The sequence below is a fragment of the Stenotrophomonas rhizophila genome (assembly GCF_003751305.1).
In the GTDB taxonomy this organism is placed as follows: Bacteria; Pseudomonadota; Gammaproteobacteria; order Xanthomonadales; family Xanthomonadaceae; genus Stenotrophomonas; species Stenotrophomonas rhizophila_B.
The window spans coordinates 284,711-400,053 of sequence record NZ_RJKV01000002.1; the positions used below are offsets into that span (position 1 = coordinate 284,711).

A 115,343-nucleotide genomic window follows, 5' to 3' on the forward strand; every position below is an offset into this window, starting at 1 on the left:
CTGCGCGACTACCTGACCGACCTGTTCCCGATCATGGAGCTGGGCACCAGCGCCAAGATGCTGTCGATCGTGCCGCTGATGGCCGGTGGCGGCCTGTTCGAGACCGGTGCCGGTGGTTCGGCGCCCAAGCACGTGCAGCAGTTCGTGGAAGAGGACTACCTGCGCTGGGATTCGCTGGGCGAGTTCCTCGCGCTGGCGGCCTCGCTGGAGCACTTGGGCAACCGTTACGACAACGCCGGTGCCACCGTGCTGGCCAAGACCCTGGACCAGGCCAACGGCCAGTTCCTGGACAACGACAAGTCGCCGTCACGCAAGCTCGGTGGCATCGACAACCGCGGCAGCCACTTCTACATCGCGCTGTACTGGGCCCAGGCCCTGGCCGCGCAGGATGACGATGCCGCGCTGAAGGCCCGCTTTGCTCCACTGGCCAAGGCCCTGGCCGAGAACGAGCAGACCATCGTTGGCGAGCTGGCGGCGGTGCAGGGCAAGCCGGTCGACATCGGCGGCTACTACCGTCCGGACGTGGCCAAGGCCAGCGCCGCGATGCGTCCGAGCACCACCTTCAACAGCGCGCTGTCTGCGCTGTAACGAAGCGGTCCCGCGGCTGCGGTGATCGATGAAGAACCCGCGCTTCGGCGCGGGTTTTTTTGTGGGCGCCCGCTGGGCAAGCGCCCAGTCGCTGCCGTATGGTGGCAGCAGGTCCTGTGGAAGTGGATGCATGCGCAGTCGCTGTTCCTGCCAGAACGTTCCATGCCTCATCGGTGGCACCGCATGACTGCGTCAGCGGAGGCGCTTGCGCGGTTGATCCGCGATGGGTTCGAGGATTACCACGCGCGCTTCGCGGCGATCTCGCGGCGTGCGCGGCAGCGCTTCGAACGGCGCGACTGGGCCGGTGCACGGCAGGACGCCGTGGAGCGCATCGGGCTGTACGACCGGTGTATCGCCGAGACCGTGGATGAATTGCGCCGTGCAGTCGGTGAGCGCATCGGCGAGCGCGCGCTGTGGCTGCAGGTGCGCACGGCCTATGCGGCGTTGCTGGCGGGGCTGATCGACGCCGAGCTGTACAAGACCTTCTACAACACGCTGGCGCGCCGGCTGTTCGCCACCCGCGGTGTGGACGGGGCGATCGAGTTCATGGCGATGGACGTGGAGCCCTCCGATGCCATTACCCATCCGGTCGCGCGGCACAGCTACACCTTGTCGCCCACGCGCCCGGCCGATGCCTTCATGCGCGTACTTGGAGACTATCGCTTCGATGTGCCGTACGCGCACCAGCTGCGCTGCGCCGCTGCGATCGCGGTGCGCCTGCAGGACGATCTGGCGCACTGGGGCGACTACCCGGTGCGCAGCATCGAACTGCTCGACACCGTGTTCTATCGCGAGCGTCGCGCCTATCTGGTGGGGCGCGTATTCGGTGAGCATCGCTTCTCGCCCTGCGTGATCGCGCTGGTGCATGACGAGCGCGGCCTGCGCGTGGATGCGGTGTTGACCCGGCGCCGTGATGTCGCGCATCTGTTCGGCGTCTCGCGCAGCTATTTCCAAGCTGATCTGGCCACGGTGGGCGATGCGGTGGTGTTCCTGCGCAGCCTGCTGCCGGGCAAGCCGGTCGATGAGATCTACACCGTGCTCGGGCGTGCCAAGCAGGGCAAGACCGAACGCTATCGCACGTTCTTCCGTCACTTCCACGAACAGCCAGGTGAGCAGCTGGTGCATGCCGACGGCACGCCCGGCATGGTCATGGCGGTGTTCACCCTGCCCAGCTATCCGCTGGTGTTCAAGCTGATCCGGGACCGCTTCGCCTGGCCGAAAACCATGACCCGGCACCAGGTCGAAGAGAAGTACGCCCTGGTGTTCAACCTGGATCGCGTCGGCCGGCTGCTCGATGCGCAGCCCTATCGGCACCTGCGTTTCCCGCGGGCGCGCTTCTCCTCGGCGCTGCGTGAGGAGCTGCTGACCCAGTGCGCCAGCAGTGTGCGCGAGGACGGCGACGAACTGGTGATCGCGCTGTGCTACGTGCAGCGGCGGTTCCGTCCGCTCAACCTGTACCTGCGTGAGCAGACCGCCGAGGCACGCCGCGTCGCCGCGCTCGACTATGCGCAGGCGATCACCGACATGGCGCGCAACAATATCTTTCCCGGGGACATGCTGCCGAAGAACTTCGGCGTGTCGCGGCATGGACGTGCGGTCTTCTACGACTACGACGAGCTGTGTCTGGTCACCGAGTGCAACTTCCGTGCGTGGCCGGCGCCGCGCAATGAGGAGGAAGCGCTGGCTGACGAGCCGTGGTTCCAGATCGGGCCACGGGATGTGTTCCCGGAACGGTTCTGGATGTTCATGGGCCTGCCGGCACTCGAGCTGGCCGCGGTGCGCGAGCATTTCGCGCCTCTTTTCGATCCAGTGTGGTGGCAGCGGCTGCAGGTCGGCTTCGCCGCGGGTGAGTATCCGGATACGCCTCCCTATTCAGCCAGTAACAGACTTGCCTGATAGGCCTCGGCCGGAACCTGGGCTAGGCTTGGATGCATTCACAAGGAGAAGGTGGAAATGCGTTCATTCCGAGGAATTGCGTTGATGCTTGTACTGGGGGGCATGGGGGCGTCGACGATGTTCGATGTGGCCGCGCAGACGAAGCGCGAGGTCCGCGAGCAGGCTGAAGCGAGCATGGTGCTGACCGGTGAGATCGATATCGGCACCGAAGGCCAGGTCGAGGCGTTCCGCCTGGACAAGCGCGCGCAGGTCGACGAGACCATCGTCACGTTCGTCGAAAGTGCCGTGAAGACGTGGCGGTTCGCCCCGGTGCGAGTGAATGGCCAGGCCGTCAAGGCACGTACGCCGGCCACCATCCGCCTGGGTGCGAAGAACAACCCCGATGGCACCGGCCTGATCACGCTGCTGGCAGCGAACTTCGAGACGTACGACGAAACCTCGACCGACAACGTCACCAAGGTGAAGATGTCGCCGCCGGTGTATCCCGAGGATGTCTTCAATGCGCGCGGGCGTGGCGATGTCCTGCTGCTCATACAGGTCGGGCGCGACGGGAAGGTGCTGGATGTGGCCACCGAGCAGGTCAATCTTCGTGTGATCGCCAACGAGGCGAACATGCGGAAAATGCGCGACAAGCTGGCCCGCGTGTCGATGGGCGCCGCACGTAAGTGGACCTTCAAGGCGCCCTCTACCGGAGATCAGAAGGACGAGGCGAGCTGGACCATCCGGGTGCCGGTGCGATTCTCGTTCAGCGATGAGGTGGAGCGCTACGGCCGCTGGGACGCGTACATTCCCGGCCCGCACCAGCAGGCCCCGTGGCGCAGCGACAAGGCACTGAGCGCCGATGCCAATGCCGACCTGTTGCCCGCCGGCGGCGTGTTCATGGCGGACGCCGCCAGCACGGGACCGAAACTGCTGACCCCGCTTGGCGGGTGATCATTCTGGCTGTGGTGCATCATCCGAGCCCCTCAATGAGCATGAGGGTGCGGGTAAGTCTCCAAACCAACCTGCAGAGTTTGCTAGGCTGACAGACCATCAGGACAGGGAGTCGAATTGATGAAAGTGGCATGGCAGTGGGTACTGGCGCTTGGCGTGGCAACAGTTGCCGTAGGCCTGGCAGCACAGGACGTTCATGCGGCACCGAGCATGCGCGCGCTCCAGAGCCAGGTGGAGTCGAGCATGCGGATCAAGGGCAGCCTTGATATCGGTGCGGACGGCCGCGTGGCTGCGGTGCGCCTGGATCGGGAAAGCGCGATTCCGGCAGGCGTCGTCACCTTTGTGAAAGATTCAGTCGAGCAATGGGAGTTCGAGCCCACCGTACGCGACGGCCAGTCCGTCGCCATCACCACGCCGATGACGCTGCGCCTGATCGGCAAGACCCTCGACGATGGCAGTGCGCGTGTGGAGATTCGCCACGCCAGCTTTGTCGATTACGACGCGAACGATCCGACCATCGTGGCCCGTGAAAGGGGATCGGTTCCGACCTTCCCCACGCGCAGGGTTGGGCGTGATGCAGCGGCAGATGTGTTTCTGTTGATCCAGGTTGGCCGCGACGGCAAGGTCCGCAACGTGCTGGCAGAGCAGGTCAATCTGCGCGTGCTGGTATCGCCGCGCGAGATCGCATCAGCCCGGGCAGCGTTCGCCGACAGTGCCACGCAGGCCGTGCGCGACTGGCACTTCCGGGTGCCCACGCAGGGCCCACGGGCCGCTCGCGACACGTGGGTGGTGCGTTTCCCGGTGCGCTTCGCACCGCCAGCCGATCGCAATGCGCCACGGTGGGAGCCGTATCTGCCGGGCCCTCGGAACACCGCACCCTGGCTGGCGCCCGAGCCGCAGTTGGTCGCGCCGGATGCCCTCGATGATGGCGTCTACCTTGCGGGTGAAGAGACCGGTCCGCAGTTGAAGACTACGCTGGGTCAGGGCTGACGAAAAAAAAGAGGGCGTCTCTGGTGAGGTTGCCAACCATGTGTCGACCAAATAAGGCGCGTGTTCATTGCGCACTATTCTGTCGACAGCGATGACGATGGATCGCATGAGGAGAAACACCACGATGGATATCATCAAGACAATTGCGGCGGCATTGCTGCTGGCGGCAGCCCCTACTCATGCCGCCAAGCTATCGGCCGATGTGTCGGTGGAAATGGGGATGCGCGTGGAGGGCGCGCTGGCCATTGGAAGCGACGGGCGTATCACTGCGCTGGAGATCGACAAGCAGGACGCGCTTCCCGATGCCGTAGCCGCGCTGGTGCGCAACACGGTGCAGCAGTGGCAGTTCGAGCCAAGTGTGCGTGACGGCGTGCCGGTGCCGATGGACACGCGCATGACCGTGCGCGTGGTGGCGCGGCCGGGGGCGAACGAGACGTTCAACGTGCGGCTGGTCAGCGCGCACTTCGAGCCCGCCAAGAGTGATGCCGAACGTGCAGCAGACATCCGGGGGCGGATGTTGCCGCCACGGTATCCGGCCGAGGTATTCCGCAATGGCGGGCAGGGCACGGTGTATCTGGCGCTGAAGGTCGACGGAGAGGGCCGGGTGATCGACCGGATCGCCGAGCAGGTCAACCTGCGCAGCGCTGGCACGCCGCGACAGATGGACGCGTTCCGCAGTGGCCTGGCCAAGGCGTCGCTGGAGGCCGCACGCAAGTGGCGCTTCCCGCAGAGCGCCGGCGATACCGCCCTCGGTCAGCCTTACCGCACGCTGCGTGTGCCGGTGACCTTCGCCATCAACCAGACGCCTGCCGATGATCTGGGGCACTGGCGCGCTTACATCCCCGGCCCGCGCAGCCGCATCCCGTGGGTGACCGGCGCCGACAGCGCCGGGTTCTCGCCGGATCTGCTGACCGATGGTACGGCGACCCTGGCCGACGATCCCAACGCACCGCGCCTGCTCACGCCGCTCAGCGGCTGAACGCGCCGCCGGACATCGCGGGCGTGCTGCGCCCGCGATGCGCTGCTTACCCGATGCCGGTACTGTCGGGTTGCGGGTATACCACCGTGCGGTTGCGGCCCTGTTCCTTGGCCATGTACAGCGCCTTGTCGGCCAGGCGCAGGGCCTGCTGCGGGTCGTTGTGGTAGGTGGGGTAGTGCGCCACGCCCAGCGAAACAGTGACGGCGCCGACCTGCTCGAACACTTCGGCGGCCACCTGCAGGCGAAGGCGCTCGGCCACCCGGGCGGCGGCGGCAGCATCGCTGCCTGGCAGCAGGATCAGGAATTCTTCCCCACCGTTGCGGCACAGCAGGTCGGTGTCGCGCGAACCGTCGCGCATCAACTGTGCGATGCGCAGGATCACCGCATCGCCGATCGCGTGGCCGAAGCGGTCGTTGATGGCCTTGAAGCGGTCGATATCCAGCGCGATGATCCCGAACGGCTGGCCACGGGCCTGCCAGTCTTCCAGCCCCTGCTGGAGGCCGCGTCGGTTCTGCAGGCCGGTGAGCGGGTCGGTCATGCTGGCGCGGTTGAGCTTGCCGATGCGGTCCTGCAGGAGGTTGAAGCTGTAGAGCAGGGCGGTCTTGAGCTGGGCGACTTCGTAATACCACGCGCGGATGCCGGTGACGTGGCGGATCGCGATGCCGGTGTCGCGGTTCTGCACGTTGCGGGCAAGCTGCCACAGCGGCAGTGAGATGCGCCGCGCGCACCACCAGGTGATCAGCAGTGACAGGATGCCCAGCGGAATCGCGTTCCAGATCACTGAGGACATCAGTTTGGACAGCGAGGCCAGTGTGGCCGCGGTGGGGCGCTGGGCCACCACGCCCCAGCCCACGCTCGGCACCGGCGCGTAACCGGCCAGCATGCGCACGCCGTGGCTGTTGAGCACCTGCTGCGCGCCGGAATGCCCTTGGGTGACCGCTTGCACGGCCGGGTTCTCCAGCGCGAACTGGCCGATCCGGTCGTGTTCGATGTGATACAGGATGCGGCCATGGCGATCGACCACGTACAGGTACGAGCCGTCGCGGTAGTAATGCTTGCCCAGCAGCGATTGCAGGATGCTGCGCTGGCGCAGGTAGATGGTGCCGCTGATGTAGCCTTGATACTCGCCGTGCGCAGTGAAGATCGGGTGCGAGATCGCGACCAGCAGCCGGCCCGTCGCCGACTCGTAGGGATCACTGATGAACGGCACGCGGCGTGCCAGTGCATCGCGATTGCCCACGCTCTTGAGCAGCACGCCCTGCAGCGCCAGGCTCTGCGGCGAGGTGGCCAGCACGGTGCCGCCGGCATCGACGATCAGCACCGAATTGAAGCTGTTGGTCTGCAGCTGCAGGCGTGCGGCTTCGGCTTCCAGATCCGCCCGGTCATGCCGGCGCTGGCCCAGTACGGTCGCGCTGTAGGCGATCTGCTGCTGGGCCGAGAGCACGAAGTTCTGGGTCGATTCGGCCAGCTTGCTGGCGTACACACGGTTGGCTTCCAGCGTGTTGCCGATCAACTGTTCGCGCTGCACGCGGTAGCTGGCATGCAGGGTATTGGCCAGCGCGATGAGGGCACTGAGCAGGGCCAGGGCAAGGATCAGCGTGCCGAGGTTGAGGCGGGCGGACAACGGGCGCATGGGATCACGGGCAGGAAGGGTGCCGCGCCAGCCGGGATGCGGTTGGAACGGCATCAGCGAAGGGGTACAAAAAGGCCCCGCAGTGCGGGGCCTCGTTGTGTTTCGATGCAGTGCGGATCAGCGCTTCATCGAACCGAAGAACTCGTCGTTGGACTTGGTGTTCTTCATCTTGTCGAGCAGGAATTCCATCGCAGCCATTTCATCCATCGGATGCAGCAGCTTGCGCAGGATCCAGATCTTCTGCAGCAGTTCCGGTTCGATCAGCAGATCTTCGCGGCGGGTACCCGAGCGGTTGATGTCGATCGCCGGGAACACGCGCTTTTCGGAGATGCGACGGCTCAGGTGCACTTCGCTGTTGCCGGTGCCCTTGAACTCTTCGTAGATCACTTCGTCCATCTTGCTGCCGGTATCGACCAGCGCGGTAGCGATGATGGTCAGGCTGCCGCCTTCCTCCACGTTACGCGCAGCGCCGAAGAAGCGCTTCGGGCGGTGCAGGGCGTTGGCGTCCACACCGCCGGTCAGCACCTTGCCCGAGCTCGGCACGACGTTGTTGTACGCACGTGCCAGGCGGGTGATCGAGTCGAGCAGGATCACCACGTCCTTCTTGTGCTCGACCAGGCGCTTGGCACGCTCGATCACCATTTCGGCGACCTGCACGTGACGGGCGGCCGGCTCGTCGAAGGTGGAGCTGATGACTTCGCCGCGCACAGTGCGCTGCATTTCCGTCACTTCTTCCGGGCGCTCATCGATCAGCAGCACGATCAGGTGCACGTCCGGATGATTGGTGGTGATCGCCGTGGCCACCTGCTGCATCATCATCGTCTTACCGGCCTTGGGCTGGGAGACGATCAGCGAACGCTGACCCTTGCCCTGCGGTGCCATCAGATCGAGGATGCGGCCGGTGATGTCTTCGGACGAGCCGTTGCCACGTTCCAGGGTGAAGCGCTTGCGCGGGAACAGCGGGGTCAGGTTCTCGAACAGCACCTTGTTCTTGGACGCTTCCAGCGGCTCACCGTTGATGGTGTCCACGATCGACAGCGCGAAGTAGCGCTCGCCGTCCTTCGGGAAGCGGATGCGGCCGGACAGATGATCGCCGGTACGCAGGTTGAAGCGGCGAATCTGGCTGGGCGAAATGTAGGTATCGTCCGGGCCGGCCAGGTAGCTGGCTTCGGCCGCGCGCAGGAAGCCGAAGCCGTCCGGCAGGATTTCCAGCACGCCATCGGCAGCAACGCCGTCGCCATGACGGGTCAGCACCTTGAGCAGGGCGAAGATCACGTCCTGCTTGCGGGCACGGGCCACGCCTTCGGAGATCTGCAGCTGCTCGGCGATTTCCAGCAGCTTCTGTGCCGGCATGCGCTTGAGGTCACTCAGCGAATAGACCGGGAAGCCTTCGGGCACGTTGGCCTGCTGGCTGCGCACGAACGGCTGCTGTTCGCCGTTGTCCTGCGGCATGCCGTCGTCGTTGTAGCGATCGCCACCGCGGTTGCGGTCACGGCGATTGCGGAAACGGTCGCGGCGATTGCCTTGGCCTTGACCTTGGCCTTGGCCTTGGCCCTGGCCCTGGTTCTGACCTTGGCCCTGCTGGTACGGGTTCTGCCCGCCCTGCGGGTTCTGGTTGCGGCCGTTCTGGTTGCGCTGGCCACCGTCGCCGGTGTCCTGCTGACCACCGCCCTGCGAGGGCGATGCGTCGCCACCGGCAGAAGCTGCCGGCGCCGATGCCTGCGGGGCTGCCGAAGGAGCGGCAGCCGGCGCCGGCGCGTCAGACGCGGCAGCCAGAGGCAGAGCGGGTTGTGAGGGGGGGGAACCGGCTTCGGCAGCGGTGTTGGCGGCGGCCTTGGCGACGCGCGGCTTGCGCACGCGCTTCTCGGCGGGCGCGTCGGCGCTCCCGGGTTCGGAAGTAGTGATATCGGACAAGTGCTGGATTCCTCGCTAGAAGGTGCGAGCGCCCGGCAGGGCGGCGAACGTTGGGAAAGGATCTGGAAGGAAACTGCGTCCAGAAGATGCGGCGCGCGAATGCGGCCGGATATGCCGACACTAACACCGGCTCGCGGCGGCGCGCAAGCCGGGTGGGGCAGGGTCATTCATGCGGGCGACGGGCCCGCGTGGCAGCCGGACGGTGCCGGCTGCCTGCTGCGATCAGGCCAGGGCCTTGTCGAGCATGCCGGCCAGCTGGGCCTTGCCGACGGCACCGATCTGCTGGGCCTGGACTTCGCCGTCCTTGAAGACCAGCAGCATCGGGATCGAGCGCACGTGGTACTTGGCGGCCAGAGCGCGGTTCTGGTCCACATTGACCTTGGCGATCTTGGCGCGGCCGTTGTAGGCATCGGCCAGTTCGTCCAGTGCCGGGGCGATCATCTTGCAGGGACCACACCATTCGGCCCAGAAATCGACCAGCACCGGTTCCTTGGAATTCAGCACTGCGCTATCAAAGTCGGCGTCGCCGACATGTACAACCTTGTCGCTCATCTTGGTTTCTCGTCTGGTAATGCACCCGGCAGGGCCGGAGGAAGTTGAACCTGGGCAACGCCAAGTGGGCGTGACCCTCGTCTGGTGCCTCGTGGCCGCGGGCGGCCAGCGGTGCGTACGGCGGATGCCTGGACGCTCACGGGGCGAAGTGTACCGCTATCGTCGTGACCGGACAGACGCTGGTTGGAAAGAAGCATCCCGTGATCGCCCCCTGTGCAGGGCAGGGCGGTCACGTCAGATATGCGGCAGGCGGGGGCCTGCTTCCAGCCCTCGGCGGTGGCCTGTTCAACCGGCGGCAGGGCCTGTGAACGCGGGGTCTACGGCGCTTCCCGGCCAATTGGCGTGCGGGCAGACGCCCTGAGGCCGGGTATTCTCAGAGGTCGGTGCGACCGTCCACCCCGGTTTGCCGCCGACATTGCGCTAAACTGGGGCATTGCGCGGCGCCCTGGACCCGAGTCCGGCCCCGCCAATCCCGGCGCAGGGGCCGTTTGCGACGGTGCCCCCCAAGATGATGCAAGCCACCCGCACCTCTGCCGGCTGGCCTTACCAAGACGGACTCATGAGCGACAAACCGCTGACCGATTTGACCTTCTCCTCCTTCGAGCTGCATCCGGCCCTGCAGGCCGGCCTTGAAGGAGCCGGATTCACCCGTTGCACGCCCATCCAGGCGCTGACCCTGCCGGTCGCGCTGCCCGGCGGCGACGTCGCCGGCCAGGCCCAGACCGGCACCGGCAAGACCCTGGCCTTCCTGGTCGCGGTGGTGAACCGCCTGCTGACCCGCCCGGCACTGGCTGATCGCAAGCCGGAAGACCCGCGCGCGCTGATCCTGGCCCCCACCCGCGAGCTGGCCATCCAGATCCACAAGGATGCTGTGAAGTTCGGCTCCGACCTCGGCCTGCGCTTCGCGCTGGTCTACGGTGGCGTGGACTACGACAAGCAGCGCGAGATCCTGCAGCAGGGTGTTGACGTGATCATCGCCACCCCGGGCCGCCTGATCGACTACGTCAAGCAGCACAAAGTGGTCTCGCTGCACGCCTGCGAAATCTGCGTGCTCGACGAAGCCGACCGCATGTTCGACCTGGGCTTCATCAAGGACATCCGCTTCCTGCTGCGCCGCATGCCCGAGCGCAGCACGCGCCAGACGCTGCTGTTCAGCGCCACGCTCAGCCATCGCGTGCTGGAGTTGGCCTATGAGCACATGAACGAGCCGCAGAAGCTGGTGGTGGAGAGCGAATCGATCACCGCCGCCCGCGTGCGCCAGCGCATCTACTTCCCGGCCGACGAAGAGAAGATCCCGCTGCTGCTGGGCCTGCTCTCGCGCAGCGAAGGTGCCCGCACCATGGTGTTCGTCAACACCAAGGTGTTCGTCGAGCGCGTGGCGCGTTCGCTGGAAAAGGCCGGTTACCGCGTCGGCGTGCTGTCCGGCGATGTGCCGCAGAAGAAGCGTGAGAGCCTGCTCAACCGCTTCCAGAAGGGCCAGCTGGAAATCCTGGTGGCCACCGATGTCGCCGCCCGCGGCCTGCACATCGACGGCATCAAGTACGTCTACAACTACGATCTGCCGTTCGATGCGGAAGACTACGTGCACCGCATCGGCCGCACCGCGCGTCTGGGCGAAGAAGGCGATGCGATCAGCTTTGCCTGCGAGCGCTACGCGATGGGCCTGCCGGACATCGAGGCCTACATCGAGCAGAAGATCCCGGTCGAGCCGGTCACCAGCGAAATCCTGACCCCGATCCCGCGCGCGCCGCGTGCACGGTCGCCGGAAGGCGAAGGTGATGCCGAGGGCGACGAGAACGAAAGCGTCGGCCAGATCTTCCGCGAAGCACGCGAAGCGCGTGCCGCCGAAGAGCAGCGTCGTGGCGGTGGCAGCAGCCGTGGCGGCAAGCCGGCCGGTGGTCGTGGCGAGCGCCGCGCACCGGGCGAGCGCAGTGCCGATGGCAAGCCGCGTCGCGAGCGCAAGCCGCACGTGGAAGGCGAGCAGCCGGTCGCCGCCGTCGAGGCCGAGGTCAAGCCGCAGCTGGCCCCGACCGCCGCGCCGTCTGCCGATGGCAGCCCGGCGGTGGAAGGTGAGCGCGCGCCGCGCAAGCGCCGTCGTCGTCGCCACGGCCGTCCGGTCGAAGGTGCCGAGGGCGCGGCAGCCACCGGCCCGGTGACCCCGGTGCAGGTGACCGCCAAGCCGATGCGCGGCACGCCCGCCGCCGATCCGGGCGCGTCGTTCCTGACCCGCCTGGGCCGCAAGATCCGCCGGATGCTGTCCGGTTCGTAAGACGGGACGCGCGACCCTCGATGCCTGGGGGGTATAGCCCCCTTGGTAAGGGGGCGGTCGCGAAGCGACGGGGATCGGGTGCTGATGGGAGGGGCCCACGGTTTGCGCAGCGAACCGTGGGGCGACAGCGCGAATGCGATGGCGCTTCCCCCGACCAACCGTCGGCACCCACAGATACACCCCACCTCCACGCCGCCACCCTCGTCCTGCATAATCAGGGAATGAGCGTCCTGCGTTTTGACAATGTCAGCAAACAATATGCCGGCGGCCACCAGGCACTGGTGGACGTCAGCTTCGATGTCGCCCCCGGGGAGATGCTGTTCGTCACCGGCCATTCCGGTGCGGGCAAGAGCACCCTGCTCAAGTTGATCCATCTCGACGAGCGGCCCAGCCGCGGCGCGGTGATCTTCGATGAGCGCAACCTGCTCAAGGTGCGTGGCGGGAGTATCCCGCGGCATCGTCGTGAGGTCGGTGCGGTCTACCAGGACCACCGCCTGCTGATGGACCGCAGCATCGCCGAGAACGTTGCCCTGCCGCTGATCCTGCGCGGCACCCGCCGCAACGAGATCGGCAAGCGCGTGCGCTCGGTGCTCGAACGCATGGGCCTGGGCCACCGCGAAAAAGCCCTGCCTTCCCAGCTGTCGGCCGGTGAACAGCAGCGCGTCGGCATCGCCCGTGCGATTGTCGGCGAGCCCAAGCTGCTGGTCGCCGATGAGCCGACCGGCAATCTGGATCCCACGCTGGCGGCGGAAATCATGGCGCTGTTTGCCGAGCTGCCTGACCGCGGCACCAGCGTGCTGGTGGTCAGCCACGATCTCGCGCTGCTGCGGCGCATGCGCAAGCGCGTGCTGATCCTGGACCACGGCCGCCTGGTCGATGACATCTCGCCGCAGGACCTGGCCGAATGAACACCCCGGTGACCAAAGAAACCGCCGCGCCCTCGCGCTTCGGTGTGTGGCTGCACCACCACGGCCACAGCGTGGTCTTCAGCCTCGGCCGCGCGTGGCGCAAGCCGTGGGCGACCCTGCTCACGGTGATGGTGATGGCGCTCGCGCTGGCCCTGCCGCTGGGCCTGTCGATCGCGCTGGACAACCTCAAGCACTTCGCCGGCAGCGTGCAGCAGTCGCGCGACATCAACCTGTTCCTCAAGACCGATGCCGGTACCGATGCGGCCCGCCAGGTCGCCGAGACCCTGCGCGGCCGCGCCGATGTGGCCAACGTCACCGTGCAGACCCCGGAGCAGGGCCTGGCCGAGCTGCGCGAAAGCGCCGGGCTGGGTGAGGCGATCGATGCGCTGCATGACAATCCACTGCCGACCCTGCTGATCGTGACCCCGGGCGAGGGCGCCGATGACGCGCGCCTGGCGCAGTCGCTGGAAGGCCTGCCGCAGGCCGACCTGGTCCAGCACGATGCGCTGTGGCGCAAGCGCCTGGATGGCTGGCTGGGCTTTGGTACGCGCCTGGTGCAGGTGCTGTCGGTCCTGCTCGGCCTCGGCGCCGCACTGGTGGTCGGTAATACCGTGCGCCTGGACATCCAGGCCCGCCGCGATGAGATCGGTGTGCTGCAGCTGCTCGGGGCCAGCGATGGGTTCATCCGCCGCCCGTTCCTGTATCTGGGCGCGTGGTATGGCCTGGGGGCCGGTGCCGTCGCGCTGGCGCTGATCGGCGCGGCCGGGCTGGCGTTGCGCCCGCCGCTGGCGGCACTCTCGCAGAGTTACGGCAGCCCGTTCGTGCTACATGGTCTGGATCTGCTGCATTCGTCGTTCGTGCTGCTCGGCACCGTCGTGCTGGGCTGGCTGGGCGCCTGGCTGGTGACAGGGCATTTCCTGCGCCAGACCCGTCCGACCGAAACCTGAGGCCCGCATGCGCCCGCAAGTCCTGAAGCACCTCGCCGACGATGCGCCGCGCGTGATGGTCGTCGATGGTTCCAAGCTGGTCCGCAAGTTGATTGCCGATGTGCTGCAACGCGAACTGCCGGCGGTGGAGGTGGTGGGCTGCGCGAGCATCGCCGAGGCGCGTGCGGCACTCGACGCCGGGCCGGTCAGTCTGGTCACCACCTCGCTCACTCTGAGCGACGGCGACGGGCTGGACCTGGCGCGCATCGTGCGCGACGCGGCGGGCCAGGCCTATGTGCCGGTCATCGTGGTGTCCGGCGACGCGCAGCAGCATCTGGAGCAGCGTCGCTTCACCGAGTACGTCACCGACTACTTCGACAAGGCGCTCGGCCACGAAGCGCTGGCCACCTTCATCCGCGGCTATGTCCAGCCGGAGACGATTCCGGGCGCGACGATCCTGTATGTCGAGGACAGCCGCGTGGTGGCCGAGGCGACCAAGCGCATGCTCGAACGGCAGGGCTTGAACGTGCTGCACGTGCTGACGGCCGAAGACGCCTTCGCGCTGCTCACCGCCGAGTCGCTCGGCCGCAGCAGTCACCGCATCGATCTGGTGCTTACCGATGTCACGCTCAAGGGCGAACTCAGTGGCCGCGATGTGGTGCAGCGCGTGCGCGTGGACTTCGGCTACGGCAAGCGCCGCCTGCCGGTGCTGGTGATGACCGGCGACGGTAACCCGCACAATCAATCCGGGCTGCTCCAGGCCGGTGCCAATGATCTGGTGCAGAAGCCGATCGAAGAGCGGCTGCTCATCACCAAGGTGCTGTTCCAGCTGCGTCTGTCCCGCCTCAACGACAAACCTGTATTGCGATGAATGACGATGTAGTACCCAGCATCCAGCTCGAACCGAGCTGGAAGACGCGTATCGGTGATTACCTGCTGCGCCCGGAGATGCGTGACCTCTCCGCGTTCCTGCGCCAGCGCAAGGCGGCCGGTGCGCAGGTGTTTCCGCCGGGCCCGCAGATCTTCGCCGCGTTCGATGCTACGCCCTTCGACCAGGTCAAGGTGGTCATCCTTGGCCAGGATCCCTACCACGGGTATGGCCAGGCCCATGGCCTGAGTTTCTCGGTGATGCCGGGCGTGCCGGTGCCGCCGTCGCTGCTGAACATCTACAAAGAGATCGAGGCCGATCTGGGCATTCCGCGCCCCGACCACGGGTGCCTGCTGCCGTGGGCGCATCGCGGCGTGCTGCTGCTCAACGCGGTGCTGACCGTGGAAGCGGGCAGCGCCGGTGCGCACCAGCGGCGCGGCTGGGAGGGCTTCACCGACCACGTGGTCGATACCCTCAACCGCGAGCGCGAGGGCCTGGTGTTCCTGCTGTGGGGCAGCTACGCCCAGCAGAAGGGCAAGGTCATCGATACCGGCCGGCACCGCGTGCTCAAGGCACCGCATCCGTCACCGTTGTCGGCGCATCGCGGCTTCCTGGGGTGCCGGCATTTCTCGATGACCAACGAGTACCTGCAGCGCCGCGGCCACGGCCGCATCGACTGGTCGCTGCCGCCGCGCGATGCGCCGCTGGATCTTCCGGCCTGACCCGCGACGGTGCTGGCCTACACGACCAGCATCTCGATGATGGATTGCGCGACCTGCCGCTTGCGCGGCGGCAGGCGCCGCAGCAGCGACAGCACGTTGCCTTCCAGATCATCACGCACGTAGTCCTGGGTGGGCGTGCTCACGGTGAGTTCTTCGCCGCTGGCCTTGCACACGCCACGGCCCGTGGCCAACCACTCAAAACGAACGCGCGTGCTGACGGCGATATGTGCCAGGTGCGACACGCTCGGGTGCGTACCGCCGCGACGTTCCCATTGCGCGACCGCACTGCGTTTGACGCCGGTTTCCACGGCCAACTGTGTCTGTGACATCCCTGCACTGGTGCGTGCTGCGCGAATTCGATCCGACATCGCCAACATGGCTTTCCCCTTTCTCGTTCCTTGATCGGTGGATGGTTATCGATACTTACCGGGCAGTGATTCTTTTCCTGCTCTGTACAGAATCACTTGCCGCCACTGTCGCACTATGCGCTCCACCGAGAAACCGCGAGCCGACAGTGAAACTTCCCCCTGCATTGGATGTGGCCGGTTTGACGGTTTCCATCCGTGCACGTAGTTAATCCCTCAAGCCGGCCATGACGCGCCGGGATATCCAAAACATCGGAAGCAGGCCGATGCCCTGTCGATCATGGTCGGTACCCACCGGCCGGTGACAGGCGGCTTCGGCCAGGACGCAGGGGATGGCCGATGGATAAAGTTTCTGGTGTGAAGCTCGCGTTAAGGCGATTCAGTTTGATTGCCAAAATCCTGCTATTTGTGACGCTGATCGCATTAAGTGCCGGTATTTCTTCAGCCAATGCCCAGTCGGCGTGCACTGCGGGCGCGTGCGTCAGCGCGGGCCCGCGGCTGGCCTCGATCGATTCCACCCAGAGCCCGGTGCTCAATCTGCTGTTCGGCGCCCTGCTGCCCGGTACCACCCTCAATCTGAGCGTGGCCGACTGGAACAACCTGGCCGGCGCCAACGTCAATCTCAATGCGTTGTTGACCCAACTCAACGGCGGCGTGGTGGTCAGTGATCCCAGCCAGGTGCTCAACACCAACATCACCTTGGGCCAACTCCGCGCGGCGATGGTGCAGGTGCTGCAGGCCGATGGGCAGACGGCAGCGGCCAACGTCCTCAATGCACTGCCGTTGGGCGTAGCCGGTACCACGGGCAGCATCCGCCTGGCCGACATCCTGCAGATCGCACTGCCCACCGGTTCGCTGGCGACCGTGCGGCTCAATGTGCTCGATCTGCTCACCGGCGGTGTGCAGCTTTACAACTTCCGCAACGTGCTCACCACGCCCACACCGATCACCGTCAACACCGCTGCGCTCGGTCTCAATGGCGTGGCCAATGTGCGCTTGTGGGCGCAGGTGATCGAGCCGCCCGTCTACACCTGTGGCGCAGCCGGTGCGGCGTTCCACAGCGCTGCGATCCGGATCAAGCTCGATCTGGATCTCGTGCAGGGATTGAACACCGGCACGCTGTCAGCGGCCCTGAGCGGTCTGAATCTACTCGGCGTCACCCTGTCCAACACCAGTGTCAGCGCCGACGTGCTGCACCTGCAGGTGTATGCCGACGTCGCCCGGGCCGAAGGCACGATCTCGGCGATCAACCTGGTCGGCAACGCGGTCACCCTGCAGGCGCGCCCGGGACTGGTGAACCTGTACGTCGGCCAGATCAGCGATGCCACGTTCTTCAATCGCAGCACCGTGCTGAGTGATAGCGCGCTGAGTGCTGCCACGCTCACCTCACTGAGCGTTCGCGTGCGGGTGTCGGCCAACATTCTCGGCCTGCAGACGCCGATTGCCGATATCACCGTTCCCCTGACGGTGAGCATCCGCAGTTTCGCCACGGCCACCCCCGGGCTGCAGAGCGCCAGCTTCACCGGCCCGTATCCACAGACCCGCACGCTGAGCGCCGGTACGATCAGTGCGGCGACCATGGTGTCCACCCTGGTCAACTCGCTCAGCATCCAGGTCACCAGCGGCAATCCAACGGTGACGCTGCTGGGGGGGATCGCGCTGCCCCTGCCGGTGGCGGATCTGGTCAACGGCATCGTCAACACCCTGCTCACGCCGATCCGGACGCAGGTGAATGGGCTGGTCACGCCCGTACTGACGGCGCTGCTGGGTGGGCTGGTCGACAACGTGCTGGGCCTGCTCGGCATCCGCATCGGCCAGGCGGTCTTCACTGTGGAAGGCATCACCCAGGCCTGTGCGGCGACGCTGCAGTTGGTCAAGGATCTGCAGCCGACCAGCGATACCGGCCGTTTCAACCTGTCCATCACCTACAACGGCAGCACCGTCGGCTCGGCCAGCAACGTGGGCAACAACGGTGCCACCGCGGCGGTGATCACTGTCCCCGGTGGCAGCTACGCATTGGCCGAAGCGGCGGCGGCCGGCACCACGCTCACGCGCTATGCGAGCACGTGGCAGTGCACCGACCAGAACAACGCCGTGGTGTCCTCTGGCAGCGGCGGCAGTTTCACGCTGCAGGCGCCCGCGATGACCGCCACCGCGGTGACGCTGGTCTGCCGGATCACCAATCGAACGCGCCAGGCCGATCTGTCGATCACCAAGACCGACGGCAGCGGCAGCTACACGCCGGGCGGCACTGCGACTTACACGCTGCTGGTGCGCAATGACGGCCCGGACGCGGTGACCAATGCCGTGGTCACTGACAGCCTGCCCAGCGGCACCACGCTGCGTGGCGCCTGGACCTGCAGCGCCACCAGTGGCAGCGCCTGCGCGGCGGCCAGCGGTGGTGCCGTTGGCGGCACTGCAGTGAACGTCGGGGTGAATCTCATCAACGGGGGGCAGGCCACGATCAGTGTGCCGGTCAGCTTCAGCAGTAGTCCCGGCGCGTACTAGCGTCGGGAACAGCACCGCGGGCAGCGCAGGGAGTCGCCCTGCGTCGGGATGGACAGGACCACCACAGCCGAATGGACCGACCAGGGCCGTTGGCCGCTTTCGAGGATGAACGCATGGCAGCTAACGGCACGCATCGCAGGGCAGGCAGGGCGTCGGCCAGCATCGCGCATGCGGTGGCCCTGTTGGCGCTGTTGCTGCCGCCGCCGCTGCTGGCGCAGGGCTACCCCAACCCGCTCAACAACACCGCCACGGTCACCGCACCGACCGACGTGGCCGATCCCGCATTGGGCAACAACAGCGCGACCGACAGCAACGCACTGGCGCTGCAGGCCCAGCTGAGTGTCACCAAGACCCTGCTCAGTGCCACCCCGGTCGCCGCCGGTGGGCCGGTGCAGTACCGCATCCAGGTCAACAACGCCGGCCCGTCGGCGGCCTCGGGCGTGGGCGTGGTCGACACCGTTTCCGCGCTGCTCACCAACGTCAGCTGGACCTGCCAGGCCACCACGACCGCCTCCTCGTGCGCGCAGGGCAATGGCAGTGGCAACGCGATCAACGTGCAGGTCAGTGTCGCGGTCGGCGACAGCGTGGTGCTGCTGGTCAATGGCACCGCACCCACCAGCACACCGGCCACGGTGCCGGCCAACAGCGTGTCGCTGGTGCTGCCCATCGGTACCACCGATCCGACGCCGGGCGACAACAGCGCCACCACGCCGGCCGTGCCGGTACAGGCCAATGCGCTGGTCGCCAACAACGATGCCTTCACTGCGCCGATCTCCTCGACCACGGGCGGCAGCACGCCCACCGTGCTCGGCAACGACACGCTCAACGGCGCGCCGGTGAACGGACCCGATCTGATCATCGCGCTCCAGAGCGCACCGTCCGGGTTCACCATCAACAGCGCAGGCGTGATCACCGTGCCCGCGGGTGCGGCCGCCGGGGCGACCACGCTGACCTACCAGATCTGCGAAAACACCTCGCCGACCAACTGCGCCACCGCGACGGTGAGCCTGATCATCGGCCCGACCGCGGTGAACGACAGCTTCAACGCGACCGGTGGCGTGGCGTCGCTCAGCGGCACCGTGGCCAGCAACGACAACGCACCGGCCGGCGCAACCTTCAGCGCAGTCGGCACGCCGCCGACCGGGCTCACCCTCAACGCTGATGGCAGCTTCGTCTATGCGCCCGCCGGGGGCATCGCCACGGCGACCTCGTTCCAGTACCAGCTCTGCCTGCCGGCACCGAATGGCGGCGTGTGCGCCACCGCGACCGCCTCGATCGTGGTCAATGCCAATGCGCTGGTGGCCGCTGAGGACACCTTCACCACGCCCCTGCCGTCCGGTGCGGGCGGGCTCACCCCGAGCGTGCTGACCAATGACACGTTCAACGGCGGCGCGGTGCCGCAGGCCCAGGTGACGATGAGCCTGGTGGGTGCGCCGGCCGGGTTTGCCATCACCGGCAACGGGGCCATCCAGGTACCGGTCACTGCGGCAGCCGGCCCGCTGGCGTTGACCTACCGCTTCTGCGAGAACGCGTTGCCGGCCAACTGTGCAACGGCCACCGCCAACCTGGTGGTGAGCCCCGATGCGGTCAACGACACGGTGACCACGCCCGGTGGCGGACAACCGGCCACTGGCAGCCTGGCCGGCAACGACAACATCGCCAGCGGCTCGGCCTACACGCTGGGCACCCCGCCCCCCCGTGGCACCGCGGTGGTCAACGCCGATGGCACCTTCAGCTACACGCCGATCAACGGCAACACCGGACCGGATTCGTTCACCTACCAGGTCTGCCTGCCGGCGCCGAATGTCGGCGTGTGCGATACCGCTACGGTGAGTGTGAACGTGCAGGCCAACCTGATCGCCGCAGTCAACGACGTGTTCGTCACGCCGCTGCAGCCGGGCACCACCTCCACGATCAGCCTGCTCGGCAACGACACCCTCAACGGTGCGGCGGCCCTGCCCGCCGCGGTCACCCTGACCCTTACCGGCGCGCCGGCCGACTACGCGGTCAACACGGCAGGGCAGGTATCGGTTCCGGTGGGTGCGGCGGCCGGCGCGGTGAGCTTCAGTTACCAGGTTTGCGAACTGGCCGCGCCGACCAACTGTGCCACTGCCAATGTGCAGTTGGTGGTCGCACCCGATGCGGTCGACGACGCGTTTTCGGCCACGGCGGGCATCGCGCTGACCGGCAATGTGGCCGGCAACGACAACGTGGGCGTAGGTGCGCAGTTCAGCCTGCTGGCCGTGGCCGCACACGGCACGGTGACGTTCAACGCCGATGGCAGCTTCAGCTACACCGCGCAGTCCGCCTATACCGGGCCGGACACCTTCCGTTACCAGGCATGCCTGCCGGCACCGAATGCCGGTATCTGCGATGCGGCCATCGCAACCATCAACGTCAGTCCCGGTGCGATCGTCGCCGGCAACGATGATTTCAGTGGCACGCCGTTGACCGGTGCTGGTGGCCTGACCGCCAGCGTGCTCGGCAACGACACCCTCAATGGCGTCGCGATCCTGCCGGCGCAGGCCACGCTGTCGCTGATCAACGCACCGCCGGCCGGCTACACGCTTGAGCCGGACGGCCAGCTGCAGGTGCCCGCCGGCGTTCCGGCCGGTCCGATCAGCCTGAGCTACCAGGTGTGCCAGGCCGGGACCAGCAACTGCGCCACCGCCTCCATCGCGGTGGTGATCGCGCCGGATGCAGTGGCCGACGCCTACACCACGCAGGTGGCCACGCCGGTCAGCGGCAACGTGGCAGTGAACGACAACGTCGCCGTCGGCACCACGTATGCAGTGTCCGGTGCCACACCTGCCGGGCTGGTGTTCAACGTCGATGGCAGCTTCACCTATACCCCGCCGGCGCAGTACACCGGTACCACCACCTTCACCTACCAGGCCTGCCTGGCCGCACCGTTGGAGGGCGTGTGCGATACCGCCACGGTCACCCTCAACGTCAATGCCGGCACGCTGGTCGCCAACGACGATGATTTCCGCAGCGCGATCCTCAATCCCGCCACCGGCGGTACCACCAACAGCGTGCTGGGCAACGACACCATCAACGGTGCGATTCCGCCGGCACCGGCACAGGTGATCCTGAGTCTGATCGGTGCGCCGGCCGGTTACGTGATCAACAGCAACGGCACCCTTTCGATTCCCGGCGGCGCTGCTGCCGGCGCGGTGAACGTCAGCTACCAGCTGTGCGAAGCGGCATTGCCCTCCAACTGCGACACCGGTGCGGTGCAACTGCTGCTGGCGCCGGTGGCGGTCAACGACACCTTCAGTACACTGGTCGGCGTGGCGCTGAGTGCCAGCGTGGCCGGTAATGACAACGTCCCGGTGAACGCGGGCTTCAGCCTCAGCGGCACGGCACCGGCAGGGCTGGTGTTCAACCCCGATGGCGGCTTCACCTACACTCCGCCGGTGGCAACCCAGGGCGCGGTGACGTTCGCCTACCTGACGTGCCTGCCTGCACCAGACACCGCGGTGTGCTCGGGTGGGACTGCGACGATCAATGTCAACGCCGGTACGCTGGTCGCCAACGACGATGATTTCCGCGCAACGCCGATCGATCCCGCCACGGGTGGCAGCGCCGGATCGGTGCTGGGCAATGATGGCCTCAACGGTACGGTACCGCCCGCGTCGGCCGATGTGCTGCTCAGCCTGATCGGTGCGCCGCCGGGGTACACGCTGTTGGCCGACGGCACACTGACGATCGGCAGTGGCGTGCCGGCCGGTGCGGTGACGCTCACCTATCAGCTGTGCGAAGCGGCGCTGCCCAGCAACTGCGACTCGGCGCAGATCAGCGTGGTGGTGTCGCCGCTCGCCGCCGCCGATGTCTTCTCCACCCCGGTGGGACAGTTGCTGGCAGGCACCGTCGGCAGCAACGACAACGTGCCCACCGGCGCAGTATTCCGAGTCACCGGCACCGTGCCGGACGGATTGGAGTTCGGCACGGACGGCACCTTCCTCTACACCCCACCAGTGGGCGTCACCGGGCCCGTCGCGTTCACCTACACGGTCTGCCTGCCGGCACCGGACAGCGCGCAGTGCAGCAGTGCCAGTGCCACGATCAACGTCAACGCCGGCACCCTGGTCGCGTTGGACGACGACTTCAGCGCCACCCCGCTGTCGCCCGGCAGCGGCAGCGCGACCAGCGTGCTGCTCAATGACAGTCTCAATGGCACCACGCCGCCGGCGGCAGGCAGCGTTCTGCTCAGCCTGGTCGGTGCGCCGGCCGGTTATACCCTCGATGCCAACGGCCTGCTGCAGGTGCCCGTCGGCGCCACCGGCGGTGCCACGGTTCTGACCTATCAGGTGTGCGAGGCGGTGCTGCCCGGCAACTGCGCCAGCGCGACCATCCGCCTGGTGGTCACCCCCTCGGCTACCAATGACACGTTCTCGACGGCGGCCGGGCAGGCGCTCAACGGCAACGTAGGTGACAACGACAACGTGCCGGCGGGCGCGGTGTTCAGCGTCACCGGCACAGTGCCGGCGGGGCTGTCGTTCACCCCGTCGGGCAGCTTCAGCTACGTGCCGCCGGTGGGTGGCGCTACGCCGGTGAACTTCGATTACCAGGTCTGTCTGCCAGCGCCGAACGCGGCCCTGTGTGCCACTGCCAGCGCCAGCATCGCCATCACCGTGGGCACCCTGGCCGCCAACGATGACGATTTCAGCGCCACGCCGATCAATCCGGTGACCGGTGGCAGCACTACCTCGGTGTTGGCCAACGACGCGCTCAACGGTGCGACGCCGCCGGCCGTGGCCGATGTGCAGGTCGCGCTGGTGGGTGCGCCGGCCGGGCTGGCGATCACCGCAGAGGGGGCGGTGACGGTGGCACCCGGAACGCCTGCGGGAGTGAAGAACCTGACGTATCAGCTGTGCGAAGCGGCGGCACCGGCCAACTGCGCCATCGCCACGGTACGCCTGGTGGTTGCGCCATCGGCAGTGGACGATGCGCTGTCCACCCCCGCCGGGCAGGTACTGAACGGCTCGGTGGCCAGCAACGACAATGCGCCGGCAGGGGCACAGTTCACGGTGCTCAACATCCCGCCGGACAACCTGGTGCTGGCGGCCGACGGTACCTTCAGCTACACGCCGTCGGCCGGTTTCACCGGGGCCATCACCTTCGACTATCGTGTCTGCCTGCCCGCGCCGGATGCCGCGGCATGCGCCACCGCGACCGCGACGATCAACGTCAACAGCGGCACCCTGGTGGCGATCGACGACAGCTTCACCACTCCGCTCGCGCCGGGTGCCGCGTCGCCGTCCGTGCTGACCAACGACACCCTCAACAGCGCCACGCCGGTGGCCGCTGAGGTGGTCCTGTCGTTGGTTGGTGCACCGACCGGTTTTGCGATCGCCGCCGATGGCACGGTCACCGTGGCGGCGGGTGCGCCGGCCGGTGTGACCACGCTGACCTACCAGATCTGCGAAGCGGCCGCGTCGACCAACTGTGCCACCGCCAGCATCGCGCTGGTGGTCGCCCCGGCGCCGGCCAACGATGCCTTCACCGTGCAGGCCGGACAGACGCTCAGCGCCAACGTGGCGGGCAACGACAACATGCCGATCGGTACGCTCTACACGCTGCAGGGCACGCCGCCGGCAGGCGTGACGTTCGCCACCGATGGCAGCTTCACGTATGCGCCGCCGGCCGGCACCACCAGCCCGGCCAGCTTCGTCTACCAGGCCTGCCTGCCCGCGCCGAACAGCGCCGTGTGCGGCACGGCCACGGCCACCTTGAACATCAACAACGGCCTGCTGGTGCCCGCCGACGACAGCTTCGGAGCGATCGCGCCGGGTACCAGCACGCCGAGCGTGCTGACCAATGACGCGCTCAACGGGGTGACCCCGCCAGCCGCCGCCAGCGTGACGCTGTCGCTGGTCGGCGCGCCCACCGGGTTCACGCTCACTTCCAACGGCACGCTTTCGGTGGCGGCGAACGCGCCCACCGGCGCCATCGTGCTGCTCTACCAGATCTGCGAAGTGGCGGCCGCCAACAACTGCGCCACCGCCAACATCGCCCTGGTGGTGCGTCCGGTGCCGCTTGATGACGTGATCGCGGTGCCGTCCGGCCAGCCCAGCACCGGCAGCGTGTCGGCCAACGACAACATGCCGGCCGGTTCCAGCTGGAGTGTGGCATCGCCGCCGCAGGGCCTGGTGTTCAACAGCAACGGCAGCTTCACCTACACGTCGCCGGCCGGCACCATCGGCCCGGTCACCTTCGACTACCAGGCCTGCCTGCCCGCACCTGACGCAGCTGTGTGCGGTACCGCCACGGCGACCTTGAACATCAGCGTCAATGCGGTGGTGGCCAACGACGATACCTTCGCCGCTCCGGTCAGTGTCGGCTCCGCCACGCCCAGCGTGTTGACCAACGATTCGCTCAACGGCGTCACTCCGCCGGCGTCTGCCACCGTGCAGCTGCTGCTGGTCGGGGCGCCGGCTGGCTTCGTGATCAACAACGATGGCACCGTGCAGGTCCCGGCCGGGGTGAGCGCCGGCGCCACGCTGCTGACCTACCAGGTGTGCGAGACCGCCTCGCCGACCAACTGCGACACCGCCGTGATCCGCTTCGTGGTCACGCCGATGCCGCAGAACGACGCCTTCGCCGTGCAGGCAGGCGAGACGATCACCAGCGGCAGCGTTGCCACCAATGACAGCATGCCGGCCGGTTCGAGCTGGGCCGTGCAGGGCACCGCGCCGACCGGGCTGGTGTTCAACAGCAACGGCAGCTTCAGTTACACCCCGCCGGTCGGTACCGCCGGCGCGGTGACCTTCACCTACCAGACCTGCCTGCCCGCGCCCAATAGTGGGGTGTGCGGTCTCGCCACGGCGACCGTCAACGTCAACCTCGGCACGCTGGTTGCTGGCGACGACAGTTTCATCGGTATTGCGCCGGGCGCAGCCACGCCCAGCGTACTGGCCAACGATGCACTCAACACGGTGAGCCCGCCCGCACCGGGCAGCGTGCAGCTGAGCCTGGTCGGTGCACCTGTCGGGTACGGCATCGCCACCGACGGCACGATCAGCGTGCCGCTGACGGTGACCTCCGGCCCGGCCACGCTGACCTACCAGATCTGCGAAACCGCTGCGCCGTCCAACTGTGATACCGCCACGGTCTCGCTGGTGATCGCACCTGCGCCGCAGGACGATGCCTACGCGGTGCAGGTCGGCGGCACGATCAGCAACGGCAATGTCGGCGCCAATGACAGCCTGCCCACCGGGTCCACCTGGGCGGTGCAGGGCACCGCACCAGCCGGCCTGACCTTCAATGCCGACAGCACGTTCACCTATACGCCGCCGCTCGGCACCGCCAGCCCGGTGACGTTCACCTACCAGGCCTGCCTGCCCGCGCCGGATGCCGCCCTGTGCAACACCGCCACCGTCACGCTCAACGTCAACACCGGCACCTTGGTCGCCGTCGACGACACCCTCGGCGAGATCGTCGCCGGCGGCACGTCCAGCACCAGCGTGCTGGCCAACGACGCCCTCAATGCGGTCAGCCCGCCCGCTCCGGGCGACGTGCAGCTGAGCCTGGTGGGCGCACCGGCCGGGTTTGCCATCACCATGGCAGGCACCATCAGCGTGGCGACCGGCGTGGTATCGGGCAGCACCACGCTGACCTACCAGATCTGCGAGGCAGCTGCGCCGAGCAACTGCGACACCGCCACCGTCACACTCATCGTGACCCCCACGCCGCAGGACGATGCCTTCACCGTGCAGGCCGGGCAGAGCCTGAGCAACAGCGTGGCCAGCAATGACAGCATGCCGGCCGGTGCGACGTTCGCGGTGCAGGGCCCGCTGCCGACCGGCCTGGTCTTCACTCCGGACGGTTCGTTCACCTATACACCGGCGGCCGGCACGCCGAGTCCGGTCACCTTCACCTACCAGGCCTGCCTGCCGGCTCCGACGTCGCTGTGTGCCACGGCCACTGTCACCCTGAACATCGCCAACGGCACGCTGCTCGCCGGCAACGACACGCTGAGTGGCGTGGCGCCGGGCACCACCTCGGCGGCGAGCGTGCTGGCCAACGACAGCCTCAATGGTGTCTCACCGCCGGCGTCGGCCAGCGTTGTGCTGAGCCTGGTCGGTGCGCCGGGTGGGTTTGCGATCACGCCCAGCGGCACCATCGCCGTGTCCGCCGGGGTCAGTGCCGGTCCCACCACGCTGACCTACCAGATCTGCGAAGCGGCGGCGCCGGGCAACTGCGCCACCGCCAGCGTTACCGTGATCGTCAGCCCGGCCCCACAGAACGACGCGTTCTCGGTGCAGGCCGGACAGACACTGAGCAGCAGCGTGGCCGCCAACGACGCCATGCCGGCCGGCTCCACCTGGGCCGTGCAGGGCATGCCACCGGCAGGGCTGACCTTCACTTCCGATGGCAGCTTCACCTATGCCCCGCCGGTCGGTGCGGTGTCGCCGGTGGGCTTTACCTACCAGGCCTGCCTGCCGGCGCCGAACAACAGTCTGTGCGCGACCGCCACCGTCACCCTCAACATCAACAACGGCACGCTGAGCGCGGGCGATGACACCTTGACCGGCGTGCTGCCCGGGGCGACCACGGGCAGCAGCGTACTTGGCAACGACAGCGTCAATGGGGTGTCGCCGCCAGCGGCCGGCGATGTGATCCTCAGCCTGGTCGGCGCACCAGGTGGTTTCACCCTCAATCCCGACGGCACGATCAGTGTCGGCAGTGGCGTCGGTTCCGGGCCGACCACGATCACCTACCAGATCTGCGAAGCGGCTGCGCCGTCCAACTGCGACACCGCCAGTGTCACCGTGGTGGTGACCCCCGCACCGCAGAACGATGCCTTCGCGGTGCAGGCGGGGCAGACCTTGACCAACACCGTTGCCGCCAACGACAACACCCCGGCCGGTGCGCTCTACACGCTGCAGGGTACCGCGCCGGCAGGGCTGCTGTTCACCCCGGATGGCAGTTTCACCTACACGCCTGCCGTTGGCGTGACCGGTCCGGTCAGCGTGGCCTACCAGGTCTGCCTGCCGGCCCCGAACGCGAGCCTGTGTGGACAGGCAATCGTCACCATCAGCATCAACAACGGCCAACTGGTGGCCGCTGACGACACCTTGACCGGCGTTGCACCGGGGACCACCTCCGCTGCCAGCGTGTTGGCCAATGACAGCCTCAACGGCGTGTCGCCGCCAGCGGCTGGCGATGTGGTGCTGAGTCTGGTCGGCGCACCTGCCGGTTTCAGCATCGGAACCGACGGCAGGATCATCGTGCCTACCGGCGTCACCTCCGGGGCCACCGCCATCACCTATCAGATCTGCGAAGCCGCTGCGCCGGGCAACTGCGATACCGCCAGCGTCACCGTGGTGGTGAGCCCGGCACCTCAGAACGACGCCTTCTCGGTGCAGGTGGGTCAAACCCTGAGCAACAGCGTGGCCAGCAACGACAACATGCCGGTTGCCGCGCTCTATACCGTGCAGGGCGCCACGCCGGCCGGGCTGATCCTGACCGGCACCGGTGCGTTCACCTACACTCCGCCGCCGGGTACGCCCAGCCCGGTCAGCTTCACCTACCTGACGTGCCTGCCCGCGCCCTATGCGTCGACCTGCGGCACGGCCACGGTCACCATCAACATCAACAACGGCACCCTGGTGGCGGGCGATGACGTGCTCACCAACGTCGTGGCGGGGGGAAGCTCGTCCACGAGTGTGCTGGCCAACGATCGCCTCAACGGGATCAGCCCACCGCCGCCCGCCGATGTGATCCTGAGCCTGGTCGGCGCACCTGCTGCGGTCACGATCAATCCAGACGGCACGATCAGCGTCGGCACCGGCGCGGCATCCGGCGCCACGCCGATCACCTACCAGATCTGCGAAGCGGCCGCGCCGGCCAACTGCGCCACCGCCACTGTGACCGTGGTGATCACGCCGACACCGCAGAACGACAGCTTCACCGTGCTTGCCGGTCTGCCGCTCACAGGCAACGTCGGCCTCAATGACAACGCCGCGCCCGATGCGCTCTACACCCTCACCAGTGGCACGCTGCCGGGCCTGCTGTTCAACGCGGATGGCAGCTTCACCTACACCGCGCCCTCGGGCACCGCGGGCCCGCTGACCTTCACTTATCGGGTCTGCCTGCCCGCGCCGTACAGCGCGCAGTGTGGCGATGCCACCGTGACGCTCACCCTGACCGCCTCGGTCAACGTAGTGCTGGCGGTCAACGATGACTTCACCGGCACGCCGGTGGACCCGGCGGTGGGCGGCACCATCGCCCGCTCGGTGCTGGAAAACGACAGCTTCAACAACGTCTCCCCGCCGCCGGTCGGCAGTGTGGTCGCGAGCCTGACCGGCAGCACGCCCGGTTACACGATGAACAACCAGGGCCAGATCATGGTCGCGGCCGGTGTGCAGCCCGGCCAGGTGCAGCTGGCGTACCAGCTGTGCGAGAACGGCGTGCCGACCAACTGCACCACCGCGATCGCCACCGTCCGGATACAAGGCCCCGTCGGTGCCCTGCTGGCGGTGGACGACAGCGGCGGTCCGGTCGGTCCGACCGGCGGCGTGCGGCTGCTCAACGTGTTCACCAATGACACGTTCAACGCCGCATCGCTCGATTTGTCCCAGGTGAGTTTCGCGCCGGTGGCCACCAACGCACTGAGCTTCAGCGCCGACGGTTGGGTGGATGTCGCCGCCGGGCTGGCCCCGGGCAGCTACAGCACAACCTATACGATCTGCCTGCTCAACCAGCCCACCGTCTGCGACACCGGCAACGTGACCGTGACGGTGATCGCCGGCGAACCCGGCGTGGACGCCACGGATGACCGTGTGGAGATACCGCAGGACGGCGTGATCGAAATCGACGTGCTGGGCAACGACCGCGTCAACGGCACCCCGATCGATCCGGACACGGTCAGCGTGACCATCACCGCAGCGCCGCCCTACGGCACCGCGACGGTGATGCCGCGTGCCCGCATCCGCTTCGCTGCACTGGCCAACTTCTCCGGTGAGCAGAGCTTCGACTATCAGGTCTGCGACGTGGCTGATCCGGCGATGTGTGCCGGTGCGACGGTCACGGTCATGGTGGACCCGAACGTACTCACCCTGGCCGATGACGCCATGACCGCTGAAACCGCCGGGCCGCAGGTGATCGATGTACTGGCCAATGACAGCGCCCGCACCGCACCGCTGGATCCGGCCTCGCTGCAGGTCGCGGTGGCACCGGCGCACGGCACCGTGCAGTGCGCCAACGGTCTGTGCACGTACACGCCAGCGGCCAACTTCGCCGGTACCGACAGCTTCCGCTACCGGGTCTGCGATGTATCCATCCCGACCCCGATGTGCGCCGAGGCCAATGTCGCGGTGACGGTGGCCGGCCAGCAGGCCGTGCTGCGCCTGACCAAGGTGGCCGCAAAGCGCAGCGCGCAGATCGGTGACCTGGTGCGCTACACCGTCACCATCGACAACGTCGGCGAGGTGGATGCCAACGGCGCCACGCTGCTGGATACGCTGCCGCCGGGCTTCACCTTCGTGCGCGGTGGCTTTGCGGTGATCGATGCCGACAACGACGCGCGCACCAGTGGCGTGCAGCCGCTGCGCATCGATGGCATCGATGTGGCGGCGGGTGAGCGGGCCACGGTGGTGTACTACCTGCGTGTCGGTGCGGGTACTGGTACGGGCGTGCATACCAACCGCATCACCGCCATCGACGGCGAGAACCGCACGATCGGCAACGTCGCCTCGGCCGAGGTGGAGATCACCACCGATCCACTGCTCGATGAAAGCCTGATCGTGGGCAGCGTGTTCGACGACCGCAACGGCAACGGCATTCAGGATGACGGTGAGCGCGGCATTCCCGGCGTGCGCATCGCAGCGGTGGAAGGCCTGCTGATGGAAACCGACGCCTTCGGCCGCTACCACCTGGTCGGGATCCCTGGTGGCGAAGCGCGCGGGCGCAACTTCATCCTCAAGGTGGATCCGTCCACGCTGCCGGCCGGTGCGCGCTTCACCACGCCCAATCCGCTGGTCCGTCGCATCACGCCTGGGCTGCCGGCGCGCTTCGACTTCGGCGTGCGGATGCCCGAGGGTGCGCTGAGCACGACCGCATCGAATCCGACCGTGCCGACTGCCACTGCGGCATCGCGCCCCGCGCGGATCGAACTCGGCGACGCGTTGTTCGCCCCCGGCACGGCACGGCTGGACGCTGACCGCGCGCCGGTGATCACAACGGCCGCTCAAGCACTGGTGTCGCGCGGTGGCGGGCGCCTGCAGCTCAGCGCTGCCGCCGGGCAGGCGCCGCTCGCCCTGCAGCGTGCGCAGGTGCTGCGTGAGGCACTACGCCCACAGCTGCCCGGCCCGATCGCCACGGCAACCACGGTCGAGGTGCTGGGCGCCGACGGGCGCGTACTGCATCGCCTGCGCCTGGACGATCCCCCCGAGCCTGCCAGTTCCGGTCGCATGACCGGAGAGGGGCGCTGACATGGATATGACCCTGATTCCGAGCCCGATCTCCCGCCGCCTCATCGTCGGCCTGGCCAGCGTGTTGCTGCTGGCCCTGCCGGCGGCCGCCCAGCAGGGCACACCGGTTCCCACCCCCGCGCCGATCCGCTGCGAGGCCGACAGCTGCCGCAACGATGACGGGCTGCTGCTGCGTATCCTCGATGACAGCGAGCCGGAGCTGCCGCTACCCGTCCGCGCGGAGCTTCCCGCGGCCGGCGCGGTGCCGGCATCGCCGGCAGTCACCCCCGATGTCGCCGCGCGTGGGGGCCAGTTCATGGCCGAGCTGCCCAACGGCGGCGTGGTGTGGGCCACCGAAGACCCGACCATGGTGCCGCCCAGCCTGAGCGTGCAGGCGGCCGCCACGGTGCCGTTCGAGAACGGCCGGGTGATCCGCCCGCTGCGCTTCCACAGCTACAACAACTACGCCTCCTTCATCCAGACACTGGAGGTGACGCTGTATCGCGGCACCGACACGGATCTGGTCACGCCGCTGGCCCGCATCGAGCTGCCGGCCGATTACGTCGGCGATGCCGAATGGAGCGGTGAGTTGCCGCCGCAGATCAAGCTGCGTACCGGCGATGAGCTGATCTACGTGGCGCGGGCCTACGGCGCCGGTGGTGCGTTCGATGAAACCCGCCTCCAGCGCATCCAACTGGTGACCCCGGCCGATTTCGACCGTGGCCTGCAGATCACCCGCGAGAGCGTGCAGAAGACACTTGGCCAGGCGTTGGATGGCGACAGCGCGCAGGATCTGCAGCTCAGCAACAGCATCTATGGGCAGAGCATGCTCCGCCTGCAGAACATCCCCATCCACGGGTCGCGCGTGCGCCTGTATGGCCGCAACCTGGAGCCCAACAGCCGCGTGCGCATCAACGGCCAGGACTTCCCGGTCGATCTGGAGCAGAAGTTCGCGGCCGAGTTTCTCGAGCCGGTGGGTGAGCATCGCTACGACGTCAGTGTGGAATCACGCGATGCACCCTCCGCGCAGCGTCAGCTGGATGTGGATGTCACCGGCCGCTACCTGTTCCTGGTCGCCATTGCCGATGTCACCGTCTCCAAGAACAGCGCCAGCGGCAATCTGCAGCCGCTCGCCGCCGATGATCGTGACGATGACAGTTTCCTCAGCGAAGGCCGGCTGGCGTTCTATCTGAAGGGCAAGCTGCGCGGCAAATACCTGGTCACTGCACAGGCCGACACCCAGGACCGTGAGCTGAAGTATCTGTTCCGCGATTTCACCCAGGCCGACGCACAGGACGTGTTCCGCCGCCTGGATCCGGACCTGTATTACCCGGTGTATGGCGATGACTCCACCACGTATCGCGACGTGGATACGCAGGGGCGGTTGTACCTGCGCGTGGACTGGGACCAGAGCCAGGCCGTGTGGGGCAACTACGCCACCGGCATCACCGGCACCGAGTACGGCCAGTACGTGCGCTCGCTGTACGGCGGTGCGTTGAACTGGCGGTCGCTGGAGGCCACGCCGCTGGGCGAGGCACGCTCGCAGGTGAAGGTGTTTGGATCGGAAGCGCAGTCCGCACCAGGCCACAGTGAGTTCCTCGGCACCGGCGGCAGCCTGTATTACCTGCGCCATACCGACGTGCTGCCCGGCTCGGAACAGGTGGTGCTGGAAGTGCGCGACCGCACTACCGGCCGCACCGAAACGCGCGCCACGCTGCAGGAAGGCGTGGACTACGAGATCGACACGCTGCAGGGCCGTTTGATCCTGACCCGGCCGCTGGCACAGCTGACCCGCGAGAACGTGCGTAGCATCACCCGCGACATGCCGCTCGATGGCTACGACCAGCTGCTGCTGGTGGATTACGAATACGTGCCGCTGGGCTTCAGCAGCAATGACGTGACCTACGGCGCACGTGGCCGGCAGTGGATCGGCGACCACGTGGCGATCGGCGGCACCTGGATCGACGAGAACCGCAGCGGTGAGAACTACAGCCTCAAGGGCGCCGACCTCACCCTGCAGGCAGGGCGTGGCACCTATCTGAAGATGGAGCAGACCCGCACCGAAGCGACCGCCGCCCCGGTGTTCTATTCGGACAACGGCGGCCTGAGTTTCATCCGCCGCAACCCGTACGAAGGCCGGCGCTCGGGCACCGCCAGTGCAGTGGAAGCGCGGGCCAACCTGCGCGAGCTGGGCTGGACCACGCAGGACTGGAGCCTGGGGGCATGGTGGCGCGACGTCGATGCCGGCTTCTCGGTCGCGCGCCAGGATACCGGCCTGCCGATCCAGGAGTACGGCGCCGAGTTCCTTGGCTACCTCAACGACGATTTCAGTCTGTATGGCCGACACACCCGCACCGAACAGGGCGAACTTGCCCTGGAGCAGAGCCAGCTGACCGCCGAGTGGCGGCTGGGCAACGACGGCCAGCTGACCGGTGAACTGCGCCGCGTGCGCGAGGAGCAGGAACTGCAGAGCGTGGACGCACTGCTGGCCGCGATCGGTTACCGCCAGCGCTTCGGGGCCTCGTGGGAGGTGTACGGCACCGGCCAGGTCACGCTGGACGATGACGGCGGTGCCTATGAGAAGAATGACCTGCTGACCCTCGGCGCGCGGTACCTGTTCGGCGATCGCAGCAGTGTCGGTGCGGAAGTGAGTGGTGGCAGCCGCGGTCATGGTGCCAAGGTCGATGGCGAGTACCGCATGGCACCGGATCACAGCCTCTACGGCAGTTACAGCTATAGCACCGACCGCACCGGCACCGATCCGCTGTTCGATACCGGCCTGCAGAGTGGCTGGACGCTGGGCCAGCGCTGGCGGCTGAGCAACCAGGTCAACGTCTACAACGAGAGCCAGTATCTGAAGGATCGCCGCCAGGACAGCGCCGGCCTCGTGCATACCTTCGGCATGGATTTCTATCCCGCGCAGGGCTGGAACCTGGGCTTCACGATCATGGACGGCGAGCTGGATTCCACCGTGGGCCGCGTTGACCGCCGCGCCTACAGCGTCAGTGGCGGGCGCACCGATGCGGTGGCGCAGTGGAACAGCAAGCTGGAGTACCGCCGCGACAGTGGCGCCGAGCAGCGCGAGCAGTGGGTGACCACCAACCGCCTGCTGTACAAGCTCAACGAGGACTGGCGTTTCGCGTTGCGCGCCAACTACGCCGATACCGAAGACCGCATCGACCGCCTGGCCGACGCCAAGCTGGTGGAGACCAACATGGGCTTCGCCTGGCGCCCGCACGACAACACGCGCTGGGCCGGCTTCGGCAAGTTCACCTATCTCTACGACGTGGCCTCGCTCGGGCAGGAGGGCGGCAACCTGTACGACCAGCGGTCGCAGATCCTTTCGCTCGAAGGGATCCGCCAGCTGGGCGCGCGCTGGGAAGTGGCCGGCAAGCTGGCCTCGCGTTGGGGTGACTACCGCACCGGGCGCGGTGAGGGGGCGTGGTTGGACAGCCGTGCCGACTTCGCTGCCTTGCAACTGCGCTATCGCCTGTTCGCGCAATGGGAAGGCCTGGCCGAGCACCGGTGGTTGAAGGTGCGCGACGGCGGCGTGCGCAAAGGTTGGCTGGTGGGCGTGGACCGCCGGGTGGGGGAGAACTTCAAGGTCGGGGTGGGCTACAACTTCACCGAGTTCAGCGATGACATGACCGAGCTGAAGTACGACCAGAAGGGGTTCTTCTTGAACATGGCGGGGTATTACTAGGCTTCGGTGGGTTCGGGCCTGCCACGGATGGCGTGGAATGGGCTCCGGTGAGTTCGGGCTGCCACGCATGGCGTGGCACTACCGGGGATCGCGGTGTTGGCGGTTGGCTTCGGTGGGTGCATGGGAGCGCAGGGGGGTAGAGCCAGGCCATGCCTGGCTGAACTGCCGACAACCTTTCCGGGCTGAATGGGCGCTTCCGGCAGCCTGTTCAGCCAGAAAACACGCGCCAGCGCCCAATTCATCCGTCTATCCTGTTGATTTCATGGGGTTTGATGGTTTGTTTCCAGCCTCTCGCCACTGTCATCATTTCGCGGTACGTTAGGGGTGTCTTCGGTGCCAGCGTCCCATGAACAGAACGCTGGAACTTCTTTCCCCTTTAGCAGTCCAATTCCGGGACTGCTAAGATGAGTGCTATGAGCCAGAACACCTCTACTGCCCTTGTGGCAAACAATCTCCCGATTCCCAGTGCGCTCGGTTCGCTGGACGCCTACATCGGTGCCGTGCACCAGATCCCGGTGCTGTCGGTCGATGACGAGCAGGATCTGGCCCGCCGCTTCCGCGACGAGCTGGACCTGGACGCCGCGCGCGAGCTGGTCCATTCCCACCTGCGCTTCGTGGTGCACGTCGCCCGCGGCTACAACGGCTACGGCCTGGCGCTGGGCGACCTGATCCAGGAAGGCAACATCGGCCTGATGAAGGCGGTGAAGCGTTTCGACCCGGACATGGGCGTTCGCCTGGTGTCGTTCGCGGTGCATTGGATCCGTGCGGAAATGCACGAGTTCATCCTCAAGAACTGGCGCATCGTCAAGGTCGCCACGACCAAGGCGCAGCGCAAGCTGTTCTTCAACCTGCGCAAGTCCAAGACCCGCCTGGGCTGGATGAACGCGGCCGAAGTCAGCGCGGTGGCCAAGGACCTGAACGTGTCCGAGCGCGAAGTGCTCGAGATGGAGTCGCGCCTGTCGGGTCGCGATATCGGTTTCGATCTCTCCAGCGATGACGATGACGATCATGCGCCGCCGTCGCCGGCTGCCTACCTGCGGGCCAACGAAGAAGATCCTTCGATGGCGTATGAGCGGATGGACAGCGAAGACAATCAGCTGCAGCTGCTGCGCGAAGGCATGGCCGAATTGGATGCGCGTTCGCGCGACATCATCCGCCGTCGCTGGTTGGACGCGGACAGCAAGGTGACGCTGCAGGAGCTGGCCGATGAGTACGGCGTGTCGGCCGAGCGCATCCGCCAGGTCGAGGCGAATGCCCTGAAGAAGATGAAGGCGCTGTTTACTGCGTGATGCAGTGACTGGCGCGGTTACGCAAAAAGGCCCGGCTGATGCCGGGCCTTTTCTGTTCCGGTAGCGCTATACCGGTATCTCGCCGCTGATCTTTCCAACAGACGGTGACGCCACCTGCCGATGTTCACGCCGTACCACTAAGTGGCACGGTATGATCATGCAGCGTGTCTTCCGAACCCGGAGTTTCAACCGCAGCCTGCGAAGGTCCACGCTCGGCGACGAAGCCCTGTGCCGCGCGGTGGAAGAGATGCGGCGAGGCCTGGTGGATGCTGACCTGGGCGGTGGCATCTTCAAGAAGCGGGTTCGATTGCCCGGCCGCGGGAAGCGCGGGAGTGTCCGGACCATCATCGCGGCCCCACGGGGCAGCAGTTGGTTCTTCCTTTTCGGCTATGAGAAGAACGAGCGCGCGACAATCAGCGGTACGGAACGGGATGCGCTCCAGTTGTATGCCTCGGAATTTCTGGGAATGAGCTCGACACAATTGGATCGCGCCGTGAAGTGCAGCGACCTGCAGGAGATATGTCATGACAAAGACACTTGAGCCGCGGCGCCCGAAGAGCCGGCTTCTGGAGGCCGTGCACGATGCTGCGGTCCACCTGCATGCGCATGGCGTCATCGATAAGCGTCGATTGATCTGCTACGACGCCCTGTGCCTGGAGCCGGTGCCCACGTACAGCAGCGCCCAGATCCGTGCACTTCGCACATCGCTTGCGCTCAGCCAGCCGGTATTCGCAGGCGTGCTGAACACCAGCGTTTCAACGGTGCGCAGTTGGGAGCAGGGCGACAAGAAGCCCAGTGGGCCATCGCTGAAACTGTTGAACCTGATCGACCGGAAAGGCCTCGACGCCGTCCTCTAGAACAAAGGCCCGGCAATGCCGGGCCTTTGCGCTGCACGGCAGCCGTTGCTGCCCTTGACCCGCCTCAGCCCTGTTCGCGCGCAATCGCCCGCCAGCCGATATCGCGGCGGTGGAACTCATGGGTCCAGTGGATCGCACCGACGCCGGCGTATGCGTTGCGCTGTGCCTCGCCCACCGTGCCGCCCAACGCAGCGACGCACAGCACGCGGCCGCCGGCGCTGAGCACCTGGCCCTGCGCGTCCAGCGTGGTGCCGGCATGGAACACCTTGGCCGTCGCGGCGACCGCCTCCAGGCCATGGATCACGTCGCCGGTGATCGGGGTCTCCGGATACGGCGAGGCGGCCATCACCACGCCGAGGGACGGGCGCGGATCCCACTGCGCCTCCACGGTGTCCAGGCGCTCATCGATCGCCGCTTCGACCAGATCCACCAGGTCCGACTGCAGCCGCAGCATCACCGGCTGGGTTTCCGGGTCGCCAAAGCGCACGTTGAACTCGATCACCTTCGGCGCGCCGCTGGCATCGATCATCAGGCCCGCATAGAGGAAGCCGGTGAATGGAATGCCGTCGGCGATCATGCCCTGCACGGTCGGGTTGACCACCTCGCGCATCACGCGCGCATGCACCTCATCGGTCACCACCGGGGCCGGCGAGTACGCGCCCATGCCGCCGGTGTTCGGGCCGGTATCGCCGTCGCCGACGCGCTTGTGGTCCTGCGAGGTCGCCATCGGCAGTGCCGTCCTACCGTCCACCATCGAGATGAAGCTGGCTTCTTCGCCGTCCAGGAATTCTTCGATCACCACGCGTGCGCCAGCATCGCCGAAGGCATTGCCGGAGAGCATGTCGCGCACCGCGTCCTCGGCCTCGGCCAGGGTCATCGCCACGATCACGCCCTTGCCGGCGGCCAGACCATCGGCCTTGACCACGATCGGTGCTCCTTTCTCACGCAGGTAGGCCAGCGCCGGTTCGATGTCGGTATGCACGGCATAGAACGCGGTCGGGATCTTGTGACGGGCCAGGAAGTCCTTCGCGTACGCCTTGCTGCCCTCCAGCTGCGCGGCGGCGGCGGTGGGCCCGAAGATGCGGTGCCCGGCGGCGCGGAAGCGATCGACCACACCGGCCACCAGCGGCACTTCCGGGCCGACCACGGTCAGGCCGATGCCTTCGGTGCCGACCAGTGCCAGCAGGCCGTCCAGATCGGTGACCTTGACGTCCACGTTGCGGCACTTGGGCTCGGTGGCGGTGCCTGCATTGCCGGGGGCGACGATGACCTCACGGACCTTCGCGGACTGGGCCAGCTTCCAGGCCAGGGCGTGTTCGCGGCCGCCAGCGCCGATGACCAGGATCTTCAATGCAGTTCTCGCGTAAGAGGGCAGGAACGTGATTTTACGCGGTGCGGGCGGCGGGTGCATTCGCGCGGTCGGCCGTCATGGCAACACGGCCTCAGCTATCGGCGCAGCCGTCGCGCTGGAGGTCATCCGGCACCGGATACGCGCGCTGCCGGGCATCGAAGATGAGCTGGTAGAACTCGCTCGCCGGGCCCGTGCAGTCGTGGCCGCTGGCACGCACCGTCAACGGCCAGTAGCCATCCACGACGTTGCTGTCGCCCACGGTCGTGCTGAAGTCGACCGCGAACACGCCCTCGCCGCAGTCGGCCGGTTTGCCGTCACAGCCGTGCAGGGCGAGATTGTCGAGGTGGTCGCGGTACTGGGCGACATCGCGCAGACGATGGTTGTGTTCGGCGATGTAACTGCGCCATAGGCGCCGGTGGCCGCGCCGGTGTTCCTCGTGGGTAATCTGGAACGCGCGGCGCTGCGGGCCAAGCTGCGCGATCTGGACCGTACCCGGTGCGCCGTGGCGCCCGTAGGGTCCCTGAAGGCGCTGGGCCATCACCAGCAGCGGATCCTTGGCAGGCAGTGGGGTGGACATGCCGCCCCGGTTGGCGTCTTCATCGTCCGTACCCACGCGCAGCACATACAGATCGACCCGTCCCGGCTCGACCGTGGCTGCGTCGTCCAGGGTCTGGCACACCGCCAACAGGGTCTGCTCATGACCGCCGGCCGTGACCGTGTCACGCGCGCACACGCTGCGGGTGACCGGGCGTAGTGCCTCGACCTCGGTGTCCTCCCACGCATCCTTCCACGGCGCATCCAGGGCGGCCTTGTCGCCATAGCGCGTGCGAAGGAAGGCCAGCAGGCGCTGGGTGTGATCGCCCCTGACCCGCACGGTGTCTTCTGGCTGCGCCGTGGTGTCGAGCACACGATGTGGTTTGGCGGGTTCGGAAGACGCAGGTGTACGCTCACAGCCGGCCAGCAGCGCCAGCGCCACACCTGCCAGTGCCCACGAACGGATCACTCGCACCCTTCGCGCTGAAGCGCCTCGGGGAACGCATACGTCCACGTTTTCGGGTCCAGGGTGAACCGATGTTCGCGCTGCACCGGCTGCCCGCCACACCCCAGGCCGGTCTCTTCGATCACCAGCGGCCACTGTCGCGCCGCCGGATCGCGGCTGTCGAAGGACAAGGTGAAATCCAGGTTGAACAGCCGCGCCTGGCACTCCGGTTCCGCGTCGGCCTCGTCGCAGTCGTAGGCCGCGTTGTTGTCGATATGGCTGCGCATCCCGCCGGCCTCCACCAGCCCATCCGGGCCAGGCAGCACCAGCGTCTGGGTGATCAGCGAATAGCCCTGGCCGAACCAGCCATGCTCGATGCGGAAACCGTAGAAGTCGCTGCCGGCGCGGAGAATCTGCACCGTGCCGGGTTCACCCTGGCTGCCGAAGTTCTGCCCGGTCAGCTCGGCGGCCACGGTAAAGCGGTCCGCCTCGGGGCGCAGCACGAAGAAGTCGATCGCGCCCGGGTCCGGGTGGGCATTATCGAGGGGTGAGCCGCAGACAGCCAACAGCTGCTGCCAACTGTCGCCGGTCACCACCGGTTGTTCGGCACACACATGCCAATCGGTGAGGCGGGTGTCGCCGTCCTGGGTCCAGCTGCCACGCCATTTTCCTGAGAGCCTGGCGGCCTTGCCGTAGCGCTCGGTCAGGAAGGCCTGCAGGCGCTCAGTGCGGCTGACGTGGGCGAGCGGGGCCGTCGTCGTTGCCATCGTACCGGGTGCCGGCTGCGGCGGCGCCGAGTCACTGGCGCGCGTGCAGCTTGCCAAGGCCGCAATGCCTGAGGCGAAAAAGAGCGAAAATAGACCGTTTGAAAATCGAGTCATCTCTACTGACGTTCTTGTGTAGTGAGTCCATAGAAGTAGCATCAAGCGTCGACAATCTACTTCGATCAATGTCAGACGAACTGAAATCCGGCGGTCGATCGGAATCTATGGATCTTTACCGAGGCCTAACAGCCTCATAACGGGAGCCGCAAGTTGCTGCAGGCCGCTGGCTGAGGACACTACGTTAGCGATGATCTCCATTGCGTCCGAGAACTTCTTAGTAACGACTTCACTTCTTGAGTCACCCGAAGCGGCAACATCATAAATCGTCGCTTTGAACTGGTCGAAAATTCTCTCGTTTCCAGTGATGGCATAGTCGTCGATGGCGCAAATGAGCAGCTGAATTCTCTTTGTAAGAGCGATTTTTATCGCGAGGGGCAGGTTGGACTGACGTAGTTCCTCGGCAACGTCAACCAGCAATACCCTTGCTCTCTCGAGCTCCTCAGAATTGACACTCAATTGCGGGGAGGTGAGTTCCACAATCGCTGCCTGCATTCGCAGATAGTTGACTGTTGGGTCATCAATCAATGAACGGAATTCATTCCAATTCCGTTGCGCGCCTGTAGCAAGTGCTGAATAGAGCTGGCCTCGCCAGTGATTGACCGCGGGAATTTGTGTTGAATCTGCGTGCAAAATCTCTTGCGCCGCAGAATCAATGAGCAAATGGATCAGGCCAATTTTTCGGAATGTTTCCAAGCTGGATGGAGCATTAAAAATTTTCTTCCATCCTTCTACATATGAATGATTGCCTGACATTTCCTTGGCAGCCAACACCAGATTGAAAAGATGGCGCGTTGACGAGTCCTTCATTCAATTCAATCCAATCAGTGGCGGAAGTGACGCACGCCGGTGAACACCATCGCCAGGCCATGTTCGTCGGCCGCGGCGATCACTTCGCTGTCGCGCATCGACCCACCCGGCTGGATCACCGCCTTGATGCCGGCCGCAGCGGCGGCGTCGATGCCGTCGCGGAACGGGAAGAACGCATCGGAGGCCATCACCGAGCCGTCCACCACCAGGTTCGCATCGGCGGCCTTGATGCCCGCGATGCGCGCCGAGTAGACGCGGCTCATCTGGCCGGCGCCGACACCGATCGTGCGGTTGTCCTTGGCGTAGACGATGGCGTTGGATTTGACGAACTTGGCGACCTTCCAGGCGAACAGCAGATCGGCGAACTGCTTGTCGGTGGGCGCCAGCTTGCTCACCACGGTCAGTTCGTCGCGGCTCATGCCGCGGTTGTCGGCGCTCTGCATCAGCAGGCCAGAACCAATCCGCTTGGTGTCGTAGTTGTTGAGGCCCTGCCCGTGCGGAATGCGCAGCACGCGCACGTTGGCCTTCTTCTGCGCGTATTCCAGCGCAGCCGGCTCGTAGTCCGGGGCGATCAATACTTCCACGAACTGGCGGTCCAGGATCACCTTGGCGGTGGCGGCATCCAGCGGCTGGTTGAAGGCGATGATGCCGCCGAAGGCGCTGGTCGGGTCGGTCGCGTAGGCCAGCTCATAGGCATCGCCGTTGCCGGCACCCACGGCGACGCCGCACGGGTTGGCGTGCTTGACGATCACGCAGGCCGGCACGTCGAACTGACGCACGCACTCCCACGCCGCATCGGCATCGGCCAGGTTGTTGTAGCTCAGTTCCTTGCCCTGCAGCTGCTGGAACGTGGCCAGCGTGCCCGGCACCGGGTACAGGTCGCGGTAGAACGCGCCGCTCTGGTGCGGGTTCTCGCCGTAGCGCAGATCCATCACCTTCACGAAGTTCGAATTCATCTGCGCCGGGAACTCCGCACGCACCGGCACGGCGGTGTCGGTGGTGGTCACGGCGGAGAGGTAATTGCTGATCGCCGCGTCGTACTGGGCTACGCGGTTGAACGCCGCGACCGAGAAGGCGAAGCGCTTGGCCGCCGACAGCTTGCCGTCGTTGGCGTCCAGTTCGGCGAGCAGTTCGTCGTACTGCGACGGATCGGTCGCCACCGCGACGCGGGCGAAGTTCTTCGCGGCCGAACGCAGCATCGCCGGGCCACCGATGTCGATGTTCTCCACTGCGTCTTCGAGGGTGCAGTCCGCCTTGGCGGTCACCGACTCGAACGGATACAGGTTCAGCACCAGCAGGTCGATCGCGCCGATGCCATGGTCGGCCATCACCGCGTCATCCAGCCCCGCGCGGCCGAGCAGGCCACCGTGCACCATCGGGTGCAGGGTCTTGACCCGGCCGTCCATCATTTCCGGGAAGCCGGTGACGTCGGCCACGTCCTTCACTGCCAGGCCGGCCTCGCGGATCGCCTTGGCGGTACCGCCGGTGGAGAGCAGCTCCACGTTGCGCGCCGCCAGGGCGCGGGCCAGGTCGATCAGACCGGTTTTGTCGGAAACGGACAGCAGGGCCCGGCGCACGGGCAGCAGATCGGAACTCATGGGGGCAGGAGATCGAAGCGGAGCGGGGGCATAGTGTAGGCCAGTGGCGCTGGCATGGCCCCAGAAACGACGAAGGCCGGCAACGAGCGCTGCTCGATCCGGCCTACTTCCGGCCAGGCACGCCGCGCCTGCCCACCGGCATCAGGTGGTGATGCCGTATTCCTTCAGCTTCTTGCGCAGGGTGGCGCGGTGGATGCCCAGCATCGCCGCGGCGCGACTCTGGTTGCCTTCGCAGTGGTTGAGCACTTCCACGAACAGCGGGATTTCCATTTCGCGCAGCACGATCTCGTAGACATCGTCCGCATCGCAGCCATCCAGGTCCCGCAGGTAGCGCCTGACCGACTGGGCCACGTGTTCGCGCAGGGGTGGCTTGGGCGCGCCACGACTGTTGTCAGGACGAGAAAGGACAGCGTTCAAGGAGTTTCCCGGTGCAAGAGCCGGGGCGGACAACAGCCCACGGCGGAAGGGTGATGGGGTCAGTCTAGCGCGTGCGTCGGCCGCCTGCCACGCTGCGGCGGCCCCGGCGACGCCTCAGAGGAACTCAAAGGTGAATGCGACGGTAGACGCCGCAGGCTCGCGGACGCGGAAGGCGATCTGCGCGCTTTGCCCCGGTTCCAGCGTAGCGGCCGGGTCCGTGGTGCGGTCCAGATAGTCGGCCGGCGCGAATACATTGGTGCCGATCACGCGGCCATCGGCATCGGACAGCGACAGCCGCAGTGACGGCCAGGCCTGGGCCCAGCGTGCATCGTTGCGGATGCTCGCCTGCACCTGCAGCGCGCCCGCCTGGCCCGGAACCGGGCGCACATCGCGGCTGAGCATGCTGAAGGCCGTCGGCTCGCGCCACGCCGGCAATGAACAGCGCAGCACGCCGCACAGCCCGGCGATCCACGGGCGGGTGCCGGCATCGGCAGCAAGCCGGGCGCGGTCGGCCACGGCGATCTGCACCAGCAGCACGGCGGCCAGCCCGGCGACCATGCCCCACTGCCAGCGCGGCGTGCGCAGGCGCGCACCGGGCAGGCGCAGGAAGCTCGGTGTGGTGATGGCGTCGGCTGGCGGCAGGGCCGCCGTGGCCGTGCTGCGCGCGCCCTCGTTGAAGGTGCGCACGTCATCCGATGGGGCTGCCGTCTCAACGAGTGGCGCGGCCGCCAGCGCATCGTCGGCGACACGGTGCCGCCCGGACGCGGGTGAGCGTTCCCATTCCGAGACGGAGGGTTCCGGCTCGTGTACCGGCTGTGCATCGATCACCTGTTCGACCGCCAGCGGTGCGATGCGATCGTCCACAGGCGTGGCCGACGGCGCAGGCGCTGCGTCAGACGGCGCGGCCGGGCGATCAGCCGGATCGGCCCGCGCCTCCGGCGACGGACGCAGGAACGTGGCGATCGGGCGTCGCGGCGGCATCGGAGGCTCGGACATGGGCACGGGACCGGGCAGGAGACGGGCTATTCAAGCACGGCGGACGCCGGTGATGCGCATCCAGTCACCGTCCTGCGCCACCGCCAGCTGTTCGAAGGCCGGGGCATAGCGCTCCAGCAGTTCGCCTTCCTGCCCATGCAGGATGCCCGACAGCGCGATGCGGCCGCCCGGCGCGACGCGCGCGGCCAGCACATCGGCCAGTGCATCCAGCGCCGAGGCGAGGATGTTGGCCACCACGACCGGATACGTCGCCTGCGGCTCGTCGTCCGGCAGATAGACCTGCACACGCTCCTGCAGCCCATTGCGCTCGGCGTTGTCACCGGTGGCGAGCACCGCCTGCGGGTCGTTGTCCACGCCGACCGCGCGCGCGGCCCCCAGCTTCAGCGCCGCCAGGGCAAGGATGCCCGAGCCGCAGCCGAAATCGAGCACGGTGTTGCCGGCCAGCGCACCCTCGGCGGCCAGGCCGTCCAGCCAACGCAGGCACAGGGCCGTGGTCGGGTGGGTGCCCGAACCGAACGCCAGGCCCGGATCCAGGCGGACCACGGCGGCCTCATCGGCCTGCGCGGCCTCTGGAAGTTCATGGTTCCACGGCACGATCCAGGTGCGGTCACCGAAGGCCATCGGCTGGAACTGGTCGATCCAGGCGCGTTCCCAGTCTTCGTCGGCCACGGCGCGGAAGCTGGCATTGGCCCAGTCCAGGCCGGGATCGAAGGCATCCAGCGCGGCCAGCAGGGCCAGCGCATTGGTATCGCCCGGGAACAGCGCGGTGAGCACCAGGTCGTTCCACAACGGGGTCTCGCCCACGCCCGGTTCCAGGATCGCGCGCTCGTTGCTGGTGTCGGCATCGGCATCGAGCAGGGTCACCGCCAGCGCGCCCACGTCGTCCAGCGCATTCTCATAGCGCGGCTGGGTGGCTTCGGTGCAGTGCAGGGTGAGTTCCAGGAAGGGCATGGGGGCAGGGACCGGCGGAAAACCGTGCATGTTAGACCAGTGCGGGCTGATGGTCCCGGCGCCGCTCAGGTCCGGGCGTCTCGTTGGCCGGTAAGATCGGCCGGACAGCCGGTTCAGACACCGCTGCGGCCGCTTGCTAAACTTGGATTTCTGCTGTCCATCACCGACAGCCTGTGAACCTTTGCCCATGGCGCTCGTGCCGACCCTGAAAACCTGGTTGCTGGTCGTACCGGCCCTGGCGTTGCTGGGGGTGGTGGGCTATCGCGCCGGTGATCGGGTGCTGCATGCCGATCAGCCCGGCCAGCATATGGATGAGCCGCCGGCAGGCAGTGCGCCGAGTGCGGTTCCGGCAGAAGCGCGGCAACTGGCCCGGCGCCTGCTCGGCAACGAGCGCGGGTCGGGCGTGGCCTCCGGCCTGCCGCTGGATCTGCGCGCCGATATCGAAGGCGATACCGACCTGTTCGCCTATGCGCAGCGCCTGCAGCTGCAGGCCGCCAATGGCAACGCCGAGGCCGGGTGGATGGTCAGCCGCGTGTACGACTACTGCGCCACGTACGCCATGGACCCGGGTGGCTACCAGCTGGACAACGACGTGTTGACCGGCCTGGGCATGAAAGCGTCCGTGTCGATGGTGACCGCGCGCGAGCGCGTTTCGCGCCGCTGCGCCGGCTTCGTCAGCAGCGACAATCTGGGTCGGTCGTTGATCCTGACCCAGCGCCTGCAGGCCGCCAAGGCCGGCAACCTGGCGGCCGAGGCCTCGCTGTTCGCCGAAGGTCATCCGCTGGAAAACGCACCGGACTATCGTCGCGGGCTGGTCGAGCGGGTGATGGACTCGCGGGATCCGGAAGCCTTCATGGCACTGGCGCCGGGCATGGGCCAACGTGCCAGCGGCGACAACGCGATGAGCGGCCTGGTGGCCGGCGATCAGTTCAGCGAACTGGCCTGGCGGTTGGCGGCCTGCGAGCTGGGCATGGCCTGCGGGCCGGACAGTGTGCTGATGAACAATTTCTGCGCGAACGGAGGGATCTGTTCGCAGGATGGTGGGCAGGACTTTGCCACTTTTGTGTATGACGCTGCGGTATCGCGGCAAGGTGCGGGGAAAATGAGCGTGTTGGTCGAAGAGCTGGTCAAGCAGAGGAAAGGGCGATGAATTACCGTCGAATCCTGCATGGTGCGAAATTCTGGTTCTGGGTGGCGTTGTTTGTCGCGTACTCGGCTGGAGCGGTGGGTCTGGTGATGATCGACACCTATGACGATCGTTACCGAAGCCTGTCCAAAGTGCAGCTGACCTCGGTCAAGGCCGATGCCGAGGTGCGTCGTGCCGGTGCCAGTCAGGTCGCTGCGGTATACCGCGCGCAGAGTGGCATGCCGTTCGCTTCGCTGCCCAGCGGCAGCACCTTCCAGGTGGTGTGGCCGGATGGCTCCACCGAGACGATGGTGATCATGGATCCGACCTCGTCGCTGGGCGTGGAGCCGGTGAAGAACTCGCAGGTCACTGCGGCTGATACCGCCAAGCCGTAAGCACGCGTCTGTAACGCCACGCCATGCGTGGCTGCGGTATGCAGGCGGCATGTCACGCGTACGCCAACCATGGGTTGGCGCTACCGGGTTTGTGCCCTCCGGCAGCGCGGTTCGCGCAAACAGAAAGGCGGGGAGATCCCCGCCTTTCTGCTGTCCGGCATACCGCGTAGAGCAAGCGATCAGGTCAACGCGATCGACTTGTTCTTGCGTTCGGCCAGGCGCTTTTCCAGGTAGTGGATGTTCTGTCCACCGGCCTGGAAGCCCTTGTCGCGCATGATGCGCTGCTGCAGCGCGACGTTGGTCTTGATGCCGTCCACGACCAGCTCGCTCAGCGCCACGCGCATGCGCGCGATCGCGGTCTCGCGATCCGGGCCGTGCACGATCAGCTTACCGATCATCGAGTCATAGTTCGGCGGCACGCGGTAACCACTGTAGATGTGGGTATCCACACGCACACCGGGGCCACCCGGCGGATGGAACGCGGTGATCTGGCCCGGGCTCGGCACGAAGGTCTCGGCGTCTTCGGCGTTGATGCGGCACTCGATTGCGTGACCGGTCAGCACCACGTCGCTCTGCTTGATGGTCAGCTTCTGGCCGGCAGCGATGCGCAGCTGCTCGCAGACCAGATCGATGCCCGTCACCATCTCCGTCACCGGATGTTCCACCTGCACGCGGGTGTTCATCTCGATGAAGTAGAAGCGGCCGCCTTCGAACAGGAACTCGAAGGTGCCCGCGCCGCGGTAGCCGATGCGGATGCAGGCTTCCACGCAGACCTTGCCGATCTCATCGCGCAACTCGGCGGTGATGCCCGGTGCCGGCGCTTCTTCCACCACCTTCTGGTGGCGGCGCTGCATGGAGCAGTCGCGTTCACCGAGGTGGATGGCATTGCCCTGGCCGTCGGCGAGCACCTGGATTTCCACGTGACGCGGATTTTCCAGGAACTTCTCCATGTAGACCTGATCGTTGCTGAAAGCGGCCTTGGCTTCGGACTTGGTGGTCTCGATGGCCGCCTTCAACGAGGCTTCGGCATGCACCACGCGCATGCCACGGCCGCCACCGCCACCGGAGGCCTTGATGATGACCGGGTAGCCGATCTCACGGGCGATCTTGGTGTTGGCCACGATGTCGTCGGTCAGCGGACCGCCCGAGCCGGGCACGCACGGCACGCCGGCGGCCTTCATCGCGCGGATCGCTTCCACCTTGTCGCCCATCAGGCGGATGGTGTCGGCCTTGGGGCCGATGAAGATGAAACCGGATTCTTCCACGCGCTCGGCGAAGTCGGCGTTCTCCGACAGGAAGCCGTAGCCCGGGTGAATGGCCTGGGCGTCGGTGACTTCCGCCGCAGCGATCAGGGCCGGGATGTTGAGGTAGCTCTCCGAGGACGGTGCCGGACCGATGCAGACCGACTCGTCGGCCATGGCCACGTGCTTGAGGTTGCGGTCGACCGTGGAATGCACAGCCACCGTGCGGATGCCCAGGGTATGGCACGCGCGCAGGATGCGCAGCGCGATCTCCCCTCGGTTGGCAATAACGACTTTGTCGAGCATGGACTAATCCTTAGCCGATCACGAACAGCGGCTGGTCGAATTCGACCGGCTGGCCGTTTTCGCCCAGGATGGCGACGATGGTGCCGGAGACATCGGCTTCGATCGGGTTGAACATCTTCATCGCTTCGATGATCGCCAGCGTTTCACCGGCCTTGACCGCCTGGCCGACCGACACGAAGGCCGGCTTGTCCGGCGAGGACGACGAATAGAAGGTGCCGACCATCGGTGCGCGCAGGACGTGGCCATCCGGCAGGGCGTTGCCGGCCTTGGCGGTGCCACCGGTGGAGGCCTCGGTCGGTGACTGCATCGGCATCGCCGGGGCAGCGGCCTGGACCGGTGCCGGGGCCATCATCATCTGCGGCTGGGCCTGCACCATGCCGTAGCCGGAGACGGGCGCGCGCGACAGGCGCACGGACTCTTCGCCTTCCTTGATTTCGATTTCGGCGAGGTTCGACTCTTCCAGCAGGTCGATCAGTTTCTTGATTTTGCGGAGATCCATAGGGGCCTCTTTGGCTCGTGGTGTCAGTGTGGTGGGAAGCGCGATGCGCTCGGGTCAAAGCAATTCGTAGAAATCGCGCAGCTGCCGCGTACGGTCGCGCGCGAGGGTGGTGAGGCAGCGCATCTGCGCGCCATTGCGCGAGGTGCCATCGGCGTTGAAGGCGTAGACCGCATCGCAATCGTGATCGCGCAGCTGCACCCACGCGCGCTGGGCCAGGATCAGCTGCTTTTCCGCATCGGCGCAGTGCGTGCAGGCGCCTTCGGCCGCCTGGCTGCGCAACTGCTGACGCGCCTGGGCGTACACCGCGTTCAATTCGGTATCGGCCTCGCTGGCCACATCCGAGGCGCACAGATCCGATTCCATGGTGCCGCTCGGCTGCGCGCAGTCGATGCCTTCCGCGCTGCGATCAGCGGCGATGGCGGCGCCACACAGGCAGCCCCACAGCGCGACGCTGGCGAGGACACGCGGCAGCGTCATCACGCGGAGGTGGCCGCCAGCCGGGTCAGCGCTGCATCCATCGCATAGCGATAGCTGTCCGCCCCGAACCCACAGATCACCCCGACCGCCTTGTCGCTGAAATAGCTGTGCTGGCGGAAGGGCTCGCGCGCATGCGGATTGGAGAGGTGGATCTCGATGAACGGCACGTCCACCGCGGCCAGCGCATCGCGCAGGGCCACCGAGGTGTGGGTGAACGCTGCCGGGTTGATCAGGATGAAGGCGGTGCCGTCTTCACGGGCGGCCTGCACCCGATCCACCAGCACGTGCTCGGCATTGGACTGCAGGCTCTCCACGGCATGGCCGGCGGCCTGCGCCTGGGCCAGCAGGGCCTGGTCGATCTGCGCCAGCGTGGTGTGCCCATAGACCCCCGGCTCGCGCGTGCCGAGCAGGTTGAGGTTGGGGCCATGCAGGACCAGCAGTTTCGCCATGGGTGCCGAACAACAGGAAAGGGCGGAGTCTGGCGGAACTGGTGGATCGTGTCCAGTTCGACGAAGTTACGCGTGTTTCAAGCGTATGTTTGAAAATTGAGCGGGACCGTTGCGGTAGCACGATGTCCGCAGGCTGTGCTGCCTCGGGCGCCGCGGCGGAGACACTTGGAACTGGCTAGCCACGCAGTCCCCCAAACAGCATCGGACCGACGCTACAGGTTCAGGCAACGTGGCCGATATCTCCGCATGGCGCGCAAAGCGCGTGCCCGATCGGCCGGTGGGATGGCCGGCTCGGCGACCCTGTGTAGTTCGTGGCGGTCACGGGTGGAACAGAGATTGCAGGGCGTGACCTGCCTGGAAGGAACCGGGCAGCGGTAGGGGAAGGATCACAACTATCCAGGCGGGCAGTCGATCTTGGGGTACTCCCGGGGCGGTTGTGCTGTTTTCGGCCTTTTCCAGGAAAGGCACTACAAGGCAACAAGGGGTGTCGTGTGTCGTTGATCGTGTCTGCCTGCCGGGCCGCTGGTGTGTGTCCCAAATCCCAACAGCGTCGCACTCTGCGTCGCCTCACCCTGTTCGCCGCAGCGTTCTGCGGCCTTGCTGCAACCGCGCCTGCGATGGCGGCGCTATCCAGTGGCTGCCAGGCGATTCAAACCTACTGGGGTGGTGGAGTCACCATCAACACGCCTTCCGTAGATCGTTTCGAAGGTCCCTATGCAGTTGCTGCCGGGGAGCGGCTCCACTATGTCGTCACTTCAGCGGGAAGCACAAATACCAGCAATGCCAACAATGGCGGTGGCGGTGGTTTTGCGATCTATGATGACGGCAAGCTCACGGACGTAGGTGAGCAGTATGCGGCGCAGAACAATGAGTTGAATCTCAATGCCACCCATGTGGTGCCGGCTGACGCCAGTGACTATGTCGTCTATCTGTGGTCGGGAGGAGGCGGTGGAACGTTCACCGCCACGGTGAGCTGCGGAGCTCCGTTGCCGCCCACGGTGAGCGACGCACGCATCAGCATCAGTGGCGGGACCGGTACCGGCGGCGCGTACAAGATCGGCGATACCGTCACTGCGACCTGGAACAACAGTGCGAGTGGCGACACCAATGCCGGCGTGAGCGCGGTGACCGTCGACTTCAGCCAGTTCGGGGGTGGTTCGGCCGTCGCGGCCATCAACAGTGCCGGCATCTGGACGGCGACCTATACCCTCACGGTCGGAGTCATCGACGTCGCCAACCGCAACGTCAGCGTGACCGCGACCAATAGCGGTGGCAGCACCACCCGTGCGGACACCACCAATGCCACGGTGGATACCATCGCCCCGACGTTGACCAATGCAAACATCAACATCAGCGGTGCGTCGGGAACTGGTGGTGCCTACAAACTCGGCGACACCGTCACTGCCGTCTGGAACAACACGGCGGGCGGGGATAACAATACCGATACGATCAGCGCAGTCAGCGTGAACTTCAGCCAGTTCGGTGGCGGCGCCGCTGTCACCGCCGTCAACAGCAGCGGCGTCTGGACGGCAACCTATACGATCGTCGGTGGCGCCATCAATGGTGTCAGCAACCGCAACGTCACCTTGACCGCGACGGACAACGCCGGCAACACCACCACCACGGCCGATACCAGCAACGCGACGGTCGACAATCGCATTCCTTCGGTCAACAGCATCGCGCCGATGGGATCCCCCGCCGCAAGCGACGCGGCGATGGCATTCACGGTGACCTTCGATGAGACGGTGTCGAATGTGTCCACGGACGATTTCACACTCGTCGGCACGGGCAGTGCCAGCGGCAGTATCGTGAGTGTGTCGGCGAGTTCCGGGACATCGGTCAACGTCAACGTTGGCAGCATCGCGGGTTCGGGGACGCTCAAGGTCGATCTCAATGGTGCGACGGACATTGCCGATGCCGCGGGCAACACGGGTGTTGGGCCTTACCTGTCGGGTGTGAACCACACCGTGGCGATGCCTGCCGCTCCCGGCGCGCCGGTCATCGGAGCAGCAACGCCTGGCGATGCCCAGGTATCCGTGGCCTTCACCGCGCCGGCCGATAATGGCGGCTCGGCGATCACCGGCTATCTGGTGACCGCGAGCCCAGGCGGTGCCACCGCAGGTGGCAATGGATTCACCACGTCACCCATCGTGGTCTCAGGCCTCACCAACGGCACCGCCTATACGTTCGACGTGAAGGCGATCAACGCAACCGGCACTGGCGCAGCCTCCGGCGCGACCAGCGCGGTGACGCCGAAGGGCAACCAGTCCATCACGTTCGCCAATCCGGGCACTCAGACCATGGGCACGTCGCCAGCGCTCTCGGCGACGGCAAGCTCGGGACTCGTTCCTGTGTTCAGTTCGTCCACTGGCGGGGTGTGCACCATCAGCTCGGGTGGCACGCTGACCTTCGTCAGTGCCGGCGTGTGCACGATCGACGCCGATCAGGCGGGTAGTCCCGCATGGAATGCGGCTACCACGGTGACGCAGACCTTCACCATCAATGCGGTGGTGCCAGGTGCGCCGACCATCGGCACGGCCACCGCCGGCAACACCCAGGCCACGGTCACGTTCGCCGCACCGTCCTTTACGGGGGGGGAGCCCATCACCGTTTACACGGTGGCAGCCAACCCGGGCGGGGTCACTGCGACCGGCGCCGGTTCACCAGTCACGTTGACCGGCTTGACCAACGGCGTGGCTTACACCTTCACTGTCACCGCGAGCAATGCAGCCGGTACAGGTGACGCATCGGCGGCGTCCAACAGTGTGATGCCTGCAGCGCCGCAGACCATCACCTTCAACAACCCCGGCACGCAGAACTTCGGCACCACGCCGACGCTGACCGCCACCTCCAGCGCTGGTGCCGGCTATACGATCAGCTTCGGATCCGCCACCTCCGGAGTGTGTACGATCACGTCCGGCGGCGCGCTGACGTTCCTTTCCGCTGGTACCTGCACCATCAACGCCGACCAGGGCGGCGATGGCAGCTATCTGGCTGCGCCCCAGGCAAGTCAGTCATTCACTGTCGCTCCGGTTGTGCCGGGCGCCCCTCCCGCTCCGTCGGCCACTGCCGGTGATACCCAGGTCAGCATCGCGTTCGTGCCGCCTGTGTTCACCGGCGGCGCCAGCATCACCGGCTACACGGTCACCGTCAGTCCGGCCGATGTCGCCCCTGTGAATGGAGCGAGCTCGCCAATGGTGGTTACCGGGTTGACCAACGGGGTCGCGTATACCTTTACGGTCACGGCAGACAATGCCGCCGGCGCGGGTCCGTCCTCGACGGCTTCCAGCGCGGTAACCCCCAAGGCCGCGCAGCTCATCACGTTCAACAACCCGGGAACGCAGAACTTCGGCACAACGCCGACCTTTACCGCCACGGCGGATTCCGGACTGACCCCGACGTTCACTTCGTCCACGACCGGGGTGTGCACGATCACTACCGGCGGCATGCTGACCTTCGTGGGTGCAGGTACCTGTACCCTGCATGCCGACCAGGCCGGCAATGGCAGCTATCTGCCGGCGGCTCAGGTCACCCGAACGTTTACGGTCAATGCAGTTGTCCCCGCCGCGCCGGACATCGGCACCGCGACGGTCATCGGCGCCGGTCAGGTAAGCGTGACATTCACCGCACCCGGCAACGATGGAGGCGCGCCGGTCAGTGGATACACCGCCACCGCGATGCCTGGCGGTGCCACCGTCGCGGGGAGCGGCTCGCCGCTCACCTTCAACGGCCTGACGCCGGGTGTCACTTACACCTTCACCGTGACCGCCACCAACAGCGCCGGTACGGGTTCGGCTTCAGCAGCCTCCAATGCAGTCACGCCGGCCCCGGCCCTGGTTGCCGGTCCTACCACGGCCACCGTTGCCTACGGTGCGGCGGCAACTACGATCACGCTGCCGATCACAGGTACACCGACCGCTGTAGCCATGGTGAGCGCCCCCAGCCATGGCACGGCGACGGTCAACGGCATGGATATCGAGTACGTGCCGGCCGTGGGCTATGCAGGTCCGGACAGCTTCACCTACCGCGCCAGCGATGCCTACACCACCTCCGCAGCGGCTGCGGTGGATATCACGGTGTCCGCACCGACGCTGTCGCTGGATCCTGCTTCGCTGGCGTCCATCACGGCCAGCAATGCCTACCGTCACGTCCTGTCGGCCAGCGGCGGTACCGGTCCGTACGTTTATGCGGTCTCCGGTGGCGCGTTGCCGGCCGGCGTGCAGTTGTCGCCCGGCGGCGAGCTGTTCGGTACCCCGAACGGAGCAGGCTCCTTCAGCTTTACGGTGTTGGTGACTGACAGCAGCACCGGCACGGGTCCGTTCACCGCGAGCCGCAGCTATACCCTAGTGGTGGATGCGCCGACCCTGATGCTGGACCAGCCGCAGCTGCCGCCCGCCGATGGCGGGCAGGACTATCGGCAGCGCCTGACCGCCAGTGGCGGGACAGCACCCTACCGCTTTGCGCTGCGTTCCGGCAGCCTGCCGCCAGGGCTGTTGCTCGCCGAATCCGGGGACATCTCCGGTGAAGCTACGTCCGCCGGTACCTTCGATTTCGACGTGGAGGTGACCGACGCCAATGGCTTCAGTGGTCAGCGTAGTTACCGGTTCGTGGTGGCGGCGGCCGTACAGACCATCACCGGCTTCACCGCAACGCCGGCCGATCCCGTCTACAGCGCGGGCGGCAGCTTCCGTGTCGCCGCCACTGGCGGTGACTCCGGCAATCCCATTGTGTTTGCCAGCACAACCCCTTCGGTGTGCGCTGTGCAGAGCGACACGGTGACGATGGTATCCGCCGGTCGCTGCGTGCTGACCGCCAATCAGGCCGGCGACACATTGCGTGCCGCCGCAACCCAGCTGCAGCTGGAGGTGAACATCAGCATGGCCACCCCGGTGATCACCTGGCAGGACGATCTGAGCAAGGTGTATGGCGAATCGGACTTTGAGCTTGCCCTGCCGCAGAGCACCAGCCCCGGCGCGTTCACCTTCAGCAGCTCCAACATGGCCGTCGCCACGGTCAATGGCCGCAGGGTGACCGTAGTGGGTGAGGGCAGTACGGTGCTGACCGCTGCACAGGCGGCAAGCGGCAGCTACGCAGCAGCGTCGATCGAGGTCCGGCTGGTCGTGGCGGCGCGTCCTGATCCGACCGCCGATGCGCAGGTTGTCGGCACCTTGCAGGCGCAGGCCGATGCCAGCATCCGCTTTGCCCAGGTGCAGCAGGGCAACATCCGCGACCGCCTGCGCCAAGTGCGGGTTGGCAGCAATGCCTCCAGCTTCAACATCGCCCTGGCCTACGCAGGCGGCCTTGGTGTGCCGGGTATCTCGGTACCGCTGAACAGAGCAGCCGACAGCATGGTCAACGGTCTTCCGCGCCTGCCCGAGGGCTGGGGTGCATGGGCAGCCGGTACGGCGACCTTCGGCAAGGCCGGGCGCGGCAGCGGTGGATTCGACTTCAACACCGGCGGAATCACGGTTGGTGCGGATCGGGCCATCGGCGAGAACGTGCTGCTGGGACTTGCAGGCAGCTGGGGGCGACAGGACACCGACTTCAACAAGAGTCCGTCCAGCACCGATGCTGACCAGCGCTCGCTGGCCGTCTACGGCCTGTGGCGCGCGGGCCAGCACGTGTTCTTCGACGGCATGCTGGCCAGCGGTCGGCTGGATTTCGATGTCAATCGCTGGAATGAGTTGGTCGACGCGTCGGCGCATGGCTCACGCCAGGGCGATCAGTGGTTCGGCTCACTTACGTTTGGTTACGAACATCGCAGTGCCGGCGGCACCACGCTGACCAGCTATGGCCGCTACGATGGGCACCGCGCGAGACTGGATGGCTATCGCGAGCATGGTCTGGATGCGTTCGATCTGACCTACGGTCGTCAGGACATTGACAACAGCAGTGTCGCGCTGGGCATCGAGGGCAACCATGCCTTCCAGGGCAAGCGCGTCAGCTGGCGTCCGCATTGGAACGTGGAGTATCGCAAGGCGCTGGAGAACCGCAGCGAAGCCACGATGAACTATGTGCAGCGCCCGAACGCGAGCGATTACGTCCTGGCGATGCGCAGCTACAACGACGATGCCTTGTCGATCGGCGCTGGCGTGGATCTGCAGCTGGACAGCGGCTGGATGTTCTCGCTGCTGCTCGGTCACGAGCAGGGTCGCAACAGCCTGCGCAGCAACAGCATCGGCGTGCAGGTGCGGTTTGGCGGGCAAGGCGGCGGAGTGTCGCAGGTGGATGCCGATGGCAGGGGGGCGCGTGAGTGCGCGCAGCAGCGTCATCGCGACGCCACCTCGCGTTGTGGCGATCCCCCGGCTGGGGTGCGCGGAGAGCGTTGATCCTTCCGGCGGGCCATTGAGTTTCCGGGCACGTATGACAGCGTGCCCGCTTCAGGGCATGTCGGTCGCATCGAAGAACATCCCGCCACGGCTCTTCAATGCGATGGTGCTCACCTCGCTGTGCCCCTTGTCCACCAGCATCTCCGCAGTCCGCTGCAGATAGTCCTTGAAGTGAGGCGTTTGCCGGTGCATGTCATACGCAGCCGCATCGGCATAGATCTCAAAGAAGATCCACTGCTCCGGATGATCCTGCCGTGTAACGGCATACATCGCCAGGACGCCCGGTTCGATCCGCATGGACTCGCGCATCTCCGCCGTGACGATCCGGGTGAATGCCGGTATATCCGCGGGTTTGACCGTCACATCGACCATCCGGACTTCCGGCGTGTTGCCGCGCTGCATGACCGAGAGACGGTCCGGCTTTTCGACAAGAAACACCGGTGTTGTTTCCGTCAGCTTCTTGTCGGCAACGAGCGGCTGCGTGGCGCGCAGAAAATCAGTGTAATGCGCGGTCGCAAGATGCGTCTTCAACGCGTCCGCATCCGCGTAGATTTCGAAGACGTACGCCACGCCCGGCCGCTGGCGATCAGTGACGGCGTGCATCGCCAGAACACCCGGCTCCGTCTGCAGGGAGGCGTCCATGTTGTGCCGGCCGGCAGCGTCGAACGCTTCCTGCCGGCCAGGGTCGGTGTGCAGTTCGAACATGCGCACGATGGGCTGTGCGGCGACCTCGGTGCTTCCCAGTATTAGTGACGTCAGTATCAGTGCCTTCCAGCCGGTCATGGCCATCTCCTGTGCAAGGTTCAATTTGCGAGCGTGTGGCGCCGCGCCTGGTCCGCGCGATCGGCGGCCCCGGCACTGACCACGTCGCGCAGCACCGCCACGACGTGCTCCAGCTGCGCCTCGCTGAGCGCCACGTTCCGGCTGATGCGCATGTGCGCCTGCGCCTGCGACTCGGTCCCTGTCATGGCCGACAGCGCGGCCACGGTGGCGAGCTCGCGATCACCCCAGTCGAGGTTGTCGCGCGCAAAGATCGCGCCGAACAGATGTTCCTTGAGGTAGCGGTCGATTTGAGGGGAGAACGCGAACAACGGGCCTGCGACCGGCTGACCCGACAACCGGGTCTGGTTGGCGGTGCCGACGGCCAGCATCTGGTCCGGCGCGGGCAGCGCGGTCGGTGCCTTCCCCTGCGCATCGTGGACGCCCTGTGCCTTGCGGTCCTCCACCACCGTCATGAAGGTGCCCAGCGCATTCAATGCGCGCGGAAAGCCTGCATAGGCGTAGAGCTGACCCAGGATTTCCTTGATCTCATTGATCGTCAGCCCGGCGTCCAGCGCGGCGCGCAGGGCCGGTTCGAGGCGGTGAAGATCGCCGGCCGCCGTGAAAGCGGCGATTGGCAGGATGGCCTGTTGGCGTGCGGAGAGAGCCGACTGGGTGTTCATGTGGATATCCGTGGTGTGGGCGGGGGCCGGGTGCTGCGCCAGCAGGGGCAGGGCCATGCCAAACAGAAGTGCCGCAGCGGCAGCCCGCAGGGTGGCGCGGTGGATGAGTCGGCCGTGCATCCGATGATGCGATCGGGCAGCGACAGCGAAGGAGGGGAAAGGCGGGGTGGTCATCGTGCGCTCCTGCGGGGATGGCCCAACGTGGGGCGCACCCATGGTGCCGCACCGTTTTATGTGGATAAACCTGCAGGTCGCGAATAGAGTTATAAAAACGGCTTATCAATGGGCGACCATGCGGCGCGACCACTACAACGACCTGCGCGCCCTGATGGCGGTGGCCCAGGAGCGCAGCTTCACCCGCGCGGCCGCGCGGATGGGGGTGTCGCAGGCTGCGCTGAGCTATACCGTGCGGGTGCTGGAGCAGCGGCTGGGGATCCGCTTGCTGACCCGCACTACGCGCAGCGTGACACCGACCGAAGCCGGTGAACGGCTGCTGGCGCAGATCGGGCCGCACTTCGCCAGCATCGACAGCGCTATCGACGACCTGAGTGAACTGCGCGATCGGCCCAGCGGCACCTTGCGCATCAACAGCAGCGATCCGGCCAGCGAACAGGTGGTCTGGCCCAAGCTGCAGCCTCTGCTGGATACCTACGCGGACATCCGGGTGGAGATCACCGACCAGTCCAATCTGGCCGACATCGTCGCGGAGGGGTTCGATGCGGGCATACGCCTGGGCGAGCAGGTGGCCAAGGGCATGATCGCGGTCCCGGTCACGCCGCCGCTCAGGATGGCCGTTGTCGGTGCCCCGGACTACTTCAAGCGGTGCGGGGTGCCGCGTACGCCCCAGGACCTGACCGTGCATGACTGCATCAACATGCGACTGCTGACCCAGGGTGGACTGTATGCGTGGGAGTTCGAAAAGGACGGCCGCAGCGTGAACGTGCAGGTGGAGGGGCGGCTGACGTTGAGCAGTGTGCGCCTGATCGTCCAGGCGGCACTGGAGGGCCGCGGCCTGGCCTGCGTGCCGGACCTGATCGTGGCCGATGCATTGGCGGACAAGCGGCTGATGCGGGCGATGCAGGATTGGTGCCCGCCCTTTCCCGGTTTCCATCTCTACTACCCAAGCCGGCGCCAGAACTCGCCGGCGTTCGCGCTGCTGGTCGAAGCGCTTCGATGGTGTGGTGATGACGCACTGCTGAGAAAACCTCAGTAGTCCATGAACCCCGGGGCTGCTTATCAGTCCCCGCTGCGTGGGCCACCATGGCGCCCACTGAAAGCACGTCCGGGCTCTGTCGCGCGTCGTCCGCGCTGCCCAACGCCACGTCCCTGTCTCGTCCCTGCGCACTGTGCAGGGCGGCAACGCCATTCCTGTTCCAGAGAGTGCTCCCCATGCCCCCTGTCGCCACCTCCCTCCCCGCGCAGAGCGACGCGCATCGCGCTGCCGCCGCGCCGGCGCACTGGGCCGGCATCTTCGCCATGACCCTGTGCGTGTTCTGCCTGGTCGCCTCGGAATTCATGCCGGTCAGTCTGTTGACGCCCATCGCCACCTCGCTCGGTGTTACCGAAGGATGGGCCGGCTATGGGATTGCCATCTCCGGTGCCTTCGCCGTCATCACCAGCCTGTGCATCGCCCGCATCGCAGGTGACCTCGACCGCAAGACACTGCTTCTGCTGCTCACCGTGCTGATGGGCATCTCCGGCGTCATCGTCAGCCTCGCCCCCAGCTATCCGGCCTACATGATCGGGCGCGCGCTGATCGGTGTGGTCATCGGCGGCTTCTGGTCGATGTCGGCCGCGATCGCGATACGGGTGGTGCCGGCCGCGAGCGTGCCCAAGGCGCTCGCCGTCTTCAATGGTGGCAATGCGCTGGCGACGGTCGTGGCAGCCCCGTTGGGCAGCTACCTCGGCGGCATCATCGGCTGGCGCGGCGCCTTTCTATGCCTGTTGCCGATCGCCGTGATCGCACTGGTGTGGCAATGGATCAGTCTTCCTGCACTGAAGCCGGCGCCTCGCCAGGCGACCGGCAGCATCTTCGCTGTTCTGCGGCGCCCGCTCGTGCTGCGCGGGATGGCCGCCGTCGGGGTGTTCTTCAGCGGTCAGTTCATGCTGTTCACCTACCTGCGCCCGTTCCTTGAAACGGTGACCCAGGTCAGCGTGGGCACGCTGTCGATGCTGCTGCTCGCGCTGGGGGTGGCCGGCTTCGTCGGCACCGTGCTTATCGGGAGCTGCATCAGGAAGAGCGTGTACCTGCCGCTGATGATCATCCCATTGGTCATGGCGGCCATCGCGGTGGGGCTCACCGTCTTCGGTCACTCCATCAGCATGGCCTTCGTGCTCCTCGCTGCCTGGGGCCTCGTGGCGACGGCTGCACCGGTCGCCTGGTGGGCATGGCTGGCCCGGTCCATGCCCGATGATGCCGAGGCCGGTGGCGGGCTGATGGTGGCGGTCGTGCAGCTCTCCATCGCGCTGGGTTCCACGGTGGGCGGGCTGCTTTTCGACGGCAGTGGCTACCGCGCGACCTTCATCGTCAGCGCGGCGGTGCTGCTTGTCGGTTCGCTGCTGGCTGTACTTGCCGCGCGCACCCGCACGTCATAGTGCTGGATGGCGCAGCGCGTTGATGAGGGCGGCAAACGCAGGCGATCCCTGCCGGCGGTTGGGGTAGTAGAGGTGGTAGCCGGAAAACAGCGGACACCACTCGTCCAGCACCTGCACCAGCTGGCCGCTGGCGAGGTAGGGCGCGGCAAGATCTTCGGTCACATACGCCAGTCCAATGCCATCCACGGCGGCATTGATGACATGGAACATGCTGTTGAACACCAGCTGCCCCTCTCCCTTGACGCTGAATTCCTTGCCGTCCTTTTCGAACTCCCATGCATAGATGCTGCCTGCGGGCCGGTGACGGATGTTGACGCAGGGCAACCCCGTGATCTCGTACGGCGTACGGGGTTTGGGATGGCGCTGGAAGTACGCAGGCGAGCCCACCACCACCAGCCGCCAGTCCGGACCAATGCGGACGGCGATCATGTCGTTGCTCAGTGCCTCGCCCAGGCGGATGCCCGCGTCGAAGCGTTCCTCGACCACGTTGGTGAATCCGTAGTCCACGTAGAACTCCAGCGTGATGTCCGGGTACGCGGCCAGGAACGTCGCCAGCCTGGGCCGGATCACCATCTCGATGGCATCGTCGCTGCAGGTGATGCGAAGGGTGCCGGCAGGGCGGTCACGGAGATCGCCGAGCGCATCCACGCTCTCGCCGATGGCGTCGAAATGCGGGCCGATCGAGCGCATCAGCCGCTCGCCCGCTTCGGTGGGCGCGACATTGCGCGTGGTCCGGGCCAGCAGCCGGACGCCCAGGCGCGCTTCGAGCTGTTTCAGGGTGTGGCTCAGCGCCGATGCAGAGACCCCGAGCCGTGCCGCGGCCTTGGTGAAGCTCTGCTCCCTGGCGACGGCCAGAAACGCCTGCAGATCGTTGGTTTTCAGGACAGCCATTGCTGATTCCGCATCAGGAGTCGGGCGCGATGCCCACATTAACACCGCGATTTGTGAGCAGAGCTCAGTACGCCTTCCGCATTCCCCCGGCTAATCACGGTGGTTGCGGAGGGCTACCGTGGATCCGGCCCACCAACGCCCCGCATTTCTCGCTGAGTACCTCTCATGAAACGACTTGCCCTGCTGCTGGCGCTGGCCGCCAGTTCCTTCACGACCCTGGGAGCCACCATGCCAACCGGTGCAGACAATTTCTACACAAGTGACACGGTCACCATTGAACGGGTGACCTTCAAGAACCAGTACCACATGGAGGTGGTGGGGAATCTCGTCCGGCCCAAGGCGGCATCGAACGCCACCGCGTCGGCCGCGGTGATCGTCGGCCACCCGATGGGGGCGGTCAAAGAGCAGAGCTCCATGCTGTATGCGCAGAAGCTGGCCGAGCAGGGCTTCGTGACCTTGGCGATCGATCTGCCCTTCTGGGGAGAGAGCGACGGCGAGCCGCGCAATCTGGTCGCCCCGGAGATGTACAGCGAAGCCTTCAGTGCCGCAGTGGATTACCTGGGGACCCGCGACTTCATCGACCGCACGCGGATCGGTGTGCTCGGCGTCTGTGGCAGCGGCAGTTTCGCCATCAGCGCGGCCAAGATGGATCCGCGGCTGCGCGCCATTGCCACGGTCAGCATGTATGACATGGGCGATGTGACGCGCAACGGTCTGGGCCAGTCGGTGTCGCTGGAGCAGCGCAAGGCGATGTTGGCCAAGGCGGCCGAGCAGCGCTACACCGAGTTCACCACCGGCAAGGGAATCTTCCTCGACTATCTTCCCATCCAGCTGCCCGCCGATGCCGATCCCGTGACCCGCGAGTTCTGGGCGTTCTACCGGACCCCGCGTGGCATCGCCATTCCCAAGGGCCGCACGCTGGAGACCACCCAGAACCGCATGCTGACCAGCGAAGTCCGCTTCGTGAACTTCTACCCATTCAATGACATCGAGACGATCTCGCCACGCCCGATGCTGTTCGTCGCCGGCAGCGAGGCCCACTCGCTGGAGTTCAGCCAGAAGGCCTACGCGCTGGCCGGGCAGCCCAAAGAGCTGTATCTCGTCCCGGGTGCAGGACATGTGGATCTTTATGATCGTGTTGATCGGATTCCGTTCGACAAACTCACCCGGTTCTTCGTTGCCAACCTGAGCGCCGACTGAGCCCAGGCAGGATGCAGGCTCGCATCGCTTCCGGGTAGCTCCCGGAAGCGATGGCGTCCCGTCTGCCAGGTTCAGCTCAGGGCTTGATCTGGCCGGTCCAGGACTTGCTCATGATCTTCCACTGGCCATCGGTCTTGAGCAGAACCACGTAGTCCACGCCGTCCCAGCCGGGGTAATCCAGCATTACGCGGACGGCCGCCAGGTTGGTGGCCATGTCCACGATTTCATAGCGGCGCTTGCGCTGGGCCTCGTTGGCCGCCGGCTTGCCGTTGAAGCCCTCGGCGAACTGTTCCCCGGTCCGCATCTGCAGTGCGCTGCCACGGGCTTCGGAGTAACCGATCATCACGCCGTCTGTCCGGAAGACGTCCTTGGCCAACGTGTTGTCGGCAGTGATGTAGGCGCGCATGAAGGTCTGCATGACCTTGTCCACCGCCTCACGATCGGTGCTCTGCGCCATGGCCGAGGTGGGGAGCAGCAGGAACAGGCTGGCGGCAAGGCCGACGGATCGAATCGATACTTTCATGGTGTTTCCTCAGGGGTGTGGGAGATCAGGGTTGAGCGGCTGCCTGGTTGGACGCCTGCACGGTGTGGATGCGAAGCGCCTCGACCACGGCCTGCGCCACCGGCGTGGCAGAGGCGTAGTTCTGCCCGGTCACCAGCCGGCCATCGACTTCGACATGCGGGTCATCGCTTTCCACCGTCCGGAAGGCACCGCCGCGGGACACGACGGTCTGGCGGATCAGGAACGGGAACTGGTTGAAATAGGGCGCATCCTGCCGCTCATGCTCTTCCGGGTAGCCGCTGATGCGCTTGCCCGAGACCAGGTACTGGCCACCGGCAAGCTGGAGATTCACGATGCCGGCCGTTCCGTGGCAGACAGCCGAGATCACCCCGCCGTTGCCCTCGTAGACCTGCATCGCAATGCGCTGCAGCGCCACGTTCTCGGCGACCCCGTACATGGCATTGCTGCCGCCCACGTAGTACACCGCCCGGTACTGCGTGGGATCGATCTGTGCCGGGGTGACGGTGCCGCGCAGCCCGCGCATGATCCGGGCATCGTCCAGACGGTGCGCCACGTCGTCGCTGACGTAGTCATCGAGAATCGGTACGGCGCCGCCGTCGGGCGACACGAAGTCCACCGCATAGCCGGCGGCATGGAAGACATCCCAGGCATGCACCACCTCGCCAAAACTGACGCTGGCCGGGAGCGTGGAAGTTCCATGCACCGTGGCGCTGGCGATGATGAACAGGATGCGGTTCTGCTGGCCGCCGGCGGGCTGTCCCACGGCCGTGGGGACGGTGGTCCGCGGCGCAGCGTCGGTGGTGCAGGTACCGCCCAGCCAGACGCTGAGCAGGAGCAATACGAAGGTGGCGATGGTACGTAACGTCTGCATGGCGCTGACTCGCAGGAAGGAGCCAGCACCCTATCCAATCGCTTTCAAATCAATGTATTGCAGCGTCTTCCCGGAGTGCGGAAATCGATTCTAGGAGTGTGTGGCGGCCGTGCGGTAGGCCGCCGGGGTGACGCCCTCGCACTTCTTGAATGCGCTGTAGAAGGTCGACATGGACTGGAAGCCCGCTTCCTGCGCCACGATATCCAGCGGCTTGGGAGGCTGCTGTTGCAGGATCGCCTTGGCTTCGATCACCCGCAGTTGGGTGAGGTACTGCTTGAACGAGGTCTGGTTGTTGTCGTTGAGCAGCTGCGACAGCCGGGTCTGGGGCATGCCAAGCCGGCGGGCGAGGCGGGGCAGGGTCAGGGCAGGGTCCAGATGCAACCGCTCGCGCGCCATCAGCTCGGCCAGGGCCTGCAGTTGAACGGCGGCGTCGGACGCGGGGATCCGACGGTCCTGATAGGGCTCGATCGTTGCCCGCCCCGCGCGCAGGCGGAGCCCGACCAGAACGCTTACCGCGAGAACGAACGTGAAGGACAGCGCGCCGACGATATAGGACGTGTATCCCGCCGTGTAGTACGCGATCCAGATGATCCAGATGCCCCCCAGCGCGCCGAGCAGCAGCGGGGCGGACGGCGAGGACAGCAGCCGGGCGCGGTGGCGATACACCTGCACGGTGGTGAGCAGCAGATAGCCCAGCCAGGCATAGTTGATGCCCGGCGTGATGACGTACCGCCACAGTTCGATGTTGCGGGTGTAGGGCAGCAGGACATTCACCGCCACGGCAAGCACCAGCAGCGCGGCAAGGTGCCACCGGCCGTTCGTGTCCGTCCCGGCAGTCTCCCGTTGGCTGGAGCGCACCAGAAAGTAGAGGCAGGGGCCGATCAGGAAACAGGCGGTCAGCCCGAGCTGGAGAACGACCAGCGGAATATCCGGCCAGAAGTGGAACGCCACGGATTTTCCGGTCCGCACACCGACCATCAGGATCAGCAGCGACAGCCAGCGCTGCGTGGGCTCTCCCTTGGCGCGCCACCACAATACCGACGCCGCGACGATGCCATTGAAGGCGCCCAGCATGGCGAAGAAGAAGAGAAAGTGTTGGCTGAGCATTGGCGCAGTATTGAGAAAATACGCGGCCCGTCAAGCGGGTCGCTTTTACCCCCGTGTATTCTCTGCACATGGATGACACTCAATTTCTGGCGCGGCGGCGCCTGCTGTTGGCCGCGCTTGCGGGCGCCGCATTGTTGCCCTCGTGCGCGCGTGGCAATGCGGTCGAGGGGGAGCCGGCCGTGCCGCTGCTGGAGCCGGGGCGGGCGGGGATGGCACCGTACCTGTTCCTGACCGTCAGCAGCGCCACGCGCAGCGTGGAGGAACTCGCGCAGCTGGTGCAGTCCACGCTGCTGCCGGCGTTGGCACCTGCAGACATCCTGCACGCGTATGGTCCGGTGGCCGGCGCGATACAGCTGTGGATGGCGCTGGAGCCTCACATGCTGGACCACTACGGGGTGAGCGTGGACGCCGCGCTGTCCCTGCTGGCGGGCGCCGTGGATGGCACCGTGGGCCCGGTGCCGGGCCGCAACACACTCGATGCGTGGGCGATCCAGCGCACCCACACCCGGGCCGAGGTGAACGCCAACGACATCACGCTGTCGCTGCCAGGCGAGAGCCACGCGCCGCTGTTTGCCCTGGGCAGCTCGCACTACGCGCTGGCGCCCCCGCCGTGGTCGAGCCAGGCCTGTTACTCCATCATGCTCGAGCCACGACGTCGCGTGGTCGCACCGTTCGAGCGGCACTGCCAGGCACTGCTCGACGCTGCGGCCGACGTCCTCCCCGATGATCTGCAGATCCAGATGGGACGACTGGGGGATTTCATGAAGGCCGTGCCTACGCTGTACGTGAGCGTGGACGATGAAGACTCATGACGCCGGCGACTTGCGTTGGCCGCTCCATGATTTGCTCACGATCATCCACTTGCCATCGATTTTCAGCAGGGCAAGGTAGTCTTCGCCATCCCAACCAGGGTAGTCCAGCGTCAGCTTCACCTGCGCAGCGTGTGGGGTGACGTCCAGGATCCGGTAACTGCGTTTGCGCTGCGCCTCATCCGTGGCCGGCTCGCCAGTGAAGCCTTTGGCCCATTCTTCCGTGGTCTGGGTGACCATGCGGCCGGCGGCGGGTGAGTAGCCCACCACCACGCCATCTTTCCTGAGTACCTCGAATATCAGCGCCGGGTCGCCTGCCTCGAAGCCACGCAGCATCTTCTGCATGAGCTGGTCTACGGCGTCATGGTCGCTGGTCTGTGCCAGAACGGTGGTGGGGGAGAACAGCAGCGCGGCGGAGAAGAGGGCGCAGAGCAGTGAACGTTTCATGGTGGACCCAGGTAGGCAGGAGCCAGCAGGCTGCCTGATCCCTGTCGAATCAAGGGCGTGCACTACGTTCCAGGACTCCGGAATTCGATTCCCGGAGTCCTCCCGTCAGCGCACCTCGGCAAGCACCGCGCGCACCCGCAGGGCCAGCTCCTCCAGCGTGAAAGGTTTGCCGATCAGGTGGACGCTGGGGTCCAGTACGCCGTCGTGCTCCAGCGCATTGCGACTGTAGCCGGTGGTGAACAGCACTTTCAGATCCGGCCGTCGCTTGAGTGCCTCATCGGCCAGCTGCCGCCCGTTGACCTCGGGCATCACCACATCGGTGAACAACAGCGCGATGTCCGGATGGCTGTCGAGCAGGGCAAGCGCGGTAGCGGCACCATCGGCGGCGAGCACCGGGTAGCCCAGCTCGCTCAACGCATCAATGGAGAACTGGCGGACGCCGGGCTCGTCTTCCACGATCAGCACACGCTCGCGGCCCCCGCTCAGCGGAGCGGTACCGCTGGTTGTCGGCGAAGGCGTAGCGGCGAAGTCGGCAATGAGGCGCGGCAGATACAGGGTCACCGTCGTTCCCTGCCCGACGGCAGAGCGGATCTTTACGTGACCGGCCGACTGTTTGACGAAGCCATACACCTGCGACAGGCCAAGCCCCGTGCCTTGGCCCACCTTCTTCGTGGTGAAGAACGGATCGAATGCCTTGGCGATCACCTCCGGCGGCATGCCACTACCGTTGTCGGTGACGGTGATCAGAACGTACTCGCCGTCGGGAACCTCGGCCGGGGCGGAGCCAGCACCCGCGGTGATCTCACCGTTGGCGGTTTCCACCGTGAGGCGCCCACCGCCAGGCAGCGCATCGCGCGCATTGACGGCCAGGTTGAGAATCACGTTTTCCAGCTGATTGGCATCGGCGAATGTCTGCCACAAGTCGGCCGCCAGTACGGTCTGCAAGCGGATGCTGCTGCCCAGCGAATGCACCAGCAGGTCGGACATGCCCGCCACCAGCTGGTTCACATCCAGTGGAACCGGCTGTAATGGCTGCTGGCGCGAGAACGCCAGCAACCGCTGGGTGAGCTGTGCCGCCCGGGTGGCGCCATCGATGGCCATGTCGATGTAGCGCTTGGTGCGCGGGTCGTTGTCGCCTAGCCGCATCGCCAGCAGATCCAGCGGGCCGATCACGGTCGCCAGCATGTTGTTGAAGTCGTGGGCGATACCGCCGGTGAGCTGGCCGACGGCCTCCATCTTCTGACTCTGCCGAAGCGCATCTTCCACGCGGGTGCGCTCGGCGACTTCTTCGAGCACGCGGCTTTCCAGATGCTCGTTCAATTCTTTCAGGCGCGCATCGGCGATCTTGCGCGCGGTGATCTCGATCACCACCCCCACCACGCGCACGCAGCGGTCGCCCTCGAAGTGACCGCGGCCTTTGGCTGCGACCCAGCGAACGACGCCGTCCTCTTTGCCGATCGTGCGGTACTCCACGTCGTAGAGGGCACGCTGCACCGGGTCGGCTGCGGCGGCGAAGGCGGCGAGGGTCGCTTCGCGGTCGTCGGGGTGGATGCCGTCGTTGAAGTCACGCAGTGACACCGGGACATCGGGGGAGATGCCGAACATCGCCTTGGTCCGGGGCGGCCAGATCAACGCATCGCGGACCAGGTCGACATCCCAGAAGCCCATGTCACCGGCTTCGGTGGCGAAACGCAGGCGCTCCTCGCTTTTGGCCAGGGCGGCCTCGGCCGCCTCACGCACGGTCAGGTCCAGCATCGCGCCGATCATCCGCAGCGGTTCGCCGCCTTTGCCCCGCAGTACGGTCCCGCGGTCGAGCACGGAAGCGAAACTGCCATCGGCGCGGCGGAACCGGTATTCGTTGTTCCACGCGGTGCCGTCGCCCTCGATCACGGCATGGATATCCGCATCGACGCGCGCACGGTCATCGGGGTGGATATGGTCCAGCCACCACTGCGCACTGGTCTCGCTGAACGCATGGCCGAACAGGGTGGTCAGCGCCTCGTTCCAGATCACGTGGCCATCGGAGATACGCCAGTCCCAGATCGCATCGTTGGTGGCGTGGGCCGCCAGCCGGTAGCGTTCTTCCGCCTCCAGATGACGGGCTTCGGCGGCCTTGCGGTCGGTGATGTCCAGTGACGTGCCGACCAGCCCGATCACCGTGCCGTCGGCATCGCGAAGCGGCGACTTGGTCGACAACCAGTGGGCGCGCCGGCCATCGCGGAAACTCACTTCTTCTTCCAACTGCTCGGTCTGCCCACTGGCCATGACCCGTTCGTCGGTAGCCATGACGGTGGCGGCCTGCACAGGATCAGCAAGCAGCTCGGCATCGGTGCGCCCCACATACACCTCGGGCGGCAGACCGATCAGATCGGTGGTGCCGCGGTTGCCGATCAGGATCCGGCCCTGCCGGTCCTTGGCGTAGAGCACGCCGGGGGCCGCTTCGACGAAGGAACGCAACAAGGTCTGTGCCTGATCGCGTTCGGCCTCCACGCGGCGGCGTTCATCGATATCGATCAGGACGCCTGGAAACCCGACCGCATTGCCCTGGGCGTCCAGGTCGACGCGACCGATGGCCTCGATCCAGCGGTAAGCACCGTCCGGACCGCGTGTCCGGTACTGGTGGGCATAGCGCCCGCCGCGGCGGACGGCGTCGTCGATCGCCTGCGTCAGCCCCTGACGATCGTCCGGGTGAACCACGGAGATCACCTGCTCCAGGCGCAGTTCGCTGCGGGCCAGCGCCGGGTCCAGGCCATGGGCCTGGGCGAGTGCATCGTCGACGGTGAGGCTGTCCTGGGCAACATCCCAGAACCAGGTGCCGATGATCGCGCCAGCGGCCAGCGCCAGCTTGACGCGCTCGGCATCACGTTCGCCGTGGGTACCGGTGGAGGGTGAGGAGCTCAAAGGGGACTCGCGGTGGGGAGGGCGGCATCAAGGCAGTGCAATAAGCCAACCTAGATTAGCGAAGTGCGGTACGCCTGTGGAACACCTTCTCCGCGTTGATCCGCGTCATCACCTGGCCTTCATCACCGCGCGCTGCGTGCCTCGCCTGCTGCGGTGGCGCCCGGTGCTGGCGTGGGCAACTGCTGCAACACGGCCTTGTCGATCTTCGCTGCCACGCCGACGCTGCGGCCAGCCAGATTGGCGACGTGATACTGCACCGCCACGCCCAGCACCTGCGCCGCTTCGGACAGGGACAGGCCGTAGGCCTGCGCCAGCCACTGCAGCATGCCCGAGGTGGCGATCCGCAGCGCGTCGTCGCTGGAGCCGCCTTGGCCCAGGGTCATGATCTGCGTCGGTGATTCGACACGCGGGGTGGAGATCGATGCCCGCTTCACCAGCTCGACCCGCACCACTACGTCCAGCGACGTTTCCAATGCCCACTGCGTGGTTTCACCATCGCCCTGCAACGCGTGGCCATCCCCCAGGTACAGCAGGGCGCCGGGTTGCTGCACGGGAAGATAGACGGTGTTGCCTTCGACGACGGCGTTGAAATCCATGTTGCCGCCGCTGTCCTGGGTATCGCCGGTGGAGAGCGGCGGATACCCGAAGCCCGGCGCGAGGGCCAGGCCACCCAGCATCGGCTTGACTGGAATCTGGACGTTCTTCAACGCACCCGAGGCCCCTTCCGGGCGGGCAAGGCCCTTGGTGCGATCCAGCGTCCAGCGCACCGGTTTGCCCAACGCGGTGGCCTCGGCTGCGACGCGCGGGGTTTTCAGTCGGCCTACCAGGCCATCCAGGCTGTCCGCGTAATCGCGGTTGAGCTTCAGCGAGGTGAGCGTGATGGCCAGCGTATCGCCCGGCTCTGCACCGACGATGAAGAACGGTCCCACCTGTGGATTGCCGAACAGCGCCCGGGTCACGCCATGCTCGTCGACGCCACCGGAGTCGAGCGTCCGGGTCTGTAGCGAATCGCCGGGATGGATCACCAGGACCGGTGCCCGGTCCGCGCTGAAGGTATTGGAGTAGTCCGTCGGCGTGAACACATGGTGTTGTGGTGCGTTGCCCGCCCGCGTGGGCACCCGCCATGCGCGGAACGCATGCGTGGCCCGTGCCGCGCGATTGTTGGTATCCGGCTGATCACTTTCACCCTGCATGTGCGCGTCGTTGACGGTGCCGGTGAAGTGCTGGAGCTGGCCATCGCTGTCCTTCACCGTGAACCGCAGAGACCCGTCACGCAGCGTGCCTGCGATGGGGTCTCCGCCGAGCGTTCCGCCAACGCGCGCGCCCTGCACGTCCAGGTGCAGCGTCTGGTAATACGGGTTGCCCCAGAGATCGGTGGTGACGACCCACTGCTCGGCAGCGGGTGCACTCAGCGGAAGCGCCGCCAGCAACACCAGCGACGATGGCCAGGACAGGGACATGGGTGAGATCCGAGAAGGCCCGGAGGGCGTGTGCCGCAGCCTAGCGGCTCGCACCGCAGGGACCACAGTGTCTAAGGTAACCCCGCTTCAGGGAATCAACCTGGCCGCCCGCAGCCTGGCGAACAGCGCAAAGAAGGCATCGTCGCTGGGCTGGTAATCCAGGAACCCCATCCGGCGGCTCTTGGACATGTCCGTGATCACCTCCAGCGGGCGCCCGAGATCGGCATCGGTGTGCCAGGGAGAGATCAGCCGGTGGATATCCGGCTCTGCCAGACCGTGCGTGGCGGCCAGTGCGGACCATGGCGCAGCATCGTTGGCCATCTGCACCGCCAGCGGCTGCACCTCACCGCTGAACGGCACGGCCTCGATATCGAACCACGCGGCGATCCGGCCCCACATCCAGCGCCAGCGGAATACATCGCCGTTGACCACGTTGAAGGCCTGATTGGCCGCCGCCGGGGTCCGGGTGGCCCACAGCAGATGCCGTGCCAGCACGCCAGCATCGGTCATGTCGGTCACCCCTTCCCACTGCGCGCGCGAGCCCGGGAACTGGAACGGGCGCCCGGTGTGGCGGCACAGGGTGGCATGCACGGCCAGCGTGGTGCCCATGTTCATGGCATTGCCGACCGCCGCACCGATCACCGTGTGCGGGCGATGCACGCTCCAGTGAAACCCATCGCGCGCGGCGGCGGCGAACACCTCGTCTTCCTGTGCGTAATAGAAATTGTCCACCGGCAGGCGCGGTTGTTCTTCACGGAACGGGGTCTGCGGCAGGTTGCCCTGCGCATAGGCTTCGAAGGGGCCCAGGTAGTGTTTCAGGCCGGTCACCAGCGCCACGTGCTGCACCGTGCCGGCCGGCTGCACCGCATCGAGCAGATGGCGCACCATTGCCGCATTGACGCGGATGTTCTCGGCCTCGTTGGCCTGCCGCGACCACGTGGTGATGAACACATGCGTGGGCGCCAGTCCGGAAAGCGCTTCACGTGTGGCCTGGGCATCACGCAGATCGGCCGAAACGCCGTGCGCACCCGCCGGCAGCGCATCGGGCCGACGCGCCAGGCCATGCACCTCCCAGCCTTCCTGCAGCAACTGCTGGATCAGCGCACTGCCGACGATCCCGGTGGCACCAACCACCAACGCTTTCTGCCTCACGATGTCGCCTCTTTCATTGCTTTACAGGCGCACACCTTAGGATATCCAGGTACGCCTCGAAAGAAGGCACCAAACGGTAACCACACATGAAAACCGGCAGTCCCGAAGAACACTGGCAGGAGGATTGCGCGCCCCGGCGGGTGCTGGAGCTGTTCAGCACCAAGTGGACCTCGATGGTGCTGCACACCCTGGCCGTGCGCCACGACGGCACGGCCCGCAGCAACACCCTGCACCGCAGCCTGCCGGCCATTTCGAAGAAAATGCTGATCCAGACCCTGCGCGACATGGAGCATGCCGGGATCGTGCTGCGCACCGAGTACCCCACCGTGCCGCCCTCGGTGGAGTACTCGCTGACCCCGCTGGGGCGGCAACTGGTGGAACCGGTCGAACTGATCTACGACTGGGCGCGCCGCAACGCCGGCGCCCTGGACGCGCTGCAGCCGCGTATGACCTCGCGCCGGCGCTGAGCGGGGCCGGCCAGCCGGATCGAGTAGAGTGCGGCTCCCCTCCAGCGGATCGATGCAGTGACCTACGCTTCTGGCTCCTGCACGTGCTGGGTTGGTCGCTGTTCGCGCTGCACCACGTAGCTGCTGAAGCCGTTGATGAAGCCACCATGCTCCACATCGGCCACGCCCTGCACCTGGCCGATGATCCAGCCGAAGCCGTATCGCGATGCCTTGCTGTCGGCCAGCACGGTCTTGCTCATGGCCTGCGCCAGCAACGCGGCGGGTACGAGCGTGCCGTCGCGCAGTGCCTGGTGCCAACGTGCGAGATCGTCCACCGTGCTGATGAGGCCACCCGCGCCCTGGGGCTGGGTCATGCTGATGAAGTCCGCGTTCTGCAGCACGCCCTGCGCTTTCCGATAGCCGTGGGCACGGCCCGGGATGATGGCCAGGTGGGTGTCATAGCGGGTGTGCTGCATGCCCAGCGGCTGGAAGATCGCCTGCTGCATGTACTCGGCATAGGACTGGCCGGACAGGCGCTGGATCAGGTGGGTCAGCACGATGTAGTTGGAGTTGCTGTAGCGGAACCGCGTGCCGGAGGCGAACTCCAGTGGCAGTTCCTTGAAGTAGCCGATCAGGCCGAGTGCATCGGCCTCCTCGCGGCGCGCGGCGCGCGATGCCGGAATGCTGCTGACGTTCTTGATGCCGGAGGTATGGGTGAGCAGCTGTTGCACCGTCACCTTGCCCATGGGGCCGGCCAGTGCCGGGTCCAGTGTGTCCAGCGGGGTTTCCAGCCGCAGCTTGCCGGCCTGCACCAGCTGCATCACGGCCACCGCGGTGAACTGCTTGGTCACCGAGGCCAGCCGCAGCGCGGCGTCCGGTCGCATCGCCACGCCATTTTCGATGTCGGCCATGCCGTAGGCCCGGCGCAGCAGGACCCGGTCGCCCTGGGTCACCAGGACCACGCCGCCCGGCTGCTGGTCCTTGAAGAAGGCGTCAGCTTCGCGGGCCAGCGCCTCGGTCCGGGCCGGGGCAGCGTTCGTTGCCGCAGCGGAGCCGGTCATCACCAGCGCCGATGCCATCAGCACAACACCCAGAATCTTCATGCGTCCTCTCCTTCAGTAGATGGGAGAAGCGTAGGGGCGGCCCTGCGAGTACATGGAGCGATATATGACCTGCGGTCAGGCTCCCGATCCAGTGGCGGCCAGACAGGATGAGCGGTCAGTGCGGTGAGGTGACCCGCAGCCCACGCAGCAGCAGGTCCAGCGCGGTCACACTCTGTGCCAGCCGCGCATCGCCATCGTCGCCATCGTCGCCATCGGCGATCCAGAACGCCGCCTCGGCCAGGCTGCCGTACACCAGCGAGGCGAGGGCCTGCGGGTTGGCCTCGGCGACCACGCCCTGATCGATCAGGCAGGCGAGCAGGCGCTGCATGGAATCGATGCAGTGGCGCTGCGATTCCGGCGAGGCACCGCCGAGCACCGCGCGCGCGTCGCGCAGGACAATGCGCTGGATGGTCGGCTCCAGCGCCATCTCCAGATACCCGATGCAGCGCAGGCGAAAGCCCGCCCACGGGTCTTCGGCGGCGTCGGAGATGGCCTTGAGGCGGTCGTCCATCTCGGCGTCGATCTGATCGACGACGGCCGCGAGCAGGCCCTGCTTGTCGCCGAAGTGGTGATACAGCGCGCCACGGGTGAGCCCGGCCTGCGCGGTGAGATCGTCCATGGAGGTCTCGGCGTAGCCACGCGCGCTGAAGACCGCGCGGGCGGTGGCCAGCAGCGTGGCACGGGTCTGCTCCATGTCGGCACGGGTGCGGCGAACCATCATCATCTCCTTGCATACGGGACGGATGATTGTTTACATCCGGTGCGTATGTATATAGGATTTTAAACATACGATGTGTATGTAAGTGGCGCAAAAGGCAGTGCAGAGAACCGTGACCAACCCCTATCGACAGCTGTTCGCAGCCCCGGGCAGCCCCGGCTTCGCGTTGGCGGGCCTGCTGGCGCGGCTGCCCTTGCCGATGACCGGCATCGGCATCATTACGCTGCTGGCCCAGGTGCGTGGCAGCTATGCGCTGGCGGGCGCGGTGGCCGCCACCTTCGTGCTGACCTACGCGCTGCTCTCACCGCAGGTCTCCCGTCTCGTGGATCGGCATGGGCAGCGCCGGATACTGCCGCTGGCCACCGGCGTCAGCGTGCTCGGGCTGCTGCTCCTGCTCGGCGCCTCGTGGTGGGAGGCGCCGACCGCGCTGCTCTTCGTCGGCGCGCTGCTGGCCGGCGCGATGCCCAGCATGTCCGCGATGGTGCGCGCGCGCTGGACCGCGATCTATCGCGGCCAGCCGCAGCTGCAGACCGCGTACGCGCTGGAAACCGTCTTCGATGAGGTCACCTTCATCGCCGGGCCGCCGCTGTCGGTCGGCCTGGCGGTCGCAGTGCTTCCCCAGGCCGGTGTACTCGCCGCTGCCGTGCTGCTGCCGATCGGCGTGCTTGCGTTGATCGCGCAGCGCCGGACGGAGCCGCCCATCGACGCAGCAGCGTCGACCGCCAGGCGCGATGGGTCTGTCATGCGCCTGCCCAGCGTGCGCTGGCTCGCGCTGTTGATGGTCGCCATGGGCGTGATCGTAGGCACGGTGGATGTCGTCAGCGTCGCCTTCGCCGCGCACCTGGGCCAGCCTGCGGCCGCGAGCCTGGTGTTGTCCGCCTATGCCGCCGGCTCCTGCCTGTCCGGGGTGCTGTTCGGCGCCATGAAGCTGCAGGCGCCGTTGCACCGCTGGTTGCTGCTGGGCGGGCTCGCGACCGCACTGACGACGTTGCCACTGTGGTGGGCGGGCAGCCTGTTCGGCTTGGGTGCGGCGGTGTTCGTGGCCGGCGCGTTCTTCGCACCGACCATGATCGTGGCGATGTCGCTGGTCGAGCAGCAGGTGCCGGCGCGTCAGTTGACCGAAGGCATGACCTGGCTGCTGGCGGCATTGAACGTCGGTGTCGCATTGGGTGCCGCCGCGTCCGGCCAGTGGGTGGATGCCCATGGGGTGCGCGCGGGATTCCTCATCGCGGTGTGTGCCGGCGGCGCAGTGCTGCTGGCCGCGATGTCCGCGCATCGCAGGCTGCGTCTGCCCCCGGCACCCGCCTCGGGGGACGCCTGATGCAAGCACCTGGAACACTCACACCACACGGAGCTGCAGCATGACGCCTCCCCTTTCCGGGCGACAGCCCGATGCACGCCACCCCTGGTGGGCGGTCACCGCCGTGAGCCTGGCCACGTTCTCGGTCGTGACCACCGAAATGCTGCCCGTCGGCCTGCTGACCCCGATCGCCGACGCCCTGCAGACGAGCACCGGCACCGCAGGCCTGATGGTGTCGCTGCCGGCGTTGCTGGCGGCGTTGTTCGCCCCGCTCGTGGTCATCGCCTCCGGCCGGCTGGACCGCCGCACGCTGCTGTGCGGCCTGCTGGGCCTGCTGGTGATCGCCAATCTGGGCGCGGCCTTCGCACCCACGCTGGGCTGGATGCTGGCGGCGCGCGTGCTGGTCGGGTTGTGCATGGGCGGCATCTGGGCGATTGCCGGCGGGCTGGCCATGCGGCTCGTGCCGACGCGATCCGTCGGGCTGGCCACCTCGCTCATCTTCGGCGGTGTGGCGGCGGCCTCGGTGCTGGGCGTTCCGCTCGGTGCCTTGATCGGTGAGCTGTTGGGATGGCGCTGGGCATTCGCCAGCATGGCCCTGCTCAGCGCGGTGGTACTCGCACTGCATCTGGCCGTCGTGCCCAGGCTGCCGTCGACCCATACCACCACCGTGCGCCAGTTCGGTGAGCAGTTGGGCAACCGGGGGCTGCAGCTCGGGTTGCTGCTGACCTTGCTGCTGGTCGCCGGACACTTCATTGCCTTCACCTTCGTGCGGCCACTGCTCATGACAGTCTCCGGATTCGACGCGCGCTGGGTGGGGCTGTTGTTGTTCGGCTACGGCGCTGCCGGGATGGCCGGAAATTTCCTCGCGGGCATCGTGGCGGCGCGATATACGGCACCGACGGTGTTGCTGATCGCAGCGGGCCTGGTGCTGGCGCCGCTGCTGTTCCTGTCCATCGGCGACGCGCGTGCCGGCGGTGCCATCGCGCTGATCGCGTGGGGGCTGGCCTACGGCGGCGTCTCGGTCGGGTTGATGACGTGGATGATGAAGGCTGCGCCCCGCGCGGTGGAGGTGGCTTCCGCGCTCTACGTCGGCGTCTTCAACATCGGTATCGCATCGGGCGCATGGCTGGGCGGTCAGGCGCTCGACCGGCAGGGGCTCAGTGCCAACCTCTGGCTGGCCGGTGGCTTCGCGGCTACCGCAGTGCTGGTGTGCGTTGTGGGGCGCGGGCTGCAACGACCCGCCCGGGTGATCTGAGCCGGGGCGTGCATGCCGCACCGATGCGTTGACACGCCCCGGATGTGCCATGCTGCGGAACATCCAACCGGGAACGCTGCCATGGCCAAGGGCCTGAACAAGCAGAAAGAAACGAAAAAGAAGCCTGCCAAGACGGCGAAGGAAAAGAAGGCCGAGAAGAACGAAAAGAAGACCACCCGCGGTTTCGCACCGGTCTGATCGATCCCGGCACGTCTAGAGCGTGCTGGAATCCACAAGCTGGCGACCGGCCTGGGTCAGGTCGATGTCGCCATCTTCGGCCTGGGCTGCATAGCCGGCCTTCACCGCCCAGTTGGCGTCCTCGTCACTGACCGGCCGCGTGGCATTGATGTCATCGAGGATGCGGCGCTGTTCGTCGGTCAATGGCATTCGGCGGTCCTCCCGGCAGCGTCGCTCATGGCGCGGGGGCATCCACGCTGATCACGCGCTGGGCCAGCCTCGCGCGTTTGGCCCGCCGATGATTCACCCACCACACCAGCCCCGGCAGGCCGTAAAGCAGTGCACCGGCGAGCAGGAAGATTTTCAAGGCGGTCATGGCGGTCTCTCTCCGTACGGCATGGCGTGTTGGCGGCAATCCCACCGCACTCCCAGCGGTAGTTCAGCGCAATCGCTGTGAAGGTGCTGTTCCCTTCTTCACTCTCGCACGTTCGGACCGGCGTGGCCGGTGCCGGATCAACGCGCCCTTCACGGGCCCTCACCGGCGGTGAGCCAGTGCGGTTCGCTATCCTGCTCCCATGAACAAGCCAGCGCGACGTACCCCGTCCAGCACCGCCGTCGTCCGCGTCCGCGGCGCACGCGAACACAACCTCAAGAACGTGGATGTCGACATCCCGCGCGATGCGCTGGTGGTGTTCTCCGGCATCTCCGGCTCGGGCAAGTCCTCGCTGGCGTTCGGTACGCTCTACGCCGAGGCGCAGCGGCGCTACCTGGAATCGCTGTCGCCGTACGCACGTCGCCTGATCGACCAGGTGGGCGTGCCGGACGTGGATGCGATCGAGGGGCTGCCGCCGGCCGTGGCCCTGCAGCAGCAGCGCGGCACGGCCAGCGTGCGCTCCAGCGTCGGCAGCGTGACCACGCTGTCGAGCCTGCTGCGGATGCTGTACTCGCGCGCCGGCACCTATCCGGCCAGGCAACCCATGCTCTACGCCGAGGACTTCTCGCCGAACACGCCGCAGGGCGCCTGCCCGAACTGCCACGGCCTGGGCTACGTGTATGAAGTGACCGAGCAGTCGATGGTGCCCGATCCCTCGCTGAGCATCCGCGAACGCGCCATCGCCGCATGGCCGCCGGCGTGGCACGGGCAGAACCAGCGCGACATCCTGGTCACGCTCGGCTACGACGTGGACGTTCCCTGGCGCGACCTGCCCAAGAAGCAGCGTGACTGGATCCTGTTCACTGAGGAACAGCCGGTGGTGCCGGTGTACGCTGGCTTCACCCCGGCCGAGACCCGCGCCGCCGTGCGTCGCAAGGAAGAGCCGAGCTACATGGGCACTTTCAGTGGTGCGCGCCGCTATGTGCTGCACACCTTTGCGACCACGCAGAGCGCGATGATGAAAAAGCGCGTCGCGCGCTACATGATCGGCGCAAAGTGCCCGGTCTGTGATGGCCGCCGGCTGAAGCGCGAAGCGCTGTCGGTGACCTTCGCCGGCATGGATATCGGCACGTTGTCGCAACTGCCGCTCAGCGCCATGGCACAGGCATTGCGTCCGGCGGCAGAGGGGCATTTCGAGGTAGCGGCAGCAACCGCCACGCGCAGCCGCAGCGCCGGCAAGCAGGCCACGGCCAAGCGGGTCGCTGCCGGTGGCAACGCGCATGCGGGCGGCAGCGATGTGCGTAGAACGCCGGATCTGTCCGAGGAGAAACGCATCGCGGCCCAGCGCATCGCGCACGATCTGATCGAACGGATCGGCACGCTGCAATCGCTCGGTCTGGGCTATCTGTCGATGGACCGCGCGACCCCGACGCTGTCACCGGGCGAACTGCAGCGCTTGCGCCTGGCCACGCAGATCCGCTCCAGCCTGTTCGGCGTCGTGTACGTGCTCGATGAGCCCACCGCCGGCCTGCATCCAGCCGATGGCGAGGCCCTGTACGACGCACTGGCGCAGCTCAAGGCGGGCGGCAACACGCTGTTCGTGGTGGAGCATGATCTGGAGATGCTGCGCCGTGCGGACTGGCTGGTGGATGTCGGCCCGGGTGCGGGTCAGCACGGCGGCCAGGTGCTCTACAGCGGCCCGCCCGACGGCCTGCGCACGATCAAGGCGTCTGTTACCGCGCCGTATCTGTTCCAGGACGCCGCCGGTCCGCGCCGCACGCCGCGCGCGCCGTCCGGCTGGCTGGGCCTGCAGGGCGTTCACCGCAACAACCTGCATGGTGTGGATGCACGTTTTCCGCTTGGGGCGTTCACGGCGGTGACCGGAGTCTCCGGCTCGGGCAAGTCGAGTCTGGTCAGCCAGGCGCTGGTCGAGCTGGTCGGCGAGCACCTGGGGCAGGAGCCGGTCATCGAAGAGACCGACACCGACCTGCCGCAGCCCAGCCGCATCGAACGCACCCGTGGCCGGTTGAACGGGGCCAAGGCGATCAAGCGTCTGGTCAACGTCGACCAGAAGCCGATCGGGCGGACGCCGCGCTCCAACCTGGCCACCTACACCGGCCTGTTCGATCATGTGCGCCGTCTGTTTGCCGGCACCCGCTCGGCCAAGGCACGCCGCTACAGTGTGGGCCGCTTCTCCTTCAACGTCGCGGCAGGCCGCTGCGAAACCTGCGAAGGCGAGGGCTTCGTCCACGTCGAGCTGTTGTTCATGCCCAGCGTCTACGCGCCATGCCCCACCTGCCATGGGCAGCGCTACAACGCCAAGACGCTGGAGGTGCATTGGAACGGCCGCAACATCGCGCAGGTGCTGGCGATGACGGTGGAGGAAGCCTTGGCCTTCTTCGCCGAAGAGCCGCCCGTGCAGCGGCCGCTGCAACTGCTGCGGGATATCGGCTTGGGCTATCTGCGTCTGGGCCAGCCGGCCACCGAGCTGTCCGGTGGCGAGGCGCAGCGGATCAAGCTGGCGACAGAGCTGCAGCGCAGCCAGCACGGCAACAGCCTGTACGTGCTGGATGAACCGACCACGGGCCTGCATCCGGCGGATGTGGACAAGCTGATGATGCAACTGCACGGCCTGGTCGACGCCGGCAACACGGTGGTGGTGGTCGAGCACGATCTGCGCGTGGTGGCCGACGCGGACTGGGTGATCGATGTGGGGCCGGGCGCGGGCGAGGAGGGCGGCCGGATCGTGGCCGAAGGCACGCCGGCCCAGGTCAGTCGCGCCAGGCAGGGCGCCACCGCGCGCTATCTGCGCCGCTGGTTTCCCTGAGCGGCGCAGTGCACCTCAGTACACGTCGCGGCGGTAGCGCCCGTCGTTGAGCAGGGCATCGACCGCGTCGTTGCCCAGCACCTCGCGCAGCACCCTATCGACGCCCTCGGCCATGCCGTGCAGCGAGCCGCACACGTAGAGGCTGCCGCCCAGATCCACCCACGCGCGCAGTGCCTCCGGCGCGGTACGCAGGCGGTCCTGCACATAGCCGCCGCCGTCCGGATCGCGGGAGAACGCCAGGTCCACCCGGCGCAGATGGCCCTGCGCCTGCCACGCCTCGATCTCCCCGCGATACAGGAAGTCGTGCGCGCGCGTGCGCTCGCCGAACACCAGCCAATGCCCGCGGTCGCCACGCGCGTCTGCCTCACGCAGCAGGCTGCGCAGGCCGGCGATCCCGGTACCGTTGCCGATCAGCAGCATCGGGGCATGTTCGGGATGGCGATGGAAACCGCTGTTCGGGCGCACCCGGGCGCGGATGCTGTCCCCATCAGCGGCATGTACGCACAGCCAGCCCGAGCCAAGGCCGTGGCGGCCATCGGGCAGCTCGGTCAGCCGGATCACCAACTGCACGACGTCATCGCCCGGGATCGAGGCAATGGAGTATTCGCGATGCGGCAGTGCCGGCAGAGGCGCCAGCCAGCGTGCGGCGTCGGGCGCTGCAGTCGTATCGGGCGCCTGCGCTGTCTCCGGCAGCACGCGCGCGGCGGCGGCCTCGGCCAGCGTCGTGATGCGTCCATCCACCGTCACCGGTGCCTGCGGATCCAGACCATTGCGGGTCAGCACTGCCAGCACGTGTGCACGCGCATGGCGGGGGGCGATCTCCAGAATGTCGCCGGCCTGCCAGTGGGTGTGTGCCGGCGGCCGCAGTGATACCTGCCAGATGGCCCCGGCGGCGCTGCCGGAATTGAGCTGCGCGCGCGCGTCCAGCGCCCACGGTTGCAGCTCGACCGGCGCGGGCAGCGGGGTGTGGTCCTCGACGCCGGTCAGCGCGGCCAGGTGCTGCTGCCAGTGCCCCAGTGCGACCGCGTCGGTGCGGTCCACCTCGATGCTGGCGAACAGGCGCTGTGCACCCTGCGCGGCCAGCCAGGTATCCACCTGACGCGAGAAGCCACAGAAGCGCGCGTACTCGCGGTCGCCCAGCCCAAGCACGGCGTATGCCAGCCGCTGCAGTGACCCGGATTGCGTCAGTACCCGTCGCTCGAACGCACGCGCGGCATCGGGTGCTTCACCATCGCCGAAGGTGCTGATGACGAACAACGCCTTGTCCGTGGTAGCCAGCAGTGCCGCGTCCACCTGCGCGAGCGGACGCACCTGCACCGGCAGGCCGGCCGCCTGCAACTGGGCGGCAGCGCGCCAGGCCAGCTGCTCGGCAAACCCACTCTGGCTGGCGAACCCGACCAGCCACGGCTGTCCAGTGCCCATGGCCGCAGCAAGAGGCAGGCGTGAGGCACGCACCTCGCGTTTCTTTCGGCGGCGGTCCAGGTACAACATCCAGCCGGTGATGAAGAACACCAGCATGCCCAGGCTGGACAGCATCACGATGATCCGCCCGGGCAGGCCGAAGAAGCTGCCCGAATGCAGCGCGAACATGCTGACGATGATTTTGCCGCCGGGGTTTTTGGCGGCGTAGGGCTCCAGCGAGAGCAGTGCGCCAGTCGCCGGATCCAGTTGCGCGATGTCCTGCGCGCGGTCGTGCGCGGCATCGCCGCCCTGCACGCGGCTGGTGAGCGCGCGGCCGGGCTTGGCCGGGAAGCGCAGATCGATGTAACCGTGGCGCACGCCGTCCAGCGCGTACAGGGTGGCCTGCACCTTGTGCAGATCCAGTGGGCCGCCGCGGGTGCGCGGTTGGCTCTGCTCGGCGCTCGAGCCGCCGAGCAAGGTGGTCGCGGCCTTGCGGTACCAGTCGAACGACCACCACAGCCCGGTCAGTGCGATCAGCAGGTACACCAGCAGTACCCAGGTGCCGACCACCGAGTGCAGGCTCCACAGAAAACTGCGCCCCGTGCGCGACCATTCCACCGCCAGCCAGGTGCGCCAGTGCCACCAGCGTCGTGGCCAGCGCAGATACAGCCCGGACAGGCAGAAAAACACCAAGGTGATCGCGCAGCTGCCGGTGATCAGGCGGCCACGTTCGCCGCTGACCAGGTGGCGGTGCAGGTCTTCGACGAAGGCGAAGAACGCCAGCCCCCGCAACCCGGTGAGTACGGTGCCGGTGTACGGATCGAAGTAGCGCCAGTTGGCCTGGCCGCCTTCGAAACGCGCGACCGACAGGCGCTGCCCGGTGGCATCCACGCGCAGCCGCTGCAGCGCGTGCGGCATGTCCTGCTGCAATCGCGGTAGCAGCTCGGTGAGCGCCAGCGGCTGCTCGCCGGCTGCATGGCGTTCCACCACCTGCGCAAGCGCCGGATTGGCCGCGCGCATCAGCTCATCTTCGAAGGACAGCGTGGCGCCACTCAGCCCCATCACCGCCAGCACGGTGCCGGCGGTGATGCCCAGCAGCCAATGCAGCTGGAAAAGAACGGTCTTCAACATGGGGCGGTTCCGGCGGCAGAAGGCAGCGCGGCCAGCCACGCAGGCGGCGTGACACTGCCTGGCAGCGAATGAGAATGAATCTCGTCATTGTTGGGGGTGCCGCAACGGCGGTCAAGACCTTCGGCGAGGTTGCGCGGCCACGATCAACGGCCACGCTGTCGACGATGGCAGACGGCCTCAGTGGCGCGCCCACGCCTCGATCTCGCCGGCAGAGAACGGCCCGAGCTTCTGCTTCACGATGCGCCCTTCGGCATCGACCAGCACCGAATAGGGGAGCAGGCCCTGTGCATTGCCCAGGCGCACGCTGGCATCGGCAGGGCCGGGCGTGTCGAGCACGATCGGGTAGGCCACGGGAATGCGGGCCAGGAAATCGCGCACGCCTTCGGGGGTATCCAGCGCCAGCCCGAGCACCTGCACACCGCTGTCGCCCTGGGCGTCGGCAAACGCGGTCAGCGCGGGCATTTCCTCCACGCAGGGGCCGCACCAGCTGGCCCAGACATTGATCAACAGGGGGCGGCCACGGAAGCGGGCCAGATCCACGGGGTGTCCGTGGATGTCGGGCAGGGTGATCGCCGGCATCGGATCGCCGGGTTGGGCTGCGGCTACTGCCGCGCGCTGCGGGGGTGGGGCGATCGCCGGGCGGGTGTGATGCCCGGCGAACCACAGCCCCGTGCCGATGCCCAGCACGGCCGCGATCACGACCACCACGACCATCTGCCGTGGTGGCCGCAGGCTCATCGTGCGGTCCGCAGCAGCGCTTCTTCCACCAGCGCCTGGGTCAGCACGGTCGGCAGCACCGTCGGCGGTGCGCCCGGGCCGTAGACCACATACAGGGGCACGCCGACCGCCTTGTGCTCATCCAGGAACGCGGTGATCTGCGGGTCGACATTGGTGTAGTCGCCGCGCATGTAGACCGCGTTGGTCCGGCGCAGGGTGTCGCGGAAGGCATCGGTGCCCAGCACCGCGCGCTCGTTGGCCTTGCAGGTCACGCACCAGTCGGCGGTCATGTTGACGAACACCACGCGGTTGTCCTGGCGCAGGCGGTCCAGCATCTGCGGTGAGTACTCCACCACGTTGTCGCTGGCCGGCTGTGCGGCCTTGGCCGGCGGATCCAGGCGGGTCACGCCCCAGATCGGATACAGCGCGGCCAGCACCAGCAGCAGGGCCAGCAGGCCGCCCACGCGCTGACTGCGCCAGCGGCTGCGCTCGAACCACCACAGCGCCAGCGACAGGATAACCAGGCCGCCCAGCACCAGCGCCATCGCATCCACGCCGCGCTGCTTGCCCAGCACCCACAGCAGCCAGATCGCGGTGCCGTACATCGGGAAGGCCAGCACCAGCTTGAGGGTTTCCATCCACGCGCCGGGGCGCGGCAGGCGACGGGCCAGCGACGGCACGAAGCCGATCAGCAGGAACGGCAGGGCCAGGCCCAGGCCGAGTGCCAGGAATACCAGCATCGCCTGCAGGCCGGGCGCAGCGAAGGCATAGGCCAGTGCCGGGCCCATGAACGGGGCCACGCACGGGCTGGCCACCACACAGGCAAGCACGCCGGTGAAGAAATCCCCGACCGGGCCGCTCCGCGAGGCCAGCGTCTGGCCGACCCCGCCCATGCTGCCGCCCAGGGTGAACACGCCCGACAGGCTCAGACCGACGGCGAACATCAGATACACCAGCGCGGCGATGAACCACGGGTGCTGCAGCTGGAAGCCCCAGCCCGCGGCCTGGCCCGCTGCACGCAGCGCGATCACCAGCGCACCGATCGCAGCGAAGGCGACCAGCACGCCGGCGGTGTACCAGAGTGCATGGCTGCGCGCGCGCTGGCGGCTCTCGCCACTCTGTGCCACACCCAGCACCTTCAGCGACAGGATCGGCAATACGCACGGCATCAGGTTGAGGATCAGGCCACCGGCCACGGCGAACAGCAGCAGCACCAGCAGGTTGCCCGGTGCGGCGGCCGGTGAGGCCGGCGGAGGGGTGCGCTGTGCGTTGTCGGCGCTGGCATCCGGGGTGGCGGCGGTGTCGCCCGGCACGGCCAGGGCCGGCTCGTTCGGGCGGATCAGCATCGGCTGGCTGCCGGTGCCACCGTCGCCGCGGGCCTGCGCGCGCTTGTCGCGATTGGGCAGCGGCGCGATGACCTCGGTCTTCTGTGCGACCTCATCGGCCTTGGCATTGATCGTGCCGGCCGGCAGCGCCAGCTTCACCCGCCGCGTCATCGGCGGGTAGCAGATGCCATCGGTCTGGCAGCCCTGGAAGGTGATCACCAGGGTGGCATCGGTGGCATCGGCACGGCTGCGGCGCAGCGGCAGCGGGACGTCGATCTGGTCGAAATACACCGCCACGTCGCCGAAGTGCTCATCGCGGTGCGATTTCGCGGCCGGCCATGTCGGCTTGTCCGCGCGGATGCCCGGCGCGCCTTCCAGCGCCAGCGAGGTGCGGTCGCGATACAGGTAGTAGCCCGGCGCCGGCGTGAACCGCAGCAGCACGGTGTTGCCATCGCCGACGATGGCATCGAAGCCGAAGGCGCGCTCGGACGGCAGCGGCAACGCCTGAGCGTTGCTGGTGCCGGGCAGGCGCAGCCCGCTGCCGGTGGTGTTGGCGAGTGGGGTGTTGAACGGGGAGGCGGTGCTACTGGCGGCGGCCGGTGCGGCACTGGCAGTGCCACCGCCGCCGGCCGGCAGCTTCACCTGCAGCGTGCGCTTCTGCGGCGGGTAGCACACGCCCGCATCGGCGCAGCCCTGGTAGCGCACTTCCAGCGTGACAGTGTCGGTGCCATCGGCGGCCTTGCCGGGCAGCACGCCGGTCAGGCGTTCGCGGTAGGTCTCCACCTCGCCGAAGAAATCATCGTGGTGCTTCTTGCCGGCCGGCAGCTGCAGCGCCTCGGCGTCGAAGCCGGCATCGGCCTTGACCGTGGTGCGGTGGCGATACAGGTAATAGCCCGGGGCGATCTTCCAGTTGATCTCCACGCGGTCGCGGTCGCGCGCCTGCGCGGTGAGCCCGAAGGCCTCATCGACCGGGAGCAGATCCTTTTCGCTGACCGCCCAGGCCGGCAGGGAGACCACGAGCAACGCGCACAGCGCGGCAACACGACGAAACAGCGTCATCAATCACTTTCCTCACGGGTCTGCGCCCGAATCCAATCCAGGTACGCCGGCAGGCCGGCGCGGGTTTCGACCGCGATGCACTCGGGGAGTTCATACGGGTGCAGGGCCTGCACGCGCGCGATCGCCGCGTCCAGGCGGCTGCCGGTGGTCTTGATCAACAGTTGGACCTCATGGTCCTCGGTGACCTCGCCCTGCCAGCGGTAGGTCGAATGCGCCCCGTCCAGGCGCGTGACGCAGGCCGCCAGGCGTTCGTCCACCAGCGCGTGTGCCAGCCGCGTGGCGCAGGCCACGTCGGGGCAGGTGGTGAACAGCAGGAAGACGGGATCGGCAATCGACATGACCGCCGAGTATAGGACCGCCAGAGGCCAATGGTCCGACCGGCGCCGCGAGGGGGCGCCGGTCGGCCGGGCTCAGTTGGCCAGCTGGCAGGTGGCCGGCTTGGCCGAGGTGAACAGCGTCGGGGTGGCCCACTCCGGGTGGTCGATGAACGGATTGCGGTTGCCCTGGAAACTGAAGATCACTTCGTTGCGAGCGCGTTCTGCCGCGTCCGGCGGGTCGGACAGGTGCCAGTCGATCAAGGTCGAGAGCAGACCCATGTAAGCCGGCGAGGCCGAGGTCTTGACGATCTTGCTGCGGTCGTCGGTCAGCTCCAGGTCCGGCTCGGACTGCCCGGTTTTGGCATCTTTACCGCCTTCATAACGGATCGCCATGTACATCACCGCACGCGCCATATCGCCCTTGCGGTGGCCCCACACTTCGAACGAGCCGCCATTGCCATCCGGCGTGCGCACCCAGTTGGAGGTGCCCGGGTAGCCACCACTGCCGCCGCCGAAGCCATTGTTGGCCTCGGTCGCGCGTTCACCGCAGTTGCTGTCGCATTTGGCAAAGGGCTTGTTGCCGCGGTCCGCATTCCACTGCGCATCGGTCAGATACAGCATGTGGGTGTCGGTATAGGGAGCGTAGGGCAGGCCCTTGTCGCCGGTGGTGCTGGCAAAGCCCAGCGAGTTGGGCCAAGTGTGCTCGCGGTTGTAGGTCAGCCCGCTGCCGGTGCCTGCGCGCCCGCTGACCTTGGTGTAGCTGCGGTTGCGGTAGGCATCGAGGATCTTGCCGCTGTTGTTGGGATCTTCGTCGGCGATTTCCAGGATGGTCCAGGTGCTGGTGCCCGAGCCGCTGTAGGGGTAGGCGGTGTGGCCCTTGATGGTCTCGTGCAGCGAGCAGCGCAGCTGGCTGGGGGTGGAGGTGGTGACCCGGGCGTAGTACTTGCCCGGAGTGCCAGGGTTGCCCGGATCGGGCGTGGTGGCGGTGGCCACGGTGAAGGCGATGCGCGTATCGGCGGCCGGGCGTGCGCCCTGGGCATCCTTCACGCGGGTGGCGCGGATGTCGAAGCGGCAGGCTTCCCCCGCCACCAGCGCGGTGTTGGTGGCCAGGGTGAAGCGGGTGCCGGTGGTCGGGTGGCTCAGCGCCACCGTGCCGGACTGGCCACAGCTCAGCCCGAAGGCGCCGCTGGACAGGGTGACCGGCTCACTGAAGGTGACGCTCAGGTCGGCGGCAGCCGGGAAGGTGCTGGCGCCCTGCTCGGGGGTGGTGGCGGTGACCGAGGGCGCGGTGTTCGGGCCGGTCGGGCCGCCGCCGCCGCTGAAGGTCTGACCGTGGTTGCACGCGCCAAAGGTCTGGGTGGCCGATTCGGCCCAGGTGAAATGGGCGTACTGGCTGCCGCTGCCGGTCAGCTGCAGGGAGGTGCCCGGGGCGGTGCTGTTGGTCTCGCTGACCGGGATGTTCTGGCTGGTCAGGCCTGCCGCGGGCCCCCCGGCGGCGGTGACGGTGCCCTCGTAGCTGAGGAACTGGACCACCTTGCCGCTGGCGTCGACCAGGGCAATGCCGTCGTTGGGACCGTTCTGGATCCCGTTGGTCGGGTAGCTGACCGTGGCCAGCCGGGCGCCGCCGCAACTGGCGGTGCCGGCCGGGACCGCGTTGTTGGCGTAGACCGCGGCCGCCGAGGGGTTGCTGCCGTTGTAGAGATAGAGCCGGTAGCCGGACAGGTCTTCACCGGCGGTGGCGACCACTTCGATCGCCTCGCCGACGTCCCCGGCCGGGGTGCTGTCGTCGTAATGCAGTTCATTGATGAATACATCGGCCCGGGCCGGGCTGGTGGCCAGCACCAGCAGGCAGGCCAGGGACAGCGGCGTCAGCAACCTCATCTACGGCTCCTTGTGATTGGTCAATGCCGATCGAATCTACTCACTCCAGATGACACATCCGTAGGTCTGTCGGATTCGACCTTTCGCATTGAGAACTGCGTCAAACATTCACATCCAGGGCGGGGTCGGCGAAAAAATCCGGCCCACTGCCCTTGAAAGGGGAGGGGCCAGCACCATCTCTGCTCTGTCCCGCACCGTCGGGTTTTTTCGTGAGCGTGGCTGGCAGTCGCCCTGTGCGAGTGCTAACATCGCCAGACTTTCCTAGACCAATCAACAACTTAAAAGGGTCTCACATGAGCATCAAGCCGCTTCATGACCGCGTCGTAGTCAAGCCGATCGAAGCCGACGAAATCTCGTCCGGCGGCATCGTGATTCCGGATTCCGCCAAGGAAAAGTCGACCAAGGGTGAAGTCGTGGCCGTCGGCCCGGGCAAGCCCCTGGACAACGGCAGCGTGCGCGCGCCGTCGCTGAAGGTCGGTGACAAGGTCATCTACGGCCAGTACGCCGGCAGCAGCTACAAGTCCGAAGGCGTCGAGTTCAAGGTCCTGCGCGAAGACGACATCCTCGCCATCGTCGGCTGAGTGATGCGGCCGGCCCCGTGCCGGCGCTTCCGCACTTCCTCCCGTTCAAGCAGCCGGGCATCGCCCGGCTCTACATAAAAAGGTAATCGCAATGGCTGCCAAAGATATTCGTTTCGGTGAAGACGCCCGCGCCCGCATGGTTCGCGGCGTCAACGTTCTCGCCAATGCCGTCAAGGCCACCCTGGGCCCGAAGGGCCGCAACGTCGTGCTCGAAAAGAGCTTCGGCGCGCCGACCATCACCAAGGACGGCGTCTCCGTCGCCAAGGAAATCGAACTGGCTGACAAGTTCGAGAACATGGGCGCGCAGATGGTGAAGGAAGTTGCTTCGCGCACCAATGATGACGCCGGCGACGGCACCACCACCGCCACCGTGCTGGCCCAGGCCCTGATCCGCGAAGGCGCCAAGGCCGTTGCTGCCGGCATGAACCCGATGGACCTCAAGCGCGGTATCGACAAGGCCGTGATCGCCGCCGTCGCCGAGCTGAAGAACATCTCCAAGCCGACCGCTGACGACAAGGCGATTGCCCAGGTCGGCACGATCTCGGCCAACTCGGACGAGTCGATCGGCAACATCATCGCCGAAGCGATGCGCCGCGTGACCAAGGAAGGCGTCATCACCGTTGAAGAAGGCTCGGGCCTGGACAACGAGCTGGACGTCGTCGAAGGCATGCAGTTCGACCGTGGCTACCTGTCCCCGTACTTCATCAACAACCAGCAGTCGCAGACCGCTGACCTGGACGATCCGTACGTGCTGCTGCACGACAAGAAGATCTCCAACGTGCGCGATCTGCTGCCCGTGCTGGAAGGCGTCGCCAAGGCCGGCAAGCCGCTGCTGATCATCGCCGAAGACATCGAAGGCGAAGCGCTGGCCACCCTGGTGGTCAACACCATCCGTGGCATCGTGAAGGTCGTGGCCGTCAAGGCACCGGGCTTCGGCGATCGTCGCAAGGCGATGCTGGAAGACATGGCCGTGCTGACCGGCGGCACCGTGATCTCCGAGGAAATCGGTCTGTCGCTGGAAAAGGCGACGATCAAGGACCTGGGCCGCGCCAAGAAGGTGCAGGTCTCCAAGGAAAACACCACGATCATCGATGGCGCCGGCGAGAAGGCCAACATCGAAGCGCGTGTCACCCAGATCAAGACCCAGATCGAAGACACCTCCTCGGATTACGATCGCGAGAAGCTGCAGGAACGCGTGGCCAAGCTGGCCGGCGGCGTTGCCGTGATCAAGGTCGGTGCCTCGACCGAAATCGAAATGAAGGAAAAGAAGGATCGCGTCGACGACGCCCTGCACGCGACCCGTGCAGCCGTTGAAGAAGGCGTGGTCCCGGGCGGCGGCGTTGCCCTGGTCCGTGCGGTCACCGCGCTGAGCGGCCTGAAGGGTGCCAACGAAGACCAGAACCACGGCATCCAGATCGCCCTGCGCGCGATGGAAGCCCCGCTGCGCGAAATCGTGGCCAATGCTGGCGAAGAGCCGTCCGTGATCGTCAACAAGGTCAAGGAAGGCACTGGCAGCTTCGGCTACAACGCCGCCACCGGCGAATTCGGCGACATGCTGGAATTCGGCATCCTGGACCCGACCAAGGTGACCCGTTCGGCGCTGCAGAACGCGGCCTCGATCGCTGGCCTGATGATCACCACCGAAGCCATGGTTGCCGAAGCCCCGAAGAAGGATGACGGCGCTGGCGCAGCTGGCGGCGGCATGGGCGGTATGGGTGGCATGGGCGGCATGGACTTCTGATGTAGAGGCCGGCCTTCGGTCGGCACGCATCGGAGCGGTAGGTGCCGCCCGTTGGTCGGCACCCGCCATGCGCCAACGCAGTACAGAAAACCCCGCCGGAAGGCGGGGTTTTTTTTGCGCGTATCACGGGCTCACAGCGCGCTGGTCGGCGCCTCGACCTCCTCCTGCAGCCAGCGCAGGAATGCCGCGATGGCCGGATTCTCTTCGGCGCCGGGCAGGGTGACGGCGTAGTACGCAAACCGCGTCGGCCAGGGATGATTCAGCACGACGGCCAGCCGCCCGCTGGCCACTTCGGCTTCCACATACAGGTCACGCACCAGCGCGATGCCCTGGCCCGCTTCCGCGGCGCGGATCAGCAACACGTCGTCATCGAATGCCGGGCCACGTTCGACGCGCGGATCGGGTGGCAGGTCCAGCGCGCGGAACCACAGCGACCAGTCGCTGCGGTCGGAATCCTGCAGCAGCGGGTACTGCAGGCAGTCCACGGCCGAGTGGATCGGCGGGCCCTCGGCGAGCAGCGCCGGGCAGGCCACCGGCAACAGCACCGGCGCCGCCAGTGGGCGTGAGACCAGGCCGGGGTAGTCACCGAGACCGTGGCGGATGGCGATGTCGATACGGTCGCGACGTAGATCCGCCAGCGCCGATGAGGCCTCCACACGCACTTCGATCGCCGGGTGGCGTTCGGTGAACCGCCCCAGCCGCGGCACCAGCCAGGACGCGGCGAAGCTGGGCACGGTGCTGAGGGTGAGCGTCTGCCGGGCATGGATGGCCTCCAGCGTAGCCATGCTGTCCTGGATCTGATCGAACGCGCGCAGCAGGGCCGGGTGCACCTGTGCGCCGGCCGGGGTAAGCGTGACCCCATGAGGGGTGCGGGTGAACAGCACAACCCCGGTGCGCGCCTGCAGCAGCTTGAGCTGCTGGCTGATCGCGCCCGGGGTGACCCCCATGACCGCAGCAGCGGCCTTGAGGCTGCCATGACGCCCGGTTTCGGTGAAGGCGCGCAGCGCGAGCAGGGGGAGGACGGCGCCCATGACCTTAGATTTTCTCTCTTGGAAGTGCAGGAAGAATCGTTCTACAGAGCGCGTTGGCCTGCGTAGCATCGTGATCATGTTGATTGAACGCGGTTTAGTCCAGCTGCATTGCATGAAGCCCGATAGCCGACCCGCAATCGATATGCGTCGCCGTCGCAGTGTGGCGTCGTGACGTGAACCCCTCCGCCATCCCTCGCCTGCAAGGAGACCGATGTGTCCCCCGCTTCGCTGCACCTGTACACCGACAGCTCGCCCAATGGCTTCAAGATCACCATCGCGCTGGAAGAGCTCGGCATCCCTTACGTACTGCATCACGTGCGCATCGACGAAGGTGAGCACCGCCATCCCGATTTCCTGCAACTGCATCCGCACGGTCGCATTCCGGTGCTGGTCGATGACGCGACCGGTATCACCGTGTTCGAATCGGCGGCCATCCTGCTGTACCTGGCCGAGCAGAGCGGACGCCTGTTGCCCGAGGCGCCACGCGCGCGCTGGGAGGCGATCACCTGGGTGATGTTCCACTCCGCCAGCGTCGGCCCGATCCTGGGGCAGCGCGTGCACGCTGAGATGTTCGCCCAGGAGCGGTACGTGCCTGCGATCGAACGCTACCGGCGCCTGAGTGCGGAATTCTTCGCCACGCTGGATCAGCGCCTCGCAGACCGTCCATGGCTGGCCGGTGAGGCGTACTCCATCGCCGATATCGCCGGCTATGGCTGGACCTACATCGCCTCGCTCATCGAGTTCGACTTCAGTGCCTATCCGCACCTGAGTGCGTGGCACGCGCGCATGTCGCAGCGGCCCGCCGTACAGCGTGGGGTGCTGCTCCCCGAACCGGCTACCGGCCCCTGACCCAGGAACGACCACGATGCCCCTGTTGACTGCTATCTCCCCGATGCAAGCGCCGCTGACCGGCGCATCCGCACCGACGTTCGCCCGCCATGCCGGTTACCAGCGCATGTTCCGCGAGGGGGCGCTGACGCTGGGTGTGTTCCTGCCCCTGCGCTTCTATCAAGGCGACATGCAGGTGCTGGCCGGGCAGGCGGATCTGGTGAGCCAACTGGACCGCGATGGCTTCGCTGCGGCCTGGGTGCGCGATGTGCCGCTGTTCGACCCGTTGTTCGGCGACGCCGGGCAGCTGTTCGATCCCTTCACCTATCTGGCTTTCCTGGCCGCGCGGACAGAGCGGCTGGCGCTGGCCACGGGCAGTGCGATCTTCTCGCTGCGCCACCCGATCGATCTGGCCAAGTCGGCCACCACCATCGACCAGCTGTCCGGTGGGCGACTGGTGCTGGGGATCGCCTCCGGCGACCGACCGGTGGAGTTCCCGGCGTATGGCCTGGAGCACGCCGAGCGCGGGGAGCGCTTCGCCGCATCGGTGACCTACGTCCGCCAGTTGATGCAGCACGGTCCCCTGCATATCGACTCGCCACTGGGCGAGGTGCAGGGCGTAGAGCTGTTGCCCAAGCCGGTGGCCGGTGCGATTCCGCTGCTGGTGACTGGCACCTCGCGCCAGACACTGGACTGGGTCGGGCAGCATGCTGATGGTTGGCTGACCTATCCCGAGGCAACCCATCACGCGGGCGGACCGCAGCGCCTGGCCGAGAAGATCCAGGCATGGCGCCGTCTCATCCCCGACGGTGGCTTCCGCCCGCATGTCACCAACGAATGGCTGGATCTGGTCGAGGACCCGAACCATCCCCGCACGCCGCTCAATGGCGGCTACACGCTGAGAACCGGCCGCAACGGATTGATCGATCTGCTGGGCGAGTGGCAGCGTGCCGGCGTGAACCATGCGGCGCTGGGCATCCAGTTCTCGCAGCGGCCGGCGGCCGACGTGCTGCAGGAACTGGCCGAGTACGTGCTGCCGTTGTTTCCTTCGCATGACGGGCCCTTACCGGCGCGTGTCCACTGGTAAAGGGGGCGACCGGAATCCCTGCGCTATGGCTGGGCGTGTCCGTCGCGGCGGATGGCGGCGTCCGCGCTGCGTGCACGCCGGTCCAGCCACAGCTAGGTGGGGAAAGTTACGTGACGCTGAAGGCAAATGCGCGCTGCGCCCGCACGGATGTCCACCTGACTGTCGAGCATCGCATCGGCGCCCAGGATCAGTGCAGGCACGTGCTCCAACCCGATCGCCTTGAACACCGGCAGCGCACTGATACGTACCTCGAACGCTGGATGCTGCCACGTGCCGCTGCGCAATGCAGGCAGGGTGTACAGCCAGCTGGGCTGAGGCTGTCCGCCCAACCCTTCCGTGCCCTTCGCACGAGGCGTGACCCGCGCATCGCTGCCATCGGTGCGCAGCCCCAATGCGCGTGCGGCGGCGGCATTGAGCACGGTCTGCGCTGCACCGGTGTCCACCACCGCGATCGCGTCGATGCCGGTGTCGCCCAGCCGCGTGGTGATGAAGCCGAAGCCCTCCAGCCCACGACGGCGCTCCGGCAACGCATTGGCCTGGCAGTGAGGTCCGTCGGCCAGTTGCCCCGGTGCCCACAGCTGCAGCTCATGCGCGAGGAAATCCCACCGGGTATCCCAGCGGCGGGTGAGGTCATTGCCGAGGATGCCATCGACGGTGATCGCCTTGCCGGCATTGGAGAGCCGCGACAGGTCCGAGTGCATGCCGACGATCGTGAGCTTCAGCGTGCCGATCGCCCAAGCGGTCTGTCGCATGCGGTTCGCCGTGGCACTGCTGGCAGACGCACCGGGGATCTGCCCGGTGGTCGCGTCGTCGGTGTTGTCCAGGCCGTACCGACGGGCGACCCGGCTGTCGACCAGCGTGGCGCCCGCCGCGCTGTCCACCACGAATCGAAGGGGTTCGGCCTGGCCATCCAGGCGCACGGCAACGCTGGGATGCATGGCCTGCATCCACATCGGCAGGACATGCTCGGGTGCAGGTGCAGGTGCTGCGTTCGCAGCAGCAGGGGTGGCCGCGATCGTGGCGGCGAGCAGCGGGAGCAGGGCAGGATGCATGGGGAAGCGCCGCGGGGAGGAGCTGCCATTGATCCCTGCCGCCGTATCGCAGGAATGTCCGCATTGATACCGTGCGGATACAGACCTGCCCGATACTGCCTGCATGAACACTGCCGCCGACATCATCGTGGTCGACGATGACACCAGCATCCGTGATGCACTCGCCGAGTGTCTGGAGCGGCATGGCTTCCGTGTGCGTGTGGCGGCCGATGCGGTGGGCCTGGATCTGCTGCTGCAGGCTCATCGACCCGACGCGATCATCCTCGATTGGATGATGCCGGGTGAGGACGGCCTGTCGGTCTGCAGACGGCTGCAGACACGTGCGATCCCGATCCTGATGCTGTCCGCGATGGGGGCCACGCCCGATCGCGTGATCGGCCTGGAGATGGGGGCCGACGACTACCTTGCCAAGCCGTTCGATCCGCGCGAACTGATCGCGCGCGTCCGCGCGCTGTTGCGCAGGCAGGAGAAGCTGCGGGGACAGACCGTCGCTGAACTGCGTTTTGCCGGCTGGCGTCTGCTGCCGGAGCAGCGCCGCCTGCTCGCGCCTGATGGTGCCGACGTGGTGTTGAGCCGGGGAGAGTTCGCCCTGCTGCAGGCCTTGGCCGAGCGCCCGGGGCGGGTGCTGGATCGCGAGCGCCTGATGCAGCTCACGCGCGGCGATGCGCACGACAGTGTCGATCGGGCGGTGGACCTGGCGATCAGTCGCCTGCGCCGCAAGTTGGCCCATGCGGCCGCCGGTGGCGATGCACTCGTGCAGACACTGCGCGGTGAGGGCTATCGGTTCGATGCGACGGTGGAAGCGTTGTGACCCGACGCTGGTCCACCACCACCTGGATCGTGATGCTGGCCGTGAGCAGTCTGCTGATGGCCACGCTGGTCAGTCTGGCGGTGATCGGCTGGATGCCCCGGCCGGCGCCGCCCCAGATGCGCCTGGATCACGCGGTGGAGGTGCTGCGCGGTGAACGGTCGCCGGAGGTCGAGGGCATGCGGGTGACGGTGCGTGATGCGGCCCCCCGCGGCCATGCCAGTCCCTGGCTGACACAGTTGACCGCGTACCAACTGGCGCAGCCTGTCGAGCAGGTCAGGCTGGTCTGGAGAGGGGCCGGAAACGCGCCGGATATCAAGGTGTATTCCCGTGGCGCTTCGGTGGACGCGCAGGCCGATCCAGAAGTGCTGCGCGCGCAGGACGGGGCGCTGGCGACGCTGCAATGGCCGCCCTTCGAGCTTGGCGTGCAGCGCGCCGATGGCCGCTGGCAGGTGGTGAGCAGTGACCAGGGCGACGTGGTGGCCTGGCGACGCCAGGTGCTGTTGGCGCTACTCGGTGGCACGCTCCTGCTGGCGCCCCTGACGGCATGGGCGGCGCTCCGGATCGGCCGTCCGCTGCGCCGGCTGGCCGATGCCAGCGCTGCTGTAACGCTGCAATCGAGTACGCCGCTACCGGACGACGGTCCACGAGATGTCCAGATGTTGGCCAAGGCCATCAATGCCGGCCGCGAACGTCTCCGTGACCAGGCACAGGACATGACACGCATGCTGGCCGCAGTGGCGCACGACCTGCGCACGCCATTGACCGGCCTGCGCCTGCGTGCCGAGTTCGCGCCGCCCGCGCAGGCAGCGCGGATGGTCGCCGATATCGAGCGCATGAACGCGATGATCGAACAGGTGCTCGACTACGCCCGTGGCGAACTGGAGCCCGCCTCGATGCAGCCGCTGGACATGGCGGCGTTGCTGGACGAGTGCGTGCAGTCCGCCCGACTTCGCGGAGTGGACATCCACAGCGCTCTGCCCGGGCCTCTGCCGTGGCGCGGTGATGCCCTACTGCTGAGGCGCGCACTGGACAACCTCATCGACAACGCGGCGCGCTACGCCGGCACGGTGGAATTGGACGTGCACCACAAGGGCGACGCGCTGTGGCTGGAGGTCGCCGACTGTGGGCCAGGCATCCCCGAGCAGGAAAAAGTGCGGTTGCTGCAGCCGTTCCAGCGGCATGAAACCTCACGCAACCGCAGTACCGGCGGCACCGGGTTGGGGCTGTCGGTCGTCCAGGGGGCGGTTCGTCAGCATGGCGGACAACTGGACCTGCTGGACCGCCCCGGTGGCGGGCTGATCGTGCGGATGCAGCTGCCGCTGACGTGGCCAGAGTAGGCGTCCACCTTCCTCTACGACGTTGATGGCGATATAGTTAGCCGCCGTACTATTCTGGATCCGCCTGCATGCTGGAAATCAAACACCAGGCCTTCCTGACCGAGCTGGAGCGTCGCGGTCAGCCGGATACGGGTGAGTTGGCGCTGTGTTTCCAGGTCCTGTCGCTGGCCAGCGCGATCGACCAGGACTGCGCGGGTCGTCTGGCACCGCTGGGCCTGAGCGAAGGACGCTTCGTGCTGCTGTTCCTGCTGCGCGGCGCGGACACGGCACTGTCGCCGCACCAGTTGGCCGAGCGCGCCGGCGTCACCCGTGCCACCGTGACCGGCCTGCTGGATGGCCTGGAGCGCGAGCACCTGGTGAGCCGCCACAGTGATCCGGACGACAAGCGACGCATCCAGGTGCAGTTGACCGCAGCGGGACAGACGTTGGCTGCGCAACTGTTCGACCAGCAGACCCACTGGATCGCCTCGCTGTTCGCCGATATCAGCCCCAAGGAACGGCGCACGCTCGGCACGCTGTTGCAACGCGTGTGGTCGCGCACTGACGCAGGGCGTGCCGGATGAAGCAGCCCGTCACCCGCGAGCGACGCGGACAGCTGGATCGCGGTGAAACCGAAGCCACGCACTTGGCCGAAGTGCTGGCCGTCGATTTCGCCAAGCTGATGGCCAATGTCGCACCCGGTTTGCCAGCCTCTGCGATCACCCCGATGCGCAACGCCGCCAAGCGCGGCATCACCCTGCGCATGCAGGGTGCGGCCACTCTGCTGCGCGTGCATGGTCACGGCGATCACGCGCAGTGGTCACGCCATGCCAGTGACACGGTGCGTGGCTGGGCCTGCCATCTGATCGGGAGCGACCCTGCGTTGTCACTGGAGCACAAGCTGGATGCGCTGCGCGCGCTTGCCGATGACGCGCATTTTGGCGTGCGCGAGTGGGCGTGGCTGGCCGTGCGTCCGCATATCGTGTCCGAACCGCTGCGCGTGCTGACGCACCTGCACGGCTGGAGTACCGACGCCTCACCCAACGTGCGCCGCTTTGCCTGCGAAGCATTGCGCCCGCGTGGCGTATGGGCCGCGCACATCACGCTGTTCAAGCAGGAACCCCACCACGCCCTGCCGTTGCTGCAGGCGCTGTGTTGTGACGCCTCGCGCTATGTGCAGGATTCAGTAGGCAACTGGCTCAACGACGCCGGCAAAAGCCAGCCCGATTGGGTCCGCGCGCTGTGCAGCGAATGGCAGGAGCACCACGCCGATGATCCGGCCAACACCTATATCCGCAAGCGCGCACTGCGCTCGCTCTGACCTCAAGGAATGCCATGTCGCACATGTTGATCGAACTGTACACCGCCACTCCTGCCTGGACCGCGCTGGACCCGGTATCGCGCGGGGCACTCTTCGCCCGCATTGGGGCTGGCATGCAGCACGTGGATCCCGCACGCGTCACGCCGGTCGCGATGGGCCGTATCGAGCAGGACGTACCGCACACCACGGCCGAGCAGTTCTATGCGGTGTGGCAGTGCGCCGAACGGCTGGATGCCGATGCCTTGCTGGCCGCGATCGGCGCCACCGGCTGGCATGAGTACTTCACCACCATGCACGCGGTAGGTGCAGCGGGCACCCTTCAGCAGCATCTGGCTGAGCTGGCGGCGTTGCCGCGAGGATGATGGTGCAGGCCGGCTCGGCGGCGGCTGAATGCTCTTCGCAGTTGCGAATGAAACAGTTGGCACCTCCAAACCCCTGTGTTATCAATACTCCCCAATGAACGCACGCCCCGCCAATTCCTACTTTTGGTATTACTTTCCGAAGCCACCGGCGGAGGAAGGCATGCGTTCACCCTGAAGAAACCTTCAGACGCATTCCCGAAAGCCGCCAGCGCACCTGGCGGCTTTTTTGTTGCCGCCGCGCTGGGGACCCCCACTGCCAAGGAGTTACCCCATGCCCCCCCATACCGACGACCTGCGCATCCGCAAGATCGAACCGTTGACCCCGCCGGCGCAGCTGCTGGCGATGCTGCCCTGCGACGACGAAGCCTCCGATACGGTCAGCGCCTCGCGCGCGGCCCTGCACGAGATCCTGCACGGCCGCGATGACCGCCTGGCGGTAGTGATCGGCCCGTGCTCGATCCACGACCCGGTGGCCGCCATCGAATACGCCCAGCGCCTCAAGCCGCTGCGTGACGCCTTTGCTGACGAGCTGGAAATCGTCATGCGCGTCTACTTCGAAAAGCCGCGCACCACGGTGGGCTGGAAAGGCCTGATCAACGATCCGGACCTGGACGGCAGCTTCAACATCAACAAGGGCCTGCGCGTGGCGCGTGGCCTGCTGCGCGACATCAACAAGCTCGGCCTGCCCGCCGGCGTTGAATTCCTCGATGTGATCTCGCCGCAGTACATCGCCGATCTCGTGGCATGGGGCGCCATCGGCGCGCGCACCACCGAAAGCCAGGTACATCGCGAACTGGCCTCGGGGCTGTCGTGCCCGGTCGGATTCAAGAACGGCACCGACGGCAACATCAAGATTGCCGCCGACGCGATTGGTGCGGCCTCCAATCCGCATCACTTCCTGTCAGTCACCAAGGAAGGTGGCACCGCCATCGTCGCCACCGCCGGCAATCCGGACTGCCACGTGATCCTGCGTGGCGGAAAGACGCCCAACTACGATGCCGACCACGTTGAAGCGACCAGCCAGACCCTGGCCAAGTCGCACTTGGCCGCGCGCATCATGATCGATGCCAGCCACGCCAACAGCAGCAAGAATCCGGAAAACCAGCCCAAGGTCATCGCCGACATCAACGCCCAGCTGGCCAACGGCGAAGAGCGCATCGTCGGCGTCATGGTCGAGAGCCATCTGGTGGCCGGCCGGCAGGACCTCGTCGACGGCCAGCCGCTGACCTACGGCCAGAGCATCACCGATGGCTGCATCGGCTGGGACAGCTCGCTGGCGGTACTGGAAAGCCTCGCTGAAGCGGTGCGTGCGCGGCGGGCGGTGCGGATCAGCAAGGCCGCCTGAGGGGGCGGAGCGCCCCTGCGCGGGGAGTTGCCGCCTACCAAATTCCGGGGGAACTCCCTATTTTTCATTGGGAACCAACGGCATACCCTTGCCTCACCGTTTGCAACGAGGGGTGTTCCGTTGAGCGATCATCCAGTTGTGTGTACATTGTATGCACAGACCTCCGGAGTGCCTCCTGTGGCCCTCGCCACCAAAGTCATCAACTTCCGGGCGCCCGCCGACAAGCAGGCGCTGATAGACCGTGCCGTCGAGATTGTCGGGGTAAGCCGAACCGAGTTCATTCTGGATGCGGCCTGTGAGAAGGCGCGGGAGGTACTGGCGGACCAGACCCAGTTCTCCCTGAGTCCTCAGGAGCTGCGGCGCTTCAATGCACTGCTGGATGCACCGCTGGAAAACAACGCCGCTATCAGGAAGCTCTTGAGCACGCCCGCACCTTGGGAGCGCTGAACAGTGCGGTTGTCTGCGCCGCAAGCGCTTGCCCAGGGGCATCGACTGGAGCAGTTCCGATGCAGCGCCGCGGCGCTGACCTCGTGGTTGGTGGAGCGTGCGCATCAGAACCAGGCATCGGGCGCATCGCGGTGTTTTGTTGTCTGTGATACGCAACACAACGTGGTCGGTTACTACGCACTTGCTGCCGGCGGCGTTTCACATCACGTGGTTCCCGGCCGTCTTCGCCGGAACATGCCGCACCCCATTCCGGTCATCGTGCTGGGCAGGCTGGCCGTCCATGCCGACTGGGTCGGCCAAGGCGTCGGCGCGGGGCTGCTGAAGGACGCTGTACAACGCACGCTGCAGGTCTGCGGGCAGATCGGCGCGCGTGCCTTGTTGTGCCATGCTTTCGACGAGACTGCCAAAGGGTTCTATCTCAAGCATGGCTTCATCGAGTCGCCGATGGATGGCATGACGCTGATGTTGCCGATGGCCTAGGGCGTCGCGCGTCCGATGATCACGCCGCCCGCCGCAGCCTGGCCAACGCCAGATAGATCGCCGGCGTGGTGTACAGGGTCAGCCACTGGCTGACCAGCAACCCGCCCACGATCGCGATGCCCAGCGGCTGGCGCATCTCCCAGCCTTCGCCGGTGGCCAGCATCAGCGGCAACGTACCCAGCAACGCGGCCACGCTGGTCATCAGGATCGGGCGGAACCGCAGCCGTGCCGCCTCGCAGATCGCGTCGTACGACGACAGCCCGCGCTCGCGTTCGGCCGACAGCGCGAAGTCGATGATCAGGATGGTGTTCTTCATCACCACCCCCACCAGCAGGAACAGGCCGAGCAGCGAGATCAGGTTCAACTCGTTGCCGAAGGCCATCAGCGCCAGCAGTGCGCCCACGCCGGCCGAGGGCAGGGTGGAGAGGATCGCCAGCGGCTGCACGAAGCTTTCGTACAGCACGCCCAGCACCAGATACACCGCCAGCATCGCGCCCAGGATCAGCCACAGCTGGCGCTCGCGCAGCTTCTCGAAGCCACCGGCCTCGCCGCTGAGGCGCGCCTGCACATGGGTGGGCAGCATGATCCTGGCCATGGCCTGGTCCACCGCTTTCACCGCCTGGTCCAGGGTGACGCCGGGCGCCAGCGCGAACTCGATCCAGACCGAGGCGAACTGCTGGCTGTGATAGATCCGATCCGGCGCCATGCCGTACTCCCAGCGCGCGATGGACGACAGCGGCAGGCGCTGGCCGTCCTTGCCGATCACATGGATCTGCTCCAGCGTGGAGGGATCCTGGGTGTAGCGCGGGTCCAGCTCCATCACCACGCGGTACTGGTTGAGGGTGTCGTACAGGGTGGCGACCTGGCGCTGGCTGAAGGCGTTGTTGAGCACCGAGGCGATCATGCGCATGTCCACGCCCAGCCGGGCGGCGGCATCGCGGTCGATGTCGAGCACGACCTGGCGCATGCCTTCATCGCCCTTGGATTCCACATCGACCAGCTCGGGCAGGGCGCGCAGCGCATCGGCCACCTTGGGCGTCCACTGCCGCAGCGGCTCCAGTTCGCCGGAGAGCAGCTGGAACTCGTACTGGCCGCTGTCGCCGCTGCCCTCCAGCTTGATGTCCTGGTCCACCCACAGGAACATGCCGCCGCCGGGAATCTTCGGCATGTTGGCGCGCAGGCGGTCGATCACCTGCTGGCTGGAGACCTTGCGCTCGGCCAGCGGCTTCATCTTGATCATGATGAAGGCGTTGTTGACCCCGCTGCGGCCACCGATATACCCGATGATGTCGCTGATCGCGGGGTCGTCCAGCAGCAATCTTCGGTAGGCCTCGATCTTGGGCTGCATGACCTGGAAGGAGAGGCCATCGTCGCCACGCGCGAAGCCGCGCAGCTGCGCGGTGTCCTGCTTGGGCACGATGCCCTTGGGCACCTGCTGGAACAGCCACACATTCAGCGCGATCACGCCGGCGAACAGCAGCAGCGGCAGCGCGAGCCAGCGCAGCATGGTCTGCAGGCTGCCCACGTAGGCCCCGCGCAGGCGTTCGAACAGCGCAGTGCCGGCGCGCTGCAGGCCGTTGCCGGGTCCGGGCCGCGGCTGCCCGAGCAGGCGTGCGCACAGCATCGGGGTCAGGCTCAGTGACACCAGCAGCGAAACACCCATCGCCGCGACCAGGGTCAGCGAGAACTCGCGGAACAGCTTTTCGACGAAGTCATCCAGGAACAGGATCGAGATGAACACCACGGCGAGCGCGATGTTCATCGACAGCAGCGTGGCACCGACTTCCCCCGCACCGCGCAGCGCGGCGGTCATCGGTGAGGCACCTTCTTCGCGATGGCGGGCGATGTTTTCCAGCACCACGATCGCATCGTCGACCACCAGCACCGCGGCCACGATCAGCGCCATCAGCGAGAGCGTGTTGAGCGAGAAGCCGAGCAGGGCGATGATCGCCAGCGCGCCCAGCAGCGAGACCGGGATCGCCACGCTCGGCACCAGCGCCGCACGCCAGTGGCCGAGGAAGGCCAGGACCACCAGCACCACCAGGGCGATCGCCAGCAGCAGGGTCAGCTCCGCCTCGCGCAGGGTGGCGCGGATCACCGGCGAGCGGTCCATCACCACCTGCATGTCGATGTTGGCCGGCAGCAGCGCCTGCAGGCTGTCCATCTGCGCCTGGATGGCGTCGACGGTCTGGATGATGTTGGCCTCCGGCTGGCGGCTGACGATCAGCAGCACCGCCGGGCGCTCATTGTGGAAGCCGCTGGCGTAGCGGTCCTCCACGCCTTCGCTGATCCCGGCCACGTCTTCCAGGTACACCGGGCGGCCCTCGCGCATGGCCACGATCAGGCGGCGGTACTCAGCGGCGGTGCGCAGCTGCAGGGTGGCGTCCAGTTGCCACTGCTGGGCCTGGCTGGCCACGGTGCCCAGTGGCTTGAGCGCGTTGGCGTTGCGGATCGCCGCGGCGATGTCGTCCAGCGCGATGCGGTGATGGTTGAGCGCATTGGGATCCAGCGAGACGCGCACCGCCGGCAGCGAACTGCCGCCCACCTGGACCTCGCCGACGCCGGGAATCTGCGCCAGCTTCTGCGCGATCACGGTGGAGGCCACGTCGTAGATCTGGCCCGGCGCGAGGCTGTCCGAACTCAGCGCAAGCGCCATGATCGGCGCCTGCGAGGGATTCACCTTGCGGTACTGCGGCATGCCCGGCATGCCGCTGGGCAGCTGCGCGCGCGCGGCGTTGATCGCCGCCTGCACGTCGCGCGCGGCATCGTCCACGTTGCGGCCGAGCGCGAATGTCAGCTCGACCTGGGTCGAGCCCTGGGTGCTGGCCGAGTCGATCCCGGTCAGCCCCGGGATGGTGCCCAGTGCACGTTCCAATGGCGTGGCGACGTTGGCCGCCATCGATTCCGGACTCGCGCCCGGCAGGCTGGCGCTGACGTTGATCGCCGGGTAGTCGACCTGCGGCAATGGCGCGACCGGCAACAGGCGCAACCCGAGCAAGCCTGCCAGTACCACCGCCACCGCCAGCAGCACGGTGGCGACGGGATGCTGCACGAACCAGCCGATCGCCCGCGACAGCGGACTCACGCCAGCGCCTCGTCAGCCCCGTCGGTCACCGGCGCGGGGCGCTGGCGGAAGCGGTCGAAGAACAGATAGATCACCGGCGTGGTGAACAGAGTCAGCACCTGGCTGACGATCAGCCCACCGACCATCACCAGGCCCAACGGCTGGCGCAGCTCGGCGCCCGAGCCGCTGGCGAACATCAGCGGGATCGCGCCGAACAGCGCGGCCAGCGTGGTCATCAGGATCGGGCGGAAGCGCAGCAATGCGGCCTGATGGATGGCCTGACGCGGCGCCATGCCGTACTCGCGCTCGGCCTCCAGCGCGAAGTCGATCATCATGATCGCGTTCTTCTTGACCAGCCCGATCAGCAGCACGATGCCGATCACCGCGATCAGGTCCAGGCTGCGTCCGCTGACCAGCAACGCAAGCAACGCCCCCACCGTGGCCGAAGGCAGGGTGGAGAGGATGGTGATCGGATGGATGAAGCTCTCATAGAGCACGCCCAGCACCAGGTACATCACCACCACCGCCGCCAGCACCAGCCACAACGTGCTCGACAGCGAGGCGCGGAACGCATCGGCCGCCCCCTGCAGGCGCAGTTCGACGCTGGCCGGCAGGCCGATCGCGGCGCGTGCGCTCTCGATGGCCTGCACTGCTTCGCCCAGCGATGCCTGCGGGCCGAGGTTGAACGAGAACGTCACCGCCGGGAACTGGCCCACGTGGTTGATCAGCAGCTGCGCGGGGCGCTGTTCGATCCGGGCGATGCCGCCCAGCGGCACCTGCCGACCATCCGGACCGGTGACGTGCAGGCGTGCGATCGCATCCGGACCGAAGGCCACGTCCGGGCGCGCTTCCAGCACCACGCGGTACTGGTTGGCCTGGGTGAAGATGGTCGAGATCTGGCGCTGCCCGAACGCGTCGTACAGCGCATCGGCGAGGGTCTCCACGCTGATGCCCAGACGCGCCGCGGCGACCCGGTCGATCACCACGTGTGCCTGCAGCCCTTGGTTCTGCAGATCGCTGGCGACGTCGGCCAGGGCCGGTGCCTGCTGCAGATGCTCGAGCAGGCGCGGCGTCCACGTATCCAGCTGCGCGATATCCGGGCTGGTCAGGGTGAACTGGTACTGGGTCCGGCTGATCCGGTCCTCGATGCCCAGTTCCTGCACCGGCTGCAGGTACAGTCTGATGCCCGGTACATGCGCCACGCGCTGCTGCAGCCGCGCGATGATCGCCTGCGCATCGGCATCGCGCTGTGCGTGCGGTTTCAATTCGATCAGAAGACGCCCACTGTTGAGCGTGGCGTTGTTGCCGTCCACGCCGATGAACGAGGACAGGCTGGCCACGTCCTCATCTTCCAGCAACGCCGCCGACAGCGCCTGCTGGCGCTGCGCCATCGCCTGGAAGGAGATCGACTGCGGCGCCTCGCTGATGCCCTGGATCAGCCCAGCATCCTGCACCGGGAAGAAGCCCTTGGGTACCCACACGTACAGCAGCGCGGTCAGCACCAGCGTGACAACGGTAGCGGCCAGCATCAGCGGCTGGCGCTGCAGCACCCAGTGCAGCTGGCGATCGTAGACCGCCACGACGCGGTCGAACGGGTCGCCCTGCTGGGCCGATTCCTGCCCATCGGCATCGCGACGGGTCGCATGGCCGGCCTTGAGCAGGCGCGCGCACATCATCGGCGTCAGCGTCAGCGAGACCAGCAGTGAGATGCCGATCGCCACCGCCAAGGTGATCGCGAACTCGTGGAACAGCTTGCCGACCACGTCGGCCATGAACAGCAGCGGGATCAACACGGCGATCAGCGACAGGGTCAGCGAGATCAGCGTGAAGCCGATCTGCCTGGCGCCCTTAAGCGCTGCCTGCATCGGCGTGGCACCACGCTCCAGATGACGGGCGATGTTCTCCAGCATCACGATCGCATCGTCCACCACGAAGCCGGTGGCGATGGTCAGCGCCATCAGGGTGAGATTGTTGAGCGAGAAGCCGGCCAGCAGCATCACCCCGAACGTGCCGACCAGCGACAGCGGGACCGCGATGCTGGGAATGATCGTGGCCGGGATGTTGCGCAGGAACAGGAAGGTGACCATCACCACCAGTGCGATCGCGATCAGCAGCTCGTGCTGCACGCCGCGGATGGACGCGCGGATCGATTCGGTGCGATCGCTGAGGATGGCCACATCCACACCGGCCGGCAGCGAGGCCTGCAGTTGCGGCAGCAGCGCACGCACCTGGTCGACCACGGCGATCACGTTCGCGCCGGGCTGGCGCTGGATGTTGATCAGCACCGCCGGGGTGGTGCCCGACCAAGCGGCCAGCTGGCGGTTCTCGGCGCCATCTTCGATGGTGGCCACGTCGCCCAGGCGCAGCGGTGCGCCGTCCTTCCAGGCCAGGATCAGGGCGCGGTACTCGGCCACCGAGCGCATCTGATCGTTGGCATCGAGCATGATCGCGCGGGTCGGCCCGTCGAAGCTGCCCTTGGGCATGTTGACGTTGGCCGTGCCGATCGCGGTGCGGATGCTGGCCATGCTCAGCTCGTTGGCGGCCAGCGCGGAGGGATTGACCTGGATGCGGACCGCCGGGCGCTGCCCACCAGCGAGGCTGACCAGGCCGACGCCGGGCAGCTGCGAGAGCCGCTGCGCCATGCGGGTATCGACCAGGTCGTGCACCTGCGGCAGCGAGAGGCCCTGCGAGGTCACTGCCAGGGTCAGGATCGGCGTATCGGCCGGGTTGACCTTGCGATACACCGGCGGCACCGGCAGGTCATCGGGCAGGAAGCTGTCGGCGGCGTTGATCGCGGCCTGTACTTCCTGCTCGGCCACCCCGAGCGCGACCTCCAGCGAGAACTGCAGGGTGATCACCGACGCGCCGCCGGAGCTGGTGGACGACATCTGCTTCAGCCCCGGGATCTGGCCCAGCTGCCGTTCCAGCGGCGCGGTGACCGCGCTGGTGGTGACGTCCGGGCTGGCGCCGGGGTACAGCGTGGTGATCTGGATGATCGGGTAATCGACCTGCGGCAGTGCCGCGACCGGCAGCAACCGGTAGGCCATCACGCCGGACAGCAGCAGCGCCACCATCAGCAGCGTGGTCGCGACCGGGCGCTCGATGAAGGGGCGCGAAAGGTTCATGCGCCGGTCCGCGGCGGGTCCTGCTCCACCACCTCGACCTTGGCGCCTTCGCGCAGCCCGTCGATGCCTTCCACCACCACGCGCTCGCCCGCCTTGAGGCCTTCGCGCACCGAGACGCGTTCGCCATCGGCCGGGCCGAGCACCACGCTGCGCAGGGACGAGGTGTCATCGGCCGCGATCACGTAGACGTAGCTGCCCTTGCTGCCGAACTGCACGGCGGCATTGGGAATCACCACCGCATCGCTGCTGCTGATCTGCAGGCGCACGTTGACGAACTGGTTGGGGAACAGCGATTCATCCGCATTGGCGAACTGCGCGCGCAGTTTGAGCGTACCGGTGGCGGTATCGATGCGGTTGTCCAGGCTGGAGAGCACGCCATCGCCCAGTGCAGTGCGCTCCTCGCGGTCCCAGGCTTCCACGGTCAGCTGCGGATTGGCGCGTGCCGCAGCGACCACCGCCGGCAGGTCCGGCTCGGGCACGGTGAACAGCACGCTGATCGGGGTGGTCTGGGTGATCGTGGCCAGCGGTTCGGTATCGCCACTGCGCACCAGGTTGCCGACATCCACATTGCGCAGGCCCATGCGCCCGGCCACCGGCGCGGTGATGCGGGTGTACTGCAGCTGCAGGCGTGCTTCATCCACCGCGGCCTGGTCGGTCTGGCGGCGGCCCTGCAGCTGGCGCACCTTGCTCTGCTGATCACTGAGGTCCTGCGCGGAGACGAAGTGCTTGGTCTGCAGTTCGGCGAAGCGCTTGAGCTGGCTCTCGGCGTTGTCCAGCTCGGCCAGGTTCTGCTGCTGGGTACCCAGCGCACGCGACAGCTGCACCTGGAACGGGCGCGGGTCGATCTCGGCCAGCAGCTCGCCGGCGGTGACGTGCTGGCCTTCGGAGAACGGCAGACGCAGCAGTTCGCCATCCACGCGGCTGCGGATGCTCACCGTATGCAGCGGGGTCACCGTGCCGAGCGCCTTCAGGCGCACCACCAGATCTTCCTGCGTTGCGGTGGCCACGCGTACCGGGGTCGGCTGCGGACCACCGGACGGGCCGGCGGCGGGGGCAGGCGAGAGCAGTTTCCATGCAGCGATGGCGGCCAGGCCGACAGCGGCAGCGATCAACAGCGGTTTGACCATACGACGGCGAGACGACGGGGGCGTTGAAGCGGACATACGCATCCTGCGCACCCTCCACCGGAGCAGTGCGTCCATGGGGACCGGCCGACAGCGGCTGGTCAACGGGGGAGAGGGTGTCTGGCGGGGCAGCGGGTGGAACACCGCCGCGTGGCTGGATGCCGTTCGAATGGAACGGGAGCGCCATGATACAGGGCCGGGCCGCTCAAGCTCCCGTGACCTTGGTCATGCCCGCCGGTGCGTCAATGCACCTCGTCGCGATACACGAACTTCGGCATTTCCCACTTGAAGTGGATCGCCAGCAGGCGGAACAGGAAGCCACCGCCCAGGCACCACAGCGTCGCCGCATTGAGCGATACGCCCAGTTCCAGAAGGGTCAGGTAGGCCGCGCCGGTGAGCAGGGTGATCACCGCATACAGTTCTTTCTGGAAGATCAGCGGGACCTCGTTGCACAGTACATCGCGCAGCACGCCGCCGAACGCACCGGTGAGCATGCCGGCGATCAGGATGATCGGCACCGTGTGCCCGCCCTCGCGCGCGACCGCGCAGCCGATCAGGGTGAACGCGATCAGGCCCAGGCCATCGAGGACCAGGAAGGTGCGCCGGAAATGGTGCATCCAGCGCGCCACCCAGGTCGCGATCAGCGCCGCGCAGATGGTGAAACCCAGGTATTCCGGGTGCTTCACCCAGCCCAGCGGGTAGTGGCCGAGCACGATGTCGCGCAGCGAGCCGCCGCCGAGCGCGGTGACGCAGGCGATGATGACCACGCCGAACAGGTCCATGCGGCGGCGGCCGGCCGACAGCGCGCCGGTCATGGCTTCGGCCGAGATGGCGATGAGGTAGATCAGGGAGAGCAGCATGGGGTGGCTCCGGGGGACACATCAGGCGGGGACGGAAACACGCACGCATCACGCCAGCGCCGCTGCACTGTCGTGGGGTGGGATTCCGTTGCCGCTCCCGCTGTCCTTTTGCCTGAGAGTTCGGTGGCCAAAGCCACGTGCCCCTTCGGCGGGTCATTGAAGACCTCTCTCCAGATCGGCGTGTCGGATGCATGGTTGGTGGCTGTGCAGCCACCGGCCTGAGCGATTATGGGAGCCTGCGCCTTCGGCGGGCGCCAGCGCGGCGCCTCTCTCCTGCATCCGGGGCGGATTCTAGCAGTCGCCGGGCCCGTGCCGGGGGATAATCCCGGTATGCCCGCTGAACCCGCCCTCTGGTACCTGTACCTGCTTGAATGCCGCAACGGCAGCTATTACGCCGGCATCAGCAACGACGTGGACGCGCGCTTCCAGGCCCATCTGGCCGGCAAAGGGGCGAAATACACGCGGGCCAACCCGCCGGTGAAGGTGCTGGCGATGCGCGCCTACCCGGACCGGGCAGCGGCGTCGAAGGCCGAGTGGCAGCTGAAGCGGCAACCGCGCGAGCGCAAGCTGGCGTGGCTGCAGTTGCCCGAACCCACGTAGCCCCGCATGCGGGTTGTTCGGGCCTTCGTTGGCGGCATACCATCGACCCTCGTTCGTTGATCCGCTTGCCCAAGCCCTGGAGTGCCATGTCCCGCGATCTGTCGTTGTACCCGGAAGATGAGAATGGCGATGTGCTCTGGAACATGCTGCAGGATGGCGACGATCTGTCGATTCCGCGCGAGGTGGATTTCGCGCTGATCTTCCCGACCCAGGATGTGGCGATCGCCTTTGCCGTGCACCTGCTCAAGAACGACCAGAAGGTGTCCTTCGCTGCCTACGAGGGCAACGAAGAGTACCCGTGGCAGGTGGTGGTGCATCCACTGATGCTGCCGACCCACCAGAACATCGCCGGCTTCGAAGGTCTGCTGGCCAGCGAGGCGGTCTCCTACAGCGGCCAGGTCGATGGCTGGGGATGTCTGTCGCAGGGATGATCAGGGCGTGGGCGGTCGTTTCGGCCGGCGATCGTCCTGTGCATCGCCGAAGATGATCCGCGCGCTGCGCTGGTAGCTCCAGTACGCCACCGCCCAGTTCAGCAGCACCACCACGCGGTTGCGGAAGCCGATCAGGAAGAACACGTGCGCGGCCAGCCAGAACCACCAGGCCAGCACGCCGGAGAGCTGCAGCCGGCCGAGGTGGACGATGGCGGCCATGCGGCCGATGGTCGCCAGGTTGCCGAAGTCCTGGTACTTGAACGGACCCGGCGCGGGCTTGCCGGCCAGACGCGCCTGGATCGTGGTGGCCACATGCTTGCCCATCTGCTTGGCCGCCGGCGCAACGCCGGGCACCGGCTTGCCGTCGGCCTGGCTCAGTGCGGCCAGGTCACCGGCAACGAAGATCTCCGGGTGGCCCTCCAGCGTGAGGTCAGGCTGCACCGGCACGCGGCCGGCGCGGTCCAGTGGCACGTCCAGCGTGCGCGCCAGCGGTGAGGCGGCGACACCGGCGGCCCAGACCACGGTGCGGGCCTCGACGAAGCGCTCGCCGAGCTGGAAGCCTTCGGCATTGATGTCGCTGACCGGCGTGCCGGTGAGCACTTCCACGCCGAGCTTTTCCAGCTGACGGCGGGCCTTGAGCGAGAGCACCTCGGGGAAGGTGGACAGCACGCGCGGGCCGGCTTCGATCAGGCGGACCTTGGCCGAGGCGGGATCGATATGGCGGAACTCATTGCGCAGCGTGTGCCGCGCGATCTCGGCCAGGGTGCCGGCCAGTTCCACGCCGGTGGGGCCGCCACCGACCACGGCGAAACTCAGCCACGCCGCTTTGCGCGCCGGATCGGGTTCGGCCTCGGCGCGCTCGAAGGCGAGCAGCAGCTTGCGGCGCAGCGCGATGGCATCGTCCAGCGTCTTCAGGCCCGGCGCATCGGCGGCCCATTCGTCGTGGCCGAAGTAGGCATGGGTGGCGCCGGTGCATAGCATCAGGGTGTCGTAGGTAATCTGCGTGCCATCGGCCAGCGTCGCCGTGCGCGCGGCCTTGTCGATGTCGGTCACTTCACCCAGGCGCACTTCGACATTGCGCTGGTGACCGAGGATGTGGCGCAGCGGCGCGGCGATATCCGGCGCGGACAGGCCTGCGGTGGCCACCTGGTAGAGCAGCGGCTGGAACAGATGATGGTTGCGACGGTCCACCAGGGTGATGCGCACGTGCGCCGAGGCGAGGGCACGGGTGGCCCAGAGGCCGGCAAAACCGCCACCGATGATGAGCAGGTGGGGCGTGGGATCGCGGGTCATGCTTCACTCCTTGGCGGGCGCCGGCGGGGGGCGGCGCAGGTCGTCTCGTGATGCGGCCCATGGTCGCACGTGAAGCGCGATGTTCACGTCGATGGCCGATACTGGGTTCAGGGGCCATCGCGCTTGCCCGATGGCTGATCCGATCCTGCCCAGGAGACCGAGATGTCCGAACCGGAAAAGCGCATCGCCCTGTTGATCGATGCCGACAACGCGCCCTCATCCAAGATTGATGCGGTGCTGGCCGAAGTGGCTCGCTATGGCGTGGCCAATGTCCGCCGTGCCTACGGCAACTGGAAGAGCCCGCGGTTGAAAGGGTGGGAATCGGTGCTGCACGAGTACGCGATCCGCCCCATCCAGCAGTTCGCCTACAGCCGCGGCAAGAACGCTTCGGACATGGCGATGGTGATCGACGCGATGGACATGCTGTACGCCCGCAATCTGGATGGCTTTGCGATCGTCTCCAGTGATGCCGACTTCACCCCGCTGGTGATGCGCCTGCTGACCGACGGGGTGAAGGTGTACGGCTTCGGCGAGAAGAAAACGCCTGAGCCATTCGTCAACGCGTGCTCGAAGTTCACCTACATCGAAGCCCTGGGTCAGCCGCATGCGGCCGATCAGGAGGTGGAGCAGGACAACGAGGAAACCCGCCCGCGCAAGAGTGGCCCGGAGCTGCGCAATGACACCCGGCTGGTGCAGATGCTGCGCCGCGCGGTGACCTCGGCCGAAGCCGAGGATGGCTGGTCACACCTGGGGCCGGTCGGCAGCCAGATCGGCAACCAGGCCTCCTTCGATTCGCGCAATTACGGGTACGGAAAACTCAGCGATCTGCTGGCCGCGACCGGTCTGTTCGAGATGAAGAAGGACGGCAAATCGACCTATGTGCGCGCGCTGCCGAAAAAGAGTGCGGCGAAGGCGGCGAAGTAACAGCCCGCCGTTGGGCGTATCGTATCCGCACCGCGCGACCCGTGCCGCGCATCGCCCGATACGAGAGTCCGATCATGCTGAAAATCTGGGGCCGTCGCAATTCCAGCAACGTGCGCAAAGTGCTGTGGTGTGCCGAGGAGATCGGGGCACCCTACGAGTCGATCGAGGTCGGCGGTGCATTCGGTGGCACGCAGTCGCCGGAATACCGCGCGATGAATCCGAACGGGCTGGTGCCAGTGATCGAGGACCAGGGCCTGCCGCTGTGGGAATCCAACACGATCGTGCGCTATCTCTGCGCGCGCTACGCGCTGGGCACGCTGTACCCGGAAGACGTGGTGGCGCGCGCGCAGTCGGAGAAGTGGATGGACTGGACCACCTCGACCTTCGCCGGCGTGTTCCGCGATCTGTTCTGGGGCACGTTGCGGACCGCGCCTGCTGATCGGGACGAGGCGCGCATCGCTGCCGCACTGGTGCGCTCGGGCGAGTTGCTGGCGATGGCCGATGAGGCCTTGTCGCGGCAGCCGTATCTGTCCGGTGAGCAATTCGCGATGGGCGATATCCCGTTGGGTGCCTTCATCTATGCCTGGTTCGAGATGCCGATCCAGCGGCCGGACCTGCCGCATCTGGCCGCGTGGTACGAACGGCTGAAGCAGCGGCCGGCGTATCAGCGTGGGGTCATGACGGAGTTGACCTGATCGGGTTGCCGGCCAGCGGCCGGCACTACCTCGTGCCGACCAACGGTCGGCACCTGCCGGCCTAGTACAGATCCATCGGATCCACATCCAGCGACCAGCGCACCTTGCGTGCCTGCGGCAGCGCGGAGATCTGCGGCGTCACCTGATCCAGCACGCCATGCAGTGGGCGTCGCGCGGGTGAGGACAGCAGCAGCTGGGTGCGCTGGTAGCCGGCGCGGCGGGGCATCGGTGCCGGCATCGGGCCGTAGCGCTCCACGGCGGCATCGTCGGGAATCAAGGCGCGTACGGCGCTGAGCATCGCGTTGGCATGCTCCACCTGCTGTGCTTCGGCACGCAGCAGCGCCAGATGCGCGAACGGCGGGAAACCGGCCGCCTCGCGCTGCTGCAGTTCCGCATCGGCAAAGGCGTGGTAGCCGCCGTTGACCAGCGTCTCCAGCAGGGGATGCCCCGGGTGGTGGGTCTGCAGCCAGACCTCGCCGGCATCCACCGCACGCCCGGCGCGGCCGGCGACCTGGATCAGCTGCTGCGCGAGTTTTTCACTGGCGCGGAAGTCGGCCGAGAACAGGCCTTCATCGATGCCGACCACCACCACCAGGGTCAGCTTCGGCAGGTCGTGACCTTTGGCGAGGATCTGCGTGCCGACCAGAATCCCCGCGCGATCGCCGAGCGAGGCCAACTGGGTTTCCAGCGCATCCCGCTTGCCGGTGGTGCCGCGGTCGATGCGGATCACCGGGAACTCCGGGAAGGCCTCGACCAGGTGTTCTTCCAGCCGCTCGGTCCCGATGCCCTGCGGCTGCAGCGCCAGGCTGCCGCAGTCCGGGCACGCCAGCGGCGCGGACTGGCGCGCACCGCAGTGGTGGCACTGCAGGCGGCGGCCGCCGGCATGCACGGTCATCGGCGCATCGCAGCGCTGGCACGGCGCGGTCCAGCCGCAGTCATGGCAGAGCAGCACGGGCGCATAGCCGCGGCGGTTCTTGAACACCAGCACCTGGTGCCCGGCCTGCAGATGCTGCGTGATGCCGGCCAGTACTTCCGGCGAGAGCCCATCGCGCAGCGGGCGTTTACGCACATCCAGCACGCGCACCACCGGCGGACGCGCGGCGCCCGCGCGCTGTTTCAGGCGCAGGTGGGTGTAACGGCCGGCATGCGCGTTGTGCAGCGATTCCAGCGACGGCGTGGCGCTGCCGAGCACGACGGCTACGTCCAGTGCCTTGGCGCGCACCAGCGCAAAATCGCGTGCGTGATAGCGGATGCCGTCCTGCTGTTTGTAACTGCCGTCGTGCTCTTCGTCGATCACGATCAGGCCCGCATTCGGCAGTGGCGTGAACACCGCCGAGCGTGTGCCGACGATGACCTGTGCTTCGCCCCGCGCGGCGGCGGCCCACACGCGGGCGCGCTCGTTGTCGTTCAAGCCCGAGTGCAGCACATGCACCGGAATGCCCAGGCGGTTGCGGAAGCGCGACAGCGTCTGCGGGGTCAGCCCGATCTCCGGCACCAGCACCAGCGCCTGCTTGCCGCGCGCCAGGCAGGCGACGATGGCCTGCAGGTAGACCTCGGTCTTGCCGCTGCCGGTCACCCCATCAAGCAGGAAGGCGGCAAAGCCGTCGGCGGCGGTGATCGCGGCGATCGCCTCGGCCTGTTCGGCGTTGGGCGCGGGGCCGCTGGCCGGCGACGCGACGGCCGGGCTGTGCTCCAGCGCGATCCGTTCGACCAGCTCGCGCTTGGCCAGCGAGCGCGCGGCGCTGCGCCAGTCGTCCATCAAGGTATCCAGGCGGTCTTCGTTCACCACGCCCTCGGCCAAGCACGCTGCCAGGCGTTGCGGGCGGGTACCGCTGCGCAGTTTGGGCTGCGGGTCGTGGCCGGCGGCCGTCAGCTGCCAGCCCCACTGATGGGTGTCCGGCACGGCCTCACCCCGCCGCAGCGGACCGGGCAGGGCCGTACTGATCACTTCGCCCAGCGGGGCATGGGTGTAGCGCGCCAGCCACTGCAGCGAGCGCCACAGCTCACCGGTCACCAGCGGCGTGGTGTCGATCCACTCGATCGCGGCGCGCAGGCTGCCGGGGTCTTCGACCTGGCCGATCCCGGCCACCACGCCGACCAGCTCCCGGGAGCCGAACGGCACCCGGACCCGTTGCCCGGTCATCCCCGGGTCCGGGGCCGGCCCGGGCGGCGGGGCGTAGTCGAACAGTTGCGGCAGCGGCACCGGCAGGGCGACGCGCAGGGTCGAAGACGAGGAGGTCATCGGCCCAGTGTAGCGGGCAGGGGCGGACCGGATCACGCCCATTCACCGTCTCAACCGGGTGCGCGCCGAATCATAAATCCCACCTAAATATCCGACTTGATTGGAGATTCAGGCTTATCCACATCTTCTGTGGATAAGTCTGTGCGCCACTGCGTATGTGACCGCCTTGCGTCAGGAACTTCCGACGTTCTGCTCAGGTTGGTCAAAAAATAGCCACGCAACAATGATCAATAAAAACAACAAGATAGCTGTGAAACAAAGTTGAAACAGACTTGACGCGGGGCTCACGTGTGGTTCTACCCCGGTTTTACGTGGTGCTGTGCACAACCTTTTGCGCCGGAAGGCTTTGCGGACCGTGGCCGCTCACAGGAAATGAACATCCGCGCGCCGCTGGAGTGACGCAATCGCTATCATTTCCACACAATGATGGAGTTGCTATGACGGCTGCGCCCGCCCCCGTTTCTTCTACCGCAGCCGGCGCGCTGTCGGCGTTTCTCCGTGGCGTTGAACGCCGCGCCCTGGTCGTGGCCGAGCTGCAGTGCGGCGACCCGACCGTCGCCGAACAGGCGCTGGTCGCCGTCATGCGTGCCTTCGCCGGGATCGCCAGCGATCTGCCCATGGCCCAGTGGCCGGAGCGGTTCTGGTCGCTGCTGGTACACCGCGCGCCGTTGCGCGAGCCGGCCGGAGGCACCTGGCCCGCGTCGCTGGAGCACCTGGCCGGGCTGGCCGCGCCGGCGCGACTGGCGTTCCTGCTGCGGATCGGTGGGGGGCTGGATGAAGCCGCGGCCGCAAAGATCCTGGATCTGCCGATGGCCGACTACCAGCACGCACTGGCCGATGCCTGTCCGCGCGATGCCCATGGCAACCCCGATGCCGCTGGCTGGCGTGCGCTGGCAGAGCAGGTGCAGTTGCGTATCCGTGACCTGCCGGCGAGCCGCCTTCAGCGCCTGCAGCAGCCGGTGGCCGCGCCGGCCAGCCAGCAGCCCGATGCTGCCTCCTGGCGCACCCCGGTCAAATCCGATGCGCCCACTCCGCGCCGCCCGGTCAAGCGCCCGCGCGGCCGTCGCTTCCCGTGGAAGGGGGTGCTGATCGTCGCGGTCACGGTTGGCGTACTGCTCGGCGGGGCGGCATGGTGGAAGCACGCCGGCCAGGCCGATGAGCCCACGGCGGACACACCGGAAGGCGCGGTTGCCGATGCCGGCCAGGTCACCGTGGAGGAGCTGCCGGCCGATGACCTGCCGACCGTGGCCCCGACCGCCTCGCCTTTCGCCGCCACGGACGCGGCGATGCTGGCCGATCCGGACCTGCCGACCGCCCGCGATGCCGATCTGTACGCTTGGTTTGCTGCTGGCGGGCCGGTACCGGTGGACGAATCGCAGGCCCAGCCGAGCCGCCCTGAACCCGCTACCGCCGGCCTGGAGACGGCTGCCGCCGATGAGTAAGCCTGCCTTCCTGCTGATCGCCCTTGGGCTCGCCAGTGCGGCCAGCGCCGCCCCCAACCGGGTCGAGGTGCCGCTGGCGGTGCCGGCCCCGCCCAGCGCCACCGCGCCGGCGATCCCGGCCACCCCCGCCGCGCTGGATCCGGCCCAGCTGCGCGAGCTGCGCAGCCGCTACGCGGCCTGGCAGGCCATGACCGAAAGCGAGCGTGCCCGTGTCCGTGCCGCGGCGGCCCGCGTCGCAGCGCTGCCGCCGGCGCAGCAGCAGGCGCTTCGCCAGCGCTTCGCCGAACAGGACCAGCGCTTCCGCGACGGCTGGCTGCTTGGCCCGCAGCTCGGGCATGAGTTCACCAAACTGCAGGGCCTGTTCGGCTATCTGCCGGCCGAACAGCGCCCCACCGCGCTGGCGGTGCTGCGCCAGCTCACGCCCTCCCAGCTCACTCAGCTGACCCTGGTCGCACAGCGCACTCCACCGCAGGACCGCGATCGCGTACGCGCCGAATTCCTGGGCGTGGCCCCGGGTGCGCGTGACACCTGGCTGCGCGAGCACGTCGGCCACTGACGGCATCGCCCCGTTTACCTGAAAGCGCGGCTT

The 115,343-nt window shown here is 66.9% G+C and carries 88 protein-coding genes and 2 riboswitches (1 of these 90 cut by a window edge); of the genes, 45 read left to right on the forward strand and 43 right to left on the reverse strand.

All coding sequences use genetic code 11. The features are described 5' to 3' along the window. From EDF74_RS09920 to EDF74_RS09940, 5 genes are all read left to right on the forward strand, one after another. A protein-coding gene (locus tag EDF74_RS09920) for an NADP-dependent isocitrate dehydrogenase (protein WP_123729983.1) crosses the window boundary here: on the forward strand, positions 1–588 show its end. Its footprint begins 1,638 nt before the window's first position; 588 of the gene's 2,226 nt are visible here — the last part of the coding sequence; the start codon falls outside the window, past its left edge; its stop codon occupies positions 586–588. A gap of 183 nt (positions 589–771) precedes the next feature. Further along, positions 772–2,484: a bifunctional isocitrate dehydrogenase kinase/phosphatase gene (gene aceK, locus EDF74_RS09925; RefSeq protein WP_123730840.1), complete on the forward strand. Its 1,713-nt coding sequence runs from the start codon at positions 772–774 to the stop codon at positions 2,482–2,484. An 84-nt stretch (positions 2,485–2,568) separates the two neighbouring features. Beyond that, positions 2,569–3,417 (forward strand): energy transducer TonB, encoded by an 849-nt coding sequence (locus tag EDF74_RS09930; protein WP_148045937.1) that lies wholly within the window; start codon positions 2,569–2,571, stop codon positions 3,415–3,417. Between the two features lie 243 nt (positions 3,418–3,660). Then, positions 3,661–4,407: an energy transducer TonB family protein gene (locus EDF74_RS09935; RefSeq protein WP_148045938.1), complete on the forward strand. Its 747-nt coding sequence runs from the start codon at positions 3,661–3,663 to the stop codon at positions 4,405–4,407. A gap of 124 nt (positions 4,408–4,531) precedes the next feature. After that, positions 4,532–5,386: a protein tonB gene (locus tag EDF74_RS09940; protein WP_123729986.1), complete on the forward strand. Its 855-nt coding sequence runs from the start codon at positions 4,532–4,534 to the stop codon at positions 5,384–5,386. A gap of 46 nt (positions 5,387–5,432) precedes the next feature. On the opposite strand, the gene EDF74_RS09945 is transcribed toward EDF74_RS09940, so the two are convergent. The 3 genes from EDF74_RS09945 to trxA all read right to left on the reverse strand — a co-directional run bounded on the left by EDF74_RS09945 (position 5,433) and on the right by trxA (position 9,485). After that, a complete protein-coding gene (locus EDF74_RS09945; RefSeq protein WP_123730841.1) occupies positions 5,433–7,019 on the reverse strand; it encodes a sensor domain-containing diguanylate cyclase in 1,587 nt (528 codons plus the stop codon). A 117-nt stretch (positions 7,020–7,136) separates the two neighbouring features. Continuing rightward, entirely contained in the window at positions 7,137–8,933 is a 1,797-nt protein-coding gene (rho, locus tag EDF74_RS09950; RefSeq protein ID WP_123729987.1) for a transcription termination factor Rho, read from the reverse strand. Positions 8,934–9,155: 222 nt separating this feature from the next. After that, entirely contained in the window at positions 9,156–9,485 is a 330-nt protein-coding gene (gene trxA / locus EDF74_RS09955; protein WP_019183509.1) for a thioredoxin TrxA, read from the reverse strand. A gap of 559 nt (positions 9,486–10,044) precedes the next feature. On the opposite strand from trxA, the gene rhlB reads away from it, so the two are divergent. From rhlB to ung, 5 genes are all read left to right on the forward strand, one after another. Continuing rightward, positions 10,045–11,754: an ATP-dependent RNA helicase RhlB gene (gene rhlB / locus EDF74_RS09960; protein WP_123729988.1), complete on the forward strand. Its 1,710-nt coding sequence runs from the start codon at positions 10,045–10,047 to the stop codon at positions 11,752–11,754. A 221-nt stretch (positions 11,755–11,975) separates the two neighbouring features. After that, positions 11,976–12,662, forward strand: a complete 687-nt coding sequence (ftsE, locus tag EDF74_RS09965) for a cell division ATP-binding protein FtsE (RefSeq protein ID WP_019183511.1) — start codon at positions 11,976–11,978, stop codon at positions 12,660–12,662. Continuing rightward, positions 12,659–13,609 carry a permease-like cell division protein FtsX gene (ftsX, locus tag EDF74_RS09970; RefSeq protein WP_123729989.1) on the forward strand — a complete coding sequence of 317 codons (951 nt, stop codon included), beginning with the start codon at positions 12,659–12,661 and terminating at the stop codon, positions 13,607–13,609. Before ftsE ends, ftsX begins: the two co-directional genes overlap by 4 nt. Before the next feature lie 7 nt (positions 13,610–13,616). Next, entirely contained in the window at positions 13,617–14,459 is an 843-nt protein-coding gene (locus EDF74_RS09975; protein WP_123729990.1) for a response regulator, read from the forward strand. Next, positions 14,456–15,178, forward strand: a complete 723-nt coding sequence (gene ung / locus EDF74_RS09980; RefSeq protein WP_123729991.1) for a uracil-DNA glycosylase — start codon at positions 14,456–14,458, stop codon at positions 15,176–15,178. Before EDF74_RS09975 ends, ung begins: the two co-directional genes overlap by 4 nt. Before the next feature lie 17 nt (positions 15,179–15,195). On the opposite strand, the gene EDF74_RS09985 is transcribed toward ung, so the two are convergent. Beyond that, positions 15,196–15,555, reverse strand: coding sequence for a helix-turn-helix domain-containing protein (locus EDF74_RS09985; RefSeq protein WP_123729992.1), 360 nt, complete (start codon positions 15,553–15,555; stop codon positions 15,196–15,198). A gap of 372 nt (positions 15,556–15,927) precedes the next feature. On the opposite strand from EDF74_RS09985, the gene EDF74_RS09990 reads away from it, so the two are divergent. The 6 genes from EDF74_RS09990 to EDF74_RS10015 all read left to right on the forward strand — a co-directional run bounded on the left by EDF74_RS09990 (position 15,928) and on the right by EDF74_RS10015 (position 36,319). Beyond that, entirely contained in the window at positions 15,928–18,051 is a 2,124-nt protein-coding gene (locus tag EDF74_RS09990) for a DUF11 domain-containing protein (protein WP_123729993.1), read from the forward strand. Between the two features lie 113 nt (positions 18,052–18,164). Beyond that, positions 18,165–30,491: an Ig-like domain-containing protein gene (locus tag EDF74_RS09995; RefSeq protein ID WP_184997184.1), complete on the forward strand. Its 12,327-nt coding sequence runs from the start codon at positions 18,165–18,167 to the stop codon at positions 30,489–30,491. Position 30,492: 1 nt separating this feature from the next. Further along, complete coding sequence (locus EDF74_RS10000; protein WP_260232239.1) at positions 30,493–34,173, forward strand: TonB-dependent receptor; 3,681 nt, start codon at positions 30,493–30,495, stop codon at positions 34,171–34,173. Between the two features lie 413 nt (positions 34,174–34,586). Continuing rightward, on the forward strand, positions 34,587–35,462 hold the full coding sequence (gene rpoH, locus EDF74_RS10005; protein ID WP_019183519.1) for an RNA polymerase sigma factor RpoH: 876 nt from the start codon (positions 34,587–34,589) through the stop codon (positions 35,460–35,462). Positions 35,463–35,619: 157 nt separating this feature from the next. After that, positions 35,620–36,003, forward strand: coding sequence for a type II toxin-antitoxin system RelE/ParE family toxin (locus tag EDF74_RS10010; RefSeq protein ID WP_184997186.1), 384 nt, complete (start codon positions 35,620–35,622; stop codon positions 36,001–36,003). Beyond that, entirely contained in the window at positions 35,987–36,319 is a 333-nt protein-coding gene (locus tag EDF74_RS10015) for a helix-turn-helix domain-containing protein (RefSeq protein WP_123729996.1), read from the forward strand. Before EDF74_RS10010 ends, EDF74_RS10015 begins: the two co-directional genes overlap by 17 nt. A gap of 64 nt (positions 36,320–36,383) precedes the next feature. Here the strand turns inward: EDF74_RS10015 and purD are convergent, their stop codons facing one another. From purD to prmA, 8 genes are all read right to left on the reverse strand, one after another. Then, positions 36,384–37,670 (reverse strand): phosphoribosylamine--glycine ligase, encoded by a 1,287-nt coding sequence (gene purD, locus EDF74_RS10020; protein WP_123729997.1) that lies wholly within the window; start codon positions 37,668–37,670, stop codon positions 36,384–36,386. Between the two features lie 91 nt (positions 37,671–37,761). Further along, positions 37,762–38,673: a hypothetical protein gene (locus EDF74_RS10025; protein WP_123729998.1), complete on the reverse strand. Its 912-nt coding sequence runs from the start codon at positions 38,671–38,673 to the stop codon at positions 37,762–37,764. Further along, complete coding sequence (locus tag EDF74_RS10030) at positions 38,670–39,416, reverse strand: hypothetical protein (protein WP_260232240.1); 747 nt, start codon at positions 39,414–39,416, stop codon at positions 38,670–38,672. Before EDF74_RS10030 ends, EDF74_RS10025 begins: the two co-directional genes overlap by 4 nt. Positions 39,417–39,635: 219 nt before the next feature. Next, positions 39,636–40,340, reverse strand: coding sequence for a hypothetical protein (locus EDF74_RS18110; protein ID WP_148045939.1), 705 nt, complete (start codon positions 40,338–40,340; stop codon positions 39,636–39,638). A gap of 14 nt (positions 40,341–40,354) precedes the next feature. After that, complete coding sequence (gene purH, locus EDF74_RS10040) at positions 40,355–41,938, reverse strand: bifunctional phosphoribosylaminoimidazolecarboxamide formyltransferase/IMP cyclohydrolase (RefSeq protein ID WP_123730001.1); 1,584 nt, start codon at positions 41,936–41,938, stop codon at positions 40,355–40,357. Between the two features lie 141 nt (positions 41,939–42,079). Beyond that, the gene (gene fis / locus EDF74_RS10045; RefSeq protein ID WP_123730002.1) at positions 42,080–42,355 is read right to left on the reverse strand and encodes a DNA-binding transcriptional regulator Fis; all 276 of its coding nucleotides are present in this window, start codon (positions 42,353–42,355) and stop codon (positions 42,080–42,082) included. A 114-nt stretch (positions 42,356–42,469) separates the two neighbouring features. After that, the gene (locus EDF74_RS10050) at positions 42,470–43,351 is read right to left on the reverse strand and encodes a DUF3426 domain-containing protein (protein WP_123730003.1); all 882 of its coding nucleotides are present in this window, start codon (positions 43,349–43,351) and stop codon (positions 42,470–42,472) included. Between the two features lie 30 nt (positions 43,352–43,381). Beyond that, positions 43,382–44,302 carry a 50S ribosomal protein L11 methyltransferase gene (prmA, locus tag EDF74_RS10055; protein WP_123730004.1) on the reverse strand — a complete coding sequence of 307 codons (921 nt, stop codon included), beginning with the start codon at positions 44,300–44,302 and terminating at the stop codon, positions 43,382–43,384. A gap of 187 nt (positions 44,303–44,489) precedes the next feature. On the opposite strand from prmA, the gene EDF74_RS10060 reads away from it, so the two are divergent. Both EDF74_RS10060 and EDF74_RS10065 read left to right on the forward strand, forming a co-directional pair. Then, complete coding sequence (locus tag EDF74_RS10060) at positions 44,490–45,452, forward strand: hypothetical protein (protein ID WP_123730005.1); 963 nt, start codon at positions 44,490–44,492, stop codon at positions 45,450–45,452. After that, on the forward strand, positions 45,449–45,823 hold the full coding sequence (locus EDF74_RS10065; protein WP_123730006.1) for a hypothetical protein: 375 nt from the start codon (positions 45,449–45,451) through the stop codon (positions 45,821–45,823). The genes EDF74_RS10060 and EDF74_RS10065 overlap by 4 nt, the downstream gene beginning before the upstream one ends. 179 nt (positions 45,824–46,002) lie before the next feature. Here EDF74_RS10065 and accC read toward each other — a convergent pair whose 3' ends face one another. From accC to aroQ, 4 genes are read right to left on the reverse strand one after another with little or no spacing between them, the layout of a single operon-like run. After that, entirely contained in the window at positions 46,003–47,370 is a 1,368-nt protein-coding gene (accC, locus tag EDF74_RS10070) for an acetyl-CoA carboxylase biotin carboxylase subunit (RefSeq protein WP_123730007.1), read from the reverse strand. A 10-nt stretch (positions 47,371–47,380) separates the two neighbouring features. Continuing rightward, positions 47,381–47,869 carry an acetyl-CoA carboxylase biotin carboxyl carrier protein gene (gene accB / locus EDF74_RS10075; protein ID WP_123730008.1) on the reverse strand — a complete coding sequence of 163 codons (489 nt, stop codon included), beginning with the start codon at positions 47,867–47,869 and terminating at the stop codon, positions 47,381–47,383. A gap of 54 nt (positions 47,870–47,923) precedes the next feature. After that, on the reverse strand, positions 47,924–48,346 hold the full coding sequence (locus EDF74_RS10080; RefSeq protein ID WP_123730009.1) for a lysozyme inhibitor LprI family protein: 423 nt from the start codon (positions 48,344–48,346) through the stop codon (positions 47,924–47,926). Next, a complete protein-coding gene (aroQ, locus tag EDF74_RS10085; RefSeq protein WP_123730010.1) occupies positions 48,346–48,795 on the reverse strand; it encodes a type II 3-dehydroquinate dehydratase in 450 nt (149 codons plus the stop codon). The genes EDF74_RS10080 and aroQ overlap by 1 nt, the downstream gene beginning before the upstream one ends. 872 nt (positions 48,796–49,667) lie before the next feature. On the opposite strand from aroQ, the gene EDF74_RS10090 reads away from it, so the two are divergent. Next, positions 49,668–55,124 (forward strand): autotransporter domain-containing protein, encoded by a 5,457-nt coding sequence (locus tag EDF74_RS10090; RefSeq protein WP_184997188.1) that lies wholly within the window; start codon positions 49,668–49,670, stop codon positions 55,122–55,124. 51 nt (positions 55,125–55,175) lie between these two features. On the opposite strand, the gene EDF74_RS10095 is transcribed toward EDF74_RS10090, so the two are convergent. Together EDF74_RS10095 and EDF74_RS10100 are read right to left on the reverse strand one after the other, a co-directional pair. After that, complete coding sequence (locus tag EDF74_RS10095) at positions 55,176–55,907, reverse strand: putative quinol monooxygenase (RefSeq protein ID WP_184997190.1); 732 nt, start codon at positions 55,905–55,907, stop codon at positions 55,176–55,178. A gap of 20 nt (positions 55,908–55,927) precedes the next feature. Next, positions 55,928–56,740, reverse strand: coding sequence for a carboxymuconolactone decarboxylase family protein (locus EDF74_RS10100; protein WP_260232241.1), 813 nt, complete (start codon positions 56,738–56,740; stop codon positions 55,928–55,930). A 118-nt stretch (positions 56,741–56,858) separates the two neighbouring features. On the opposite strand from EDF74_RS10100, the gene EDF74_RS10105 reads away from it, so the two are divergent. After that, positions 56,859–57,779, forward strand: a complete 921-nt coding sequence (locus EDF74_RS10105) for a LysR family transcriptional regulator (RefSeq protein WP_123730013.1) — start codon at positions 56,859–56,861, stop codon at positions 57,777–57,779. A 47-nt stretch (positions 57,780–57,826) separates the two neighbouring features. Next, positions 57,827–59,161 (forward strand): MFS transporter, encoded by a 1,335-nt coding sequence (locus EDF74_RS10110; protein WP_260232242.1) that lies wholly within the window; start codon positions 57,827–57,829, stop codon positions 59,159–59,161. Here EDF74_RS10110 and EDF74_RS10115 read toward each other — a convergent pair. Beyond that, positions 59,156–60,052, reverse strand: coding sequence for a LysR family transcriptional regulator (locus tag EDF74_RS10115; RefSeq protein WP_123730014.1), 897 nt, complete (start codon positions 60,050–60,052; stop codon positions 59,156–59,158). The two genes, EDF74_RS10110 and EDF74_RS10115, sit on opposite strands and share 6 nt — an antisense overlap. 165 nt (positions 60,053–60,217) lie before the next feature. On the opposite strand from EDF74_RS10115, the gene EDF74_RS10120 reads away from it, so the two are divergent. Then, positions 60,218–61,252: an alpha/beta hydrolase gene (locus EDF74_RS10120; RefSeq protein ID WP_123730015.1), complete on the forward strand. Its 1,035-nt coding sequence runs from the start codon at positions 60,218–60,220 to the stop codon at positions 61,250–61,252. A 76-nt stretch (positions 61,253–61,328) separates the two neighbouring features. Here the strand turns inward: EDF74_RS10120 and EDF74_RS10125 are convergent, their stop codons facing one another. The 3 genes from EDF74_RS10125 to EDF74_RS10135 form a co-directional block, all read right to left on the reverse strand. Continuing rightward, positions 61,329–61,775 carry a nuclear transport factor 2 family protein gene (locus EDF74_RS10125; protein ID WP_123730016.1) on the reverse strand — a complete coding sequence of 149 codons (447 nt, stop codon included), beginning with the start codon at positions 61,773–61,775 and terminating at the stop codon, positions 61,329–61,331. A gap of 25 nt (positions 61,776–61,800) precedes the next feature. Beyond that, on the reverse strand, positions 61,801–62,646 hold the full coding sequence (locus EDF74_RS10130; protein WP_123730017.1) for a type 1 glutamine amidotransferase domain-containing protein: 846 nt from the start codon (positions 62,644–62,646) through the stop codon (positions 61,801–61,803). 90 nt (positions 62,647–62,736) lie between these two features. Next, a complete protein-coding gene (locus tag EDF74_RS10135; RefSeq protein WP_123730018.1) occupies positions 62,737–63,753 on the reverse strand; it encodes an AraC family transcriptional regulator in 1,017 nt (338 codons plus the stop codon). 68 nt (positions 63,754–63,821) lie between these two features. On the opposite strand from EDF74_RS10135, the gene EDF74_RS10140 reads away from it, so the two are divergent. Then, positions 63,822–64,565 carry a hypothetical protein gene (locus EDF74_RS10140; RefSeq protein ID WP_123730019.1) on the forward strand — a complete coding sequence of 248 codons (744 nt, stop codon included), beginning with the start codon at positions 63,822–63,824 and terminating at the stop codon, positions 64,563–64,565. Here EDF74_RS10140 and EDF74_RS10145 read toward each other — a convergent pair. The 4 genes from EDF74_RS10145 to EDF74_RS10160 form a co-directional block, all read right to left on the reverse strand. Continuing rightward, on the reverse strand, positions 64,560–65,009 hold the full coding sequence (locus EDF74_RS10145) for a nuclear transport factor 2 family protein (RefSeq protein ID WP_123730020.1): 450 nt from the start codon (positions 65,007–65,009) through the stop codon (positions 64,560–64,562). The two genes, EDF74_RS10140 and EDF74_RS10145, sit on opposite strands and share 6 nt — an antisense overlap. 105 nt (positions 65,010–65,114) lie before the next feature. Continuing rightward, positions 65,115–67,910, reverse strand: coding sequence for a PAS domain-containing hybrid sensor histidine kinase/response regulator (locus EDF74_RS10150; RefSeq protein ID WP_260232243.1), 2,796 nt, complete (start codon positions 67,908–67,910; stop codon positions 65,115–65,117). Positions 67,911–68,032: 122 nt separating this feature from the next. Continuing rightward, positions 68,033–69,370, reverse strand: coding sequence for an acetamidase/formamidase family protein (locus tag EDF74_RS10155; protein ID WP_221180343.1), 1,338 nt, complete (start codon positions 69,368–69,370; stop codon positions 68,033–68,035). 87 nt (positions 69,371–69,457) lie between these two features. Continuing rightward, positions 69,458–70,525, reverse strand: coding sequence for an SDR family oxidoreductase (locus EDF74_RS10160; protein ID WP_221180351.1), 1,068 nt, complete (start codon positions 70,523–70,525; stop codon positions 69,458–69,460). 83 nt (positions 70,526–70,608) lie between these two features. Between EDF74_RS10160 and EDF74_RS10165 the strand changes: the two genes are divergently transcribed. Continuing rightward, positions 70,609–70,989, forward strand: a complete 381-nt coding sequence (locus EDF74_RS10165; RefSeq protein ID WP_123730022.1) for a winged helix-turn-helix transcriptional regulator — start codon at positions 70,609–70,611, stop codon at positions 70,987–70,989. A 62-nt stretch (positions 70,990–71,051) separates the two neighbouring features. On the opposite strand, the gene EDF74_RS10170 is transcribed toward EDF74_RS10165, so the two are convergent. Both EDF74_RS10170 and EDF74_RS10175 read right to left on the reverse strand, forming a co-directional pair. Further along, positions 71,052–72,071 (reverse strand): serine hydrolase domain-containing protein, encoded by a 1,020-nt coding sequence (locus tag EDF74_RS10170; RefSeq protein ID WP_123730023.1) that lies wholly within the window; start codon positions 72,069–72,071, stop codon positions 71,052–71,054. A gap of 115 nt (positions 72,072–72,186) precedes the next feature. Then, positions 72,187–72,789, reverse strand: coding sequence for a TetR/AcrR family transcriptional regulator (locus EDF74_RS10175; protein ID WP_123730847.1), 603 nt, complete (start codon positions 72,787–72,789; stop codon positions 72,187–72,189). A 112-nt stretch (positions 72,790–72,901) separates the two neighbouring features. Here EDF74_RS10175 and EDF74_RS10180 point away from each other — a divergent pair, with 112 nt between their 5' ends. Continuing rightward, a complete protein-coding gene (locus tag EDF74_RS10180; protein WP_123730024.1) occupies positions 72,902–74,110 on the forward strand; it encodes an MFS transporter in 1,209 nt (402 codons plus the stop codon). A 40-nt stretch (positions 74,111–74,150) separates the two neighbouring features. Then, positions 74,151–75,344 (forward strand): MFS transporter, encoded by a 1,194-nt coding sequence (locus tag EDF74_RS10185; protein ID WP_123730025.1) that lies wholly within the window; start codon positions 74,151–74,153, stop codon positions 75,342–75,344. A 213-nt stretch (positions 75,345–75,557) separates the two neighbouring features. On the opposite strand, the gene EDF74_RS18230 is transcribed toward EDF74_RS10185, so the two are convergent. Both EDF74_RS18230 and EDF74_RS18235 read right to left on the reverse strand, forming a co-directional pair. Then, the gene (locus EDF74_RS18230) at positions 75,558–75,731 is read right to left on the reverse strand and encodes a hypothetical protein (RefSeq protein ID WP_184997192.1); all 174 of its coding nucleotides are present in this window, start codon (positions 75,729–75,731) and stop codon (positions 75,558–75,560) included. Between the two features lie 25 nt (positions 75,732–75,756). Beyond that, positions 75,757–75,897 carry a hypothetical protein gene (locus EDF74_RS18235; RefSeq protein WP_184997194.1) on the reverse strand — a complete coding sequence of 47 codons (141 nt, stop codon included), beginning with the start codon at positions 75,895–75,897 and terminating at the stop codon, positions 75,757–75,759. 199 nt (positions 75,898–76,096) lie between these two features. Here EDF74_RS18235 and EDF74_RS10190 point away from each other — a divergent pair, with 199 nt between their 5' ends. Further along, the gene (locus EDF74_RS10190; RefSeq protein WP_123730026.1) at positions 76,097–78,721 is read left to right on the forward strand and encodes an excinuclease ABC subunit UvrA; all 2,625 of its coding nucleotides are present in this window, start codon (positions 76,097–76,099) and stop codon (positions 78,719–78,721) included. 15 nt (positions 78,722–78,736) lie between these two features. Here the strand turns inward: EDF74_RS10190 and EDF74_RS10195 are convergent, their stop codons facing one another. The 5 genes from EDF74_RS10195 to EDF74_RS10215 all read right to left on the reverse strand — a co-directional run bounded on the left by EDF74_RS10195 (position 78,737) and on the right by EDF74_RS10215 (position 86,552). Beyond that, the gene (locus tag EDF74_RS10195; RefSeq protein WP_123730027.1) at positions 78,737–81,253 is read right to left on the reverse strand and encodes a PepSY domain-containing protein; all 2,517 of its coding nucleotides are present in this window, start codon (positions 81,251–81,253) and stop codon (positions 78,737–78,739) included. Positions 81,254–81,430: 177 nt separating this feature from the next. Next, the gene (locus tag EDF74_RS10200) at positions 81,431–81,991 is read right to left on the reverse strand and encodes a TlpA family protein disulfide reductase (RefSeq protein WP_260232244.1); all 561 of its coding nucleotides are present in this window, start codon (positions 81,989–81,991) and stop codon (positions 81,431–81,433) included. Beyond that, positions 81,988–84,354 (reverse strand): protein-disulfide reductase DsbD family protein, encoded by a 2,367-nt coding sequence (locus tag EDF74_RS10205; protein ID WP_184997196.1) that lies wholly within the window; start codon positions 84,352–84,354, stop codon positions 81,988–81,990. Before EDF74_RS10205 ends, EDF74_RS10200 begins: the two co-directional genes overlap by 4 nt. Further along, positions 84,354–84,692 carry a divalent-cation tolerance protein CutA gene (gene cutA / locus EDF74_RS10210; RefSeq protein WP_019183549.1) on the reverse strand — a complete coding sequence of 113 codons (339 nt, stop codon included), beginning with the start codon at positions 84,690–84,692 and terminating at the stop codon, positions 84,354–84,356. Before cutA ends, EDF74_RS10205 begins: the two co-directional genes overlap by 1 nt. A gap of 72 nt (positions 84,693–84,764) precedes the next feature. Further along, positions 84,765–86,552, reverse strand: coding sequence for an endonuclease (locus EDF74_RS10215; RefSeq protein WP_123730030.1), 1,788 nt, complete (start codon positions 86,550–86,552; stop codon positions 84,765–84,767). A 293-nt stretch (positions 86,553–86,845) separates the two neighbouring features. On the opposite strand from EDF74_RS10215, the gene EDF74_RS10220 reads away from it, so the two are divergent. Both EDF74_RS10220 and groL read left to right on the forward strand, forming a co-directional pair. Next, a complete protein-coding gene (locus EDF74_RS10220; protein WP_019183551.1) occupies positions 86,846–87,133 on the forward strand; it encodes a co-chaperone GroES in 288 nt (95 codons plus the stop codon). Between the two features lie 91 nt (positions 87,134–87,224). Then, positions 87,225–88,874: a chaperonin GroEL gene (gene groL, locus EDF74_RS10225; protein ID WP_019183552.1), complete on the forward strand. Its 1,650-nt coding sequence runs from the start codon at positions 87,225–87,227 to the stop codon at positions 88,872–88,874. A gap of 131 nt (positions 88,875–89,005) precedes the next feature. Here groL and EDF74_RS10230 read toward each other — a convergent pair whose 3' ends face one another. Beyond that, on the reverse strand, positions 89,006–89,905 hold the full coding sequence (locus EDF74_RS10230) for a LysR substrate-binding domain-containing protein (protein ID WP_123730031.1): 900 nt from the start codon (positions 89,903–89,905) through the stop codon (positions 89,006–89,008). Between the two features lie 213 nt (positions 89,906–90,118). Here EDF74_RS10230 and EDF74_RS10235 point away from each other — a divergent pair, with 213 nt between their 5' ends. Continuing rightward, positions 90,119–90,754, forward strand: a complete 636-nt coding sequence (locus tag EDF74_RS10235) for a glutathione S-transferase family protein (protein ID WP_123730032.1) — start codon at positions 90,119–90,121, stop codon at positions 90,752–90,754. Positions 90,755–90,770: 16 nt separating this feature from the next. Beyond that, entirely contained in the window at positions 90,771–91,820 is a 1,050-nt protein-coding gene (locus tag EDF74_RS10240) for an LLM class oxidoreductase (protein ID WP_221180344.1), read from the forward strand. A gap of 92 nt (positions 91,821–91,912) precedes the next feature. Here the strand turns inward: EDF74_RS10240 and EDF74_RS10245 are convergent, their stop codons facing one another. Continuing rightward, entirely contained in the window at positions 91,913–92,872 is a 960-nt protein-coding gene (locus EDF74_RS10245; protein WP_123730034.1) for a retropepsin-like aspartic protease, read from the reverse strand. Positions 92,873–92,975: 103 nt separating this feature from the next. On the opposite strand from EDF74_RS10245, the gene EDF74_RS10250 reads away from it, so the two are divergent. From EDF74_RS10250 to EDF74_RS10285, 8 genes are all read left to right on the forward strand, one after another. Beyond that, entirely contained in the window at positions 92,976–93,683 is a 708-nt protein-coding gene (locus EDF74_RS10250; protein ID WP_123730035.1) for a response regulator, read from the forward strand. A gap of 32 nt (positions 93,684–93,715) precedes the next feature. Continuing rightward, entirely contained in the window at positions 93,716–95,020 is a 1,305-nt protein-coding gene (locus tag EDF74_RS10255; protein WP_123730848.1) for a HAMP domain-containing sensor histidine kinase, read from the forward strand. A gap of 68 nt (positions 95,021–95,088) precedes the next feature. Further along, positions 95,089–95,583, forward strand: a complete 495-nt coding sequence (locus EDF74_RS10260) for a MarR family winged helix-turn-helix transcriptional regulator (protein ID WP_123730036.1) — start codon at positions 95,089–95,091, stop codon at positions 95,581–95,583. Further along, positions 95,580–96,320, forward strand: a complete 741-nt coding sequence (locus tag EDF74_RS10265; protein ID WP_123730037.1) for a DNA alkylation repair protein — start codon at positions 95,580–95,582, stop codon at positions 96,318–96,320. The genes EDF74_RS10260 and EDF74_RS10265 overlap by 4 nt, the downstream gene beginning before the upstream one ends. 14 nt (positions 96,321–96,334) lie before the next feature. Beyond that, on the forward strand, positions 96,335–96,682 hold the full coding sequence (locus EDF74_RS10270; RefSeq protein ID WP_123730038.1) for a DUF6616 family protein: 348 nt from the start codon (positions 96,335–96,337) through the stop codon (positions 96,680–96,682). A 271-nt stretch (positions 96,683–96,953) separates the two neighbouring features. Further along, positions 96,954–98,027: a 3-deoxy-7-phosphoheptulonate synthase AroG gene (aroG, locus tag EDF74_RS10275; protein ID WP_123730039.1), complete on the forward strand. Its 1,074-nt coding sequence runs from the start codon at positions 96,954–96,956 to the stop codon at positions 98,025–98,027. Positions 98,028–98,204: 177 nt separating this feature from the next. Next, a complete protein-coding gene (locus tag EDF74_RS18240) occupies positions 98,205–98,474 on the forward strand; it encodes a DUF1778 domain-containing protein (RefSeq protein WP_184997198.1) in 270 nt (89 codons plus the stop codon). A gap of 3 nt (positions 98,475–98,477) precedes the next feature. Then, positions 98,478–98,954 carry a GNAT family N-acetyltransferase gene (locus EDF74_RS10285; protein WP_123730041.1) on the forward strand — a complete coding sequence of 159 codons (477 nt, stop codon included), beginning with the start codon at positions 98,478–98,480 and terminating at the stop codon, positions 98,952–98,954. Between the two features lie 19 nt (positions 98,955–98,973). On the opposite strand, the gene EDF74_RS10290 is transcribed toward EDF74_RS10285, so the two are convergent. From EDF74_RS10290 to EDF74_RS10305, 4 genes are all read right to left on the reverse strand, one after another. Continuing rightward, complete coding sequence (locus EDF74_RS10290) at positions 98,974–102,039, reverse strand: efflux RND transporter permease subunit (RefSeq protein ID WP_123730042.1); 3,066 nt, start codon at positions 102,037–102,039, stop codon at positions 98,974–98,976. Further along, positions 102,036–105,143 (reverse strand): MdtB/MuxB family multidrug efflux RND transporter permease subunit, encoded by a 3,108-nt coding sequence (locus tag EDF74_RS10295; protein ID WP_123730043.1) that lies wholly within the window; start codon positions 105,141–105,143, stop codon positions 102,036–102,038. Before EDF74_RS10295 ends, EDF74_RS10290 begins: the two co-directional genes overlap by 4 nt. Continuing rightward, positions 105,140–106,306 carry an MdtA/MuxA family multidrug efflux RND transporter periplasmic adaptor subunit gene (locus tag EDF74_RS10300; RefSeq protein ID WP_123730044.1) on the reverse strand — a complete coding sequence of 389 codons (1,167 nt, stop codon included), beginning with the start codon at positions 106,304–106,306 and terminating at the stop codon, positions 105,140–105,142. The genes EDF74_RS10295 and EDF74_RS10300 overlap by 4 nt, the downstream gene beginning before the upstream one ends. A 203-nt stretch (positions 106,307–106,509) precedes the next feature. Next, positions 106,510–107,127: a trimeric intracellular cation channel family protein gene (locus tag EDF74_RS10305; protein WP_019183564.1), complete on the reverse strand. Its 618-nt coding sequence runs from the start codon at positions 107,125–107,127 to the stop codon at positions 106,510–106,512. Positions 107,128–107,219: 92 nt separating this feature from the next. Further along, positions 107,220–107,311, reverse strand: a riboswitch (glycine riboswitch). Between the two features lie 8 nt (positions 107,312–107,319). Next, positions 107,320–107,413: riboswitch (glycine riboswitch) on the reverse strand. Between the two features lie 23 nt (positions 107,414–107,436). Between EDF74_RS10305 and EDF74_RS10310 the strand changes: the two genes are divergently transcribed. Both EDF74_RS10310 and EDF74_RS10315 read left to right on the forward strand, forming a co-directional pair. Further along, on the forward strand, positions 107,437–107,727 hold the full coding sequence (locus EDF74_RS10310; protein WP_184997201.1) for a GIY-YIG nuclease family protein: 291 nt from the start codon (positions 107,437–107,439) through the stop codon (positions 107,725–107,727). Between the two features lie 86 nt (positions 107,728–107,813). After that, positions 107,814–108,158 (forward strand): ribonuclease E inhibitor RraB, encoded by a 345-nt coding sequence (locus EDF74_RS10315; RefSeq protein WP_123730046.1) that lies wholly within the window; start codon positions 107,814–107,816, stop codon positions 108,156–108,158. Here EDF74_RS10315 and EDF74_RS10320 read toward each other — a convergent pair whose 3' ends face one another. Beyond that, entirely contained in the window at positions 108,159–109,451 is a 1,293-nt protein-coding gene (locus EDF74_RS10320) for an NAD(P)/FAD-dependent oxidoreductase (RefSeq protein ID WP_123730047.1), read from the reverse strand. 162 nt (positions 109,452–109,613) lie between these two features. Here EDF74_RS10320 and EDF74_RS10325 point away from each other — a divergent pair, with 162 nt between their 5' ends. Both EDF74_RS10325 and EDF74_RS10330 read left to right on the forward strand, forming a co-directional pair. Then, complete coding sequence (locus EDF74_RS10325) at positions 109,614–110,375, forward strand: NYN domain-containing protein (RefSeq protein ID WP_123730048.1); 762 nt, start codon at positions 109,614–109,616, stop codon at positions 110,373–110,375. 74 nt (positions 110,376–110,449) lie between these two features. Further along, the gene (locus EDF74_RS10330) at positions 110,450–111,070 is read left to right on the forward strand and encodes a glutathione S-transferase family protein (protein ID WP_123730049.1); all 621 of its coding nucleotides are present in this window, start codon (positions 110,450–110,452) and stop codon (positions 111,068–111,070) included. A gap of 61 nt (positions 111,071–111,131) precedes the next feature. Here the strand turns inward: EDF74_RS10330 and EDF74_RS10335 are convergent, their stop codons facing one another. Then, a complete protein-coding gene (locus EDF74_RS10335) occupies positions 111,132–113,312 on the reverse strand; it encodes a primosomal protein N' (RefSeq protein WP_123730849.1) in 2,181 nt (726 codons plus the stop codon). Between the two features lie 437 nt (positions 113,313–113,749). Here EDF74_RS10335 and EDF74_RS10340 point away from each other — a divergent pair, with 437 nt between their 5' ends. Together EDF74_RS10340 and EDF74_RS10345 are read left to right on the forward strand one after the other, a co-directional pair. Next, positions 113,750–114,754, forward strand: a complete 1,005-nt coding sequence (locus EDF74_RS10340; RefSeq protein WP_123730050.1) for a hypothetical protein — start codon at positions 113,750–113,752, stop codon at positions 114,752–114,754. Continuing rightward, positions 114,747–115,310, forward strand: a complete 564-nt coding sequence (locus EDF74_RS10345) for a DUF3106 domain-containing protein (RefSeq protein ID WP_123730051.1) — start codon at positions 114,747–114,749, stop codon at positions 115,308–115,310. Before EDF74_RS10340 ends, EDF74_RS10345 begins: the two co-directional genes overlap by 8 nt. Positions 115,311–115,343: the final 33 nt, after the last annotated feature.

Excerpts from the sequence above, each read along its gene's own strand:
- EDF74_RS10165 (WP_123730022.1), top strand. The coding sequence starts at position 70,609 with ATGAAAACCGGCAGTCCCGAAGAACACTGGCAGGAGGATTGCGCGCCC.
- EDF74_RS10095 (WP_184997190.1), bottom strand. The coding sequence starts at position 55,907 with ATGACCGGCTGGAAGGCACTGATACTGACGTCACTAATACTGGGAAGC.
- EDF74_RS10340 (WP_123730050.1), top strand. The coding sequence starts at position 113,750 with ATGACGGCTGCGCCCGCCCCCGTTTCTTCTACCGCAGCCGGCGCGCTG.
- EDF74_RS10240 (WP_221180344.1), top strand. The coding sequence starts at position 90,771 with ATGCCCCTGTTGACTGCTATCTCCCCGATGCAAGCGCCGCTGACCGGC.
- trxA (WP_019183509.1), bottom strand. The coding sequence starts at position 9,485 with ATGAGCGACAAGGTTGTACATGTCGGCGACGCCGACTTTGATAGCGCA.
- EDF74_RS09930 (WP_148045937.1), top strand. The coding sequence starts at position 2,569 with ATGCTTGTACTGGGGGGCATGGGGGCGTCGACGATGTTCGATGTGGCC.
- EDF74_RS10175 (WP_123730847.1), bottom strand. The coding sequence starts at position 72,789 with ATGGTTCGCCGCACCCGTGCCGACATGGAGCAGACCCGTGCCACGCTG.
- EDF74_RS09945 (WP_123730841.1), bottom strand. The coding sequence starts at position 7,019 with ATGCGCCCGTTGTCCGCCCGCCTCAACCTCGGCACGCTGATCCTTGCC.
- EDF74_RS10125 (WP_123730016.1), bottom strand. The coding sequence starts at position 61,775 with ATGAAAGTATCGATTCGATCCGTCGGCCTTGCCGCCAGCCTGTTCCTG.
- EDF74_RS10255 (WP_123730848.1), top strand. The coding sequence starts at position 93,716 with ATGCTGGCCGTGAGCAGTCTGCTGATGGCCACGCTGGTCAGTCTGGCG.
- EDF74_RS10305 (WP_019183564.1), bottom strand. The coding sequence starts at position 107,127 with ATGCTGCTCTCCCTGATCTACCTCATCGCCATCTCGGCCGAAGCCATG.
- EDF74_RS10130 (WP_123730017.1), bottom strand. The coding sequence starts at position 62,646 with ATGCAGACGTTACGTACCATCGCCACCTTCGTATTGCTCCTGCTCAGC.
- aceK (WP_123730840.1), top strand. The coding sequence starts at position 772 with ATGACTGCGTCAGCGGAGGCGCTTGCGCGGTTGATCCGCGATGGGTTC.
- rhlB (WP_123729988.1), top strand. The coding sequence starts at position 10,045 with ATGAGCGACAAACCGCTGACCGATTTGACCTTCTCCTCCTTCGAGCTG.
- EDF74_RS18230 (WP_184997192.1), bottom strand. The coding sequence starts at position 75,731 with ATGCCATTGACCGACGAACAGCGCCGCATCCTCGATGACATCAATGCC.
- EDF74_RS10110 (WP_260232242.1), top strand. The coding sequence starts at position 57,827 with ATGGCGCCCACTGAAAGCACGTCCGGGCTCTGTCGCGCGTCGTCCGCG.
- EDF74_RS10315 (WP_123730046.1), top strand. The coding sequence starts at position 107,814 with ATGTCCCGCGATCTGTCGTTGTACCCGGAAGATGAGAATGGCGATGTG.
- EDF74_RS10200 (WP_260232244.1), bottom strand. The coding sequence starts at position 81,991 with ATGAGCCTGCGGCCACCACGGCAGATGGTCGTGGTGGTCGTGATCGCG.
- cutA (WP_019183549.1), bottom strand. The coding sequence starts at position 84,692 with ATGTCGATTGCCGATCCCGTCTTCCTGCTGTTCACCACCTGCCCCGAC.
- rpoH (WP_019183519.1), top strand. The coding sequence starts at position 34,587 with ATGAGCCAGAACACCTCTACTGCCCTTGTGGCAAACAATCTCCCGATT.
- EDF74_RS10195 (WP_123730027.1), bottom strand. The coding sequence starts at position 81,253 with ATGTTGAAGACCGTTCTTTTCCAGCTGCATTGGCTGCTGGGCATCACC.
- EDF74_RS09995 (WP_184997184.1), top strand. The coding sequence starts at position 18,165 with ATGGCAGCTAACGGCACGCATCGCAGGGCAGGCAGGGCGTCGGCCAGC.
- EDF74_RS10270 (WP_123730038.1), top strand. The coding sequence starts at position 96,335 with ATGTCGCACATGTTGATCGAACTGTACACCGCCACTCCTGCCTGGACC.
- aroQ (WP_123730010.1), bottom strand. The coding sequence starts at position 48,795 with ATGGCGAAACTGCTGGTCCTGCATGGCCCCAACCTCAACCTGCTCGGC.
- EDF74_RS09975 (WP_123729990.1), top strand. The coding sequence starts at position 13,617 with ATGCGCCCGCAAGTCCTGAAGCACCTCGCCGACGATGCGCCGCGCGTG.
- EDF74_RS10050 (WP_123730003.1), bottom strand. The coding sequence starts at position 43,351 with ATGTCCGAGCCTCCGATGCCGCCGCGACGCCCGATCGCCACGTTCCTG.
- EDF74_RS10220 (WP_019183551.1), top strand. The coding sequence starts at position 86,846 with ATGAGCATCAAGCCGCTTCATGACCGCGTCGTAGTCAAGCCGATCGAA.
- EDF74_RS10330 (WP_123730049.1), top strand. The coding sequence starts at position 110,450 with ATGCTGAAAATCTGGGGCCGTCGCAATTCCAGCAACGTGCGCAAAGTG.
- EDF74_RS10260 (WP_123730036.1), top strand. The coding sequence starts at position 95,089 with ATGCTGGAAATCAAACACCAGGCCTTCCTGACCGAGCTGGAGCGTCGC.
- EDF74_RS10335 (WP_123730849.1), bottom strand. The coding sequence starts at position 113,312 with ATGACCTCCTCGTCTTCGACCCTGCGCGTCGCCCTGCCGGTGCCGCTG.
- EDF74_RS10120 (WP_123730015.1), top strand. The coding sequence starts at position 60,218 with ATGAAACGACTTGCCCTGCTGCTGGCGCTGGCCGCCAGTTCCTTCACG.
- EDF74_RS10135 (WP_123730018.1), bottom strand. The coding sequence starts at position 63,753 with ATGCTCAGCCAACACTTTCTCTTCTTCTTCGCCATGCTGGGCGCCTTC.
- accC (WP_123730007.1), bottom strand. The coding sequence starts at position 47,370 with ATGCTCGACAAAGTCGTTATTGCCAACCGAGGGGAGATCGCGCTGCGC.
- EDF74_RS10230 (WP_123730031.1), bottom strand. The coding sequence starts at position 89,905 with ATGGGCGCCGTCCTCCCCCTGCTCGCGCTGCGCGCCTTCACCGAAACC.
- EDF74_RS10205 (WP_184997196.1), bottom strand. The coding sequence starts at position 84,354 with ATGACGCTGTTTCGTCGTGTTGCCGCGCTGTGCGCGTTGCTCGTGGTC.
- EDF74_RS10170 (WP_123730023.1), bottom strand. The coding sequence starts at position 72,071 with ATGAAGATTCTGGGTGTTGTGCTGATGGCATCGGCGCTGGTGATGACC.
- EDF74_RS10345 (WP_123730051.1), top strand. The coding sequence starts at position 114,747 with ATGAGTAAGCCTGCCTTCCTGCTGATCGCCCTTGGGCTCGCCAGTGCG.
- EDF74_RS10140 (WP_123730019.1), top strand. The coding sequence starts at position 63,822 with ATGGATGACACTCAATTTCTGGCGCGGCGGCGCCTGCTGTTGGCCGCG.
- EDF74_RS10250 (WP_123730035.1), top strand. The coding sequence starts at position 92,976 with ATGAACACTGCCGCCGACATCATCGTGGTCGACGATGACACCAGCATC.
- EDF74_RS10190 (WP_123730026.1), top strand. The coding sequence starts at position 76,097 with ATGAACAAGCCAGCGCGACGTACCCCGTCCAGCACCGCCGTCGTCCGC.
- accB (WP_123730008.1), bottom strand. The coding sequence starts at position 47,869 with ATGGATCTCCGCAAAATCAAGAAACTGATCGACCTGCTGGAAGAGTCG.
- ftsX (WP_123729989.1), top strand. The coding sequence starts at position 12,659 with ATGAACACCCCGGTGACCAAAGAAACCGCCGCGCCCTCGCGCTTCGGT.
- EDF74_RS10030 (WP_260232240.1), bottom strand. The coding sequence starts at position 39,416 with ATGGCAACGACGACGGCCCCGCTCGCCCACGTCAGCCGCACTGAGCGC.
- aroG (WP_123730039.1), top strand. The coding sequence starts at position 96,954 with ATGCCCCCCCATACCGACGACCTGCGCATCCGCAAGATCGAACCGTTG.
- purH (WP_123730001.1), bottom strand. The coding sequence starts at position 41,938 with ATGAGTTCCGATCTGCTGCCCGTGCGCCGGGCCCTGCTGTCCGTTTCC.
- EDF74_RS10245 (WP_123730034.1), bottom strand. The coding sequence starts at position 92,872 with ATGCATCCTGCCCTGCTCCCGCTGCTCGCCGCCACGATCGCGGCCACC.
- EDF74_RS09935 (WP_148045938.1), top strand. The coding sequence starts at position 3,661 with ATGCGGATCAAGGGCAGCCTTGATATCGGTGCGGACGGCCGCGTGGCT.
- EDF74_RS10185 (WP_123730025.1), top strand. The coding sequence starts at position 74,151 with ATGACGCCTCCCCTTTCCGGGCGACAGCCCGATGCACGCCACCCCTGG.
- EDF74_RS10155 (WP_221180343.1), bottom strand. The coding sequence starts at position 69,370 with ATGTCCCTGTCCTGGCCATCGTCGCTGGTGTTGCTGGCGGCGCTTCCG.
- EDF74_RS10015 (WP_123729996.1), top strand. The coding sequence starts at position 35,987 with ATGACAAAGACACTTGAGCCGCGGCGCCCGAAGAGCCGGCTTCTGGAG.
- EDF74_RS10105 (WP_123730013.1), top strand. The coding sequence starts at position 56,859 with ATGCGGCGCGACCACTACAACGACCTGCGCGCCCTGATGGCGGTGGCC.
- ung (WP_123729991.1), top strand. The coding sequence starts at position 14,456 with ATGAATGACGATGTAGTACCCAGCATCCAGCTCGAACCGAGCTGGAAG.
- EDF74_RS10000 (WP_260232239.1), top strand. The coding sequence starts at position 30,493 with ATGGATATGACCCTGATTCCGAGCCCGATCTCCCGCCGCCTCATCGTC.
- EDF74_RS18235 (WP_184997194.1), bottom strand. The coding sequence starts at position 75,897 with ATGACCGCCTTGAAAATCTTCCTGCTCGCCGGTGCACTGCTTTACGGC.
- EDF74_RS10010 (WP_184997186.1), top strand. The coding sequence starts at position 35,620 with ATGCAGCGTGTCTTCCGAACCCGGAGTTTCAACCGCAGCCTGCGAAGG.
- EDF74_RS10100 (WP_260232241.1), bottom strand. The coding sequence starts at position 56,740 with ATGACCACCCCGCCTTTCCCCTCCTTCGCTGTCGCTGCCCGATCGCAT.
- EDF74_RS10215 (WP_123730030.1), bottom strand. The coding sequence starts at position 86,552 with ATGAGGTTGCTGACGCCGCTGTCCCTGGCCTGCCTGCTGGTGCTGGCC.
- groL (WP_019183552.1), top strand. The coding sequence starts at position 87,225 with ATGGCTGCCAAAGATATTCGTTTCGGTGAAGACGCCCGCGCCCGCATG.
- EDF74_RS10295 (WP_123730043.1), bottom strand. The coding sequence starts at position 105,143 with ATGAACCTTTCGCGCCCCTTCATCGAGCGCCCGGTCGCGACCACGCTG.
- EDF74_RS10145 (WP_123730020.1), bottom strand. The coding sequence starts at position 65,009 with ATGAAACGTTCACTGCTCTGCGCCCTCTTCTCCGCCGCGCTGCTGTTC.
- EDF74_RS10060 (WP_123730005.1), top strand. The coding sequence starts at position 44,490 with ATGGCGCTCGTGCCGACCCTGAAAACCTGGTTGCTGGTCGTACCGGCC.
- EDF74_RS10115 (WP_123730014.1), bottom strand. The coding sequence starts at position 60,052 with ATGGCTGTCCTGAAAACCAACGATCTGCAGGCGTTTCTGGCCGTCGCC.
- EDF74_RS18110 (WP_148045939.1), bottom strand. The coding sequence starts at position 40,340 with ATGAAGGACTCGTCAACGCGCCATCTTTTCAATCTGGTGTTGGCTGCC.
- EDF74_RS09940 (WP_123729986.1), top strand. The coding sequence starts at position 4,532 with ATGGATATCATCAAGACAATTGCGGCGGCATTGCTGCTGGCGGCAGCC.
- EDF74_RS10265 (WP_123730037.1), top strand. The coding sequence starts at position 95,580 with ATGAAGCAGCCCGTCACCCGCGAGCGACGCGGACAGCTGGATCGCGGT.
- EDF74_RS10320 (WP_123730047.1), bottom strand. The coding sequence starts at position 109,451 with ATGACCCGCGATCCCACGCCCCACCTGCTCATCATCGGTGGCGGTTTT.
- EDF74_RS10300 (WP_123730044.1), bottom strand. The coding sequence starts at position 106,306 with ATGTCCGCTTCAACGCCCCCGTCGTCTCGCCGTCGTATGGTCAAACCG.
- EDF74_RS10065 (WP_123730006.1), top strand. The coding sequence starts at position 45,449 with ATGAATTACCGTCGAATCCTGCATGGTGCGAAATTCTGGTTCTGGGTG.
- EDF74_RS10325 (WP_123730048.1), top strand. The coding sequence starts at position 109,614 with ATGTCCGAACCGGAAAAGCGCATCGCCCTGTTGATCGATGCCGACAAC.
- ftsE (WP_019183511.1), top strand. The coding sequence starts at position 11,976 with ATGAGCGTCCTGCGTTTTGACAATGTCAGCAAACAATATGCCGGCGGC.
- prmA (WP_123730004.1), bottom strand. The coding sequence starts at position 44,302 with ATGCCCTTCCTGGAACTCACCCTGCACTGCACCGAAGCCACCCAGCCG.
- EDF74_RS10080 (WP_123730009.1), bottom strand. The coding sequence starts at position 48,346 with ATGACGCTGCCGCGTGTCCTCGCCAGCGTCGCGCTGTGGGGCTGCCTG.
- EDF74_RS09985 (WP_123729992.1), bottom strand. The coding sequence starts at position 15,555 with ATGTTGGCGATGTCGGATCGAATTCGCGCAGCACGCACCAGTGCAGGG.